105 protein-coding genes and 11 tRNA genes (1 of these 116 cut by a window edge) are annotated in these 112,113 nt (G+C 68.7%); 60 read left to right on the forward strand and 56 right to left on the reverse strand.

Translation table 11 applies throughout. The annotated features are described in order from the left end of the window. The 5 genes from G4D83_RS06175 to G4D83_RS06195 all read left to right on the forward strand — a co-directional run. Positions 1-438, forward strand: the 3' end of a protein-coding gene (locus tag G4D83_RS06175; protein WP_163863703.1) for a hypothetical protein. It extends 552 nt beyond the left edge of the window; the window shows 438 of its 990 coding nt (coding positions 553-990); its start codon lies off the left edge, out of view; its stop codon occupies positions 436-438. Next, positions 435-1,016 (forward strand): phosphatase domain-containing putative toxin, encoded by a 582-nt coding sequence (locus G4D83_RS06180; protein WP_163863704.1) that lies wholly within the window; start codon positions 435-437, stop codon positions 1,014-1,016. The genes G4D83_RS06175 and G4D83_RS06180 overlap by 4 nt, the downstream gene beginning before the upstream one ends. 182 nt (positions 1,017-1,198) lie before the next feature. After that, positions 1,199-2,380 carry a cytochrome P450 gene (locus G4D83_RS06185; protein WP_240356186.1) on the forward strand — a complete coding sequence of 394 codons (1,182 nt, stop codon included), beginning with the start codon at positions 1,199-1,201 and terminating at the stop codon, positions 2,378-2,380. 54 nt (positions 2,381-2,434) lie between these two features. Then, positions 2,435-3,085 (forward strand): hypothetical protein, encoded by a 651-nt coding sequence (locus tag G4D83_RS06190; protein ID WP_163863705.1) that lies wholly within the window; start codon positions 2,435-2,437, stop codon positions 3,083-3,085. A gap of 52 nt (positions 3,086-3,137) precedes the next feature. Next, the gene (locus G4D83_RS06195) at positions 3,138-3,566 is read left to right on the forward strand and encodes a hypothetical protein (protein ID WP_163863706.1); all 429 of its coding nucleotides are present in this window, start codon (positions 3,138-3,140) and stop codon (positions 3,564-3,566) included. Positions 3,567-3,581: 15 nt separating this feature from the next. Here G4D83_RS06195 and G4D83_RS06200 read toward each other — a convergent pair whose 3' ends face one another. Together G4D83_RS06200 and G4D83_RS06205 are read right to left on the reverse strand one after the other, a co-directional pair. Continuing rightward, positions 3,582-3,836 carry a hypothetical protein gene (locus tag G4D83_RS06200; protein ID WP_163863707.1) on the reverse strand — a complete coding sequence of 85 codons (255 nt, stop codon included), beginning with the start codon at positions 3,834-3,836 and terminating at the stop codon, positions 3,582-3,584. Positions 3,837-3,931: 95 nt separating this feature from the next. Further along, a complete protein-coding gene (locus G4D83_RS06205; RefSeq protein WP_163863708.1) occupies positions 3,932-6,409 on the reverse strand; it encodes an efflux RND transporter permease subunit in 2,478 nt (825 codons plus the stop codon). Positions 6,410-6,875: 466 nt separating this feature from the next. Here G4D83_RS06205 and G4D83_RS06210 point away from each other — a divergent pair, with 466 nt between their 5' ends. The 3 genes from G4D83_RS06210 to G4D83_RS06220 all read left to right on the forward strand — a co-directional run bounded on the left by G4D83_RS06210 (position 6,876) and on the right by G4D83_RS06220 (position 10,686). Then, positions 6,876-9,350, forward strand: coding sequence for an efflux RND transporter permease subunit (locus tag G4D83_RS06210; protein ID WP_163863709.1), 2,475 nt, complete (start codon positions 6,876-6,878; stop codon positions 9,348-9,350). Positions 9,351-9,427: 77 nt separating this feature from the next. Next, positions 9,428-9,850: an Erp protein gene (locus G4D83_RS06215; RefSeq protein WP_163863710.1), complete on the forward strand. Its 423-nt coding sequence runs from the start codon at positions 9,428-9,430 to the stop codon at positions 9,848-9,850. 122 nt (positions 9,851-9,972) lie between these two features. Then, positions 9,973-10,686: an MOSC domain-containing protein gene (locus G4D83_RS06220; RefSeq protein ID WP_163863711.1), complete on the forward strand. Its 714-nt coding sequence runs from the start codon at positions 9,973-9,975 to the stop codon at positions 10,684-10,686. A gap of 1 nt (position 10,687) precedes the next feature. On the opposite strand, the gene kdd is transcribed toward G4D83_RS06220, so the two are convergent. After that, positions 10,688-11,725, reverse strand: coding sequence for an L-erythro-3,5-diaminohexanoate dehydrogenase (gene kdd, locus G4D83_RS06225; RefSeq protein ID WP_205522580.1), 1,038 nt, complete (start codon positions 11,723-11,725; stop codon positions 10,688-10,690). Between the two features lie 394 nt (positions 11,726-12,119). Between kdd and G4D83_RS06230 the strand changes: the two genes are divergently transcribed. Continuing rightward, the gene (locus tag G4D83_RS06230) at positions 12,120-12,644 is read left to right on the forward strand and encodes a hypothetical protein (RefSeq protein ID WP_176435955.1); all 525 of its coding nucleotides are present in this window, start codon (positions 12,120-12,122) and stop codon (positions 12,642-12,644) included. Between the two features lie 218 nt (positions 12,645-12,862). Here the strand turns inward: G4D83_RS06230 and G4D83_RS06235 are convergent, their stop codons facing one another. Next, a complete protein-coding gene (locus tag G4D83_RS06235) occupies positions 12,863-13,078 on the reverse strand; it encodes a hypothetical protein (RefSeq protein WP_240356187.1) in 216 nt (71 codons plus the stop codon). Positions 13,079-13,211: 133 nt separating this feature from the next. Between G4D83_RS06235 and G4D83_RS06240 the strand changes: the two genes are divergently transcribed. The 7 genes from G4D83_RS06240 (at position 13,212) to G4D83_RS06270 (ending at position 20,763) form a co-directional block, all read left to right on the forward strand. Next, positions 13,212-13,664, forward strand: a complete 453-nt coding sequence (locus G4D83_RS06240) for a hypothetical protein (protein WP_163863713.1) — start codon at positions 13,212-13,214, stop codon at positions 13,662-13,664. Positions 13,665-13,913: 249 nt separating this feature from the next. Next, positions 13,914-15,188: a hypothetical protein gene (locus G4D83_RS06245; RefSeq protein WP_163863714.1), complete on the forward strand. Its 1,275-nt coding sequence runs from the start codon at positions 13,914-13,916 to the stop codon at positions 15,186-15,188. A gap of 70 nt (positions 15,189-15,258) precedes the next feature. Continuing rightward, the gene (gene glgX, locus G4D83_RS06250; RefSeq protein WP_163863715.1) at positions 15,259-17,388 is read left to right on the forward strand and encodes a glycogen debranching protein GlgX; all 2,130 of its coding nucleotides are present in this window, start codon (positions 15,259-15,261) and stop codon (positions 17,386-17,388) included. 229 nt (positions 17,389-17,617) lie between these two features. Further along, complete coding sequence (locus G4D83_RS06255; protein WP_163863716.1) at positions 17,618-18,268, forward strand: class I SAM-dependent methyltransferase; 651 nt, start codon at positions 17,618-17,620, stop codon at positions 18,266-18,268. 103 nt (positions 18,269-18,371) lie between these two features. After that, positions 18,372-18,755 carry a nuclear transport factor 2 family protein gene (locus tag G4D83_RS06260; protein WP_163863717.1) on the forward strand — a complete coding sequence of 128 codons (384 nt, stop codon included), beginning with the start codon at positions 18,372-18,374 and terminating at the stop codon, positions 18,753-18,755. A 38-nt stretch (positions 18,756-18,793) separates the two neighbouring features. Next, positions 18,794-19,561, forward strand: coding sequence for a subclass B1 metallo-beta-lactamase (bla, locus tag G4D83_RS06265; protein WP_163863718.1), 768 nt, complete (start codon positions 18,794-18,796; stop codon positions 19,559-19,561). A gap of 230 nt (positions 19,562-19,791) precedes the next feature. Continuing rightward, positions 19,792-20,763 carry a hypothetical protein gene (locus G4D83_RS06270; RefSeq protein ID WP_163863719.1) on the forward strand — a complete coding sequence of 324 codons (972 nt, stop codon included), beginning with the start codon at positions 19,792-19,794 and terminating at the stop codon, positions 20,761-20,763. A 46-nt stretch (positions 20,764-20,809) separates the two neighbouring features. On the opposite strand, the gene G4D83_RS06275 is transcribed toward G4D83_RS06270, so the two are convergent. Further along, positions 20,810-21,652, reverse strand: a complete 843-nt coding sequence (locus G4D83_RS06275; RefSeq protein WP_163863720.1) for a hypothetical protein — start codon at positions 21,650-21,652, stop codon at positions 20,810-20,812. Between the two features lie 3 nt (positions 21,653-21,655). Next, positions 21,656-21,961 carry a hypothetical protein gene (locus G4D83_RS06280; protein ID WP_163863721.1) on the reverse strand — a complete coding sequence of 102 codons (306 nt, stop codon included), beginning with the start codon at positions 21,959-21,961 and terminating at the stop codon, positions 21,656-21,658. Between the two features lie 556 nt (positions 21,962-22,517). On the opposite strand from G4D83_RS06280, the gene G4D83_RS06285 reads away from it, so the two are divergent. The 5 genes from G4D83_RS06285 (at position 22,518) to G4D83_RS06305 (ending at position 28,042) form a co-directional block, all read left to right on the forward strand. Continuing rightward, positions 22,518-22,589 (forward strand) — tRNA-Thr (locus G4D83_RS06285). Between the two features lie 331 nt (positions 22,590-22,920). Further along, positions 22,921-24,045, forward strand: coding sequence for a slipin family protein (locus tag G4D83_RS06290; RefSeq protein WP_163863722.1), 1,125 nt, complete (start codon positions 22,921-22,923; stop codon positions 24,043-24,045). Positions 24,046-24,223: 178 nt separating this feature from the next. Further along, positions 24,224-26,041, forward strand: a complete 1,818-nt coding sequence (locus G4D83_RS06295) for an acyl-CoA dehydrogenase (RefSeq protein ID WP_163863723.1) — start codon at positions 24,224-24,226, stop codon at positions 26,039-26,041. A gap of 111 nt (positions 26,042-26,152) precedes the next feature. Next, the gene (locus tag G4D83_RS06300) at positions 26,153-26,731 is read left to right on the forward strand and encodes a hypothetical protein (protein WP_163863724.1); all 579 of its coding nucleotides are present in this window, start codon (positions 26,153-26,155) and stop codon (positions 26,729-26,731) included. A 105-nt stretch (positions 26,732-26,836) separates the two neighbouring features. Then, entirely contained in the window at positions 26,837-28,042 is a 1,206-nt protein-coding gene (locus G4D83_RS06305) for a Dickkopf N-terminal cysteine-rich domain-containing protein (protein ID WP_163863725.1), read from the forward strand. Between the two features lie 20 nt (positions 28,043-28,062). Here the strand turns inward: G4D83_RS06305 and G4D83_RS06310 are convergent, their stop codons facing one another. Then, a complete protein-coding gene (locus tag G4D83_RS06310; RefSeq protein ID WP_163863726.1) occupies positions 28,063-29,169 on the reverse strand; it encodes a putative NPN-dependent ornithine cyclodeaminase in 1,107 nt (368 codons plus the stop codon). Positions 29,170-29,432: 263 nt separating this feature from the next. On the opposite strand from G4D83_RS06310, the gene G4D83_RS06315 reads away from it, so the two are divergent. Continuing rightward, positions 29,433-30,119 (forward strand): LysM peptidoglycan-binding domain-containing protein, encoded by a 687-nt coding sequence (locus G4D83_RS06315; RefSeq protein WP_163863727.1) that lies wholly within the window; start codon positions 29,433-29,435, stop codon positions 30,117-30,119. Positions 30,120-30,197: 78 nt separating this feature from the next. Here the strand turns inward: G4D83_RS06315 and G4D83_RS06320 are convergent, their stop codons facing one another. Further along, entirely contained in the window at positions 30,198-31,073 is an 876-nt protein-coding gene (locus G4D83_RS06320) for a LysR family transcriptional regulator (protein WP_163863728.1), read from the reverse strand. 107 nt (positions 31,074-31,180) lie between these two features. Here G4D83_RS06320 and G4D83_RS06325 point away from each other — a divergent pair, with 107 nt between their 5' ends. Continuing rightward, the gene (locus tag G4D83_RS06325; RefSeq protein ID WP_163863729.1) at positions 31,181-31,480 is read left to right on the forward strand and encodes a YiaA/YiaB family inner membrane protein; all 300 of its coding nucleotides are present in this window, start codon (positions 31,181-31,183) and stop codon (positions 31,478-31,480) included. A 23-nt stretch (positions 31,481-31,503) separates the two neighbouring features. On the opposite strand, the gene G4D83_RS06330 is transcribed toward G4D83_RS06325, so the two are convergent. The 4 genes from G4D83_RS06330 to G4D83_RS06345 all read right to left on the reverse strand — a co-directional run bounded on the left by G4D83_RS06330 (position 31,504) and on the right by G4D83_RS06345 (position 36,028). Next, positions 31,504-32,283: an eCIS core domain-containing protein gene (locus G4D83_RS06330; protein WP_163863730.1), complete on the reverse strand. Its 780-nt coding sequence runs from the start codon at positions 32,281-32,283 to the stop codon at positions 31,504-31,506. A gap of 10 nt (positions 32,284-32,293) precedes the next feature. After that, positions 32,294-32,740 (reverse strand): hypothetical protein, encoded by a 447-nt coding sequence (locus G4D83_RS06335; protein WP_240356188.1) that lies wholly within the window; start codon positions 32,738-32,740, stop codon positions 32,294-32,296. Between the two features lie 222 nt (positions 32,741-32,962). Further along, entirely contained in the window at positions 32,963-34,588 is a 1,626-nt protein-coding gene (locus tag G4D83_RS06340; RefSeq protein ID WP_163863731.1) for a DUF4419 domain-containing protein, read from the reverse strand. A 216-nt stretch (positions 34,589-34,804) separates the two neighbouring features. Further along, entirely contained in the window at positions 34,805-36,028 is a 1,224-nt protein-coding gene (locus G4D83_RS06345) for a metallophosphoesterase (RefSeq protein ID WP_163863732.1), read from the reverse strand. A 121-nt stretch (positions 36,029-36,149) separates the two neighbouring features. On the opposite strand from G4D83_RS06345, the gene G4D83_RS06350 reads away from it, so the two are divergent. From G4D83_RS06350 to G4D83_RS06360, 3 genes are all read left to right on the forward strand, one after another. Continuing rightward, entirely contained in the window at positions 36,150-36,593 is a 444-nt protein-coding gene (locus G4D83_RS06350) for a cytochrome c oxidase assembly factor Coa1 family protein (RefSeq protein ID WP_163863733.1), read from the forward strand. A 36-nt stretch (positions 36,594-36,629) separates the two neighbouring features. Then, the gene (locus tag G4D83_RS06355; protein WP_163863734.1) at positions 36,630-37,157 is read left to right on the forward strand and encodes a hypothetical protein; all 528 of its coding nucleotides are present in this window, start codon (positions 36,630-36,632) and stop codon (positions 37,155-37,157) included. A gap of 135 nt (positions 37,158-37,292) precedes the next feature. Then, on the forward strand, positions 37,293-38,090 hold the full coding sequence (locus G4D83_RS06360) for a TIGR00266 family protein (protein WP_163863735.1): 798 nt from the start codon (positions 37,293-37,295) through the stop codon (positions 38,088-38,090). A 59-nt stretch (positions 38,091-38,149) separates the two neighbouring features. On the opposite strand, the gene agmC is transcribed toward G4D83_RS06360, so the two are convergent. The 4 genes from agmC to G4D83_RS06380 all read right to left on the reverse strand — a co-directional run bounded on the left by agmC (position 38,150) and on the right by G4D83_RS06380 (position 42,425). Next, positions 38,150-40,558 carry an adventurous gliding motility protein AgmC gene (agmC, locus tag G4D83_RS46765; RefSeq protein WP_163863736.1) on the reverse strand — a complete coding sequence of 803 codons (2,409 nt, stop codon included), beginning with the start codon at positions 40,556-40,558 and terminating at the stop codon, positions 38,150-38,152. Positions 40,559-40,620: 62 nt separating this feature from the next. Next, on the reverse strand, positions 40,621-41,115 hold the full coding sequence (locus G4D83_RS06370) for a hypothetical protein (RefSeq protein ID WP_163863737.1): 495 nt from the start codon (positions 41,113-41,115) through the stop codon (positions 40,621-40,623). Between the two features lie 12 nt (positions 41,116-41,127). Continuing rightward, the gene (locus G4D83_RS06375; RefSeq protein ID WP_163863738.1) at positions 41,128-41,631 is read right to left on the reverse strand and encodes a cupin domain-containing protein; all 504 of its coding nucleotides are present in this window, start codon (positions 41,629-41,631) and stop codon (positions 41,128-41,130) included. A 14-nt stretch (positions 41,632-41,645) separates the two neighbouring features. Continuing rightward, positions 41,646-42,425: a class I SAM-dependent methyltransferase gene (locus G4D83_RS06380; protein ID WP_163863739.1), complete on the reverse strand. Its 780-nt coding sequence runs from the start codon at positions 42,423-42,425 to the stop codon at positions 41,646-41,648. Between the two features lie 107 nt (positions 42,426-42,532). On the opposite strand from G4D83_RS06380, the gene G4D83_RS06385 reads away from it, so the two are divergent. Next, positions 42,533-43,819 carry a citrate synthase gene (locus G4D83_RS06385; RefSeq protein ID WP_163863740.1) on the forward strand — a complete coding sequence of 429 codons (1,287 nt, stop codon included), beginning with the start codon at positions 42,533-42,535 and terminating at the stop codon, positions 43,817-43,819. A gap of 546 nt (positions 43,820-44,365) precedes the next feature. Beyond that, positions 44,366-44,662, forward strand: a complete 297-nt coding sequence (locus G4D83_RS06390; protein ID WP_163863741.1) for a hypothetical protein — start codon at positions 44,366-44,368, stop codon at positions 44,660-44,662. A gap of 112 nt (positions 44,663-44,774) precedes the next feature. On the opposite strand, the gene ychF is transcribed toward G4D83_RS06390, so the two are convergent. The 6 genes from ychF to G4D83_RS06420 form a co-directional block, all read right to left on the reverse strand. Next, a complete protein-coding gene (gene ychF / locus G4D83_RS06395; RefSeq protein WP_163863742.1) occupies positions 44,775-45,884 on the reverse strand; it encodes a redox-regulated ATPase YchF in 1,110 nt (369 codons plus the stop codon). A 45-nt stretch (positions 45,885-45,929) separates the two neighbouring features. After that, on the reverse strand, positions 45,930-46,481 hold the full coding sequence (gene atpF / locus G4D83_RS06400) for a F0F1 ATP synthase subunit B (RefSeq protein ID WP_163863743.1): 552 nt from the start codon (positions 46,479-46,481) through the stop codon (positions 45,930-45,932). Positions 46,482-46,605: 124 nt separating this feature from the next. Then, a complete protein-coding gene (locus G4D83_RS06405) occupies positions 46,606-46,839 on the reverse strand; it encodes an ATP synthase F0 subunit C (RefSeq protein WP_163863744.1) in 234 nt (77 codons plus the stop codon). Positions 46,840-46,978: 139 nt separating this feature from the next. After that, a complete protein-coding gene (atpB, locus tag G4D83_RS06410) occupies positions 46,979-48,025 on the reverse strand; it encodes a F0F1 ATP synthase subunit A (RefSeq protein ID WP_163863745.1) in 1,047 nt (348 codons plus the stop codon). Next, positions 48,025-48,429: a hypothetical protein gene (locus tag G4D83_RS06415; protein ID WP_163863746.1), complete on the reverse strand. Its 405-nt coding sequence runs from the start codon at positions 48,427-48,429 to the stop codon at positions 48,025-48,027. Before G4D83_RS06415 ends, atpB begins: the two co-directional genes overlap by 1 nt. After that, positions 48,426-48,692: an AtpZ/AtpI family protein gene (locus tag G4D83_RS06420; RefSeq protein ID WP_163863747.1), complete on the reverse strand. Its 267-nt coding sequence runs from the start codon at positions 48,690-48,692 to the stop codon at positions 48,426-48,428. Before G4D83_RS06420 ends, G4D83_RS06415 begins: the two co-directional genes overlap by 4 nt. 329 nt (positions 48,693-49,021) lie before the next feature. Here G4D83_RS06420 and G4D83_RS06425 point away from each other — a divergent pair, with 329 nt between their 5' ends. The 3 genes from G4D83_RS06425 (at position 49,022) to G4D83_RS06435 (ending at position 53,307) form a co-directional block, all read left to right on the forward strand. Continuing rightward, positions 49,022-49,540, forward strand: coding sequence for a YbhB/YbcL family Raf kinase inhibitor-like protein (locus G4D83_RS06425; protein WP_163863748.1), 519 nt, complete (start codon positions 49,022-49,024; stop codon positions 49,538-49,540). A 247-nt stretch (positions 49,541-49,787) separates the two neighbouring features. Continuing rightward, on the forward strand, positions 49,788-52,427 hold the full coding sequence (locus G4D83_RS06430) for an ATP-binding protein (RefSeq protein WP_338041908.1): 2,640 nt from the start codon (positions 49,788-49,790) through the stop codon (positions 52,425-52,427). Positions 52,428-52,458: 31 nt separating this feature from the next. After that, positions 52,459-53,307 (forward strand): hypothetical protein, encoded by an 849-nt coding sequence (locus G4D83_RS06435; RefSeq protein WP_176433735.1) that lies wholly within the window; start codon positions 52,459-52,461, stop codon positions 53,305-53,307. 1 nt (position 53,308) lies between these two features. Here G4D83_RS06435 and G4D83_RS06440 read toward each other — a convergent pair whose 3' ends face one another. After that, a complete protein-coding gene (locus G4D83_RS06440; RefSeq protein WP_163863749.1) occupies positions 53,309-55,405 on the reverse strand; it encodes a serine/threonine protein kinase in 2,097 nt (698 codons plus the stop codon). Continuing rightward, complete coding sequence (gene hemL / locus G4D83_RS06445) at positions 55,389-56,684, reverse strand: glutamate-1-semialdehyde 2,1-aminomutase (RefSeq protein ID WP_163863750.1); 1,296 nt, start codon at positions 56,682-56,684, stop codon at positions 55,389-55,391. The genes G4D83_RS06440 and hemL overlap by 17 nt, the downstream gene beginning before the upstream one ends. A 239-nt stretch (positions 56,685-56,923) precedes the next feature. Between hemL and rraA the strand changes: the two genes are divergently transcribed. From rraA to G4D83_RS06485, 8 genes are all read left to right on the forward strand, one after another. Continuing rightward, a complete protein-coding gene (rraA, locus tag G4D83_RS06450; protein WP_163863751.1) occupies positions 56,924-57,409 on the forward strand; it encodes a ribonuclease E activity regulator RraA in 486 nt (161 codons plus the stop codon). Positions 57,410-57,695: 286 nt separating this feature from the next. After that, on the forward strand, positions 57,696-58,994 hold the full coding sequence (locus G4D83_RS06455) for an ABC transporter substrate-binding protein (protein ID WP_163863752.1): 1,299 nt from the start codon (positions 57,696-57,698) through the stop codon (positions 58,992-58,994). Then, on the forward strand, positions 58,981-59,787 hold the full coding sequence (locus G4D83_RS06460; RefSeq protein WP_163863753.1) for an ABC transporter ATP-binding protein: 807 nt from the start codon (positions 58,981-58,983) through the stop codon (positions 59,785-59,787). The genes G4D83_RS06455 and G4D83_RS06460 overlap by 14 nt, the downstream gene beginning before the upstream one ends. Positions 59,788-59,797: 10 nt before the next feature. Next, the gene (locus G4D83_RS06465; RefSeq protein ID WP_163863754.1) at positions 59,798-60,568 is read left to right on the forward strand and encodes an ABC transporter ATP-binding protein; all 771 of its coding nucleotides are present in this window, start codon (positions 59,798-59,800) and stop codon (positions 60,566-60,568) included. After that, positions 60,565-62,385 carry an AMP-dependent synthetase/ligase gene (locus G4D83_RS06470; RefSeq protein ID WP_163863755.1) on the forward strand — a complete coding sequence of 607 codons (1,821 nt, stop codon included), beginning with the start codon at positions 60,565-60,567 and terminating at the stop codon, positions 62,383-62,385. The genes G4D83_RS06465 and G4D83_RS06470 overlap by 4 nt, the downstream gene beginning before the upstream one ends. Continuing rightward, positions 62,382-63,275, forward strand: a complete 894-nt coding sequence (locus G4D83_RS06475) for a branched-chain amino acid ABC transporter permease (RefSeq protein WP_163863756.1) — start codon at positions 62,382-62,384, stop codon at positions 63,273-63,275. The genes G4D83_RS06470 and G4D83_RS06475 overlap by 4 nt, the downstream gene beginning before the upstream one ends. 20 nt (positions 63,276-63,295) lie before the next feature. Next, on the forward strand, positions 63,296-64,384 hold the full coding sequence (locus G4D83_RS06480) for a branched-chain amino acid ABC transporter permease (protein WP_163863757.1): 1,089 nt from the start codon (positions 63,296-63,298) through the stop codon (positions 64,382-64,384). 42 nt (positions 64,385-64,426) lie between these two features. Next, entirely contained in the window at positions 64,427-65,344 is a 918-nt protein-coding gene (locus G4D83_RS06485; protein ID WP_163863758.1) for a transporter, read from the forward strand. A gap of 64 nt (positions 65,345-65,408) precedes the next feature. On the opposite strand, the gene G4D83_RS06490 is transcribed toward G4D83_RS06485, so the two are convergent. Continuing rightward, positions 65,409-66,173, reverse strand: a complete 765-nt coding sequence (locus G4D83_RS06490; protein WP_163863759.1) for an SDR family oxidoreductase — start codon at positions 66,171-66,173, stop codon at positions 65,409-65,411. Between the two features lie 134 nt (positions 66,174-66,307). Here G4D83_RS06490 and G4D83_RS06495 point away from each other — a divergent pair, with 134 nt between their 5' ends. Beyond that, the gene (locus tag G4D83_RS06495) at positions 66,308-67,216 is read left to right on the forward strand and encodes a LysR family transcriptional regulator (protein WP_163863760.1); all 909 of its coding nucleotides are present in this window, start codon (positions 66,308-66,310) and stop codon (positions 67,214-67,216) included. Positions 67,217-67,275: 59 nt separating this feature from the next. Here G4D83_RS06495 and G4D83_RS06500 read toward each other — a convergent pair whose 3' ends face one another. From G4D83_RS06500 to G4D83_RS06520, 5 genes are read right to left on the reverse strand one after another with little or no spacing between them, the layout of a single operon-like run. After that, complete coding sequence (locus G4D83_RS06500; protein ID WP_163863761.1) at positions 67,276-68,370, reverse strand: Zn-dependent alcohol dehydrogenase; 1,095 nt, start codon at positions 68,368-68,370, stop codon at positions 67,276-67,278. Positions 68,371-68,422: 52 nt separating this feature from the next. Next, positions 68,423-69,841: an aldehyde dehydrogenase family protein gene (locus tag G4D83_RS06505; protein ID WP_163863762.1), complete on the reverse strand. Its 1,419-nt coding sequence runs from the start codon at positions 69,839-69,841 to the stop codon at positions 68,423-68,425. Between the two features lie 36 nt (positions 69,842-69,877). Then, positions 69,878-71,074, reverse strand: a complete 1,197-nt coding sequence (locus G4D83_RS06510; protein ID WP_163863763.1) for a 3-oxoadipyl-CoA thiolase — start codon at positions 71,072-71,074, stop codon at positions 69,878-69,880. A 5-nt stretch (positions 71,075-71,079) separates the two neighbouring features. Then, positions 71,080-72,603, reverse strand: coding sequence for a 3-hydroxyacyl-CoA dehydrogenase (locus G4D83_RS06515; RefSeq protein WP_163863764.1), 1,524 nt, complete (start codon positions 72,601-72,603; stop codon positions 71,080-71,082). 1 nt (position 72,604) lies between these two features. Continuing rightward, the gene (locus G4D83_RS06520) at positions 72,605-73,375 is read right to left on the reverse strand and encodes an enoyl-CoA hydratase (RefSeq protein ID WP_163863765.1); all 771 of its coding nucleotides are present in this window, start codon (positions 73,373-73,375) and stop codon (positions 72,605-72,607) included. A gap of 106 nt (positions 73,376-73,481) precedes the next feature. On the opposite strand from G4D83_RS06520, the gene G4D83_RS06525 reads away from it, so the two are divergent. The 3 genes from G4D83_RS06525 to G4D83_RS06535 are packed head-to-tail and all read left to right on the forward strand — an operon-like array spanning position 73,482 to position 76,507. Beyond that, a complete protein-coding gene (locus G4D83_RS06525) occupies positions 73,482-74,333 on the forward strand; it encodes an IclR family transcriptional regulator (protein WP_163863766.1) in 852 nt (283 codons plus the stop codon). Between the two features lie 17 nt (positions 74,334-74,350). Next, positions 74,351-75,502 carry an acyl-CoA dehydrogenase family protein gene (locus tag G4D83_RS06530; RefSeq protein WP_163863767.1) on the forward strand — a complete coding sequence of 384 codons (1,152 nt, stop codon included), beginning with the start codon at positions 74,351-74,353 and terminating at the stop codon, positions 75,500-75,502. A gap of 45 nt (positions 75,503-75,547) precedes the next feature. Then, positions 75,548-76,507, forward strand: a complete 960-nt coding sequence (locus G4D83_RS06535) for an alpha/beta fold hydrolase (protein WP_163863768.1) — start codon at positions 75,548-75,550, stop codon at positions 76,505-76,507. A gap of 8 nt (positions 76,508-76,515) precedes the next feature. On the opposite strand, the gene G4D83_RS06540 is transcribed toward G4D83_RS06535, so the two are convergent. The 6 genes from G4D83_RS06540 to G4D83_RS06565 all read right to left on the reverse strand — a co-directional run bounded on the left by G4D83_RS06540 (position 76,516) and on the right by G4D83_RS06565 (position 78,337). After that, the gene (locus G4D83_RS06540) at positions 76,516-77,475 is read right to left on the reverse strand and encodes a hypothetical protein (protein WP_163863769.1); all 960 of its coding nucleotides are present in this window, start codon (positions 77,473-77,475) and stop codon (positions 76,516-76,518) included. A 202-nt stretch (positions 77,476-77,677) separates the two neighbouring features. Then, positions 77,678-77,750, reverse strand: a tRNA-Val gene (locus G4D83_RS06545). Between the two features lie 10 nt (positions 77,751-77,760). Continuing rightward, positions 77,761-77,834, reverse strand: a tRNA-Arg gene (locus G4D83_RS06550). A gap of 15 nt (positions 77,835-77,849) precedes the next feature. Next, positions 77,850-77,922: transfer RNA gene (locus G4D83_RS06555), tRNA-Glu, on the reverse strand. 31 nt (positions 77,923-77,953) lie between these two features. Continuing rightward, positions 77,954-78,026 (reverse strand) — tRNA-Glu (locus tag G4D83_RS06560). Between the two features lie 107 nt (positions 78,027-78,133). Further along, positions 78,134-78,337 (reverse strand): hypothetical protein, encoded by a 204-nt coding sequence (locus G4D83_RS06565; protein WP_163863770.1) that lies wholly within the window; start codon positions 78,335-78,337, stop codon positions 78,134-78,136. Between the two features lie 211 nt (positions 78,338-78,548). Here G4D83_RS06565 and G4D83_RS06570 point away from each other — a divergent pair, with 211 nt between their 5' ends. Both G4D83_RS06570 and G4D83_RS06575 read left to right on the forward strand, forming a co-directional pair. Then, the gene (locus G4D83_RS06570) at positions 78,549-79,340 is read left to right on the forward strand and encodes a helix-turn-helix transcriptional regulator (RefSeq protein ID WP_163863771.1); all 792 of its coding nucleotides are present in this window, start codon (positions 78,549-78,551) and stop codon (positions 79,338-79,340) included. Positions 79,341-79,430: 90 nt separating this feature from the next. Continuing rightward, a complete protein-coding gene (locus G4D83_RS06575) occupies positions 79,431-79,820 on the forward strand; it encodes a VOC family protein (protein ID WP_163863772.1) in 390 nt (129 codons plus the stop codon). 6 nt (positions 79,821-79,826) lie between these two features. On the opposite strand, the gene G4D83_RS06580 is transcribed toward G4D83_RS06575, so the two are convergent. From G4D83_RS06580 to G4D83_RS45480, 7 genes are all read right to left on the reverse strand, one after another. Continuing rightward, positions 79,827-79,897: transfer RNA gene (locus G4D83_RS06580), tRNA-Ala, on the reverse strand. A gap of 104 nt (positions 79,898-80,001) precedes the next feature. Beyond that, positions 80,002-80,076 (reverse strand) — tRNA-Pro (locus G4D83_RS06585). A 28-nt stretch (positions 80,077-80,104) separates the two neighbouring features. Continuing rightward, a tRNA-Pro gene (locus G4D83_RS06590) sits at positions 80,105-80,180 on the reverse strand. Between the two features lie 9 nt (positions 80,181-80,189). Beyond that, positions 80,190-80,264 (reverse strand) — tRNA-Leu (locus G4D83_RS06595). Between the two features lie 37 nt (positions 80,265-80,301). After that, positions 80,302-80,373: transfer RNA gene (locus G4D83_RS06600), tRNA-Ala, on the reverse strand. Between the two features lie 14 nt (positions 80,374-80,387). Next, positions 80,388-80,459 (reverse strand) — tRNA-Gly (locus G4D83_RS06605). 105 nt (positions 80,460-80,564) lie between these two features. Continuing rightward, positions 80,565-80,717 carry a hypothetical protein gene (locus G4D83_RS45480; RefSeq protein ID WP_176433783.1) on the reverse strand — a complete coding sequence of 51 codons (153 nt, stop codon included), beginning with the start codon at positions 80,715-80,717 and terminating at the stop codon, positions 80,565-80,567. 191 nt (positions 80,718-80,908) lie between these two features. On the opposite strand from G4D83_RS45480, the gene G4D83_RS06610 reads away from it, so the two are divergent. The 3 genes from G4D83_RS06610 (at position 80,909) to G4D83_RS06620 (ending at position 84,757) form a co-directional block, all read left to right on the forward strand. Further along, on the forward strand, positions 80,909-82,279 hold the full coding sequence (locus G4D83_RS06610; RefSeq protein WP_163863773.1) for a hypothetical protein: 1,371 nt from the start codon (positions 80,909-80,911) through the stop codon (positions 82,277-82,279). A 189-nt stretch (positions 82,280-82,468) separates the two neighbouring features. Next, a complete protein-coding gene (gene mgtE / locus G4D83_RS06615) occupies positions 82,469-83,794 on the forward strand; it encodes a magnesium transporter (protein ID WP_163863774.1) in 1,326 nt (441 codons plus the stop codon). Between the two features lie 39 nt (positions 83,795-83,833). Further along, a complete protein-coding gene (locus tag G4D83_RS06620; protein WP_163863775.1) occupies positions 83,834-84,757 on the forward strand; it encodes a DUF6929 family protein in 924 nt (307 codons plus the stop codon). A 22-nt stretch (positions 84,758-84,779) separates the two neighbouring features. On the opposite strand, the gene G4D83_RS06625 is transcribed toward G4D83_RS06620, so the two are convergent. Both G4D83_RS06625 and G4D83_RS06630 read right to left on the reverse strand, forming a co-directional pair. Then, a complete protein-coding gene (locus G4D83_RS06625) occupies positions 84,780-85,688 on the reverse strand; it encodes a tetratricopeptide repeat protein (RefSeq protein WP_163863776.1) in 909 nt (302 codons plus the stop codon). Continuing rightward, positions 85,688-85,939 (reverse strand): hypothetical protein, encoded by a 252-nt coding sequence (locus tag G4D83_RS06630; protein WP_240356189.1) that lies wholly within the window; start codon positions 85,937-85,939, stop codon positions 85,688-85,690. The genes G4D83_RS06625 and G4D83_RS06630 overlap by 1 nt, the downstream gene beginning before the upstream one ends. A 201-nt stretch (positions 85,940-86,140) precedes the next feature. Between G4D83_RS06630 and G4D83_RS06635 the strand changes: the two genes are divergently transcribed. Continuing rightward, complete coding sequence (locus tag G4D83_RS06635; protein ID WP_163863778.1) at positions 86,141-86,581, forward strand: NADAR family protein; 441 nt, start codon at positions 86,141-86,143, stop codon at positions 86,579-86,581. Between the two features lie 49 nt (positions 86,582-86,630). On the opposite strand, the gene G4D83_RS06640 is transcribed toward G4D83_RS06635, so the two are convergent. Further along, a complete protein-coding gene (locus G4D83_RS06640) occupies positions 86,631-87,968 on the reverse strand; it encodes a rhomboid family intramembrane serine protease (protein WP_420826619.1) in 1,338 nt (445 codons plus the stop codon). Between the two features lie 144 nt (positions 87,969-88,112). Here G4D83_RS06640 and G4D83_RS06645 point away from each other — a divergent pair, with 144 nt between their 5' ends. From G4D83_RS06645 to G4D83_RS06655, 3 genes are read left to right on the forward strand one after another with little or no spacing between them, the layout of a single operon-like run. After that, entirely contained in the window at positions 88,113-89,033 is a 921-nt protein-coding gene (locus tag G4D83_RS06645; protein ID WP_163863780.1) for an alpha/beta fold hydrolase, read from the forward strand. 39 nt (positions 89,034-89,072) lie between these two features. After that, positions 89,073-90,143, forward strand: a complete 1,071-nt coding sequence (locus G4D83_RS06650) for a sensor histidine kinase (RefSeq protein WP_163863781.1) — start codon at positions 89,073-89,075, stop codon at positions 90,141-90,143. Continuing rightward, complete coding sequence (locus G4D83_RS06655) at positions 90,140-90,856, forward strand: LytR/AlgR family response regulator transcription factor (RefSeq protein WP_163863782.1); 717 nt, start codon at positions 90,140-90,142, stop codon at positions 90,854-90,856. The genes G4D83_RS06650 and G4D83_RS06655 overlap by 4 nt, the downstream gene beginning before the upstream one ends. A gap of 8 nt (positions 90,857-90,864) precedes the next feature. On the opposite strand, the gene G4D83_RS06660 is transcribed toward G4D83_RS06655, so the two are convergent. The 7 genes from G4D83_RS06660 to lspA (G4D83_RS06690) form a co-directional block, all read right to left on the reverse strand. Then, positions 90,865-91,248, reverse strand: a complete 384-nt coding sequence (locus G4D83_RS06660) for a hypothetical protein (RefSeq protein WP_255203969.1) — start codon at positions 91,246-91,248, stop codon at positions 90,865-90,867. Positions 91,249-91,424: 176 nt separating this feature from the next. Further along, on the reverse strand, positions 91,425-92,282 hold the full coding sequence (locus tag G4D83_RS06665) for a hypothetical protein (RefSeq protein ID WP_163863784.1): 858 nt from the start codon (positions 92,280-92,282) through the stop codon (positions 91,425-91,427). Positions 92,283-92,351: 69 nt separating this feature from the next. Further along, positions 92,352-92,855 carry a KdsC family phosphatase gene (locus G4D83_RS06670; RefSeq protein WP_163863785.1) on the reverse strand — a complete coding sequence of 168 codons (504 nt, stop codon included), beginning with the start codon at positions 92,853-92,855 and terminating at the stop codon, positions 92,352-92,354. A 10-nt stretch (positions 92,856-92,865) separates the two neighbouring features. Next, positions 92,866-94,083: an MXAN_5187 C-terminal domain-containing protein gene (locus tag G4D83_RS06675; protein WP_163863786.1), complete on the reverse strand. Its 1,218-nt coding sequence runs from the start codon at positions 94,081-94,083 to the stop codon at positions 92,866-92,868. Between the two features lie 41 nt (positions 94,084-94,124). Continuing rightward, the gene (locus tag G4D83_RS06680; protein WP_163863787.1) at positions 94,125-95,432 is read right to left on the reverse strand and encodes a prolipoprotein diacylglyceryl transferase; all 1,308 of its coding nucleotides are present in this window, start codon (positions 95,430-95,432) and stop codon (positions 94,125-94,127) included. Positions 95,433-95,548: 116 nt separating this feature from the next. Continuing rightward, positions 95,549-96,160 carry a signal peptidase II gene (lspA, locus tag G4D83_RS06685; protein WP_163863788.1) on the reverse strand — a complete coding sequence of 204 codons (612 nt, stop codon included), beginning with the start codon at positions 96,158-96,160 and terminating at the stop codon, positions 95,549-95,551. 33 nt (positions 96,161-96,193) lie between these two features. Continuing rightward, positions 96,194-96,817: a signal peptidase II gene (lspA, locus tag G4D83_RS06690; protein ID WP_163863789.1), complete on the reverse strand. Its 624-nt coding sequence runs from the start codon at positions 96,815-96,817 to the stop codon at positions 96,194-96,196. A gap of 142 nt (positions 96,818-96,959) precedes the next feature. Between lspA (G4D83_RS06690) and G4D83_RS06695 the strand changes: the two genes are divergently transcribed. Then, positions 96,960-97,316, forward strand: a complete 357-nt coding sequence (locus tag G4D83_RS06695; protein WP_163863790.1) for a hypothetical protein — start codon at positions 96,960-96,962, stop codon at positions 97,314-97,316. A gap of 49 nt (positions 97,317-97,365) precedes the next feature. Here G4D83_RS06695 and G4D83_RS06700 read toward each other — a convergent pair whose 3' ends face one another. Then, the gene (locus G4D83_RS06700) at positions 97,366-98,973 is read right to left on the reverse strand and encodes an endonuclease/exonuclease/phosphatase family protein (RefSeq protein WP_205522581.1); all 1,608 of its coding nucleotides are present in this window, start codon (positions 98,971-98,973) and stop codon (positions 97,366-97,368) included. A 211-nt stretch (positions 98,974-99,184) separates the two neighbouring features. Here G4D83_RS06700 and G4D83_RS06705 point away from each other — a divergent pair, with 211 nt between their 5' ends. The 7 genes from G4D83_RS06705 (at position 99,185) to G4D83_RS06735 (ending at position 108,011) form a co-directional block, all read left to right on the forward strand. Then, positions 99,185-99,901, forward strand: a complete 717-nt coding sequence (locus G4D83_RS06705) for a Mut7-C RNAse domain-containing protein (protein WP_163863791.1) — start codon at positions 99,185-99,187, stop codon at positions 99,899-99,901. 230 nt (positions 99,902-100,131) lie between these two features. Further along, complete coding sequence (locus G4D83_RS06710; protein WP_163863792.1) at positions 100,132-100,860, forward strand: hypothetical protein; 729 nt, start codon at positions 100,132-100,134, stop codon at positions 100,858-100,860. Positions 100,861-100,887: 27 nt separating this feature from the next. Then, positions 100,888-101,367, forward strand: coding sequence for a c-type cytochrome (locus G4D83_RS06715; protein ID WP_163863793.1), 480 nt, complete (start codon positions 100,888-100,890; stop codon positions 101,365-101,367). Further along, entirely contained in the window at positions 101,367-105,614 is a 4,248-nt protein-coding gene (locus G4D83_RS06720) for a DUF4114 domain-containing protein (protein ID WP_163863794.1), read from the forward strand. The genes G4D83_RS06715 and G4D83_RS06720 overlap by 1 nt, the downstream gene beginning before the upstream one ends. Continuing rightward, positions 105,611-106,135, forward strand: coding sequence for a type IV pilus modification PilV family protein (locus G4D83_RS06725; protein ID WP_163863795.1), 525 nt, complete (start codon positions 105,611-105,613; stop codon positions 106,133-106,135). The genes G4D83_RS06720 and G4D83_RS06725 overlap by 4 nt, the downstream gene beginning before the upstream one ends. Continuing rightward, positions 106,132-107,349, forward strand: a complete 1,218-nt coding sequence (locus G4D83_RS06730) for a prepilin-type N-terminal cleavage/methylation domain-containing protein (RefSeq protein ID WP_163863796.1) — start codon at positions 106,132-106,134, stop codon at positions 107,347-107,349. Before G4D83_RS06725 ends, G4D83_RS06730 begins: the two co-directional genes overlap by 4 nt. Before the next feature lie 2 nt (positions 107,350-107,351). Next, a complete protein-coding gene (locus tag G4D83_RS06735) occupies positions 107,352-108,011 on the forward strand; it encodes a pilus assembly FimT family protein (protein WP_163863797.1) in 660 nt (219 codons plus the stop codon). A 238-nt stretch (positions 108,012-108,249) separates the two neighbouring features. Here the strand turns inward: G4D83_RS06735 and ileS are convergent, their stop codons facing one another. Together ileS and G4D83_RS06745 are read right to left on the reverse strand one after the other, a co-directional pair. Then, the gene (gene ileS / locus G4D83_RS06740) at positions 108,250-111,150 is read right to left on the reverse strand and encodes an isoleucine--tRNA ligase (RefSeq protein ID WP_163863798.1); all 2,901 of its coding nucleotides are present in this window, start codon (positions 111,148-111,150) and stop codon (positions 108,250-108,252) included. Positions 111,151-111,185: 35 nt separating this feature from the next. Next, entirely contained in the window at positions 111,186-112,067 is an 882-nt protein-coding gene (locus G4D83_RS06745; protein ID WP_163863799.1) for a hypothetical protein, read from the reverse strand. Positions 112,068-112,113: the final 46 nt, after the last annotated feature.

The following is a 112,113-nucleotide window of genomic DNA, read 5'->3' on the forward strand; positions in this document are numbered from 1 at the left end:
GACCACACGCGCTCCACCATTCCTCCGGCGAAGCTGGCCAGGCGCTGGGTGCGCTTCCGGGCGTTGCGCGAAGGCGGGGAGCGGCTGGTGTTGCTGGCGCGCGAGGGGCAGGACGGTGAGTTCGGTCCGGTGTACTCGTGGACGGAGGGTGGCACGCCGAGCCAGTTGGAGTCCTTCACGCTCAGCCGCGAGGGCTCGAAGGAGCGGAGCGCCTGGACGGTGGATGTCTTTGGCGGGGATGGGGCGAAGGTGATGGTGCTGCGCTCCACGTCGCTGTTGCAGCGCAGCGCGCCCGTGGAGGACCTGGGCATGCTGGGTGGGCTCATCAAGCCCGTGGTGGGCTCTCCCGTGACGTACCTGCACCGGGCGGTGCTGGAGCGCGCGGGGAAGGCGCCGGTGGCGGGGTTGATGGAAGTGTCGCTCGAGGGCGATTTGTGAGCGTGTCGTTGTTGCGGGACGTGCACCATGTGCCAGGAGTCCGGGGCTGGGTGCGCAAGCAGGTGCTGCGCTCGGTGGCGCGCTGCGTGGAGTGGACCACGAAGCTTCCGGGGCGCGGGCTCAACGTGTCCCAGGTGAGCGACTGGTTGCACGTGGGTGGCTCGGTACCGCCGTCGCGCTACGCGGAGCTGAAGGCGCGAGGCATCACCGCGGTGATTGATTTGCGCGCCGAGTCCGTTGACGACGCGAAGGCGCTGGAAGCGCTGGGCATCGAGCTGCTGAACCTGCCGGTGACGGACCGCTATCCGCCGTCGGTGGAGCAGTTGCTGCAAGGTGTCGAGTGGGCGATGCCCCGGCTGGAGCGGGGCGGGCACCTGTACGCGCACTGCGAGCACGGCGTGGGCCGAGGCCCGCTGATGGGGCTGGCGGTGATGGTGGCGCGCGGCTGGGATGCTCCGGCGGCGTACCGCGCGCTGCGAAAGGCCCGGTGGCAGTGCACGCTCAATGACCGGCAGTTGGGTGGACTCGCGGACTTCGTCACCGCGTGGGCGGCACGGCGTTCGGGGCGCGCGGCGTAGCGTCAGCGGCTGAACGGCCCTTTCGACACGGTTGCGCTCCGGAACCCGGGGTTCCTACCCTGATGCGTGGAGCGTCGACGTCGCGCGAAGCTGGAACCGCGTGACACCCGCGTGAGTGCCTGAATGCCCACGAGGACATCGTTCGGCTCCAGGTCGCTCGCGCGGGTTGGAGACGCCTGGTCATGATGGAGCTCTTCACCGACGACGTGCGCCGCAACCCCTTTCCTCTCTACGCGAAGCTGCGCGCGGCCTCGCCGCTGCTGCACGAGCCCCAGGCGGACCTGTGGATTCTCTTCGACTACGACAGCGTGAAGCGGGCGCTGCATGACCACGACGCGTTCAGCTCCGTCGTCACCACGGAGACGGGGACGACACCGGACTGGCTGTTGTTCTCGGACCCGCCCCGGCACACGAAGCTGCGCAACATCATCATGCGCGCCTTCACGCCGCGCTCCATCGCCAACCTGGAGCCACACGTACGGGAACTGTCGCGGGAGCTGCTCGATGTGACGGTGGAGCGTGGGGAGATGGACCTGGTGACGGACTACTCCAGCCTGCTGCCGGCGATGGTCATCGCGAAGATGATTGGGATTCCTCCCGAGGACCGCGCGCGGTTCCTGCGATGGGGGGAGGTCATCATGAAGCTCAGCTACACCATCGCGGACGGGGATGAGTCGAAGCGGGCCCTGGAAGAGAACTCGGCGGCGCGGGACGAGATGCGCACGTATCTGGCGGACATCCTCGATGAGCGTCGGAGGACGCCGCGGGATGACCTGCTGACGAGGCTCGTCGAGGCGGAGGTGGATGGGGAGCGGCTGGACGGGAAGGAGATTCTGGGGTTCTTCCAGTTGCTGCTGGCGGCGGGGACGGAGACGACGACCAACCTCATCAACAACGCGCTGCTGTGCTTCATGGAGTACCCGGACCAGCTCGCGCGACTGAAGGCGGAGCCGGCGTTGTTGTCCTCGGCCATCGAGGAGGTGCTGCGCTTCCGCTCTCCGGCGCAGTCGATGTTCCGTTCGACGAAGCACGAGGTGGAGCTGCACGGGCGGGTGATTCCGGCGGGGAGGTTCGTGCTGCCGATGATTGGCTCGGCGAATCGGGACCCGAAGCACTTCCGCGAGCCGGAGCGCTTCGACATCGGCAGGGACCCCAATCCGCACATCGCCTTCGGGCACGGCATCCACTTCTGCTTGGGGGCAGCGCTCTCTCGCATGGAGGCACGGGTGGCGCTCACCGACCTGCTGGAGCGGCTGCGGAACTTCCGGCTCGCGAGCGACGAGCCCTGGCAGCCGCGACAGGCGCTCCATGTCCACGGCCCCACGCATTTGCCCCTGCGCTTCGAGCCGGGTGCGCGGAGCTGAGGCCTCACCGCGCTCTCCCTTCCTGGTGAAGATGCTAGGTTTCCGCTCTTCTCCATGTCCTCGACCCACGCTCGTGCCCTGCTGTTGGCCCTGATGCTCGGAGCCGGGGCCTGTGGGTCGAACCCCAACGTTCGCGTGCACCGCTTGGAGAACGGGCGCCTCCAGGTTGATGGCCCGCTTGCGGGTCCATTCAAGACGACGGAAGCCCTGGCGGAAGCAGGGTGCGAGCTCATGACCGCACAGGGCGGCGCATCAGGAGGCCCCATGGGCTCCGAGTACTGCGCCCTCAACTATTACGCACCCGATGAGGACGCATTCTACTTGAGCTACCTATCGGATTTCAAAGACAGGCAGGACACACGGGAGATGAAGACCTGCTCGATGCCACAAGTCCTCCATGACCCCGCGCGAGTGAACGCCCTCATCACCGGCGGCGACCATACCCATCCTCACAATGCGCGCTTCTCACCTGGAGATCTGAGCGGCAGGTGGAATCCTGCTCGCGTCGTCACTGAGAAGACGGAACGGGTCTTCCAACGTGAACTCTTCGTGTTCAACCGGCGTGGAGATGGAGCGTGCTCCGTGTACAGCGTCAACTATGCGACCCGAGTGGTCTCAGCGCTGCGCGGGGGCCAGTGGGTTCAAATCGGTCACGTCTACGACGACAACGGGAACATCCGTATGTTCGAAGGCATGGGCTGGTAACCACGATGACGCCACACCGCCCCCTGTCCGTGAAATCATGCGGGAGCCTTCCATGAAGACCACCCCGCTCATCGCACTCCTCTGTGGCGCATCGCTCCTGAGCGGCTGCTCCCTCCTCGGCTACCACAAGCCCCAGAAGGCCGAGCGCGCGCCTCCCGAGGAAGCCTCGAAAGTGACGTTTCCAGACTCGATGGAACAGGGGATCCACTTGGATGGCCCAGCGATGGCGGCACTCGAGGTCGCCATGAATGCGTTCCTTCCGCCCGACCGCAAACCGGATGCGCGCGATGAACCCCTCGCGCGATGCCTCGCGCGCCGGGACACCTATGACGCCTCGGTCCTGAAGGAGAACGACGACCTCTACTTCGTCAGCTTCCTTCCCAGGCTCTCCCGCTGCGGCATCGAACTGGAAACGCCCTTGATGGATGCCGGGGCCGTCTACGCCATCGACGCTCGCGGCCGCATCCTCGCGGAGCTGTAGCCAGCCCTTCTCACCCTACCAGCGCTGCTGCGGCTCCATCGCCGTGGGCCGGCGCTTGTCCGTGGGCGTCAGTGCATCCGCGGGCGAACAGCGACAGACCTCACAGCCACGCTCGCGGTCCATGGAACACTCCGTGCCAGTGATGCACGAGAGGTTCCGCGACTCCTCGCACCGCGTGTCGCCCTTCTTCTCTTCCTTCTTCCCACCATGGCCACAGCCCGCCAGGGCCACCGCCACCGTCACCACCGCGAGCCACCCGCTTCGCTTCATTGCCCTGCCCTCCATCTGGCACCACCCCGGCGCCACCGTGCCGCGCAGTCTGCCACCCGCCCGGCACGACGACACGCGCCGGGCGTGGAGAAGTCTCACGCCTCCGGCGCGGGCTGCTCGGGCTGCTCCGCCGTGGCCCCGTGCTTGCGCCGCCACCGCTCCACCAGCAGCAGCAGCGACGGGAAGCCCAGCAGCACGATGACCATGTTCAACCCGAACCCCAGGTTCGCCAGGTCACCAATCGAGTTCAACCCCGGGTGCTTCGCCAGCACCAGCGCCACGAAGCCGATGGCGCTCGTCAGCAGACCGCCCGTAATCGCCCGACCCGTCTCCGCATACACGGAGATGAAGTCCGCGCCCGGCTCACCCAGCCGCTGCACCAGATGCACCCCCGCGTCCACCGTGGTGCCCACCAACACCGGCAACACCATGATGTTCAGGTAGTTGAACTGCAAATCCAACAGCGCCATCAACCCCACCAACCCCGCCACCGACAGGAGCGTGGGCACCATGCAGATGAGCGCCGTGCGCAGCCGCCCCAACGTCAGCCACATCGCCGCCAGCACGCTGAGCACCGCCGCCGCGAGAATCCGCGGACCCTCGCGCGACACCATGTCCAGGATGTCCGCCAGGATGAGCGCCTCGCCCGCCGCCGACACCGAACTGCCGTCCGGCATGTGCAGCCCGCGCACCTCCTTGGAGAAGCGCCGCGTGCCCTCACCATCCGACAGACTCACCCCGCCGCCCGCGTACACCAGCACCACGCCACCCGTGCTCCCATCCAGGCTCTCGAACTGGTGACGCACGCTCGCCGGCAGCTCCGCCAGCGTGAAGGGCTTCGCCTGCGACATGTTCAACGCGCGAGCCAGCGACACCCGCGTGTCCTCCGGCAGCCGCGCCGAGTCCAGCTTGTTCAGCCGCGTGTAGATGGCCTCCAGCACCACCTGCTTCTCCGGCTGCTGCCGGGGCACCAGGTCCTCCAGCGCCCCCACGAAGTCGATGGTGGAGTCCTTGCCCCGCGCCGCCTTGCGCGCCTCCAACTGCCGGACAACTTCACGCTCCATGTCCTGCGAGTCCGTCAGCACGACGACCGGCGTCTGCGAGTAGCCCAGGATGTCGTTCACCTTCTGGTCCAGCACCGCCGACGCCTGCTTGTAGTCCTCCAGCGTGCGCGAGTCGTAGTTGAACGAGATGCGGTACGACTGCGAGATGAGCGCCACCACGCCCAGGCCAATCACCACCGCCACGCCCCGGTAGGAGCGCGGCAGCCACCGGCCCAACAACGCCATGGGCCCCGTGCCACCCTGGTGCACGCGCGGCGACCAACGGAACCGCGAGGCCACCCCGAGCAGCGCCGGCAGGATGAGCACGTACGCGAAGATGCTCACCAGCATGCCCACCGCCGCGATGATGCCGAACTCGCGGAACGCCCTGAACTCCGACAGCGCGAGGCTCAAGAACGTCAGCGCCGCCACCAGCGCCGCGATGAGCGCGGAGAAGCCCGTGTGCCGGAAGGACTCGTGCACCGCCGCCTCGGACGTCATCCCCTCCGAGCGCAGCGTCCCGTAGCGCCCCAACAGGTGGATGCCGTGCTCCACGCCCAGGCCGCCGAGCACCGCCGCCAGGAAGCCCGTCAGCAGATTCACCTGCCCGTACGCCATCCCCACGAAGCCGTACGTCCACCCCAGGCCCGCGAGCACCGGCACCATGGTGAAGGCCACCGACAGCGCGCTGCGGAAGTGGAACGCCAGGTACGCCAGCAGGAGCACCATCGCCAGCGAGGACGCGGTCGCCAAATCACTGACGATGACGCGCTGCTGGTCGATCTTCTTCTTGAACGTCCCCGTCACCGCCGTCTTGAAGCCCGGCCCGTACTTGGACAGGTCCTGCTTCGCCAGGAAGTCCTCCACCTGGGTGACGACCTTCTTCGAGTAGTTCAGGTCCGCGGCGCTGCCCCGGGGCTTCGCCATCAGCACCACCATGCGCTCCGTCGGGTCCAGGTAGTACAAATCTCCCTGGCCGGAGAGCCGCTGGTTGGCGCGGCCGGTGTACTTCTGCTCGATGTCGGCGAAGTCCACCGACGGCGGCGGCGCATCATCCAACCGGACGAACAGCGGGTTGGCCTGCTCCTTCTCCCAGGCGATGCGCGCGTCGATGCGGCTTTGGATGGTCTTCAGGTCATCCAGGTCCACGTAGTACAGCGCATGCTTGTCGAAGAACTCGCTCGGCCGCTGGTAGTTGACGTAGCGCAGCTCCGACAGCTCCGCGAGCTTCGGCGCCATGTCGTCCGCGAAGCGCTTGAGCACCTCCGGCTCCGCGCCCATGCCCACCACCACCACGTTGCCTTGACCGCCGAAGCGCTTGCGCAGCTTCTCGATGTCCTGGACGCTGGGGAACGCCTTGGGCAGCAGGCCCACGAAGTCCGCGTTGAGCGTCAGGGTCCTCGCGAACCAGGCTCCCAGCAGCGTGAGCACCACCGCCACCACCAGTGCCTGGTACGGACGCCGGTGGCTCCGCGCGGCGAGTTGGCCCATCGCCCCCTCGAACCGCTCCGACCAACGCTTCTCACCCATGTTGCGACACCTGCTGTGTTGTTTGCGGGCCGAACGACGGCCGGCCCACCTTGGGCATGCGCCAACCAGGGAGTCAACGCGTTTATGCCGTAAGGCGGAATGTAAGGCACCGAATCACTTGACCTTCACTAACAATTCCCAAGGGCCTTCGCCCGTCTGTCTGCCCGGCTGATTCCGGGGGTGAAGCCCTGCTCACGGCGAGCCCGCGCGCCAGGGCCGAAAGCGGCGGGTCCGCCGTCCTCCTGAGGGGCAGACGACCAGGCGGCGGGCACTGCATCCCCCGCGCCGAGTCCCCACGTTCCCGACCACATGGGGCCGCTGACGCGGACACCCGAGGGAGGGGAAGCCGTGCCGCCTTCCACGCCACCGGAGAGGCCGGGGCCTGGAGAAGACGGACCGCCTACCGCGACGGATGGAATCGGAGCCGACCACATCGAAACCCGGTGAGCGCCGATGGACGCGGCGCGTGGAGCGGAGCCTCGGGGCCCTGGCAACACGCAGCCACCGGCGGCCCATTCTCGCCCTCGGCATCGCCCTGCTCCTGGCGGCGGTCGGGGGCTTCTTCGCCCGCAACCTCAAGCTCAACGCCAACCTGGTGGACCTGCTGCCGCACTCGTTCGAGAGCGTGCAGGACCTCCATGAGCTGGAGACGCGCTTCGGCGCGCTCGGCTGGGTGGCGGTGGTGGGCGAGGGAGGCGACGCCGAGTCGCTGCGCCGCTTCGCCGATGACCTGGCGCCCAAGCTCCAGGCGCTGCCGGGCATCCGCTTCGTGGAGAAGGAACGCACGGGCGCCTTCTTCAGGGACAGGGCGATGTACTTCCTGTCGGAAGAGGACCTGCGAGAGGTGCACCGTCGGCTCGCCGCGCGGCTCGCGTGGGAGCAGAAGCAGGCCAATCCGCTCTATGTGCAGTTGGTGGATGAAGCCGCGCCGTCCATCGACTTCTCCGATTTGGAGGCGAAGTACGGCGGCGCCGCGGGGCAGAAGATGTCCTCCGCGACGGACGACTACTACCTGGACGCGAAGGCCCGGCGCGTCGTCGTGCTCGTCAAGCCGGAGATGACGTCGGCGGACCTGGCCTACTCGCGGAAGGTCGTGGACGAGGTGCGCGGGCTGCTCGACGCGCAGGACCTGTCGAAGTACGGCGCCGACTTCCGGGTGGAAATCACCGGCACCTTCCAGAAGAAGCTGGACCAGCAGCAGCAGATCATCCGCGACATCACCGTGTCGTCGGCCGTGGCCATGGCGCTGATGCTCCTGTACCTGCTCTTCCACTTCCGCAGCGCGCTCGCGGTGGGGCTGGTGCTGACGCCGGTGGGCATCGGCCTGGCGTGGACGTACGGCCTCGTCGCCCTGGTGTATGGGCAGGTGAATCTGCTGACGGGCTTCCTGGGAGCCATCCTCGGCGGCCTCGGCGTGGAGCACGGCATCCACCTGTTGGGCCGCTACCTGCACCTGCGCACGGAGGGCGAGTCCTCCGAGCAGGCCACACGCGAGGCCTTCACCCACACCGGCGGCGCGGCGCTCGTCTCCGCGCTGGTGGCGGCGCTCACCTTCTTCGTGCTGGGCACGTCCCAACTGCGCGCGTTCCGCGAGTTCGGCGTCATCGCCGGCATCGGCATGCTGGTGCTCATCGCCGCGTACGTGCTGGTGCTGCCGGCGCTCCTCGGACTGACGGCGCGTTGGGGCTGGCGTCCCAAGCGGGCGACCGTCGCGCCGCGCGCGTCTCCCTTCGGGGCGGTGCTGGTGCGCCACCGCGTCCTCATCACCGCCCTCTCCGCGGTGCTGCTGGTGGGGCTGCTGACGCAGGCGCCTCGGGTGCGCTTCGACTACAACTTCGGGACGCTCGAGGACCAGGACCTGCCCTCGTTCGTGCTCGACCAGCAAGTGAACAAAATCATCGGCTACTCGCAGACGCCGATTGTCGTCCTCACCAAGGGTCCCCAGGAAGAGCACGCGATGGCGTCCGCCCTGGCCCAACGTCAGCGTGAGCGGGGCCCGGACTCCACCATCGACTTCGTGGCCTCGCTGTCGTCGCTCGTGCCTCAAGACCAGCCGCGCAAGCAGGCCGTGCTCCAGGACATCCAACGCGTGCTCGAGCGCGTCCCGGAGGAGGGCCTGACGCAACAGCAGCGCGCGCAACTGGCGGAGCTGCGCCGGCAGAGCGAGGCCCGACCCTTCACGCTCCAGGACCTTCCGCCCAGCGTGCGCCAGCAGTTCATGGGCCGCGAGGGCACGCCCGGCAGCTTCGTGCTGGTGTATCCGGCGGTGAATCAGTCGGACGGGCAGGCGGTGCGGGCCCTGGCGCGCGAGGTGCGCGGCGTGGCCACCCCCGATGGCGAGCGCGTGTCCGCGGCGGGTGAGGCCATGGTGATGGCGGACCTGCTGGACATGGTGACGCACGAGGCGCCGCTCATCCTCGGCGGCACGACGCTGGCGGTGCTGCTGGCCATGTGGATGACGCTGGGCGGGCTGCGCATGGCGGTGCTGTGCCTCTTGCCCACGGTGGTGTCGCTGCTCGCGCTGATTGGCCTGATGCCGATATTGGGGATGGAGTTCAACTACCTGAACATCCTCATCATCCCGGTGCTCATCGGGACGACGGTGGACGCGGGCGTGCATCTGCTGACACGGCTGGCGTCACCGGGCAGCGACTTCGTGGAGGTCTATTCGGAGACAGGTCGGGCCATCTCCGGGGGCCTGCTGACGAGCGCCATGGGCTTCGGCGCGCTCTTCCTGGCCAGGCATCCAGGCCTGAACTCGGTGGGGGCACTGGCCAGTCTGGGCTTCGCCACCAATCTACTCGTCATGCTGGTGGCCTTTCCCGCGCTGCTGCTGGTGCTGAACGCGCGACGACAGCGTCGGCACCGGGCGCGCATGGATTCGGAGATGAAGGAACGGGCGGCGGCGGGGACTCCAGGTCCCGAGCACGCCACCCCTTGAAGCTGACGTAACGCACAACCCACGGAAGGAGGCAGGCAATGGCGAAGCACTTGAGGCGGTGGATGTGGGCGGGTGCCATGGCAGGTACCCTGGCATTGGGCACGGCGTGCAGCTCCACGGAGGCACCCATCGTGGTGGCCCAGGCGGACACGAGCACCACGGGACAGCAGCCCGCGACGGGCGGCTCGGGGAGCACGACGAGTCCGAGCACGACTCCGGACACGATGACGCAGGACCCGGCGCAGACGGCGCCGGCCAACCCGGGCACGGTGCCGGCCACGCCGGAGCAGAACCCCGGCAGCGCCACGGTGCCGAGCGACAGCACCACCACGACGCCGGACACCACCACGACGGCCCCGGGGACCACGTCCACGCCCACGTTCGACGGTGACGCGGGCATGGGCGGCTCGGGCGTGGTGCCGGGCACCACGGACGACAACACGTCCGGCACGGTCCAGCCGCCTCCGGGCGGCGCGGTGATGGACGGCGGAACCTACTGACGCCACGCAGGTCATCAGGTTGACGGGGCGGGAGCGGCCTTCCATGGCGGCTCCCGCCTCGCGTCGTTCGAGGGGCGCCCGCACTGGACAGCGCCCGCCGCGCCTGCTTTGTCGCGCGGGTGATGGACACCGAGCCTCGCCGCATCCTCTCGCTTCACGTGGGCCTTCCCCGCGAGCTCGGCACGACCGGTGCCGTGGACCCGCTGGAGCGGCCGTGGACCAGCGCCATCCACAAGGAGCCCGTGGAGGGCCGGGTGTGGCTGTCTCGCACGGGCCTGGCCGGAGATGGGCAGGCGGACCTTCGCGTGCATGGGGGCGTGGAGAAGGCCGTGCTCGCGTACCCCGCCTCGCACCACGCCTTCTGGCGCGCACAGCTCGCGCGTGAGGACGTGGGGCCGGGCGCCTTCGGTGAGAACTGGGTCGTCTCCGGCGGCGCGGAGGACAGCGTCTGCATCGGCGACGTGCTGCGGGTGGGTGGCGCGCGCGTGCAGGTGTCCCAGCCGCGTCAGCCGTGCTGGAAGCCCGCGCGACGATGGAGGCACAAGGAGCTGGCATTGCTCCTCCAGCGCACGGGGCGCACGGGCTGGTACTACCGCGTGCTGGAAGAGGGCGAAGTCCAGACGGGCGACGCGCTGGAGCGGGTGGAGCGCCCCTTTCCCGCGTTCACCGTCGCGTTCGCCAACCGGGCCATGCACGAACACCGGCGGGAGGACGCCGCGGCGCTGGCGGAGTGCCCGTTGCTCGCACCCGGGTGGCGCGAGTCCCTGCGACGCCGCGCCCAGGGTACGCGCGGGGATGACCAGCCCCGGCTGGTGGGCCCGAACCACGAAGGCTGACTCAGCCGTACCGGCGCTCGAAGAGCTGGCGCAGCCCCGCGTCCTTGCGCAGCAGCCCGAGCGTGAGCTCGGCGTGCCCCGGCACATAGCCGTTGCCCATCAGCAGGGTGACGTCCCGGCTCACGCCGTCGGCACCGAGGGATGCCGAGGTGAAGCTCGTGGCCATGGAGAAGAAGATGGCCGTGCCGCCGTCACGAGCGCAGAGGATGGTCGCCATCTCCGTGTCCTGGACGGACACGCAGTTGACCACCAGGTCGCAGAGGCTGCCTCGCGTGGCCCGAAGGACGTGCTCCTGCACCTCCACCGCCCGGGTGGCATCCAGCTTCAAGGCCACGTCGCAGAGGTGGTGTTCCTGGAGCTCCGCGAGCGCGCCCCCGTGGAGGTCGATGGCGAGGAGCCTCCCGGTGTCCCCCAGGCCGCGCCGCGCCTGGGCGAGACACAACGCACCTCCCTTGCCCGCCCCCAGGACGGCGACTGTCATTCCGGGCCTGACGTGGCGCTCGACCAGCGCTGGAGCGCCACAGACGTCGAGCGCGGCCAGGGCGACGGCGTCCGACAAGTCCTCGGGGAGTGTCGCGTAGCTGCCCGAGGCGAAGAGGATGGCGTGGCCTCGCACGTCCACGCGGTGGGTGTCGCGGTGGACGGCGCGAATCTCCTCGATGACCAGCGGGGTGAGCGTGAGGCTGACGAGCGAGGCAATCCTGTCACCCACGCGCAGCTTTCCGTGCGCGGGATGCCGGGGCCCCAGCTCCTTCACCCCGCCGATGAAGATGCCGCCCGAGCCCGTCTTGGGGTTGTGCATCTTTCCGCGCTCCCGGACGATGCTCACCACCTGTTCCGAGATGCGCGCGTCATCGCCTCCGGCTTCCCGGGCAATCTGCTCGAATGAGGCGGCGTCGATGTTGAGGCTCTCGACCTCGACGACGAGCTCCGACTCGCGACACGGCAGCGACGGGTCGAGGCGACCGGCGCGCTGGGGAAAGAAGCCCGTCGCACCCACGACGCGTGACAAACCATAGGCATCCGCCATCGTCTCCATCCCATTCCTCCTCGCTGGCCGTGGGCTCGACAAGACAGACGTCCCGCCGAGACGAGGACGATATGCGTCCACCCCAGGCTCAATGCCACACATATCCGCAATGAATTTCATCTCATCACCCGCACTGTTTCAGGTGTGCGGGCCTCGGGTTCATGCGGGCTCGCGCTGGCGATGAGCCCGACCGATCCGGCTTCGACGGCGGGGACCCCGGCCCCGAGGCGGGGCTGAAGCACGGTCGCGCACTGACAAGGGGCCGCACGTCCACCCTCCCGCCGCTGGCCGGGGAGCAGGCGACCAGAGGAGCGCCCCCTGCAGGTCGCGATTTGGCTGCTCAGGTTCTCGTCCAGCAGCAGCCAGCCACACCAACCCAAAACTTTTCAGTGGGAGAACCACCATGAAGAAGTTCCTGAAGACGAAGCTCGTCCTGGGTTCGCTCGCCGCCGGCGCTCTCGTGTTTGGCACCGCGTGCAAGTCCGACTCGAGCGCGAAGCGCGACGAAACCACGGCGCCGACGACGACGGACACGGGCACCCCGACGGGCACCGACACGACGACGCCTCCCGCGGGCACGTCGCCGGACCCGGGCACGGGCGGCACGGGCATGGATGACCCGACGATGAGCCCGCCGCCCGCCACGGACCCCTCCGTGGACCCGGGCACGGGCGGCACGGGCGTGGATGACCCGTCCATGAGCCCGCCCTCGGGCCAGGACCCGACGCTGAGCCCGCCGACGGGCCAGGACCCGACGCTGGACCCGGGCACGGGTGGCTCGGGCACGCTGGACCCCGCGGATGACACCGCCGTCGACCCCGGCACGCGGGGGGATGGCGACCTGTCGCCTGACTCCACCGACCGCGAGGACCCGTACGCGCCCGACACCACCGCGCCCCGCGAGCCGGAGTCCGGCCGCAAGCAGTAGCTCCGCGCTGAACGCGAGAGCACGAGATGCCCGCGCCCCGACCGGCGCGGGCATCGTCGTTTCCGGCCCGTGACACGTGCGCGGAAGCCACCCGGACCAGGTCCCCACCTCAAGGGGCCCCGCCACTCCAGGCACGCGGCGCCCCTATGGCCCTCCCGGACAGCAAAAGGCCCGCGCCCTTGTCGGACGCGGGCCTCGCGCGCTTCACGGCGTGACGCTCAGGACACGCTCGTCCCGGGGTAGCGGCCGGGGTCTGACTGCGGCTCGATGATGAGTGGGTCCGCATCCGCCCCTGGGGTCCCTCCGGGCCCCGTGCCCGGTTCCAGCGTCGGGGGAGCGCGACGCGGTGAGGACTCGTCCTCGAATCCCGCCTCGCGCTTGGGGATGGTGGGAAGGGCATCGGGCGGAATGTGCAACACGTCCTTCTTGCTCATGACGGCCTCCTTTCCCCGCAACGTGGGGGTCCTCCAGGCTCCGGGCATCGAGCCCCTGCTTGAATGGCCGCTCAGGTGTTGGCAGCGTCCCCGCCGGAAACCTTCTCAACCTCAACCCCGGAGCACTCCCGCCATGCGCCGTCTCCTCACGGTCCTCGCCGTCCTCCACCTCACCGCCTGCGCCACCACCCACACCAACGACCCGAGCAACCCCTCCGGGCCCGTCCCCCGCCCTGTGCCGCCCGACGCCACCGAGTCACGCCGGCTGGGCGCCGAGGCCGACAAACTGCTGGAGGATGGCCGCTACGAGGACGCGCTCTTCCTCTACCGCAAGGCGTGGAACGACGGCTTCCGCCACCCGGATGGCCTCTTCTACGCGGGCGTCATCGCCGCGCGCGCGGGCAGCCAGGACGAGTCCATCATCTGGCTGGGACGCGCCGCCGACGCGGGCTTCGCCGCCACCGCGGCGCTGAACGCCGAGCCGTCCCTGGACCCCGTGCGCCAGCACGCCGACTGGGCCCGCATCGCGGAGAAGGTCGCCGCCAACGCGCGCAAGGACGCGCCCGCCGCCACCACCCAGAACTGAACCTCTCTTCAACTTCCGTGGCCCCCAAGCCTCCGGGCCACGGAAGCGCCCTTCACTGAAAGTCATTGCGGCAACGGCAGACAGGCGAACGGGCGGAAGGCCGCTCGCTCGTGCCTCCGCGCGACGTGGAGCACGGGCCGGCAGGGACCCGGGGTCGGTGGCACCTTCAAGGCGAAACGCGCTTTCCTGACAAGGCCCGGAGAGGTGTCTGGTCTCCCCGCACCCTGAATCCAACCCGAGAGAGGCGTGATGAGTGTGAAGTTGCTGCTGGCCGGCCGGCGTGGAGGGGATGTGCCCTTCACGTCGTCACCCGACAATTCGCGCGCCTGGCTACGACAGGTGGAGCAATGGTTCCAGGACAACGCCAGGGAATGGCTGGAGGGCAGTCACCTGAGCGCGGGTCCCCACGGGGCGCCGCTCTTGCGCCTGCGATTGCATCCGGCGGCGGGGGAGGTCTCCATCCTCGCGGCCAGCGGCGCTCGCGTCGTCATCTCCGCGGAGACGACGGCGGTGGGCCCGGGCTACCACGTCTTCCTCTGTGACTTGCTCAAGGCGATGGGGCAGGCGCTGCACCTGCACTGGGCGGAGCCCGACGAGGCGATGGGGGTGGGAGACCCCACGGGCTACTTCCACACGGACGACGCGGGCCCGGTGGAGGTGCACATGCTCGCGTGGCTCCAGGAGTCCGTGGGGCAGGTGTTGCGCCTGCGCAGCCGGGGTCAGTCGGGCTTCGCGATGTCGATGCGCTTCGGCCACACCTTCGAGTACCCCGGCGCGCTCCTGACGCCGCTGGGTCCCCGGGACGAGCGCTGGATGCGGCGCGTGTACGAGGACCCTCGCGTGGGCATGGATGTGTTTCCGTGGTGGAAGCAGGGCGTGGGCGCGCAGGCGCGGCTGGGCCGGGCCCTGTGCCGCTTGTGGACGGAAGTCGTGTGGCGCCCGCCGCTGCTGCAGGAGGAGCGAAGGCTCATGCGCGAGGTGGCGCGCGCGCTGGAGCTGGCGTGGCGGGAGGACCCGGAGCTGGCATATCCCTGGCGCGAGTGGCGCGAGGTGCTCGGCTATCTGGGCGTGGGTGGGACGCTCGCGGAGCTGGTCCACCGGCACGCGGCGTTCCACGCGGCGAAGGGGCCGCCCATCGGCTACCGGCGAGGCGCGGTGCAGGTGGCGCTGCCGGCGGGGTGGGAGATTCGAATCCCGGGCTCGCTGGCGGAGGCGCACCTGGAGGACGGCACCTGGGTGGCCAGGGACCATCGGCGCAGCGTGCGCTTCGTCCCGCTGGAAGACGCGACGGAGGACGGCCTCGTCCCCACCTCGGCGGAGCGTCGGGCCATGGAGCTGGAGCACCGGGGCGAGCGGGTGAGCGGCCGCGCCTCGCTGCACATGGAGCCGGGCGAGTGCCGGCTGACGGCGGTGTGCAGCTCGGGCAGGCACCGGGCGCTGTGCGTGGTGAGCTTCGATGATCCAGAGGAGGAGGACTGGGCGCTGGGGACCTGGCGCTCACTGGACCACGCTGTCGCTGCCTGACGGTTGCCGGTACGCGGGGGCCATCCCACATTCAGCGGGCAATTTCCTTGAAGAGGAATCGAGAGCCCGTATGAGCAGGGAAGTATGGCCGGGCAAGCCCTGGCCGCGTGGTGCCACCTTCGACGGCACGGGAGTGAACTTCGCCGTCTTCTCCCAGGTGGCCACGCGCATCGAGGTCTGTCTCTTCGACCCCGCGAATCCAACGAAGGAAATCGAACGTTTCCCGCTGCCGGAGGCCACGGACTTCGTCCACCACGGCTACGTGCCCGGCCTGGAGCCTGGGACGCTGTACGGCCTGCGGGTCCACGGCCCGTACGAGCCGGCGAAGGGGCACCGCTGCAATCCGCACAAGCTGCTGGTGGACCCGTACGCCAAGGCCCTGCACGGCGACGTGGACTGGAAGCAGCCGGTGTTCGGCTATCCGCTCGGCAACCCTCAGCAGGACCTGGCGCGCGACGAGCGGGACAGCGCGGCGGGGGTGCCCAAGAGCGTGGTGGTGAGCGACTACTTCGACTGGGGGAATGACCGCCGGCCGGAGATTCCCTGGCGCAAGACGGTCATCTACGAGGCCCACGTGCGCGGCCTCACCATGAAGCACCCCGACGTGCCCGAGCACCTGCGCGGCACCTACGCGGGGCTCGCCTCGCCGCCCATCATCGAGCACTTGCAGAAGCTGGGCGTCACGTCGGTGGAGCTGTTGCCCGTGCACGCGTTCGCGGACGACTCGTTCCTCAACGACAAGAAGCTGTCCAACTTCTGGGGCTACAACACGCTCGGCTTCTTCGCGCCCGAGCAGTACTACGCCAGCCGCAAGACGCCGGGCGCGGCGGTGGCCGAGTTCAAGTCCATGGTGCGCGCGCTGCACGCCGCGGGGCTCGAGGTCATCCTCGACGTCGTCTACAACCACACGTGCGAGGGCAACCACCTGGGGCCCACGCTGTCGCTGAAGGGCATCGACAACGCGAGCTACTACTGGTTGATGCCGGACGCGCGCTACTACCTGGACTTCACCGGGTGCGGCAGCAGCGTCAACGCGTCGAACCCGAACGCGGCGCGGCTCATCATCGACAGCCTGCGCTACTGGGTGAACGAGATGCATGTGGACGGGTTCCGCTTCGACCTGGCCACGGTGCTCGGACGCACGGGGGAAGGCGGGTTCGACCCGAGGGCGGCGCTGTTCCAGATTCTCCATCAGGACCCGGTGTTGAGCCGGGTGAAGCTCATCGCGGAGCCGTGGGACGTGGGGCTCGGCGGCTACCAGGTGGGCGGCTTCCCCGCGCCGTGGCGCGAGTGGAATGGCAAGTACCGGGACGCGCTGCGCCGCTACTGGAAGGGCGACGAGAACCAGGCCAGCGAGGTGGGCTACCGGCTGACGGGGAACTCGGACCTGTACGCGGAGGCGCGGCGCAAGCCGCAGGCGAGCATCAACTTCGTGACGGCGCACGACGGCTTCACGCTGCACGACCTGGTGACGTACAGCCACAAGCACAACGAGGCGAACGGCGAGCACAACCGCGACGGCGCGGACGACAACCAGTCGTGGAACTGCGGCGTGGAGGGCGAGACGGAGGACGCGGGTGTCATCGCGCTGCGCGAGCGGCAGAAGCGCAACCTCCTGGCCTCGCTGTTCCTGTCCACGGGTGTCCCGATGATTGTCGCGGGCGACGAGATGGGGCGCACGCAGCGGGGGAACAACAACGCCTACTGCCAGGACAACGAACTGTCGTGGGTGGACTGGGAGCTGGACGCCCGGCGCGAGAAGCTCCTGGAGTTCACCCGGAAGCTCATCCACTTCCGGCACCGGCAGCCGGTGTTGCAGCGGCGGCGCTACTTCAAGGGCACGCACCTCTGGGACTCCGAGCACAAGGACCTGGCGTGGTTCCGTCCGGATGGGTCGGAGATGAGCGCGGAGGACTGGAAGAAGCCCTTCGTGCGCTCGCTGGCGTTCCTGTTGGGAGGCGATGCCATCCCCACGCCGGACGAGCGGGGCCAGCGCATCATCGGCGACGCGGTGCTGGTGTTGCTCAACGCGCACCATGAGCCGGTGTCCTTCACCGTGCCCGCCGCCGCGACGGGCCACCGATGGGAGCTGGCGCTCTACACGGCGGACGACAACCGGGGCGGGGAGAAAGTCACGCCCCAGGGGAAGTTCGAGCTGGTGGGCCGCGCGATGGCGGTGTTCCGTCAGGTCGAGAACTGAGTCGCGCTTGAAGGACCAGGGCCTCGTCGTACTGGCGAGGCCCTGTTGCATCCCGGACACACCCTGGAGACAGGCCGACGGTGCGAAGTTCTGCCCAGGCTGTGGCGCGCCGAGACCAGGATGACGCGGCGGTGGAGGGGTCCGCGTTCATCGCGTGACGCTCTCCACACGGAGTGTCCGCGTGTGTTCCACGCCATCCGGGCCCTGCTCGTGCATAGGCTGCGGCGCCATGTCGCGGGATGCGCAGGAAGAGGACGTGAAGCAGGTGTACGGAGAGATTGCCTCGGCATACGAGGCGCTCTTCCCCGTGCTTCATCGGTATGAGGGCCGCGTGGAGCGCTTCCTCACGGAAGCGGTGACGCCAGGGTGTCGGGTGCTCGACGTGGGGTGCGGTCCGGGGCTCCACACGCGGGGCCTGGATGCGTCCATCGATGTGGTGGGAGTCGACCTGTCCCCGGAGATGTTGGAGCTGGCGCGACAGGCGCGGCCCGAGGGCGCGTGGCACGTGCACAGCTACCACCGCCCCTTTCCCGAGGAGTGGGGGCGCTTCCAGGTGGTGCTGGCCATCGGCTGCCTCGACTTCTGCGAGGACCTGCCGCGAGTGCTGAGCCACCTCGCCGCGACGCTGGCCCCCGGTGGGCGGATGTTGTTCACGGTGCTGGAGCAGCGGCCCGGTTTCGAGGGACACGAGGCCTCCACGCGCCAGGTGCAGACGGCGGGCCCGGCGGTGACGCTGCATCTGTATTCCTTCGAGGACACGGCTCGCGCCGTCGTGGAGGCGGGGATGCAGCCGCGCGACTACGTGCATGCCCCGGGCTGGGTACAGCTCACCGAGGAGCGGACGATGTGGTTCGGCTGGTGGGACGTGGAGCGGGGGTAGCGTCGTCGCTTCGAAAGGGGCACACCCCGCGTAGGTGGCTGAGGCAGACTCGCGACGCTACAGACTCCACCATGCCTGGCATGGAGACAAGGGAGCACCACGGATGATGACGGAAGAAGACCTCCTCGCCGCAGAGGAGTCGCTGCGGCAGGCGATGCTCCGGGGTGACGTCGCCGCGCTCGACGCGCTCATTTCCGACGACCTCGTCTTCGTCAACCACACCGGACAGGTGTTCAACAAGGAGATGGACCTGGCGGCGCACCGCTCTGGCGTCCTGCGCTTCACGCGACTGGAGGTATCGGAGCCCATCATCCGATACCTCTCCGCGGGCGCGGTGGTCATCGTCAGCGCGTCGGTCGCGGGAACCCACGGCGGCACTCCGTTCGAAGCCAGGCTTCGCTACAGCCGCGTCTGGCAATGGGTGGATGAGCGCCCCCAGATTGTCACGGGCCAGTGCACGGCCATTCCTGGCGACGGGGCTTCGTGAGCCGCACCTTCTACCGCACTGCTTCAGGAGCCTCCTTCATGGCCTCGCACACCCTCCGAGCCCTCGTTCTCGCCCCCATGCTGATGCTCGCTCCGGCGTGCACCTCGACACCCGAGCGGCCTCCCTCCACGGCGGCCGCCTCGGACACGGGCCCGAGTGAGTACACGCTGGCGCCTGATGTCACCGTGCGCCGCATCGCCCCGGGGGTCTGGGTCCACACGACGCTGTCGGGCCCTGACTTCGACAGCTATCCGGCGAACGGGCTGGTCGTCGAGGACGGCGCGGAGTCGCTGCTCGTCGACACGGGCTGGAATCCCTCACAGGCGGAGCACCTGGTGGCGTGGGCGAAAGACACGCTGGGCAAGCCTGTGCGCGCTGCCGTGGCGACGCATTTCCACGGCGACCGGACGGCGGGCATCCCTGTCTTCGTGGCTCGGAACATCCCGGTGTACGGGTTGGAAGACACCGTGAAGCTCTCGACGGAGCGTGGACGGCCCGCGCCCACGGAGACCTTCTCGGGGGAACGGACGCTGGGGCCCGTGGAGCTGTTCTTCCCCGGTGCGGGCCATGCGCCGGACAACATCGTCGTGTGGCATCGGGGCAGCGGCGTGCTGTTCGGTGGCTGCTTCGTGAAGGATGGTGAGGCGAAGGACCTGGGCAACGTGGAGGACGCGGACCTCGCGGCCTGGCCCGCGAGCCTGGAGCGCACGAAGGAGCGCTTCCCCGAGGCTCGCATCGTCATCCCGGGACATGGGGCTCCGGGTGGACCTGAGCTGCTGGTGCACACGGGGGCTTTGATTCGCTGAGACTGGGTTGCGGTGGAGCGCATGCCTGGCCGCCCACTCCCCTCGGAGGGTGCGAGCGTTGAGCGGCGCACACGGGGTGGGTCGGTACACGCCCGCCTGACTGCCGATGTCCGTTGAGCTGAGAACAGGCGCCATGCGCGGAGGGGCTCGGCCGCATGGGCGGGGCCTTCCATCGTTCCTACCGTGCTTGCGAGTACGGGCCGGCGGGCGGGATGGAAGGCGGGGGCGTCATGAAGCATGTAGCTGCGGTGGTGCTCGCGGTGGCGGTCAGTGGGTGCGCGTCAGTGAAGGTGGAGCAGCGGGACGGTTGCTGGGTGAAGCAGGTCCGCACCTTTCCCTCCAGCTTCAAGGAAGAAGTGGGTCCCTGCGCCCGACCGAAGCCGGAGTGGTCAGAGGACCGTCTCACGCGGCTGGTGCAGGAGTGCGTGATGCACGCGGACTACCGCTGGCAGAGCAGCGCGATGGTGGCCTGGAATCGCGGTGAGCCCCTGCCGACGCGTGAGCCGGACGAGAAGGTGCTCGAGGCGTGCATGGTCACCACGGAGAAGATGCTCTCGACGGAGAAGAAGGAGTTGGAGCAGCGCCTGAGTGAGGTCTCCAAGGAGCGCGACAGCCTGCGAGCGAATCAGGAGCAGGAGCGCGAGTCGTACCGGACGAAGCTGGATGCGCAGCGTGACGAGGCCCAGTCGGCGCTGGTGAAGGAGCGCGAGCGGCTCCAGAGCAGCATGGACGCGCAGCGCGAGCACGCTCAGGCCAGTCTGGACAAGGCGCGGGACCAGATGCACGAGAGCAACGGGCGGCTGGCGAACGCACTCGGCGAAGCGGCGAAGCGGCCGACTCCGTCCGCGATGGCGACGGCCACGTCGACTTCCGCGAGCGAAGGCAAGGCTGACACGCGCAGCGACTCCAACTCGCGAGGCGACTCGCGGGCCCGGGGAGATGCCGCGAAGCGGAGCAATCCTCGAGTGGCGAAGCCCATCGTGGCGACGCCGACGAGCACCATGTGCGCGCTGCCCTCCAAGAGCGCCGCGAAGCAGACCACGACCAACGGAACGGACACGAAGAGCGAGCCTCCGAGCTGCCAGCCGATGCAGCCCGCCGAGCCCACGGAGCCCGAGCCGTCCGTCGAGCCCCAGGCGCAATCACAGACGGCCTCCGTGCCCCTGCCACTGCTGTCCGTGCCTCCGGGCGCGGCGGAGTAGCCACCATCGACGTTCGGGGCGAGGGTGCACCGCGAGGTCCCTCGCCTCAAACGACGTGAGCCATCTCCAGAGCGTGGCCCTTCGCGTTCATCGCTGTCAGCACGTCTCGCAGTCGTGGGGAGATGAGCCATCGAGGCTCAGGGCGAAGCTCGCCCCGCCTGTCCCCGAAGAGCTTGTCTGTAATGAAGAGGTCGGAGCCATCATGACTGGCTCGCTCCACATACAATTCGGAGAGCTGATTGAGTCCAGCGACATGGCCCTTCGGGCACCGGTGCTCGCCACGCTCGTCGAGGTCGAAGGGGTTGTTTCCCGCCAACATCTTCGCAGCCAGCCGCAGCGGCTTCGAGGTCACGACGGGTTGATACCAATCCGAGGCTCGCAGCTCCTTGCCTCCCCCATGCATCACCGGACGGAACTCCGCGCCTCGAAGTCCCGCCTTCTGGAATGTCTCCACGAATCTCGAGGAGACCACCACCTCTCCCGCGAGCGTCTGCGCGATGTCCTTGCTCTTGGCGATGCGTCGCGTGTCGAGGATGAGCGCGGTCGTCTGCCGCGCACCGGCACCGCAATACTCGCAGGCCACGGACTCGTCATAGCCGGTGCCGCACATGGCCCCCGTCGGCTCGAACGACGTGCGAATGATGAGGTTCAGCAGCTCCGCCGACTTGAGCTCCGTGGCTGAGTAGCGGCGCTCGATGTTCCAGTAGGTGAAGAAGAGGCTGCCCTGCTCGCGGAGCTTCCGCTCGATGGCGCCAATCTCCTGTACGCGAGGGTCCTCGCGCGGCAGCACCACCTTCCTCAACGTCTCGTTCACCAGCGTCCCGAGCCCTGGCTCCAGGAACCGCTGGGCCCGCTCTTCCGCAATCCTGAACTCGATGGTCTCGCGCATCTTCTAGGGAGAGATTCCGATGAGTTGAGGAACCGGATACCTGGAGTAGACGCGCACCAGGATGTCCGTCAGGGCCTGTGGGTCCGGCCTCCGCCCCTGACCATACTGCCACTCCTCCCGGAACGCCCGGGTGATGGCCTTGTGGTACGCGGTGGGCAGTCGGTACGTCTGACCGTCCTTCGCTCCCCCCAGATACATGGGGATGAGGTGGTGGTTCTCGTATCCCGCGCTGTTCGGATACGTGGCCTGCGCCTCCTTGAGTCGCTGGAGATAGAGCTGCCGTGCCTGGAGCACAAGTGAGGCATCCACGGTTCTTCGCGCCCGGACCTGGACCTGAAGAGGCGTGGGACGAGGGTTCAGCAGCGGTGGACGTCGGAATGTCCCCCCGCCAGGCGCACGCCGCACCGGTCGGGTGGCAATGGCTCCTTCGAGAGGATCCACCGCGACACCTCGAACCTGCTGCTCCCAATCCACGGGAAGGAAAGCACCTGCCCTCCCTTCCGTCGGCTCCGCTGGTGAGGGCTCGACGTAGGAGGCATCCGCATCCGGCACCTCCGGAGGAACCCTCCCTCGCGCTACCTCCGGACCACTCGCACACCCCAGCAACAAGGCAAGAAGCACCCAGCCCAGCACGGCCTTCGACATGATTGTCAGCCTCCGCGTCACGGTGGCGTCCCTCGCCCCCGACGCATCTCTAGAGGTGTCACGGGTCTGTCCCTGGGCTCCCGAGTCTGGACGTGGGCGCTCTGCGCTCCCGTACCGGACAGGGTGTTCCCGGGTCCATCGTCCTCAGTGTCTCCCTCACATCGGTTGCGTCAGGCCGGCCGCCTTGAAAGCCATTTGAGCAGCCCCTTCCAGGGACTCCTCAGAACTAGCTCAATGGGAGAGCACAAGACTTGTAATCTTGAGGTTGAAGGTTCGACTCCTTCGTTCTGAACCGATTATTGAAATCGGCTCCGCCAGGATGCTCCACCCCTAGCCGGTGAGCGCGCTGGCCCACCCCGTCCACCCTCCCCCACCGCGAAGCCTCGCCGTCCGCCAGGGCGACAGTCCCCTTCCGAGCCGTCAGCGGAGGTCCTGTCGTCGTCCGCGCCCGGCCCGGCCCGCGAGCGCGGGATGTGGTGACGAGGCAGGGCACGCAGTCAGCGCGCTCCATCCGCGAAGGGTGGGGCCTCCACTTTTCAGCAGTCCCCCGGGACGCGCGCTTCATCGCGCCACCTCGCCTCCCGGGTTTCATCAAGTCCCCCACGGGGGAAAGGAGGTGCGCGATGAGCTTCTTCAAGCGTGTCGATGTCGTGCAGCACGAGCGGGCGTTCGTCCTCGTCGACGAGGTGCCCACGCGCTACCTCGTGCCGGGCCGCTACCGGCTCACCTACCCCTTCCGCAACGTGCGCATCGTCCGCGTCGCCACCGGCATGCCGCTGACCAACCTGGACACGGAGATGCTCGCGCTCGTGCCCCCGTCGGACCTCCAGGTCATCGAGCTGGGCCCCACCGAGCGCGCCATGCTCTACCACCGCGGCCGCCCCACCCTGTGGCTCGGCCGTGGTCAGCACCAGGTGTGGACGGTGGAGCGCCTCCCCAGCCGCGACTCCGTGCCTGCTTCCTCCGCCGTGCGCATCGAGCGCCTGGACACGTCCGGCGTGGCCACCGCGCCCCTGCAGGACGACGTGCGCGCCAAGGTCCCCGCCAGCGACTACGTGGAGGCCACGGCCACCGAGGGCAGCGTCGTGCTGCGCTACGTGGACGGCACCCTGGACGCGGTGCTGCCCGCCGGCCGCCACGCCGCGTGGACCGTCGCCCGCAAGGTCCAGCTCGCCGTCATCGACCTGCGCGAGCGCCTGCTCCACGTCACCGGCCAGGAAGTGATGACCAAGGACCGCGTCACGCTGCGCCTCAACCTCTCCACCGCCTTCCGCGTCGCGGATGCCCGCCGGCTCGCCGTCGTCGCCCGCGCGCCGGATGACATCCTCTACCTCGCCATGCAGCTCGCGGCCCGCGAGTCCGTGGCCACGCGCACGCTGGACGAGTTGCTCGCCTCGCGTGAGGCCGTGGCCGAGGACCTCTTCGCGCAGGTGAAGGAGCGCGCGGAGTCGGTGGGCCTGGAGCTGCTGCGCTTCGGCATCAAGGACGTCGTGCTGCCGGGTGAGATGAAGGAGCTGCTCAACCGCGTCATCCAGGCCCAGAAGGAGGCCGAGGCGAACGTCATCACCCGCCGCGAGGAGACGGCCGCCACGCGCTCCATGGCCCAGACGGCCAAGGTGCTCGCGGAGAACCCGCTGCTCGTGCGCCTCAAGGAGCTGGAGGCCTACAAGGACCTCGCGGCCAAGGTCGGCCAGGTCCACCTGGTGCTCGGCGAGGGCGCGGTGCCCTCGCTCCAGCTCAAGGGCTGAAGCTCCGTCACACCTGACACACCGCTGAGCGAAGGGCCTCTGGGGCCGGTTCCCCGGGGGCCCTTCGTGCGTTCACGGCACCGCGCGTCATTCACCGTCCGTGGTGCGGGGCGCCGTGGCTGACTCGAAAATCAATCTCGGCTACCCTCCGGGCTTTCGTTCCCGTGAGGAGTCCGAGATGTCGTCGTCCGCGAACCACTACGTCCCCAACCTGCGCGATATCGAGTTCAATCTCTTCGAGTTCCTCGACATCGGCCGTACCTCCCTGGGGCGCGCGCCCTTTGGCGACCTGGACGAGACGTCCGCGCGGCAGATGCTGCAGACGTTCGCCGTACTGTGCGCGAACGAGCTGGCGCCTTCCTTCGACGAGGCCGAGCACACGCCGCCCAGGCTGGAGAACGGCGAGGTGACGCTGCCTCCTGGACTGAAGAAGTCCATGAACGCGTTCTTCGACGCGGGGATGCACCTGCTGGAGCAGCCGCCGCACCTGGGCGGCATGGGCGCGCCGCCGTCGCTGGGCTGGGCCGCGTTCGAACTGATGGTGGGCGCCAACTCCTCGCTGGCCTTCTACACGCTGGGCAACCTGCTCGCGCGCATCATCGACCGGCTGGGGACGGACTCGCAGAAGAGCCGCTTCCTGCCGCACATGCTGGAGAAGCGCTGGGGCGGCACCATGGTGCTCACCGAGCCCGACGCCGGCAGCGACGTGGGCGCCGCGCGCACCAAGGCGCGTCCCGTGGGCGGCGACGTGTGGGAAATCGAGGGCGTGAAGCGCTTCATCACCAACGGTGACTCGGACATGTCCGAGAACATCATCCACATGGTGCTGGCGCGCCCGGAAGGCGCGCCTCCGGGCACCAAGGGCCTGTCGCTCTTCGTCGTCCCCAAGTTCTGGGTGAACGAGGACGGCAGCATGGGTGAGCGCAACGGCGTCGTGTGCACCAAGCTGGAGAAGAAGATGGGGCTGAAGGGCTCCGTCACGTGCGAGCTGACGTTCGGCGACGGCAAGCCCTCGCGCGGCCTGCTCCTGGGCGAGGTCCACGACGGCATCCGGCAGATGTTCTACATCATCGAGCAGGCGCGCATGGCGGTGGGCGTGAAGTCCATGGCCACGCTGTCCGCGGGCTACCAGCGCGCGCTGGCGTTCTCGAAGGACCGGCTCCAGGGCGCGGACCTGCTCCAGGCGCGCAACAAGCTGGCGCCGCGCGTGCCCATCTTCCAGCACCCCGACGTGCGCCGCATGCTGATGGCGCAGAAGGCCCACGCGGAGGGCATGCGCGCGCTGTGTCTCTACACCGCGGCCGTGCAGGACGGCGTGGAGCTGAAGGGCGGCCACCGCGCCACCGAGGCGGGCGAACTGGACACGCTCAACGACATGCTGCTGCCGCTGGTGAAGGGCTACTGCTCGGAGAAGGCGTTCGAGCTGCTCGCGCTGGCGCTCCAGGTACACGGTGGCTCCGGCTACCTGCAGGACTACCCGGTGGAGCAGTACCTGAGAGATCAGAAGATCGACACGCTCTACGAGGGCACCACGCACATCCAGGCGCTCGATTTGCTCATGCGCAAGGTGGCGAAGGATGGCGGAGCGACGCTGCAGGGCCTGCTGTCTCAGGTGCGCGAGACGGCGGAGGGCGAGCTGGGCGGAGGCGAGCTGCAGACGGAGCGCGCCGCGCTGGGCAAGGCGCTGGGTGATTTGGAGACGATGCTCGGCACGCTGATGGGCAAGCTGGGCGAGTCCGTCTACCACGTGGGCCTGCAGGGCAACCGCGTGCTGGCGAGCGTGGCGGAGCTGGTCATCGGCTGGCTGCTGGTGCGTCACGCGGGAGTGGCGGTGGAGCGGATGAAGAGCAACCCCGGCGACAAGGCCTTCTACGTGGGCAAGCTCGCCAGCGCGCGCTGGTACTGCGCGGAGGTGCTCCCGGGCCTCGCGCACGCCGCCCGCATGGTGGAGGCCGGCACGCTGGACCTGATGGACGTCCCCGAGGAGTCGTACTGAGACGTGCTGTTCCCCGGCCGCACCCGTGGCCGGGGGAGGACACCTCAGGGGCCATCCCCTCTTCCTGACAGGGGAGACAAGGGTGGCCCGGCGTTCGCAATGAGGGTGGGAGTGATGCTCTCCGCCCTCACCGTCGCCGCCGCCGTCGCCCTGGGTTCTCCCGCTCTCGAGACGGGAGGACCGCTGGAGCTGGCGCGCTTCGCCGGCCACGTCGTCGCCTGCACGGAGGACGGCCTGGAGGTGCTCACCTCCTCCGGCAAGCCCGTGCGCGTCATCTCCACCGAGGAAGGGCTGCCGAGCCCCTTCTGCCTCGCGCTGGAGGTCGCCGGGGAGCGGCTCTTCGCGGCGACCGACCTGGGCATCGTCTCGCTGGATGCCTCCTTCCGGGTAGAGCCGGTGCTCGACGTGCGCTGGCATGCGCTGCCCGACGCGGAGGACGCGAGCGAGGCCGAGTACGTCGAGCGGCTGGACGCCCTGGCGCGGACGCTGCCCTCGGATGCGACCTACACGGTGCTGACCTCACGCCATGCGGGCACGGCGGACGGGCGCGTGCTGGAGTTGGGCACCCACCGGGTGTGGAACGTCGACGGTCCGGTGCTGGCCGTCGAGGAGGACCACCGGGGCGTGCGGGTGGCGACGGAGGACGGGGTGTTCCTCATCGACACCGAGGGACGACTGGCGACGCGGTAGCCCTCGCGCTCCCACGCGAAAGCGAGACATCATCAGCCGATGGCTCAGGTCGGGTCCGTATGCCCATGGAGGGCAGGTCGGGCCAGCGCCCTCTGGGAGCCACGGATGGGCAGACGCGCGATGCATGGACGGCAGGCGGCACTGGTGGTGATGCTGGCGGGGCTCTGGGCGTGTGGCGGCGAGGACGCGGTGAAGCGGGAGGGCTTCGGCGGAGAGGTCGTCCAAGCAATCTGCGCGCGGGCCCAGCGCTGTGGCGAGTACGCCCGCGCGAGCGCGTGTGAAGAGGACATGCGCCGCCGGGGACTCGACGCCTATATCGGGCTGGGGACGCGCTACGACGAGTCGCTGCGCACCGGCCAGCTCCGCTTCGACGAGGGGGCCGCCCGGCGCTGTCTGGACTCCATCAGGGAAGGACGCTGTGAGCAGCCCACGCTGTCCGATGCCGCGTGGCAATTCGGAATCGAATACGACGAGGCCTGCCGGGTGCTCGTGGCCCCCGAGTCACCCCAGGACTGTCGGAACCACCTCGACTGCGGCGAGCAGGGGTACTGCGGCCAAACAGCGGAGACCACCTGCGAGGGCGCCTGCGAAACCCGAGGTGCCGAGGGCACCCGAGTCAATCAGCCCTGGCAATGCGCACCCGGGCTCGTGTTCGTGGGCGTGTCGGGCACGTGCGAGCGCCCCCGCGAGGAAGAGGTCTCCTGTGTCGCCCGGCGGGGAGGGACCACCTATTCCCTGCCGTGCGCCCAGGGGCTCTGGTGCGACGCGAATGGTTATCAAACGTGCAAGCGCGTGGGCGCGGAGGGAGACGTCTGCGAGAACCAGGGCTATTACCCGTGCGGTCCCTCCCTGGTGTGCAGCGACAACAAGTGCGTCCGCTACGCGAAGGAGGGCTCGGCTTGCACCGCGGCGACCTATGACGCGAGCATCGGGCGCCTCGTCGACGTGTGCCAGCGGGAGCTCTTCTGCGACGCGATTCCCGACGAGCTGGGGTTGTGTCGTCCGCGCCGCTCGGAGCGTCAGGAGTGTCGCCTCGACAGCGAGTGCGCGGAGGGACTGTGGTGCAAGGATGCGCGCCCCGAGGTGGGCCTTTGGGGCGTCTGCGTGAAGCACGCGGCGCCCGGTGAGGCGTGCGACATCCCAGGCCGGTACTGCTCCAGGGGCTACGGCTGCGCCGAGACGAACGCCGGCATGCGCTGTCTGCCCTTCGTCCGCGAGGGGGAGGCGTGCGGCCCGCTGTCTGGCATCTGCGACACCAACAGCATCTGCGAGGCCCACTGCGTCTCCCACGAGGCCGCGTTCTGCCAGTGAGCGGGTGACGGGCTCGCGGCTCAGGCGCCCTTCGAGGCCTGGGCCCGGGCGGACAGCTCGCGCTCCACATACAGCCGCAGGATGTGCATGAAGTCCTGGGCGTTGGTCACCACGCCGAAGGCCTGGTGCGTGCCCCGGTCCTTCAGCTTGCTGACCACGAACTCGGACGAGTCCACGCAGATGGTGGCCAGCTCCCGCAGCGAGCCGTCCTTCTGCGTGACGAACGCGGGCAGCATGTTGCCGGTGGCGATGGCGTGCAGCGCGGTGGCGACCATCACCGCCATGGTGGCCTTCACCGCGTGACGGCGCATGGCGTCCTGTCCGGCCACGTTGTCCGTCACCACGTCCGGCAGCGGCCCGTCATCGCGGATGGAGCCCGTGAGGACGAAGGGCACGCCGCGTTTGACACACGCGTGCATGATGCCGTTGGTAATCACGCCGGCCTCCACCGCCTTCGCGATGGAGCCCGCGGCGCGCACCTTGTTGATGGCGCGCATGTGCAAGCCGTGGCCTCCGGACGTGGCCTCGCCGGTGCCGCTCATGCCCAGGGTGGTGCCGAAGATGGACGCCTCGATGTCGTGCACCGCCACCGCGTTGCCCGCCAGCAGCGCGCCCACGAAGCCGTTGTCGATGAACCACGTCATGTCCGCGCGCGCCCGCGAGTGCACCAGCGCGGGCCCCGTCACCCACACCGGATAGCCGCCGCGCTCGCGCTCCTCCACCAACAGCCGCGCCATCTGCGCGTAGTCGATGGGCTTCTCGCGAGACACCTCGCTCGTCATGAACTTGAACTCGCCCTCGCCCCCGCCGCCCAGGTACGCCGTGTTCACATAGACGCCCTCGGAGCCGTCCTCCGCGTGCCCCACCACCACGCGCTCTCCGGCGCGGACGCGGCGGCCCTCGCGAATCCACAGCGCGCCCTGCTCGTCCAGCACCAGCGCGCCGTCCATGCGCGGCTCGCGCGGCATCCGCCACTCACCGCCGATGCGCACGTAGGTGGGCAGGTTCGTCGTGGTGAAGAAGCCCTCCGGCAGCACACCGTCCGAGGGCGCCGGCTGGAAGCGCGCGTCCGGACACCGGGAGAACCGCTCGACCGCGAAGTCAGGATGGGGAATGGAGGTGCTCACGCCGGCACCATGCGTGTCCCACCTGCCCGGTTCAAGGACCTTGGCGCCACCACGAGCGGTCCGTCCGGTAGGTGGCAACCCGAAGATTCTCACTCCTGGAGAGAGCAAGCCCGACTCCTGGTACGGCGGCGCTCCGCGCAAGTGCGCGAGACTCGGTGACTTCAGCGAAAGCTCCGGCGAAATACCCCCTCCAAGCAACTCGGGGTCTCAACCTTCGAGAATAGGTGCAAGTCGTACATGAACCTCCTCGGAGCCGTTCTTCCATGAGCTACCGCATCCAGTCCGGCGACACCCTGTCCGCGCTCGCCAAGCGCTACGGCACCAGCGTCGACGCCCTGCAGAAGGTGAATCCGCAAATCAAGAACGTGGACCTCATCTACGCCGGGGACACGCTCAAGCTCCCTGGCGCCACGGACGGCTTCGACTCTCCCTCGGGCCGCACGGGTCCGAACCTCACGGGCGGCGTGAATGGCCCCTCCGGCCCGACGAACTCGGGTGACGGCGTGAAGGGCCCCAATGGAAGCCCGTACGACATCGCCGTCTCTCACCTGAACAAGAACGCGGGCTCCTTGAAGTTGGAGGGCAGCGGCGTGGGCGCGGACATGGAGGACTGGGTCCCCAACAACGTCAACTGCGCCAACTTCGTCTCCGCGTGCCTGGAGCAGGCCGGCCAGATTTCCAACGGCCAGCACGACAACAGCGTGATGGGCCTTCAGAGCAAGCTGGACGCGGACCCGAACTTCAAGCGCGTGTCGCTGCAGGACGCGAAGCCCGGAGACGTGGTGTCCATGAAGGTGGGCAGCGGCCAGCACGTGGTGATGTTCGCGGGCTGGAAGGATGGCAAGGCCCAGTTCATCGGCTCCAACAACGTGAACTCGGATGGCTCGCAGCGCATCAGCTTCAGCAGCATGAACTACCCCATCATGTCGGTTCACCAATACCAGGGCTGAGCCGGCGCTCCGCCGAAGTGCCCCCGGGGCTTCGCCTCCGCCACTCGCGCGGAAGCGAGGCCCCGTTTCACGTCCGGATCACGGCTTCGGCGCGAGCGCCAGCGCGGCCTGGATGAGCGGACTCTTCGCCGCCGACCTACGCCATGCGGCGTGGACGCTCCCCGAGGGCACACCGGGAAGAGGGCGAGACACGACACCAGCCTCGCGAGGCCCGCCCGGCAGCAGTGAGGCGAGCAACGAGTAGCCCAACCCCGCCGCGACGAAGCCGAGGATGGTCTCCGACGAGTCCGCCGCGTGCAGTCGCTTCGGCTTCACGCCCGCTCGCGCCAGCTCTCCGAGCTGAAGCTCTCTCAGGTGTCGGTCCGTGCTGTACGCGATGAAGGCATCCTCGCGGAGCGCGTCCAGCCGCACGCGGCGACTCTTCGCCTGGGGGTGGTGTGAGGGCAGCACCAGGAAGGGATGCGTCCTGCCCACTTCACGCGCCTCCACTTCGTCGGGGACTTCGGGCAGGTGGTCCACCACCAGGTCGGTGTCACCAGAGCTCAGGATGTCCACGGCGGGGACCTTGGACTCGAAGAGGACGACCTCGATATCGGGGCGCTTCGCCTGGAGTCGCCGCAGCCATGCGGGCAGCAGGTGGCGCAGGACATGTCCGGAGGCGTGGATGCGCAGCGTGCCGCCCACCTCGCCCTTGCGCAGCGATTGCACCACGGAGTCCAGTCCCTCCAGGAACGGCGCGACGTGCGAGTACAGCGCGCGGCCCTCGGGTGTGAGGACGACGCGGTCCTTGCCCACGCGCTCGAAGAGGGGGACGCCGACCTCGGCCTCCAGGCGTTTGACCTGCTGATGGATGCCGGGCTGGGTGATGGGATACGGGAATGAGCTGACCGCTCGCGCGTAGCCTTCCGCGCGGGCCACGCGGTAGAAGCCCTCCAGACGTTGGAGTTGAATCATGCACTCCAGGTTATCAATGACGCTTTGATTAGTTCCATGTGCTTTTCGACGGGAAGCGGCATGTTTTCTCCACGTCAGCGAGCCCAGCTCGTTCCCGAGGAGAAAACATGTCCCGCTCCACCCCGAAGGTCGTCGTCGCGCACAGCTCCGCCTGGGTCATCCAGACCTGGCTGTCCTTCGCCCTGTCCGTGGGCGTCACGGCGGTCGGCATCTGGAACCTGCCGCTGGACTCCTGGGTGAAGTCCTTCCTGGGCATGGGCCTGCTGTTCAGCGTGGGCTCCACCTTCAGCCTGTCGAAGACGGTGCGAGACCAGCACGAGATGGACCAGCTCGGCACGCGTCTGGACGAGGCTCGCGTGGCGAAGATGCTCTCCGAGCACGACCCGATTGCCCCGCCGCGGATGTAACGCGCCTCGCGAAAGCGAAGGCTTCAGGGCGCGCCGCGTCCCGTGCGCACGCTGACGAGCGCTTCCTCCAGCAACGGCAGCGCCTTCTCCGTCCACCCCTTCAGCCGCGCGCGAGGGGACAGCGCACGGTGGTCAGGATGAATCAGTCCCACGAGCGTGGCCTCTTCGATGAACTGCGCCTGTTGCTCCGGATTGAGCTCCTCCCAGCGCAAGTCCCGCTCCACGCCCTTGCGCCAGTCATAACCGTCTCGCGAGAGCTGCGCGACGATGGCGGAGCTCATGTACGCGGTACCTCCATGCTGGTGCTGCCACACATGCACCAGCTCGTGCACCAGCAACCCCAGGTCCGTGGGGCCACTCGGCGGCGGGACGAAGACGGTGTCGCCATGCGCGAACGCACGCCCCGACACGCCCAGGACTCCCAGGGGCCCTTCCTTCAACCGCACCGCCGCGTAGTCCACGCTCGCGCCAAAGATGGGGCGCAGCAACGTCACCTCGTACCCCGACAACCGGCGCCCCACGGGCTCCATCCACAACAACACCTGCACCGCGCTCACCACGCGGCCCGCCAGCATCAGGAACACGTCCACGGGAAGCTGCGCCACGCGCCACAGCCCACGTCGCAGCAGGAAGCGTCCTTCACGCGGACGTCCCCGGACATACAGGGCCACTCCACCGACGAGGCCCGTGAGCACCACGCGCAGGCCTCGCGCGACACCCACCGTGGCACTCACCACGCCCGTGAGCAGACCCCGGCCCGCGTCCACCAGCCGCGTGGCCAGCGAGGAGACCACCACCCTCATGGGATGAACCTCAGAGTCCCGCGGCGGCTCGAAGCGGAGCGCTCAGCCCCAACGCGGACTCCACCATCGAACGCATCGACCCCGGGCGCCACGGACGCGCCAGCGCGAAGTGCGTCAGGCAGGCGCCGCTGAACGCCTCCGCCAGCTCCGGGCAGAAACGCGAGGACACCAGGATGCGCGGGCCCGCGAAGTCCATCTCCACCAGCTTCGCGAGGAACGCGTGCGCCGCGTCGCGCTCCGCCGAGTCCAGCACCAACACCACCGCCGCCGGCACCACGCCCATCTCCAACCGCCGCGTCGCCGACGCGATGCCCGTCGCGTGGATCAACCCCACCACCGGCGCCAGCTCCCGCCCCATGGCCAGCCGCAGCAACGGGGACTCGGACACCACCATCACCGCGGGGGCATCCTCGGACGCCATGGCGCGGCGCGTCTCGTACACCTCGACGGCATCCACATCCCTCATACGAGGCGCGGGGACGGACTGGAGCAGACGCGGCTGAATGGTGGTGGCGGGGGGCACGCATCGAACAATAACCAGGAATAGCGGAAATATCAAACTACACTTCAACTATCCGAGTAGTCCGCTCTGGGTGGACTCGATGACCCACCCATGGCCACACGGTATAGACCCGAGGGCCATGGATTCCTGTTCAGTGAGTCATGAGCAACCCAGACATCACTTCCTGCGCTGCGGCATGGGCGCGCGTGGGGGCGGGTTCTCCCAGGGCTCCAGTTCCTCGAGGAGTGGCCTCAGCGCGGGCAGGTCCGTGGATCCGCCGTGCTCCAGCGCGTGGACGAGCAGCTCGGTGAGCGAAGGGCCCACGACGGGGATGTCCGTCGCGCACTGGCGGGAGCGAAGCGGCGGCGTCACCCGCTCGAGCTCCAGCATCACCTCGTCCTCGGGCCGCTTTCCGGGAGGCAACGACAGGGGCTCCAGCGCGTCCGAGCGCAGGCGCACGTAGCAGTGCGGACGACGGCCGCTGCAGTAGCGCAGCGCGAGCACCGTCCCGTCCGGCAGGTCGACGAGGCACCGCACCGGCACGACGTGCTCTCCGTCCGCGACAACCGGAATGTGGACCTCGGTGTGCTCGGCCGTGGAGCGCAGGCGCCAGGGCTTCGTGTCCGGGAAGAGCGTGGCGCATTTGACGTGGTCATAGAGCGCGTTCAGCTCGGCGACGCCCTGGTACGTGGAGGACCCGGTGGCGCGAGTCACGGAGTGCTCGGCGACGATGCGCTCGATGACCTGGGACATGGAGGCGTGGGACCTGCGCACCAGCACTCCCGCGCGAGGCACCAGCGCGCCCTCCGAATCCACCGCCACCGCGAGCACACCCGCCTCCAGGGACCACGTCTCGCGCCAGTCTGACGTCACAGCCGAGAGCTGGAGCGGAACGCAGGACAGTCCGGAGGGCGCCTCATGCAGCGCGAGGCCGGGTCCCATGAACCAATCATCGTCATCCCGGTCGACCAGCTTCATCATGTCCGCGTGGGACTGCTCCAGCATGGGGTTGCGTTTGTCGAAGCGCCCGATGTTCTGCACATACGGGAACAGCCGCGTCACCCAGCCTGACGCGCGGTCCCAGCCATACGCCCGACGCGGTTTGTACAGCTCCGACCAGAGCTCGCGGTCCGGTTGGCCTTCCGAGGCGCGCACGAACTCATCGGCAATCGGGATGAGCGACGAGGTCCACCAGCCCAGGTCGAACTCGGCGAGGACGTCGATGCGGCGGCGGATGGCCCGCCAGTCCTCCGGCGTGCCGAGCAGGGTGATGCGAGGGATTCCACACAGCACGGAGAGGGCGAAGTCGAAGTACGGGGACATCGCGTCCATCAACACCACGTCCCCCGCCATACGCTCCACGTCGGTGCTGGTGGAGAAGTCACACGACAGGAGCCGGGGGAGTCCCGGCCCCAGCTCCTCGCGGAGCAGCTCACGGAACGCCGTGAGGGTGGAGCGGAACTCCTCCTCTGTCCGGGGGGCCGCGGGGACATCCACCGTCAGCGTCTTGCGGCCCACGTGTCGGACGAGCCGGCCTCGCAGTGCATCGGAGTGGAGGCGGATGTGGTGGGCGAACCCCTGGGCCAGGGTGAGCCACACCACGTCTGGGGACAACACCAGGGGGCGATGCTCGGCGAAGGCGATGTGGACGGCGGCGAGCAGCGGGTGCACCCCCTCGGGGTCCACCACCCGGGTCTCCGCGGCCGGGGCCAACCACAGCGCCTCACCGACCAGGGTCCCCAGGGGTACGGTCTCCAGGGGAGTCACGGCCTCTTCGACGGAGTCCACTGCGAAGGTCGTCATCGGTACGTCCCCTCGTCACGGTGTGTGGAAAGAAGCCGCCACCCGACGCCGGCTTTCACGCCCACCTGACAGGACGCTCGGCACGCCACGGCTTGAGATACAGCAGCGGCCCCTCTTCGCAAGGAGCCGAGGCCATCCGGCCGCGAACTCAGCCCTGGAGGGAACGAACGAGCTCGGGGAGCATGACACGGCGCCGCCGACTCCCAGTGACACAAGTCACCGTGCTGCCGGAACCAGCGTCAGCTCCGCGATTTCGGGAGAAGGCCCCAGCCGCAGCGGTGGCCCCCAGTAGCCGGTGCCCCGGTGCGTGTACACGCGCACGCCAGAGACGGTGGCCAACCCCCGCACCACGGGCTGCTGCAGCTTGATGAAGAACATGAACGGGAACACCTGCCCACCATGCGTGTGTCCGGAGAGCTGCAGGTCCACGCGCACGCCCGACTGGGCCACCTGCAGCGCCGACCTGGGCTGATGCGCCAGCAACACCACCGGCACGCCCTCGGGCGCCCCCGCGAGCGCCGCGTCGGGGCGACTCGCGTGTGAAGGCACGATGTGCCCCGCGTTGAAATCCGTCACCCCCGCGACGACGAGCCGTGCCCCATCTCTCTCCACCACGCGGTGCGTGTTGCGCAGCACCGTGAGCCCCAGCCGAGCGACCTCCGCCTCCCACGCGGGACCGCCGTGGTAGTACTCGTGGTTGCCCGTCACGTAGAACACGCCGAGTGACGCGCGCAGCTCCGCCAGCGGGCGTACCTCCTCGCGCAGCTCCTCCACCCCACCGTCGACCAGGTCTCCCGTCACGGCGATGATGTCTGGCTTCAGCGCGTTCACCTGCTCCACCACGCGCCGCAGCCACCGCCCATCCAACGTGGGCCCCACGTGGACGTCTGAAATCTGCACCACCCGCAGACCGCCCAGTCCCGGCTGAAGCCCCTTCACCGGCACCGTCACCCGCTCCACCGTCGCCTTGCCGCGCGCCGTGACGAACGCGAACACCACCGCCGGCACCGTCACCGCGCCCACGATGCCGGCCTTCCAGCGCGCCAGCGCCAGCGCATCCGTCACCACGCCCGTCCACCCCAGCACCGCGCCGACGACGTCCGCCATCACCACGGCGCTGAGCAGGATTCCGAAGCTCCCCAGCCACACGTACGACGTCCACATCAACGCGCGCCGGGCCGGCGTCGGCTCGCCACGGCTGCCCATGAGTCCGGCCGGTATCGACACGAACAGCAGCACCATCAGCGCCACGCCCAGCACGCCCCAGGGTGAAGGCCACGCGGGGCTCACGAACAGCCTCACCGCGAGGTACGCGTGCAGCGCGCCTATCACCGTGAGGATGCCGCCCAGGGACATCAGCCAGCGCAACACCTGCCTGGGAGCCGCGCGCGGCGCCCGCCGTGACTCTTGCTCCACGCCTTCCGACGACAGCTCCGCCACGGCCAGGACCTCCGAACAGGGTGACTCTCACCCGGTGGGGACGCGGAGCATAATGGCCGCCTCCGTCGCCTGCCCGGCAACCCGCGCGGCTGCTCGTTAGTGTGGGGACCCGGAGACCCACATGCGCCCGCACCGCCTCGACAGTCCCTGGCAGAGCTGGATGGTGGCGACCGCGCTCGTGCTCGGTGGGCTCGGGTGCTTCGCCGGCGGGGTCGCCTGGGTCTCCCGCTCGCTCTTCCACGACATGGAGCAGGAGCTGCGCCGCAACGACGTCCACCGGCTCGCGCTGCACACGGCGGAAGCCAGCCCGCTCGCCACCGAGCGACTGGGCACCCCGCTGACGAGCAGCTTCCTCACCCTGCGCGCCCACGGCGCCACGACGGACGAGGGACGGGTGGACTTCGACCTGACCGTCCAGGGCCCGCTTGGCCGGGGCGTCCTCGAAACCCAGGTGGCCTACACGAAGGGCCTCTGGACGCTGCGCAGACTGGTGCTGCGCCCCGAGGGCGGTGATTCCGTGGAGCTTCCCGCCGGAGGCAGCACGCCCGCCCTGCCTGCGGACTGAGCACACGGGGTGTCCTCGCTGCCTACCTTGAGGGGCATGAAGACCACGCGCCTCCTTGCCCTTGGACTGCTCGCCTGTGGCCCTGCCCTGGCCGCGCCAGCAGCGGACTCCCTCAACTTCCGGACGAAGGACCGCTCCGTCACCGTCCGCGTCGCCGACGACCAGCTCTCCAGCGCGGACGTCCAGCTCTCCTTCAAGGAGGACGACACCGTGCGCGGTCAGGCCTTCGGTCGCCCCGTCAACCTCACCGTGAAGGACGACACCATCCGCGGCAGCTATGGCCAGCGCCCCGTGAATCTCAATGTCACGGACAAGGAGGACACCCTCGACGCCACCGGAACCTTCGGCGGCCAGGTCACCAGCTTCCAGGTGAGCCCCCAGCAAATCACCGGCACCGTGGGCGCGTGCAGCTACGAGCTGCTCATCACCCGCCATGACCGCTACGAGGGCTACCGCACCTGCGGCGGCAAGCTGGACAAGAGCGTCTCGCTGACCATCCCCTCGTCGCTCGCGGACGATGACGAGGAGCTCGTCACCGCGCTGTCCATCCTGCTGGCGCAATAGCCGCGCTGTGACTCCGTCTGTCTCAAGCATCGCTCGGAGGCCGGGACGTGTTCCGGTGTGCTCGCGGGTTGAGCGATGCAGCGGGGCGGCTATGGTGCGCCGTCCCTTTCCGACTGACGACGACGGAGCGATTCCATGGCGCAGATGCACGAGGTCGACTTCCACATCTACGGCGATGACCTGCAGTTCGTGGAGGTGGAGCTGGACCCTCAGGAAGCGGCGGTGGCCGAGGCCGGCACCCTCATGTACATGGAGGACGGCATCGAGATGGAGACCATCTTCGGTGACGGCTCGGAGAAGAAGAGCGGCTTTCTGGGCTCGCTGCTCGGCGCGGGCAAGCGGCTGCTGACGGGCGAGTCCCTCTTCACCACCGTCTTCCTCAACCGGGGCGGCGGCAAGCGCAAGGTGGCCTTCGCGGCGCCCTACCCCGGCAAAATCATTCCGGTGAATCTGCGTGAGCTGGGCGGTGAGTTGATTGCGCAGAAGGACAGCTTCCTCGCGGCGGCCAAGGGCGTGTCGCTGGGCATCGCCTTCCAGAAAAAGCTGGGCACCGGCCTGTTCGGCGGAGAGGGCTTCATCATGCAGCGCCTCCAGGGTGACGGCCTCGCCTTCATCCACGCGGGCGGCACGCTGCGCGAGCGCACGCTGGGCCCCGGTGAGCTGCTGCGCGTGGACACCGGCTGCATCGTCGCGTTCCAGCCCACCGTGGACTACGACATCCAGATGGTGAGCGGCATCAAGACGGCCTTCTTCGGCGGCGAGGGGCTCTTCTTCGCCACGCTGCGCGGGCCCGGCAAGGTGTGGCTCCAGTCGCTGCCGTTCAGCCGCCTCGCGGGCCGCATCCTCGCCGCCGCGCGTCCAGGTGGCTCGCGCGAAGAGGGAAGCGTGCTGGGCGGCGTCGGCCTGGGCTCGCTGCTCGGCGGCGACGACTAGGCTTTCGCGACCACGGCGGGCCTCGCTTCCCACGGCGGGAAGCGGGCCCTTCGCCGTGACTAACGCTTGCGCCTGCGCAGCAGCGCGGCCAGGCCCGCGAGCAGGGTCCATGCGCCCGCCGCGCCCACGGGAGACGCGCCGCAGCCGCCGCAGCCCACGTCCAGCGCGGTGGGGCCACGCACCTCGAAGGCGGTGTCCGGAGACCGGGGCCCCGGCGTGCCCGCCTCGCCGTTGAGCGAGTACGCCGACACCGCATGCGCCCCCGAGGAGAGCGCGCTGTCGGCGGGCACGACGTAACGGAACGTGCCCGTCGAATCCGCGACCACCGTGGCCACGCGGGTGCCATCGACCTCGAGTGACACGGAGGCACTGGCCTGAGCGACGCCCGCGAACAACGGCGTCGGGTCCACCAGCTCGCCTTCCGCGGGCACCACCAGCACGGGCATCTCGCGAGTGACCACCGTGCCGCCATCTCCCGAGCCGGCGTCCGAACCCGCGTCCGAGCCGGCGTCCGAGCCCGCATCCGGGCCGGCGTCCGAGTCACCGGCGTCCGGCACCGTCGGCGTGCCCGCGTCGTCATCCGCCAGCGCGACTTCGAAGACGGTGTTGGGAGAGTCGGGTCCGAAGTCGCCTTCGCCGTGCCCGTGCGCGTTGACGCGGTGGGGGCCCGGGTCGAGCGGTGCGTTCGCGGGAATCTGGTAGCGGAAGCGACCGAAGGCATCCACGGGGACGATGACCTCGTCGCGATTATCCACGTAGATGCCCACCGTCAGCGCATTGAGCGCCACGCCCGCGATGTACGGCGTGGGCCCCAACACCTCGCCCGCCTCGGGCACGACGATGATGGGCTGGGGAATCGCGGCGGCGGCGGCGACCGTGAAGTTCACGGACCCGGGCCTGCTGTAGGCACCCAGTCCCTCGGAGACAGCGGTGACGGTGTGCGTGCCCGAGGACAGCGCGGGGAGCGGCTCGTCGACCTCCGCGGAGAAGCTGCCGTCGGTGCTCGACGACACCTGGGCAATCTCGACACCGTCGACGGTGATGATGATGCGCAGGCCCGGGTCCGCCACGCCCTCGATGACCGGGCGCGATGACACATCCACCGCATTCGCGAGCGGAAGGGTGATGGTCGGCGTGGCGGGCGTGGCGTACCCATAGGTGAACACCCTCGCGGTACCGCCTCCACCGACGCCCGCGCCATGCGTGGGCCCGTGAGTGCCGGCGCTGGCGGACGTCGTCCCCGCGGCGCCTCCCGAGGACACCATGGTGCACGACACCGGCGTGCCGTTCAGCAACACATGGCCGCCCGCGCCTCCACCGCCGGGCCCGAGCTGGAAGGACTCGGCGAGCACGTTGCCACCATTCCCACCTCGCACCTCGACCTGGCCGCAGTTCAGCGCGGCGGCGGTCCTCACGATGACGGAGCCACCCGCGCCTCCCCCTCCGGCGCCGTCCTCGCCACTGGCCGCCACCGAGGGCATGCCATTGGCGGTGACGCGGCCGGTCCCCGAGACGTTGGACGCACGGAAGAACACGATGCCACCGCCCGCGCCTCCGCTGCTTCCCACGCCGTTGTCACCTTCACCCGCGCCGCCACCTCCGCCGAAGAGGAGGGCATCGACAATCGAGTACTCCATCAACGCGCCGCCCAGGCCGCCCACATCGCGCGAGCCGTCCAGGAAGGAGGAGCGTCCGCCGGTTCCACCGAAGGCCCGGTGCCCACCGCCGCCGCCGCCCGCGTTGTTGCAGTTGCCGCCGCCCCCCGCGTTGACCAGGTTGCCGCGCCCGGAGGCCGGGCCGAAGCGCCCCACCACCACGCCCTCGCCCTTGTGGGAGCCACCCAGGGTGGTGGAGAGGTCACCGCCCTCGCAGGCCGTGCGGGAGGTGTTGTTGGTGAAGGCCCCGCCCCGGAAACCCGCGCCGTCGGCCTGGATGACGCCGTTGTTGATCAACGCGCCCGAGGCGAGGAAGGCCAGGATGCCTCCGCTGTTCCCATCCCATGCAACCGGCACGAGCGAGCCGGCGGCCGTCACGGTGACGTTGCCGTACTCGGGCACCGTCACGACCTGCGCGCCCGGCGAGGTATAGGCGTACATGAGCGGCGCGGTGAGCCGGAGCACCGTGGGGCTGCCGACCACCACCGTGGATACGCGCGCCAGCTCCCAGCGCCCCACATTCCCGGGGTCCACCGGGCCCGTGCTGCCCGAGGGGGTGCTGGCCGGGAAGCCCATCGTCTGGTGCACCATCACCAGTCCGCCCGTCGGAGGCGCCGTGGAGGTCTCCACCGAGAGCGAGGTGTCACCGCGCCGCGCTCCGGTCGGCAGCCGCATCGCGGTGTTGATGATGGTGCGCGCGGTGTTGACGGTGAGGGCGCCGTTGCGACTGGTGCCGAGGCCGAAGGAATCCGGCTCGGCCAGGACGGAGGAGGACCACAGCAGCAGGAGCGGGAGGCAAGGCGCTAAACGCATGTGCCCCTATGCTGCCCCAGAACCTGGGACTCCCGCGAGCGCGTGTGGGGTCCTATCTGGCGTCAGTCGACCGGACGCGTCAGGGCCCGAGCGTTGCGGGGGGCGAAGAAGGGCTGACGCACGAGGCGTGGAAGGGTGCGCTTGTCGACGCACCAGAGCTGGAGCGCGTCCTCCCATTCGCCCAGTTCGGCGATGGCGCGCACGTCGGCGGCGTCGCGGTAGAGGTCATTGAGGTTGTGGACGAGGGCGGAGAGGTCCTCCACCTCCCAGCGCTCGGTGACGTCGCCGGCCTGGACGTGCAGTTCGAGAACGGGGCGCTCGCGGACGTCCACGACCTTGAGGTTCCGAGCCGCGCCACCCATGGCCAGGGTGAGGGGCCCCATGAGCTCATCGGGGCGGACGCCGTAGGCGACGGAGAGGCCACCGACGAGTTGCCCCGCGTCACACAGGCGCAGCAGGGAGACGTGGGGCGGCTCGCCACGGGGGAGCAGCTCCGTGGCGGCGTCGCGGTCCTTGAGGAGCCGCTCTCGGGTGAGCATGTCGAGCAGGGAGGACATGAGGCGACAAGCCTATCGCTCCTCGCCGCTCCAGTAGTCCACCTCGGCGGAGAGAGGCAGGACGGTGTACAGCGTCCGAGCGGCCTTGTCGCCACCTGGCGCGGAGCCGGCGGTGACGCAGACCTTCTTCGAGTCCGGGTACACCATGACGTCCGGCTCCACCATGGTGGAGAAGGCGAGGTAGCGGAGCGTCTCGGCGCCGTCGTTGACGAGCTGGTGCGCGCCCGTGGGGCCCACGGGGAGGGCCACGTAGTCGCCGGTTTTCACAGGCAGCGTGGTGTCAGCGAGGCGCAGTCGGCCGGTGCCGGAGAGGATGAAGTACGCCTCTTCGTTGGCCAGGTGGAAGTGGAGCGGGAAGGCGTGCTTGCCGGGAGCCAGTTCCATGATGCTGCAGCCGAGCTTCTGTCCCTTCGCGGCGGCACCGAGCTGCTTGCGCCGGTACGAGACACGAGGGCCCTGAGTGACTTCGGTCCACGGGAGCGAGGGCTCGTGGACGAGGTGGAGATGTGAGGCCATGGAGGGCTCCGGGTTCAGGGACGCGTGGCGATGAGGGCGAAGACGCGGTGGGGGATGTCGAGCGCGTCGTGAGGGAAGCGCTCGGCGAGGAGTCGGGCGTGGGCGGCGTCGAAGCGCTCCACGTCAGAGGGAGGCAGGGTGGCGCCGACCATGGCGCTGGCGCGGGAGCGGCCTCGCCAGGACTCGTGGGTGTAGGTCAGGAGCACGTCGAAGGAGAAGGTCTCCAGGGGCGTGAAGCCCGCGTCACTGACGTCGCGGAGCCACTGCGGGTAGAGGCCGACGCCGCAACCGAAGCGAGCGTGGTCTGGTGGGTTGGGATTGAAGGCCTCCATGAGGGCCTCGGTGGCGGCGACGACGTTGCCGGGTAGGGATATCCAGTCCAGGTGCGCGATGACGAGCTTGCCGCCAGGGACGAGCAGCCGAGCGGCCTCGCGAGCCGCGGCGGGACGGTCGAACCAGTGCCAGCACTGTCCTGCTGTCACGAGGTCGAAGGCGCTGGAAGGCAGACCCGTGGCTTCGGCGGGAGCTTCGCGAGAGTCGATGGACAGACCTGCCTCAGAGGCGAGCCGGCGGCCGGCCGCGAGCATGGACGCGGACACATCGAGCGCTATGACTGAGCAGCCGTGTCGCGCGAGTCCTCGTGCGACGGTGCCAGTGCCAGAGCCGACGTCCACTGCGCGGAGTCCGGGGCGGAGGATGTTCTCTCGGACCAGGCGGGTGAAGAAGGCGTCCGGGAAGCCCTGGCGGTGTTTCGAGTAGTCCTGGGAAGTGCGACCAAAGTCGACGACAGGCATGGCGGTGCTCCTCTCGCGTCGTCCCGAGTGCCGAGTGGGCCCAAGGGCTCACATCGACAACGGAATCGAGTCGAGTCGACAATGCGTGTTCAGGAGGTTGCGGAGATATGAGTAGACGCAAGGGTGGACGCTCTCAATCTCGATTCGACCATCGACCCGAGGAGGAGCTCGTCACGGCGGTGGAGGCGGCGGCGCTCCTGGGGGTGAAGCGGGCGACGCTGTACACGTACGTGAGCCGGGGGCTCGTGCGTTGCGTGCCTGAACCGGGGACGAAGGAGAACCGCTATGTGCGCTCGGACCTGGAGCGACTGAAGACGAGGCACGATGCACGTGCGGGGCACGCGGCGGTGGCCTCGGGAGCGCTGCGTTGGGGCGAGCCGGTCATCGACTCGTCGGTGTCACAGGTGGGCGCGGAGGGGCTCGCGTACCGGGGACATTCGGCGGTGGCGCTGGCTATGGAGGGACGGAGTCTCGAAGCGGTGGCGGAGCTGCTGTGGACGGGGAGGCTTCCGGAGCAGGACCCACGGTGGGAGAGCGTGGAGCCACCGTTTCCGCCGTCGGAGCTGGCGAAGATGCTGCCGAGAGACACGCCACCAGTGGCTGCGTTGTCCGCGCTCGTGCCACTGCTGGCGGCCAGGGACGCGGTGCGCTTCTCCGCGCCGCCCGAGCAGGAGAAGGCGCGAGCGAGACGGGTGCTGCGTCAGTTGGCGGCATGGGTGAGCGTGGCGCATGCACCGGGACGGGTGGCGAGGGCGCTGCGAGCGGAGACAGTGGCGGAGTCACTGGCGCTGGCGTGGGACTCCAAGGTGAAGCGAGCGCCGGAGTTGCTCAATCGCGCGCTGGTGTTGTGCGCGGACCATGAGTTGAACGTGTCGACCTTCACAGCGCGGGTGACGGCGTCATCGGGAGCGGACCTGTACGCGTGTCTGTGCGCGGCGCTGGGAGCACTGTCGGGACCAAGGCACGGAGGAGCCTGTGACAGGGTGGAGGCGTTGCTGACGGAGGTGGGCAAGCCAGAACGAGCGGCGGCCGTGGTGTACGAGCGACTGCGCCGTGGAGAGTCCGTGCCCGGCTTCGGCCACCAGCTCTATCCCGAGGGAGACCCGAGGTCCCCGCCCATCCTGGAGGCAGCAAGGGAGGTACGGCCAGAGGCGCCGAGGGTCAAAGTGGCAAGAGCGGTCCAGGAGGCGATGACAGCAGCGGGGCATCCAGCGCCGTCGGTGGACCTGGGACTGGTGATGCTGGCGGAAGCGCTAGGCCTGCCCCCGGGAGCAGCGGCGACAATCTTCGCGGTGGGACGCGCGGCGGGCTGGGTCGCACACATCCTGGAGCAGAGGGAACAGGGCCACCTGCTCCGCCCCAGGGCACGCTATGTGCAATCGCCTCGGGGATGACCTCCCTCCCTACTCGTGATGATGAGCGAGCCCAGATGTTTGAAGCGGAGAGCTCGAGATGAGACCTCTGCACATCGTGGTGGCGCTCATCACCTTCGCGGCCTGCGTGGTCTACTCAAGGCCCTACTGGATATTCGTTTCCCGAACCGACACAGGCGTCCCCCGTGGCTTCTATCTCTGCGGCCCGCATGAGGGGCCTGCCCCAAGCACTCGGTATTGCATCGTCGGTATGGACGGAATCATCCTGCGCGATGACCGCTCTCCAAGTGGTCGGATTGAACGCATCTGGTACTTGAATGCGGATGGCAAGACCGAATACGCCAGAGAGGTCATCAGTCCATGAGACATGTGCATGGGGTCTCGCGGTAAAGCCAGACAACGAAGTCCGACGACCTGTCCGTCCGCGTCCAGGAGTCGTGTCAGCCTGACAAAAGCCCTGACCGCCAAGCAGCAACACGGCCTGTATCCCGAACAATGATGTCGCCTTCCCGCCACCCTGAGCATTCCCAGGTTGGCCGCAAGGGCCGCACCGTGGACACTGCCCCCGTGGACCCACGCCGCGCCTATCCTCGATTCGCCATCGCCTCCCTCTTGGGCAACGTCGCCTTCCTCGCGTCCTGGGGTGTCGTGCTCGCACGCCCCTCCGGCTGGCTCGTGGTCGGCCCCATCCTCCTGGCCCTCTTCGTCCTCCTCCGCGTGGGCGGCATGTGGCTCTACGCCCGCCAGCAGCCTGAAGGCAGCGACCGCATCCGCCGCGCCGCCCTCTTCACCACCCTGCTCGCCCTCGTCGGCGTCGGCCTCTGGGTCGCCACCGCCCTGCGCGGCCCCCGCATCAGCTTCTAGCCGCGCCCCCCAGAAACGCCTCGCGGGCGCTCCCAGAAGGCCCCAAGGCCCTCCAGAACGCGCCCGCGCGGTCCATCACAGCTCCGCGGCCCCATAGGGCCGCGTCAGCCCGTCACACGTTGAAGCGGAAGTGCATGCAGTCGCCGTCCTTCACGACGTACTCCTTGCCCTCCATCCGCAGCATGCCCTTCTCCTTCACCGCGGACTCACTGCCCAGCTTCACCAGGTCCTCCCAGCGCATCACCTCGGCCTTGATGAAGCCGCGCTCGAAGTCCGAGTGGATGACGCCCGCCGCCTGCGGCGCCGTGTAGCCCTTGTGAATCGTCCAGGCGCGGCACTCCTGCTCACCCACCGTGAAGTACGTCCACAGGCCCAACAGCGTGTAGCCCGCCCGCACCACCTTGTGCAGACCCGGCTCCGTCAGCCCCGCGCTCTCCAGGAAGCCCGGACGCTCAGCCTCGGGGAGCTGCTGGATTTCCGACTCCAGCGCCGCCGCGAGCACCACCACGTCGAAGCCCTCCTTCGCGGCCATCTCCTTCACCGCCGCGACGTGCTTGTTGGCGTCTTCCTTGCCAATCTCGCCCTCGCCGATGTTCGCCACATACAGCACCGGCTTGTCCGTCAGCAGGAACAGGTCGTGGATGACGGCCTTCTCGTCCTCGGTCAGCTTCTGCGCCCGCACGGTGATGGCGGAATCCAGCCCGGCCTTCACGCGGTCCAGCAGCGCGACTTCGGCCTTGGCCTCGTCACCGGCCTTGCCGCCCATCTTCGTGTTCTTCAAGGAGCGCTCGCGGCGCTTCTCCACCGTCTCCAGGTCCTTGAGGCACAGCTCCGTGTCGACCACGTCCCGGTCCCTCACCGGATTCACCCCGCCCTCGACGTGGGTGACGTTGTCGTCCTCGAAGCAGCGCAGCACGTGCAGCACCGCGTCCACCTGGCGGATGTTGCCCAGGAACTGGTTGCCCAGGCCTTCGCCCTTGGAGGCGCCGCGCACCAGGCCGGCGATGTCCACGAACTCCAGCGACGTGGGGATCTTCTTCAGCGGCTTGATGAGCTCGGAGAGCTTGTCCAGCCGCTCGTCCGGCACGGGCACCACGCCCACGTTGGGCTCGATGGTGCAGAAGGGGTAGTTGGCCGCCTGCGCGCCCGCGGCCGACAGCGCGTTGAACAGGGTGGACTTGCCCACGTTGGGCAGCCCGACGATTCCGATGGATAGCGCCATGGTGATTCCCTGGAACACGCGCGCCGGGGGGCGCGCTTCCCCGAACTAGGCCGACCGGCGGACACCGGCATTGCCGGAGCCGCTCAACGGAAGGCCCTTCACGAACTGCTCGGCCAGCGCGCGGTGCTTGCTGTCATCCATGCGCTCGCTCATGAGCTTGCCGGCCACTTCCATGGCCAGGTCCACCGCCATGGCGCGGACCTCGGCGATGGCCTTCGTCTTCTGCTCGTCGATTTCACGACGCGCGCTCAGCTTCAGCTCCTCCGCCTCCTTGCGGCTCTTCGCCATCAGCTCCTCGCGGAACTTCTCCATCTCCTGCTGGTTGCGGCGCGTCTCCTCGGCGGCCTGACGGCGGGCCTCGGAGATGGCCGTCTTCTGGTCGGCCAGCAGCTTCTCCGCCTCGGCGCGCTCACGCTTGGCGCTCTCGATGGCGGCCGAAATCTGCTTCTCACGCTCCTCGACCAGCTGGAGGATGGGTCCCCACGCCTTCGCCTTCAGGACGAAGAACACGATGATGAAGGTGACGAGGGTCCAGAAGATGAGGCCCGGCTGGACGCTCACGAGGCTGCTGGCGGCGAGGACGTTGGGCAGGAACATGGTGGCGTGTCCGGCGTGAGGGATGAGACGGCGAGGGCTTCAAATTGAAACGGCCCGGGAAGAGGCACCGGCGCCCGCGATGTGACCCGCGAGCACCGGCGCTTCCCAGGCACCTGCGTTGAAACTAGGCGGTCTTGGTCGCCAGCAGGATGCAGACAACCAGCGCGAACAGCGTGGCGCCTTCGATGAGGGCCGCGGCGATGATCATCGTGGTGCGGATGTCGCCACCGGCGGCGGGCTGACGGCCCGTGGCGTCCATGGCGGCGGCGGCGAGCTTACCGATGCCGAGGGCGGCGCCGATGATGGACAGGCCGGCGCCAAGGCCGGCGGCGAGGAAGGCAAGAGCGAGGTTGGTCATGGCGGTGCTTCTCTTTTCTAGCGAAGGACCCACTTGTGGGGGGGTCGTGATTCCCTTCAGGACTACCTCTGACGGCCTTTCGAACCGCCAGGTCTTCTACGCGGGGCGCCCCCTACTGCCAGCGCCCCGCTAACGTGTCTCAGGCGTGCGCCTTGCCGTGGTCGTGGCTGGGACCCAGCTCCGAGTGGCCGTGGCCGTGGTCATCCGCGTGGCCGTGGTCGTCGTGGTGATGGCCCGTGGCCACCGCCATGCCGATGAACAGCGCCGACAGCAGCGTGAAGACGTACGCCTGCACGAAGGCCACGAACAGCTCCAGCAGGTAGATGGCGAACGCGAAGGGCACGCTCACCGCCGCCACCGCCGGATGGCCGAGGATGAAGATGAGGCCGATGAGGAAGAAGAGGACGATGTGGCCCGCCAGCATGTTGGCGAACAGACGCATCGTGAGGGCGAAGGGCTTGGAGATGAGGCCCAGGATTTCGACCGGGACCATGATGATCCACAGCGTCCAGTGCACGCCGCCCGTCAGGTGCTTCAGGTAGCCGCCCAGGCCCGCCGAGCGGATGCCCGCCGCCTGCGTCACGAAGAAGGTGCACAGCGCCAGGCCGGCCGTGACGGCCAGGTTGCCGGTGGCCGTGGCCATCCAGGGCACCAGGCCCAGCAGGTTCATGAAGAGGATGAAGAAGAACGCGGTCAGCAGATACGGCACGTAGCGCGGGCCGTCCTCCTTGCCGATGTTCTTGATGGCCATCTCGTCACGGATGAAGAGCACCAGCATCTCGATGAGGTTGGCGCCCGTGCCGCGAGGCACCATCTTCGTCTTGTCGCGGTTGCTCCAGATGAGGATGGTGCCGATGAGCAGCAGCGCCGCCAGCCACATCATCACCGTGTGCTTGGTGATGGAGAGGTCCAGGCAGCCCGCCATCAGCCCGGGCCAACCCGTGGGCGCCTGCAGCCCGTGGTCCGTCATCACCGGCGCGCAGCTGCCGATGCGGATGGGCGGAATCGCGCCGAGGTGGATGGGGTGGCTCAGGGGGACTTCGAGCTCGAAGTCGTTGGTGTCCGCGACGTGGTGCAGGATGTAGTCCGGCACACTCGGCTCGTTCCCCTCACCGTGGCCTCCGGACTCCGAAGCCCACGCCGTGGCCACGAACAGACAGGCGAACAGGACCATTGCCTTGCGCATCACTCGTCTCCGCCCGCCGCGCCCTTGGACGCGGCCATCACGTAGCTGACTTCAATCCATTGCAGCGCGAAGTAGACGCCAAAGAAGCCGGCGATGAACGGCACCGGCTGCAGACCTCGCGAAATCATCCCCAACAACCCCACCAGCACCGCCACCGCCCGCAGGCCGAAGACCACCGCCACCACCTTCATGGCCGCCTTCAGGTCTTGCTTCACCGCCCGCCGTTTCAACAACAGCGCCACCACGCCCGTCGCCACCGCCAGACCCACACCCCACAGCGCCGACACCCGGTCTTCCACCACCGTCGGCAACAGCCCGGCCACCGCCACGCCCACCACCGCCACTCCGGCCGCCAGCCCCGCGTGGGAGCCGAAGGGGTCCTTCTCCTCGCCCTGCCCCGTCACTTCCGCTTCCCCAGTCGGGCCATCTCCCGGAGGAATCCGTAGAAGCCCACGCAGATACCCAGCAGGCTCAACCCCAGGAGCAGCCACGGCGCCGTTCCCAGCTTCTTGTCCAGCCAGTAGCCGCCCAGCACGCCCACCACCGCCCCACCCACCAGCTTCCACACCGCCGAGACGTAGGGCTCGGCCGCCCTCATGTGGCGAGCCATCGACCCCAGCTCGCTGCCGTCCGAAGCGACCTTTTTTGGGGGTTCTTGCTCCACCATTCGGACGCCTCCCCAAACCCTGGGAAACCCTCGGATTTCCCATGCCACCCAGATCCAACCCCTTCACACGCGGGCGCCGCTTAACACCGAATGAGCGAGACGTGCAACCGCTACAGTGTCCCGGCACGGGCCGCCGCCAGCGGGGGTTGGGGCACCGGGTAGCGCAGCTATCACCTCCAGAGCGGCAGCCGCCCTTCTCCCGAGTGACACCGAGGGCCCGCCCGCCCCGTCCCCGGGGTGCCCGGCGCTCCAGCGGCCGGGATGTCGCTCATCCGCAGCGGGGTGCGCGCGTCGCCAGCTTGCTCCTATCCCGATTCTCGGAGGACCCCATGCCCAAGCCCCTCGTGCTGACGTCCCCCCGTTTCAATGACGGGGACCTCATCCCCATCGCCTTCACCGGCGAGGGCGAGGACATCGCCCCACCCCTGCACTGGGAGAACCCGCCCGCTGGGACGAAGAGCCTGGCGCTCATCGTCGAGGACCCGGACGCCCCGGACCCCCAGCGCCCGAAGCGCATCTTCTGCCACCAGGTCCTCTACAACATCCCCCCGGGCGCCCAGGGGCTGCCGGAGGGAGCCCGGGTGGACGGGTTGCCCCCGGGGACGCGGGTGGGGCTCAACGACTTCGGCCACCAGTCGTACGGGGGCCCCATGCCTCCCATCGGCCGGCACCGGTACTTCTTCCGGCTGTACGCGCTCGACGTGGTGCTGCCGAACCTGGGCCGGCCCACCCGGACGGATTTGCTGAAGGCCATGGACGGCCACATCCTGGGCCAGGCGGACCTCATCGGCCTGTACGAGAAAATCCACCACCGGGCCTCCGAGGAGAAACCCAACGCGTCGGCCTGAGACGGCATGCTCGCCAGCCCTGCTGACGAGCGCATGGCCTGACATGTGGGCGGAGCCCGGGGTTTCGGGCCCGCCCGCATCATTTCCTGTCATCGCCCGCATCCAGTGAAGCACCTCAACCCTGACACGGGCGTGTCGCGATGTAAGGGAAACCCGCGAGTCGTTGGCGGCGTCTGTGGTCTGGTCATCGAAGTGTCGGGGCATCCACTTCTCCACCCTTGCATGCGGTGAAAGAGTCACGGATGCCGTGACACCATCCATCCGAGGCGGAGCCCCCTATGGCTCCTTCGACGAAATGTCCGTAGGCGTTTGCGTCATCCGCGAGCGCCGCTTCGTGTATGTGAATGAGGCGCTGGGCCTCCTGGTGGGGCACCCGCGCGAGTCCATCGTCGGTCGACCGGCGACGCTCCTCCTGACGGAGTCGAGCGTGACGGAGGTGATGGAGCAGCAGTCGCGCCGACTGCGCGGGGAGTCGGTATCCAGCACCTACGAGGCGGCGCTCCTCACCACGACGGGAGAACGACAGGTGGAGATGACCATCATTCCCAGCGGGCCTGACTGGGTCGCGCTGGTGCGCGACGTCACGTCCCGGGGTTTGAGGCGCAGCGTGCTCCAGCGGCTGGCGGAGCTGGGCGCGGGGCTGCCCGCCCTTCGCACCGAGGGCGAGGTGCTGCGGCGGGTGTTCTCCGGGCTCGAGGAGCTGGGGCTGGCCTTCGCGTGGCTGTCTCCGGAGGGCGAGGGCGTGCGGCTGGGACAGACCTTCGTCCCCGTGGCGCTGGTGCCCGCGGACGCTCGGATGATGAGCGGACGGTGGGTGCGGGACGTGGTGGGCCGCTGGCCGTCGCCGCTGTTCCGCGCGTGGAAGGAGGGCTCGGCCTACTCGAATGACTTGTCGATGGAGGTGGCTCAGTTCCTCGATGGTGCCCTGGCGGATGAGGCTCGGAGCACGCTGACCCGGGCCGGGGCGGCGCACACCATCGCCGTGCGCATCGACGTGGAGAGTCGTCCCCGCGCGATGCTGGCGCTGGCGGGGGAGTGGCTGCGCGAGGAGGAGCTGGCGCCGGTGCGGCTGTTCGGCGCACAGGTGTCCGCGGCGCTCGACGCGGCGCTCACCATCTCCCGACTGTCCGCGCAGAACACGGCGCTGGCGGCGCTCAACCGGCTGGCCTCGGAGGCGGCGTCCGCGCCCCATCCGCGCGCCTTCTTCGGGCCGGGCACGGAGGAAATCGTCGGACTGGTGGCCTGCGACGCGGTGACCATCCTGCTGCCTCAAGAGAGCCAGATGGAGCTGGCGTACGCGCGCGGCATGGACCTGGAAGACGCGGACGCGGACCGGTTCGCGCGGTTGTGGCTGGCGGGCGGGCTGTGCAACCAGGCCCAGCAAGAGGGCGCGCCGCTGGTGGTGGCGGTGGACGACTGCTCGGACGGGCTGCGCGAGGACTTGCGACAGCGCGGCTTCCAGACGCTGGTCATCATCCCCCTGCGCGTGCGCTCCCGAGGCGTGGGCACGCTCAGCATCCTCTTCCGCGAGTCCCGGAACCTGACTCCCCTGGAGCTGGAGACCTTGCAGGCGATGGGCACCCACTTCGCGGCGGCCATCGAGACACATCGGCTGTTGCAGGAGCTGCGCGGACGCGCCGAGGACATGGCGCTCTTGCACGAGGTGGCCCGGGCCCTGGCCACCACGCTGGAGCTGGACAAGCTGCTGGCCACGGGTGTCACCAGCCTGGCTCGCATCATCGACATACCGGATGCGTATGTCCTGATGCCGAACTCCACGGGTGAGTGGCTGGAGGTGCGCGCGGTGAGTGGCAGCCACCCGGAGCTGCTCGGGCGCTGCCTGCCCGCGGGCGCGCCGGATGCGTCCGCCACCGGGCTGGCGTACCTGACGCGCGACCTGGTGATGGTGGAGGACGCCATCACCGACGTCCGGGTGGACCAGGAGCTGAGAGAGAGTTCCTCCGCGCAGGCGTTCCTCGTGCTGCCTCTGGTGGTGAGGGACAGGCCCGTCGGCGTCATGGTGGCCTCCGAGACTCGCCGTCCCCGACGCTTCTCCCCCGCTGAAGTCGAGCGGGCGAGCGCCATCGCCAACCAGCTCGCGCTGGCGCTGGAGGGCGCGCGGTTGGTGGAGGACTTGAAGGACAGCTACGTGGAGCTGGCGCGGACGCAGGAGCAGCTCGTGCGGCGCGAGCGCCTGGCGGCCCTGGGTGAGCTGTCCGCCGTGGTGGCCCACGAGGTGCGAAACCCCCTGGGCGCCATCTTCAACTCGGTGGCCTCCATCCGCAGAATCATCGGCCCGGGCAGTCCCGCCGAACCGCTGGTGGATATCGTCGCGGAGGAGGCGGACCGCCTCAACCGCATCGTCGCGGACCTGCTCACCTTCGCGCGGCCTCCCGCGCCCCATCCTCATCCAGTGCCCCTGGCGCCGCTGGTGGAGGATGCGGTGCGCGGGGCGCTCGCGGAGTCACCCGGCGCGGTCCGCGTGGAGCTGGATTTGGAGGAGGACGTCCCGCCCGTGACGGTGGACGAGCGGATGATGCGGCAGGCGTTCCTCAACCTGGCCATCAACGCGATGCAGGCCATGCCGCAGGGAGGACGGCTGCGGGCCGCAGTGCGCCGCGCCGCGGGTGCGCCCGAGGTCATGGTGGAGTTCAGCGACACCGGCCCCGGCATCACCGCCGAGGTGCGCGCCCGCATCTTCGAGCCCTTCTTCACCACCAAGGCCAAGGGCACCGGCCTGGGACTCGCCGTGGTGAAACGCATCATCGAATCCCATCAGGGACACCTCACGCTCGACTCGCAGCCGGGCACCGGCACGTGCTTCCGCCTCTATCTGCCGTTGAATTCGCCCGCCTCCACGCGCCCCCCACTGCTCGCCGTTCCGTGAGCCGTCCCCATCCTCGACAGGAGAACCCCTGGTGCCACGCCACGCCTGCGTCCTCGCCGTGCTGCTCTGTCTTGGAAGTCTTCCTGCTCACGCGTGGTGGGAGCGCAAGCCGCGCACGTCCTTGCGGCTGACGGGAGAGTTGGGGTTCCTCGACGTGTTGTCCCACAGCCTGCGGCAGGGCCGGGACGGCACCCTCTTCCGGTACACGGAGGACGGCGGACAGGACAACCTCTACACCTTCTACCGGGTGTCGGCGGAGCTGACGCTGGGAGGACGCCACACGGTGGGCTTCCTCTTCCAGCCGCTGCAGCTCGACACCCAGGTGGTCCTGCGGCGCGACGTGCGCATCGACGCGCTCACCTTCCCGTCCGGTACGCCGCTGGACGTGCGTTACGGCTTCCCGTTCTACCGGGCCAGCTACCTGTATGACCTGCTCGGCGCCGAGAAGCACGAGCTGTCCGTGGGTGTTTCATTGCAACTTCGCGACGCGAACTTCGTCTTCACTTCGGCGGATGGAACCCTGCGTCGGGCCACTCGCGACGTGGGGCCCGTGCCGCTGCTCAAGGTGCGCGGGAAGTGGGGACTGGGTGAGCGCTGGTGGTTGGGATTCGAGGCGGATGGGAGCTATGCGCCCACGGCCATCATCAACGGGGATGACAACTCCGACACCACGGGCGCGCTGCTGGATGCGTCCCTGCGCGGTGGGCTTCGAATCACCCAACAGGTGGAGGCCTTCCTCAACCTGCGCTACCTGGGCGGCGGGGCGCGCGGGGTGTCGGACGACAATGATGACGAGTTCGGAGACGGCTTCACCAGCAATTGGATCAGCACCGCCACGGTGAGCCTGGGCTTCAGCTACCAGCTCATCGTCGACGGCTGAGTCAGCGCCACATCGTGAACCAGGCCACGAGGAGCCCCAGCAGGGACGCTCCCGTGAACAGCGCGACGGCGAGCCAGACGCGAGGGCCCTGGAGCCATCTCCCAGAGGAGACCTCGGGCTCCACGATGGAGGCCTCGCCTTCACCGGTGATGGCTCGCACCAGCTCTCGCCGACGGGCCTCCAGAGCCTCCGTCGCCACCGTCTGCGAGATGTCGATACCGAAGCCCACCTGCGTCTCACGGGGTGCGCGCCGCGGCGTGCGACTCGCCATGGCGGGCGTCACCGTGTCCTCGGCGCCTGGCTGGAACAGGGGCTCGCGGTTGCCGCTGGCTCGCATGGAGGCCGCCTGCTCGATGGCCACGAGGACCTTCGCCGCATCCAGCGCCTCGGTCGCTTCGACGGGAGGTGCTGCCTTCTGGGCGCGCGTCGCGGTGCCACCACGGGTGCCAGACTCCGTGAGATAGGCTCCGTATTGTGCTGTCTTCGAAGCGATGTCCTCTGCTCCGAGGGGCATCGTCGCCGACGGGTCGTCGACACCGGCACGCGGGAGGTCCACCGTTGGAGGCACGCCCACCGCGGTGGGTTCGTCCTCGTCGGAGCTTCCCCAACTGCCCGCGCGAGTCGGCTCATCGTCACCAGGGCCCTGACCGCCCGCTACATGCGTTGGCTCGTCCTCACCAGGGCCGCGCCTGGCAGCGACATGCGTCGGTTCATCCTCGCCAGGGCCTCGACCACCAGCGACATGCGTCGGCTCATCCTCGCCAGGGCCTCGACCACCAGCGACATGCGTCGGCTCATCCTCACCAGGGCCTCGCGCGCCAGCCACATGCGTCGGCTCATCGTCCCCCGGGCCGCTTCCACGACCCGCACGCGTCGGCACATCCTCATCCAGGCCGCGTCCACGACCCGCACGCGTCGGCACATCCTCATCCAGGCCGCGTCCACCACCCGCGCGCGTCGGCTCATCGTCCGTCGCTGGGCGCGGGCCGACCTGGGCGCGCTCGGACGGGATGAAGTCATCCGGCGTGTAGATGGCATTGTGCTCGAACGCGAGCGCCGTCGGCGGCGTGAGCGTGGCGACGAGCTCCGGCTCGGTGTGCGTGCGCTTCGCCTCCTCGCGCAACAACTCCTCGAGCAGCGTCTCCTCCGCCTTCTTCTCGCGAGGGAAGACGATGGCGAGCAACCGCGCCAGCTCCGCGTCCCCCACGCCCGGCGCGAGCTTCGCCTTCAATCGCGCCAGCTCCGCGCCCATCGCCGCCGCGTCAGGAAAGCGATTCGCCGGCTCCGCCGTCAGCGCCCGCATCAGGAACGCATCCACGCTCGACGGCAGCCCCTGCCGATGCTTCCCCGCGTTCTCCCACGTCGGATACGCCGCGCGCCGCCACCGCTCCACCGGGTCTCCCCGCTGCGACAGCGGCTTCCATGCACACAGCTCCCACAGCAACACGCCCACCGCGTACACGTCCGCGCGCCTGTCCACGAAGCGCTTGCGCGCCTGCTCCGGCGACATGTACGTCAGATTCCCAATCACCACCCGGGGCGCCGTCTGCTGCTCCTTCAGCGTGGACTGCGCCGCGCCGAAGTCGATGATCTTCACCTCGCCGTCGTAACTGATACACACATTCGCCGGTGACAAATCCCGGTGCACCAGATGCAACGCGTGCCCTTCTTCATCCGTGGCATCGTGCGCATAGGCCAATCCCTCACACAGCCGCTCGCCCAGATGAAGAATGATGCCCAAGGGCATCATCCGCCCCAGTTGTCGCAGGCGATACGAGAGCCGGCTCAGCGTCTTGCCGCGCACGTACTCCATGGAGAGATAGAGCTGCCCCTCCACCTCGCCCATCGCATACACGCGGGCGATGTTCGGATGCGTCAGCCGCACCACCACCCGGGCCTCGTCCCGGAAGCGCCCGACGAACTGCGGGCTCTCCATGAGCTGGGGGAGGACCTTCTTCACCACACACGCGCGACGCGGAGCCTCCTCACGCGCGAGGAAGACCTCCCCCATCCCCCCGGCGCCAATGCGGCGCACCAGGGTATAGGGACCGAAGCGGACGGGCCCCTCCAGGGGCGCCGGCTCAACCGGTCTGGCCAAGCGAGGCGAAGGCCTTTCTCGCCGCCCCAAGCACGTGCGCCACCTCCGCCTCGCCCATCGCCAGCGAGACGAAGGCCGCTTCGTACTGGCTCGGCGGCAGGTACACGCCCGCGTCCAACATGGCGTGGAAGAAACGTCCGAAGCGCCCCGTGTCCGACGTCTTCGCGCTCGTGTAGTCGAACACCGGCTCGGCCGTGAAGAACACCGTCAGCATGCTGCCCACGCGGTTGACGGTGACGGGCACACCCGCGGCCTTCGCCTCCGCGATGAAGCCCTCCTCCAGCATGCGGCTCACCTGCTCCAGCCGCGAGTACGTGCCCGGCGCCGCCAGCGCCTTGAGACACGCCAGCCCCGCCGCCACCGCCACCGGGTTCCCCGACAGCGTGCCGGACTGGTACACCGGCCCGGCGGGCGCCACCTTCCGCATGATGTCCGCGCGACCGCCATAGGCACCCAGCGGCATGCCGCCGCCAATCACCTTGGCCATCGTCGTCAGGTCCGGCTTCAGCCCGTACAGCTCCTGCGCTCCACCGCGCGCCAGCCGGAAGCCCGTCATCACCTCGTCCAGCACCAGCAGCACGCCGTGCTTCTGGCAGAGCGCCTGGAGTCCTTCCAAGTAGCCGGGCCTGGGCACCAGCACACCCATGTTGCCCACCACCGGCTCGATGATGGCGCAGGCGATGTCCTTCCCCTTCTCCGCGAAGATGCGCTCCACCGCCGCCAGGTCGTTGAAGGGCGCGGTGAGAGTGAGCTTCGCCAGCGCGGCCGGCACGCCCGGCGAGTCCGGCAGGCCCAGCGTCTCCACCCCGCTGCCCGCCTTCACCAGGAACGGGTCCCCCGCGCCGTGGAAGCAGCCCTCGAACTTGAGGATGTGCTCGCGACCGGTGAAGCCACGGGCCACGCGGATGGCGGCCACCGTGGCCTCGGTGCCGCTGGAGACGAGCCGCACCATCTCCACCGCCGGCATCGTCCCGCAGATGAGCTCCGCGAACTCCACCTCGCCCGCATGGGGCGCGCCATAGGACGAGCCGCGCCGGGCCGCGTCGATGATGGCCTCCACGATGGGCGGGTAGGCATGGCCAAGGATGAGCGGCCCCCAGCTCCCCACCAGGTCGACGTAGCGGTTGCCATCCACGTCGGTGAGCCAGGCGCCGGAGCCCTCACGGAAGAAGACAGGGTCCCCGCCGACGCCGCGGAAGGCGCGCACCGGAGAGTTCACTCCACCCGGGATGCGCGCCTGCGCGCGGGCGAACAGGGCCTGACTGTGAGCGTGATTCATGTCGCGTTCCATAGCACGCGCGGCCACGTCTCCCGCCGCTCCTCTCGCCTGCCCCCATGCTCGCCGCTTCTCCGTCCTGTCGAGTGCCGGTTATGGACACGTCGCGTTGAGACGTCGGCAACGTATCCCTGGAAAATCACAGCAGGACCCACATCTGGATGGGGCCGGGGCATCAAGGACCTGGACGGCGCGGTGATACAGCGATGTGACGGTGGACCCGAGGACCGGAGGAGACACTCATGGACTTCAAGACGGCGGACCTGTGTGACACCCACTCGGGCACGGCCCACTTCCAGGTCGCCGAGCCCGGCTTCATCGACTACGGCGGGCGGACCACGTTCTCCGGCCTCATCAGCACCGTGCGCGCGCCGGAGGACAACTCGCTCGTCCGCAAGGCCCTGGAGGAGCCCGGCTCGGGGCGCGTCCTCGTGGTGGATGGGGGTGGCAGCCGCCGCTGCGCGCTCGTGGGCGACCAGCTCGCGCTGCTCGCACAGCAGAACGGCTGGGCGGGCATCATCGTGAATGGCTGCATCCGCGACTCGGAGGAGGTGGGTCGCACGGCCATCGGCGTGAAGGCCCTGGGCACGCACCCGCTCAAGAGTTCCAAGCGCAACGAAGGCCAGCGCGACGCGGAGGTGCGCTTCGCGGGTGTCATCTTCAAGCCGGGTCACCGCCTCTACGCGGACGCGGATGGCATCGTCACCTCGGAGTCCGCGCTGGATTGAAGTCCGCGGGCGGCGCCATCACCGCCGAAAAATTCCGTTCCAGAGAGGCTTGCGGGCATCCCCTGCTACGGGGTCCCCGCATCCCTGAAAGTGCTTCGCGGGCGCCGCGTGTCCCTGGCGCAATGTGTCATCACCCGAAACATTTTCGCCGTGCGAAACACAATCAAGACAACCCATCAGGGCGTTCCGCCCTGCGAAATACAGCCATCGAATTACCGGTGACTGTCTTTCCTCTTCCAGGAGAGTGTGGCTACTGTGCCGTCACGATTCTGACGGGGAGAGTGCGATGCAACGACTCGTGGTCGGACTCCTGGCGACAGCTTTCTGTTTGATGGCTTGCAAGAAGGAAGAGGCTTCGACACCACCGTCGGAGGGCGCGCAGGCGCTTCCCGTGGCGGCACCAGACATCAAGACAGACAAGGGCGTCGACCTGGAGAAGAAGGTCGTCTACATCGGCGCGCTCAACGACGAGAGCGGCCCTGGCGCCGCCATCGGCAAGCCCTTCGCCGCGGGGAAGCGGCTGCTCGCGCAGCAGGTGAACGCGGGTGACTCGGGGCTGTTGCCGCCCGGCTGGCGCGTCGAGCTCATCGAGCGAGACCACGCCTACAACCCGCAGAACGCCGTACAGGCATACAGCGACATCCACGACCGCGTGCTGTTCCTGGGCACCAGCTTCGGCACGCCCAACACGCTGCCCTTGCGCGACAAGATGACGGCGGACAACCTGGTCGCCTTCCCCGCGTCGCAGTCCTCGGAGATGGCGCGGCACCAGTACACGCCGCCCATTGGCGCCTCCTACAAGATGGAGGCGATGCGGGCCATGGACTGGGCCGTGGAGCACGCGGGCGGCGCGGACAAGGTGAAGGCAGCCATCGTCGCGCAGGGTGACGACTACGGGAAGGACGGGCTGGACGGCTGGAGCGAGGCCGCGAAGCACCACGGCGTCACCATCGTCTCGCAGCAGAGCGTCGCGCCGGGACAGAAGGACTTCGCCGCCATCATCACCGCGCTCAAGCAGTCCGGCGCCAACTACGTGTTGCTCACGGTGCTGCCGAGCGCCTCGGGGCCCATCCTGGGCACGGCCGCGCAGCTCAAGTATCAGCCCACCTGGGTGGGCCAGACGCCCGCGTGGGTGGACCGCTTCTTCGACGCGAAGGTCATCCCCGCCGCCGTCTTCGCCCACTTCTACTGGGCCACGGGGCTCACCTTCTGGGGCGACGACGTGCCCGGCATGAAGGACTTCCTCGCGCTGGTGGAGAAGTACCCCAACACGCCGAAGGACTTCTACACGCTGTCCTCCTACGTCCAGGGCCGCGTGCAGATCGAGGCGCTCAAGGCCGCCATCGAAGCCAAGGATGTCACGCGGGCCGGCTACCTCAAGGCGCTCAAGGGCATCACCCGCACCACGGCGGGCGGCATGACGGCGGAGCCGGTGGACCTGTCCCGGTTCCCCTACGAGACGGCCGTCTCGGCGCGGGTGCTCAAGCCCGTGCTGGACCAGGGGAGCTGGAGTGTCGTCGCTGGCCTGGCGCCGCCGAAGGCGCTGGGGGCCTCCGCCGCGAAGGCCGCCGATGACAGCAAGTAGTCCCGCCCTGCTGCGCGTGCAGAACCTCCAGGTCGTCTACCACTCGGCGGTGCGAGCCCTCCGGGGCATCACCCTGGAGGTCCCCCACCAGGGCGTGGTGGCCCTCCTCGGCCCCAACGGCGCGGGGAAGTCCACCGCGCTGCGCGCCATCAGCGGCCTGCTGGACTTGCACGACGGCGCCATCACCCAGGGCAAGGTGGAGCTGTCCGGACAGAGCCTGCTGGCCCTGCCCGCCGACGGGCGCGTGCACGCGGGCGTGGTGCAGGTGCTCGAAGGGCGGCGCATCCTCGGCGAGCTGTCGGTGGAGGAGAACCTGCTCGCGGGCGGCTTCGGCATGGGCGCCCAGGCCCGCAAGGAATTGGTCGAGTCCGCCTTCACGCGCTTCCCCGTGCTGCGCGAAAGGCGGCGACAGAAGGCCGGCTACCTCTCCGGTGGAGAGCAGCAGTTGCTGGCCATCTGCCGGGGGCTGATGCGACGGCCCAAGGTGCTGCTCCTGGACGAGCCCTTCCTGGGGTTGTCGCCCAAGGCAGTGGGCGAAGTGTCGGAGCTGATTCAGCGCATCAGCGCCGAGGGAGTCGCGGTGCTGCTGGTGGAGCAGAACGCGCGCGTCGCGCTGACGCTGGCCAGCCACGGCTACGTGCTGGAGACGGGCAAGGTGGTGCTGGACGGCCCCGCGGACAAGCTGCGCGAGGACCCCGACGTGCAGGAGTTCTACCTGGGCTTCGGACGCGAGGGGCAGCGCGGCTACCACGAGCTGAAGCGGTATCGGCGCAAGCGGCGCTGGCTTTCGTGAAGGGTGAGGAATGGCACTGCTGGAGCTCGACAACGTGGGCCTCTCCTTCTCCGGGCTGCGGGCCCTGGATGGCGTCTCGTTCGCCATCGAGGCGGGCGCGTTGCACGCCGTGATTGGCCCCAACGGCGCGGGCAAGAGCAGCCTCTTCAACTGCATCAGCGGCATCCATCGTCACATGGAGGGCCGCGTGAAGCTGGAAGGCCAGCCGCTCGCGGGCCTGGAGCCGCCTGAGATTGCCCGGCGCGGTGTGGCGCGGATGTTCCAGAACCTGGCCCTCTTCGAGCACCTCACGGTGCTGGAGAACCTGCTGCTCGGTCGTCACCCGAAATACAGGACGGGGCTGTTGAGGAACCTGTTCTGGACGCGAGGGGCGCGCGCGGAGGAGGTCCGTCACCGCGAGAAGGCCGAGGAGGTCATCGATTTCCTCAACCTGGAGCACTACCGGTGGATGCCCGTGTCGGTGCTGCCCTACGGCATTCGCAAGCGCGTGGAGCTGGGCCGCGCGCTGTGCATGGAGCCGAAGCTGCTGCTGCTGGATGAGCCCACGGCGGGACTCAACCAGGAGGAGACGGAGGACATGGCGAACCACCTGCTCGACATCCGTCACGAGCTGGGGGTGACGCAGGTGCTCATCGGTCACGAGCTGCGCTTCGTGATGGACCTGGCCACACAGGTGACGGTGCTGGACCGGGGCCGGGTCATCGCGAACGGGCCTCCTTCCTCTCTGCGCGAGGACACGCGCGTGCTGAGCGCCTACGTGGGCGGGACGGTGGCGGCATGAACGCGGCGCTTCCCCTGAGCCTGCCGGGCCAGCTCTTCCTGCGCGCGGAGCAGCATCCTCACGCGGTGGCCATCCGCGAGAAGCGTCTGGGCATCTGGAACGAGCTGTCCTTCCAGGGCTACCTGGAGCGCGTCGGCCAGGCGGCGCGGATGCTGTGGGAGCTGGGCGTGCGCGCCGGGGACTCAGTGGCCATCCTCAGCGACAACCGGCCGGAGTGGCTGTTCGCGGACCTGGGCACCCAGGCGCTCGGCGCGCGCACCGTCGGCATCTACCAGACGAATCCGCCCGGAGACGTGGCGTACATCCTCAACGACGCCCGGTGTCGCGTCGTGCTCTGCGAGGACCAGGAGCAGTACGACAAGGTCGCCACCGTCGCCGCCGAGACGCCCTCCGTCGAGCACGTGCTCGTCATCGAGCCTCGTGGATTGCGCGGTGTGGAGGACTCCCGGTTGCGCACGTGGGAGCGCTTCCTGGAGGAAGGACGCGCCTTGCTGGAACGCGAGCCGGGCTGGCTCCGCGAGCAGCTCGCGCGGCGCACGCCCGACGAGGCGGCCATGGTCATCTACACATCGGGGACCACGGGGGCGCCGAAGGGCGCGCTCGTCTCCAGCCGCAACATGCTGGAGGGCTCGGCGACCTTCACCGCGCAGTTGGGGCTGGGCCAGGACGACAGCGTCGTCTCGTACCTGCCGCTGTGTCACGTCGCGGAGAAGCTGTTCAGTCTGCTGTTGCCGCTCGTCGTCGGAGGGAAGGTCCACTTTGGCGAGGCGCTGGAGACGGTGCAGAGCGACGTGGCCGAGGTCTCCCCCACCGTGTTCCTGGGCGTGCCGCGCATCTGGGAGAAGATGCACGCGGCCGTGACGGTGAAGATGCGCGACGCCTCGTGGCTCAAGCGCACCCTCTTCGACACCTTCACCCGGTTGGGCTCGAAGATTCGCGAGCGCGAGCGCACCGGTCAGCGCCGCTGGTCGGACTCGCTCGTGTGGCGTATCGGAGACCTGCTCGTCTACCGGCCGCTCCAGGAGCGCCTGGGCCTGCGGCGCTGTCGCTTCCCCATCTCCGGCGCGGCGCCCATCTCTCCGGAGCTGCTCGCCTGGTACGACAGCATCGGCGTCCGCATCTACGAGGGCTATGGCCAGACGGAGAGCGCGGGCACCAGCCACCTCAACATCCCGGGCGCAACGCGGTTGGGCACCGTCGGGCGCACCGTGCCGGGCGTGGAGTGTCGGCTCGCGGAGGACGGCGAGGTGCTCGTGCGCGGGGCCAACGTGTTCCTCGGCTACCTCAACAAGCCGGAGGCCACCGCCGAGGTCCGTGATTCGGAGGGCTGGCTGCGCACCGGGGATTTGGGCGAGGTCGACGCGGACGGCTACCTGCGCATCACCGGCCGCAAGCGCGAAATCCTCATCACCTCCGGCGGAAAGAACCTGTCGCCCGAGCGCATCCAGAACGCGCTGAAGAACAGTCCGTACATCAAGGAGGCGGTGGCCATTGGCGACCGTCGAGCCTTCGTCACCGCGCTGGTGCAGGTGGACCCGGAGACGGTGGCGGACTGGGCGCTGCGCCGCAAGATTGCCTTCACCTCATACACGGACCTCACGCTGCGGCCCGAGGTGCGCAAGCTCATCGACGAGGAAGTCGCACGCGCCAATGAAAGCCTCGCGCGAGTGGAGCAGGTGCGCGCCGTCCGGCTGCTCGCCCGCGAGATGACGCAGGACGCGGGCGAGGTGACAGCCTCCCTCAAGGTACGCCGCAAGGCGGTGCTCGAGCTGCATTCAGCGCTGGTGGAAGAGATGTACGCGAGGAGACGCGAATGACGCAGTTGCTCCAGCTCAGCATCTCGGGACTGGCGCTCGGGGCGAGCTACGCGCTCATCGCCCTGGGCTTCTCGGTCGTCTACCGAGCCTCCCGCCTCTTCAACTTCGCGCACGGCGAGCTGCTCAGCCTGGGCGCGTTCCTGATGACGGCGCTCGTCGAGGTGATGCCGTGGTGGCTGGCGCTCGCCGCCTCCGCGTGCCTCACCGGAGGACTGGCCGCGCTGCTGGAGCGCACCGTCCTGCGGCGCATGGTGGGACGGCCCGTCTTCACCACCATCATCCTGACGCTGTTCCTGGGCCTGCTCCTGCGCGCGGGCATCGTCATCGCCTTCGGCACCGACACGCGCGGCATGCCGACGCCGTGGGACACCATGGCCGAGGTGCAGGTGGGCGACTCCACCGTGCTCCTGTCCTCGCTCATCTCACTCGGAGCGACGAGCCTCGTGCTCTTCGGGATGCATGCGCTGGTGCAGCGCACCCCGATGGGCGTGGCGATGCGAGCGGCCAGTGAGAATCAGGAAGTGGCCCTGGTGCTGGGCATCCCCGTGGGCCGGGTGCTCGCCTTCACGTGGTTCCTGGCGGGAGCGACGGCCGCGGTGGCCGGCATCTTCCTGGGGATGTTCCCGCGCTCGGTGGACTCCAACCTGGGCTACGTGGCGCTGCGCGCCTTCCCCGCCATCATCGTCGGAGGACTGGAGTCGGTGGTGGGCGCGGTGGTCGCAGCGTTCATGCTGGGGCTGCTGGAGGTGTGGTCCCAGGCGTATGTGAATCCGCACCTGGGCGCGTTCGGCCACAACTTCCACGCCGTCTTCCCCTACGCCGCGATGATTCTCTTCCTGGTCCTGCGTCCGCGCGGACTCTGGGGCGAGCACGAGGTGCGCCGCGTCTAGGCGCGCCGCGAGACCACATCATGCCAACCCGCCCCTTGGTGATTCGGTACGAGGACGACCTGAAGCTCTTTCCCGGCCTGTGGCAGAGGGCCGGCGTGGCGCTGACGTTGAGCATCGCCCTGGCGTACCCGTGGCTCGTGAGCACCCGGTGGCTCACGGTGGGCAACCTGGGCCTGGTGGCCATCGTCGGCGCCGCGTCGCTGATGGTGCTCACCGGCTTCGCGGGACAGGTGAGCCTGGGGCACGCGGCCTTCCTCGCGCTGGGCGCGTACACGGTGGCGGTGCTCGGCGCGAAGCACGGCTGGCCATTCTGGCTGGCGCTGCCGCTGGCGGGGGGCGTGTCCGCGCTGGTGGGCGTGGTCATCGGCGCCTTCGCGCTGCGGCTCAAGGGTTTGTATCTGGCCATCGTCACGTTGGGCCTCGTCTTCCTCACGCAGCACGTGCTGCTCGCGTACCCGGAGGTGACGAACGGGCTGAGCGGCACGGCGGTGCCCATGTACTGGTGGTTCCGCGACGACGCGGGCGTGGCGGCATCACTGAGCGAGACGTGGCTGGTGGGCGGGGTGGGCTTCACCTTCGAGCGGAAGCTGTACTTCGTCTTCGCGCTGCTGGCCGCGGGCACGGTGTGGCTGACGAAGAACCTCCAGCGCTCCGACAGTGGCAGGGCGATGATGGCGGTGAGGGACCAGGACCTCGCCGCGGAGGTGCTCGGGGTTGGCACGACGCAGGCGAAGCTCCAGGCGTTCGGCGTGTCCTCCTTCCTGGCGGGCATCGCCGGGGCGATGTTCGCGTTCCAGCAGCAATACATCACCGTCGAGCCGCCCTTCGACCTGAACCTCTCCATCCAATACATCGCGATGATTGTGTTGGGTGGGGTGGGCACGGTGTTCGGCGCCGTGAGTGGCGCGCTCGCTTTCACCTTCCTGAGTCCCCTGGCGGAGACGGTGGGTGGCGCGATTCCCCTGGTGAACCAGCTCACGTCCGCGCAGCAGTCGACGGTGTTGCTGTCGCTGGTGGTGGTGCTCGTGCTGGTGCTGGAGCCGCTGGGGCTGTTTGGCGTGTGGCTGCGGGTCCGCCGGTACTTCCAGTCGTGGCCGTTCCGTTACTGAGTCAATCCAAGTCGTCGACGTTCAATGAGGGAGGGAATCACCATGAAGCGCGTGCTGCTCACTGTCCTGTTCGTATCGTTGCTGTCGGCCACCGGTGCCCAGGCCCAGCAGGCGGACCTGCGTGACTACGAGGCCGGTTTCTTCGTGCCGCACCGGGGCATCATCTCCAACATGTACCTGCGTCACGTATCTGCCTCCGGCGAGCGTGACTTCTCACAACTCCAGGCGGCCTTCCGAGCCACCTACGTGCTCAAGTTCGGCGACCTCGTCGTGGTCCCGTTCGACGTGAGCCTCCCGGTGGTGGACGTGACGGTGTTCCAGGGCAACCCCGCGACGCCGTCCGCCCCGAAGACGGCGCTGCGCGCGTCGGGCGTGGGTGACGTCACGTACATTCCCACGATTGGATATGGGCTCGTGCAGAACGCCGAGGACAACACCCATACGTGGTTCGCCTTCACGCCCTACGTCACCGTGCCGGTGGGCCAGTACGACAGCAACAAGCTGGTGAACATCGGCGCGAACCGCTGGGTGGTGCGCCCGCAGTTGGTCGCGGGTCAGCGCTTCAAGAAGATCTTCACGGTGGAGGCGATGGCGAGCATGGCCTTCCAGGGCGACAACGACGAGTTCCTGGTGCCGAGCGCGGAGGGTGGCTCGAAGCTGGTGATGAGCCAGGCGCCGTCCTTCGGCGGCATCTTCCACTTCGGCATGGACCTGTCCTCCACGTTCTTCACCGGCGCGGGCTACATCGTCGAGGCGTCCGGCAAGCGCACGCTGGATACGCCCGCGGGTGAGTTGGAAATCGCGAAGCGCACCACGGTGCAGTCGCTGCGGCTGACGATGGGCATCCGGCTGGAGAAGGCGTCCACGCTGATGCTCCAGTTCCAGCCCGACGTGGCTGTCTCGGAGGGTGTGACGAAGAGCCAGTTCATCGGCGCGCGCTTCACGCACGTGTTCTTCTAGGCACTGAGTCCACGGGAGACGGCCTTGGGATTCGGGCCGTCTCCTCGTCGGTTGACGAGCATGCTCAGGTGCGGGTGATGGAGGCGCCGCCGTCCACCAGCGTCGCGGTGCCCGTCACGAAGGACGCGTCATCGGAGGCGAGGAACAGCGCCGCCTTCGCCAGCTCCTCGGGCGTGGCCACCCGCTTCAGGGCGTGCAGCCCGGTGATGAACGTCTTCGACTCCGGCGACGCGTTCACCGTCTGATACATCGCCGTGTCGACACCGCCCGGAAGCAGCGCGTTCACCCGGACGCCCTTCGAGCCGTACTCGGCGGCGAGCGCCTGGGTCAGCCCCACCAGTCCGGACTTGCTCGCGGAGTACGCCGCGGTGCCCGGGAAGGCGAAGCTGTAGCCGACGAACGTCGACGTGAAGATGATGGAGCCCGCGCCCTGCTTCACCATGGGCCCGAGCTGGTGCTTCGCGCCGAGGAAGGCCGCCGTCAGATTCACCGCCAGCGCGTCGCTGAAGCCCTTCTCGGAGATCTCGGTGCTCGGGCCGCTCTCGCCCATGACGCCCGCGTTGTTGAAGGCGATGTCCAACCGGTCGTAGCGCTGCACCGCGAGCGCCACCAGCGCGCGGGCGTACTCCTCGGAGCGGACATCCCCCGCCAGCGCGACGGCCTTTCCACCGGCCGCGACGATTTCGGCGACCAGTGTGTCCAGCTCCTCCTTGCGGCGCGCGCCCACCACCACCTTCGCGCCCTCCGCCGCGAACAGCTTCGCCGCCGCCCGTCCGATGCCCGCGCTCGCTCCGGTGATGATGGCGACCTTCCCGTTCAACCGTTCCATGACTGGCTCTCCCGCGATTCGGCCGGCGAGGTGCCGGCGTCGATGAAAGAGAGATACGCCTCAGCTTTCCTGGGCGTAAGGGTTGGAAGCTGGTCTACTCATTCAGCTTTTATGAATAATGGGAGGTCGTACCCGTGGACCGTCTCCGTGCTTTTGAAGTCTTCGCCTCCGTCGTCCAGCGGGGAAGCTTCACCCAGGCAGCGGACGCGCTCGACACGTCGGCGGCCAACGTCACGCGCTATGTGCACGAGCTGGAGCGACACCTCGGCACACGCCTGCTCAACCGCACGTCACGTCGAGTGTCGCTGACGGAGAGCGGCAAGGCACTGTACGAGCGAGCACGCACCATCCTGGAGGAGGTGGCGGAGGCCGAGGCCCTGGCATCCGCGAGCACCGTCCAGGCACGGGGCCGCCTGCGCCTCAATGCGCCGCTGAGCTTCGGCATCCTGCATCTGGCGCCGTTGTGGCCGCGCTTCCTCGCGCGTCATCCGGAGGTCGAGCTGGACGTGTCGCTCTCCGACCGTGTCGTGGACCTGGTCGAGGAGGGCTATGACCTGGCCATCCGAATCTCGCGCGGTGGAGCGGGGAGCAACATCGGTCGGCGAATCTCCACTTCGCACAACCTGGTCTGCGCGTCGCCCGAGTACCTGGCCCAACACGGTGTGCCCAGGCAGTTGGACGACCTCTCCAAGCATGTCTGCGTCGCATACAGCAACTCGTCGATGGCCGAGGAGTGGCCGCTCACGGACTCCGAGGGCAGGACTCAGGTCGTGCACATGCGCAGTGTGATGCAGAGCAACAACGGCGACACCGTCCGAGCAGCCGCGCTCGCGGGCCGTGGACTGATATGGCAGCCCGGCTTCCTGATTGGCGAGGACCTGCGAGCGGGGCGACTGGTGCGAGTCCTGCCGGAGTATTCGCTGCCGGACATCGACATCCTCGCCATCTATCCCAGCCGGAGACACCTCTCCGCCAAGGTCCGGCTGATGATCGACTTCCTCGTCGAGCAGTTCCGAGGCACGCCACCCTGGGAGCGGACGTAAGCAGTACTCCCAGGGCCGGACTGGCGAGTCGTGGACGACGCGAAGTAGAGGTCCGCGCGTCAGAAGAGGACGACGCCCCGGGCATTCACTCCGCTGTTCATGTCGGTGAAGGCCCGGTCGAGTTGGTCCAGCGTGTACGTCGTCGTCACCAGCTCATCCAGCTTGAGCTTCTTCTGCGTGTAGAGCTCCAGCAGCCGGGGCATGTCGCGGTGGATGTCCGCGGTCCCGAACCAGGAGCCGAGCAGCCGCTTCTCGAACAGGGGCAGCACAAAGACGTTCAGGCTGATCTGCTCCTTCACGCTACCCACGCCGACGACGACACACGTGCCAGCCTTGCGCGTGCACTGGTAGGCCTGCTCGATGGTCTCCTTGCGGCCCACCGCTTCGTACGCGTAGTCCGCGCCACGTCCCTTCGTCAGCTCGCGAATGGCGGCCACCGGGTCCGTCTCGCGCGCGTCGATGACATCCGTCGCGCCGAAGACCTTGGCGAACTCCAGCTTCCTCGGGTGGACGTCCACCGCGATGATGCGCTCCGCCCCGGCAATCACCGCGCCCTGGATGATGTTCAGCCCCACGCCGCCCGTGCCGAACACCACCACCGAGCCACCGGGCGGCATCTGCGCCGTGTTGAGCACCGCGCCCACGCCCGTCGTCACCGCGCAGCCAATCAGCGCGGCCTTGTCCAGCGGCGCGTCCTCCGGGAGCTTCACCGCCGCTCGCGCTGGCACCACCGCGTACTCCGCCAGCGCGCCGAGCGCGGAGAAGACATTCAGCTCCCGCGAGTCCTTGTGCAACCGCGAGCTGCCGTCCGGCATCCGGTTGCTCGCGTTGATGCGCTCGCCCAGCTCACACAGGTTCGGACGTTGGATTCGACAGAAGTAACACTCGCCACATTGGGCGACCCACGAGAGGACGACCTTGTCGCCCTTCTTCACGTGCGTGACGTCCTCGCCTACTTCCTCGACGATGCCCGCGCCCTCGTGTCCCAGCACACAGGGGAGCTTCATCTTCACGGTGCCGTTCACCACGGACAGGTCCGTGTGACAGACACCACAGGCGACCATGCGGACGAGCAGCTCGCGCGCCTTGGGCGGCTCGAAGCTCACGTCGGTGATGGTCAGCACGTCCTTCTCGAAACACACGGCGGCCTTCATGGGGGCTCCTGATTCGGAGGGGAACAGCGAGAGGGGGGACGACAGACGAACGTCAGAGCTGCATCGCCTTGAGCTCCTGGAACTCCTCCAGTCCGTACCGGCCCAGCTCACGGCCATGTCCGGACTGTCGGTAGCCACCGAACGGCGCCAGCGGGTTGAAGCGGCCTCCGTTGATGTCCACCTGACCGGTGCGCATCCGCCGAGCCACCCGCTTCGCCCGCTCCACATCCTCCGACCAGACGCCACCGGCGAGGCCGTAGATGGTGCTGTTCGCGATGCGGACCGCGTCGTCCTCGTCGTCGTACGGCATGATGGCGAGCACGGGGCCGAAGATTTCCTCCTGCGCGATGCACATCTCCGGCGTGACGTTCGCGAAGACGGTGGGCTTCACGTAGTAGCCCTTCGAGAGCCCCTCGGGCTGCTCGGGTCCACCGGCGACGAGCTTCGCGCCCTCGCGAATGCCCTGTTGGATGTACTCACGGACACGAGTGCGCTGCGCGTCGGAGATGACCGGACCGAGCTTCGCCTCGCCCTTGAACGGGTCGCCCACGGTGAAGCCCGCGGCGACTTCGGCGGCGATCTTCACGGCCTCTTCATGTTGCGCGCGCGGCACGAGCAGGCGCGTGTGCGCCGTGCACGTCTGCCCGCTGTTGAGGAAGCAGTTGCCGACGCTCCGCTTCACGGCGGTCTTGAGGTTCGCGTCGTCGAGGATGATGGACGCGGACTTCCCGCCCAGCTCCAGGGACACGCGCTTGACGGTGGCTGACGCCAGCTCCGACACCCGGCGTCCCGCCCGCGTCGAGCCCGTGAAGGACACCATGTCCACCTCGGGGTGACGCACGAGCGCCTCGCCGACGATGGGGCCCGTCCCCGAGACGAGGTTGAAGACCCCGGGTGGCACACCGGCCTCGTGGAGAATCTCCGCGAGCATGAAGGCGTTGAGCGGGGCCACTTCGCTCGGCTTGAGAACGATGGTGCAGCCCGCCGCCAGCGCGGGGGCCACCTTCGCGATGGTCTGATGGAGCGGATAGTTCCACGGGGTGATGCAGGCGACGACGCCCACCGGCTCGCGCACCACCAGCGAGTTGCCCACCTGCTCCTCGAAGGACAGGTCCTGGAGGAGCTGCACATAGGTGCCCGTCACGGCGATGGGCGTGCCCACCTGGATGGGCTTCGACAACGCGATGGGCATGCCCAGCTCGCCCGTAATCGTCCGGGCCAGCTCATCCTGTCGGGCAGTCAGCCCCGCCTGGAGCCGACGCAGCAGGGCCGCGCGCGCCTCGACGGGATGGGTAGACCAGGTGTCGAAGGCGGCACGCGCGGCGCGCACCGCGCGGTCCACGTCCTCCACGGTGCCTTCGGGGATTCGCCCCATGACCTCCTCGGTGGAGGCGCTGAGCACATCGATGTGTCCCGTCCCTCGGGACGCCACCCACTCACCGTGGATGTAGAGCTTGTCGTAGACCTGCATGCGGTTCTCCCAACGTCAGAGGAAAGAGCGGAGCCGTCAGACGCGCTCCAGGACGGCGGCGATGCCCTGCCCCACCCCGATGCACATGCTGACGAGCGCGTAGCGACCACCAGAGACCTGGAGCTGGCGCGCGGCCGTCAGCGCCAGGCGCGCACCCGACGCTCCCAGCGGATGACCGACAGCGATGGCGCCGCCGTTCGGATTCACCCGACTGTCGTCCTCGCTCAGCTCCAGCAGCTTGAGGCAGCCGAGCACCTGCACGGCGAAGGCCTCGTTGATTTCGATGACGTCCAGGTCGGCCAGCGTCAGTCGTGCCCGCTCCAGCGCCTTGCGCGCGGCCGGGACGGGGCCCAGGCCCATGGTGCGAGGCGGAACCCCGGCAATCGCGGCCGAGACGATGCGCGCGAGCGGCTTGCACCCCGCATCCTCACCCACGTTGAGGGAGCCGATGAGCAGGGCCGCCGCGCCGTCATTGATGCCGGAGGCGTTGCCCGCGGTGACGACCCCATCCGCCGCGAGCGGCCTCAGTGTGGATAACTTGTCGAGCGTCGTGTCCGCGCGCGGGTGTTCATCCGTCGCCACGGTGGTGACGGTGCCCCGTCGCCCAGGAAGCTCCACGGGGACCAGCTCGCCGGAGAAGAAGCCACGGGCCTGGGCGGTGGCGTACTTCTGCTGGGACGCCAGGGCGAAGCGGTCCGTCGGCTCGCGACCTATACCCAAATCCCTCGCGATGTTGTCCGCCGTCTCCGGCATCGTGTCCCCGCCGAAGCGCGCCACGAGGCGTGCGTTGGGGAACCGCGCGCCCAGCGTCGTGTCGAAGACCTGAGCCTCGCGGCTGTAGGGCGACTCCGCCTTGCCCATCGCGAAGGGCGCGCGGCTCATGCTCTCCACGCCTCCCGCGACGAACAGCTCCCCCTGCCCCGTCATCACGGAGCGCGCCGCGTCCAGCACCGCCGCGAGACCGCTGCCGCACAGCCGGTTCACCGTGACGCCGCCGGTTTCGATGGGCAGTCCCGAGAGCAGCGCCGCATGTCGCGCCACATTGCGACTGTCCTCACCCGCTTGATTGGCGCAGCCGATGACGACGTCCTCGACGGCACCGGGCTCGAAGGGGCCGCGCGTGAGCAATGTCCGGATGACTCCGGAGAGGAGGTCATCGGGACGTACGGGAGCCAGGGCTCCGGCGTGGCGGCCGAACGGCGTGCGCAGCCCGTCGTAGATATAAGCACTCATGAGGGTCAGTTCTCCGGAGTGAGGAGGGAGACGCCGAGTCGGGCTCGGCGGGACAACCACGGACTTGCGCGATAGCGAGGGTCACCCGAGGCGGAGTGGATGGCCTCCAACACCTTCAGCAGCCTGCGGGGCCCGAGCGCGTCGCCCCAGGACAGCGGGCCTAAGGGATAGCCAAGCCCCAGCGTCACCGCGGCATCGATGTCCTCGGGACTGGCGATGCGCTGCTGCGCGATGTCGCAGGCGATGTTGACGACCGTGGCGAGCACCCGCTGTGAGACGAAGCCCGTGCTGTCGTGGATGCGCGACACCGGAGTGCCATCCGCCGCGAGCAGCGACAGCGCCGAGTCCAGGAACGGCCGCCGTGTCACCGGCGTCGTCATCACCGTGCGGCGGCGCTCCGGACCGAACAAGAGGTCCACGGCCACGGTGCGCTCGGGGTCGACCTCCAGTGCCAGCGCCGTGGTCGTCGCATCCCTCCCCAGTGGGGCCACCAGACACAGTGACTCCGGAGAGGGCTGCTCACCGTCATCCGGGAACCAACCCGCCGCACGCACCAGGGACAACAAGGCATCCCGCCAGGCGGGCTCATCGGCGGCGACCCACACCGGCCGACGCTCGCCCGAGGGAATCGCGGGCTCCGGCTCGACGCGGGGCTTGCCGCCTTCGTGGGAGTAGAAGCCCCGCCCGCTCTTGCGTCCGAGCAGTCCCGCCGTGAGTCGCTGCCTCAGGACGTACGACGGACGGAAGCGCGGCTCCTGGTAGAACTGCTCGTAGACGGACTCCATCACCGGGTGGGAGACGTCGAGCCCCGTCAAATCCAGCAGCTCGAAGGGCCCCATCCGGAACCCCGCCGCCTCGCGCAGCACCCGGTCGATGTCCGCGAAAGAAGCGACACCTTCCTGGAGGATGCGCAGCGCCTCCGTGCCGAAGCCGCGTCCCGCGTGATTGACGATGAAGCCCGGCGTGTCCGCCGCGCGCACTGGCCGGTGCCCCAGACGATGGGCCAGCGCCACGAGAGCCTCGCCTACCCACGGCTCCGTGCGCGCGCCCTCGATGACCTCCACCACCTTCATCAACGGCACGGGGTTGAAGAAGTGGAAGCCTCCGACCCGACCCGGGCGCTCGCAGACGGAGGCGATGGCCGTCACCGACAACGACGAGGTGTTCGTGGCCAGGAGGCAGCCGGGGCCGACGATTCCCTCCAGGCGCGTGAACAGCTCCTGCTTCACCCGGAGGTCCTCGACGATGGCCTCCACGACCACGTCACAGCCCGCGAGCGACGCCTCGCAGGGAACGGGCTCCAATCGGGACGTCGCCGCTCGAGCCGCATCCGGCGACAAACGGCCCTTCGTCACCAGCGAGTCGAACATCGACGCGACGCTCGTGCGGGCTTCTTCCGCGGCCTGGGGACGCGCGTCGAACAGGCGCACCGTGATTCCGGCCTGCGCGGCGAGCTGGGCGATGCCGCGCCCCATGACACCCGTGCCGACCAGACCCAGCGTGAGCGAGGGGGCTTGGACATCGACCATGTCAGCGTCCCTCGAAGGCGGGCTTGCGCTTGTCCAGGAAGGCCCGCATGCCTTCCTTCTGGTCCCGGGTCGCGAAGAGGAGCTGGAACGCCTTGCGCTCCAGCAAGAGCGCCTCCGACAGCGACGCATCCTGGCCCGCGAGGACGACCTCCTTGATTTGCCGCACGGCCAAGGGCGGCATGCGCGCCACCTTGCGCGCGAGCGCCAGCGCCCGCTCCAACACCTCGCCGTCCGGAACCACTTCCGTGACGAGCCCCATCGCCTCCGCTTCCCGGGCCGTCATCGGCTCACCGGTGAGCAGCAGCTTCATCGCCTTGAACTTCCCCACCGCCCGCGTCAGGCGTTGCGTGCCGCCCGCTCCCGGCATGATGCCGACGCGAATCTCCGGCTGGCCAAAGCTGGCACCCTCGCCCGCGACAATCATGTCCGCGTGCATGGCCAGCTCACACCCACCCCCGAGCGCAAAGCCATTCACCGCGGCGATGACCGGGCTGGGGCACTCCACCAAGGACTGCCAGAGCCGATGTGTGTCTCGGAGCAAGAGCTCCACCGGCGTCGCCTCCGCCAGCGCCCGCAGGTCCGCGCCCGCCGCGAAGAACTCCGGACCGCCCGTCAGGACGATACAGCGGACGGCCGTGTCCGCTCCCAGCTCCAGGAAGCAGGCAGCCAGCTCCTGGCGCAGCTCCAATCCCAATGCATTGCGAACCTCGGGGCGGTGGAGTCGCACCAATGCGACCCCTTCCTCGGGCTTCTCAACGAGCACTTGAGCCATGGGCCGGTCTCCATCAATTTCGCTGTGCGGAATTGAATTTCGCAAACCTTGACCCATTTGTACTGTCTGTTTATCGTGAAGGCAATCCCGCACTTTCAGGACCGCCATGCGACGCTTCTCAGCCCTCTCATCTCCTCCCAATGACGTTGGTGCCCCCTACGTGGAGTCGCTGGAGCAGGTGGGCGAAGAAGAAGTGAAGGACCGTCAGTTCGTGACGGCGCTCGCGCGGGGGCTGGAAATCCTGCGCGCCTTCACGCCTCAGCGCCCCATGCTCGGCAACCAGGAGCTCGCGGCGAGCACGGGGCTGCCCAAGCCCACCATCTCCCGGCTCACGCACACGCTGACGCGGCTGGGCTACCTCACGTATTCCCAGCGACTGGGCAAGTACCAGCTCGGCACCCGTGTGCTGGCATTGGGCTTCGCGGCGCTGTCCAACATGGGGGTGCGCGACGTGGCGCGGCCCCTGATGCAGGACCTGGCGGACTACGCCAACGTCCCCGTGTCCCTGGGCAGCCGAGACCGTTTGAATGTCGTGTACGTGGAGCACTGTCGCTCCACGGCGGCGGTGACGCTGCGGCTCGACATCGGCTCACGGCTTCCGCTGGCCACCACGGCCATGGGGCGCGCGCTGCTCGTCGCGCTACCAGAGGGCGAGCGCCGCTACTTCATGGACCACATGGCGAAGCGGGAGCCGGAGAAGTGGCCGCGCCTCCAGGCCAGCATCGAGAAGGCGCTCGAGGAGTACCGCACCCACGGCTTCACGCTCTCCGTCGGCGACTGGGACAAGGACGTCAACGCCGTGGGCGTGCCCTTCATCGCGCCGGATGGCAGCGGCTTGCTGGCCTTCAACTGTGGCGGCCCGTCCTTCCTCCTCCCGCGCCAACGACTGCTCCTGGATATCGGGCCCCGCCTGGTGAACCTCGTCCGCAGCGTCGAAGCGGCCCTCCAGAATCGCTGACAAGGAATCCCCTGCCCATGATGCGCGAGGACGACACCCTGGACCCGCTGCTCACCATGCTCGAGCGCTTCGTGAAGGAGCGCTTGATTCCCAACGAGCATCGCGTCGCGGACGAGGACGCCATTCCCGCCGACATCATCATGGAGATGCGTGGGCTGGGCCTGTTCGGCCTGTCCACCCCCGTGGAGTACGGCGGCATCGGGCTGAACATGAGCCAGGAGGTGCGGGTGGCCTTCGTGCTCGGTCAGACGTCGCCCGCGTTCCGCTCGCTCATCGGCACCAACAACGGCATCGGTTCGCAGGGAATCGTCCTGGACGGCACGGAGGAGCAGAAGAACAAGTACCTGCCCCGGCTGGCCTCGGGCGAGATTGTCGGCGCCTTCGCGCTGACGGAGCCGAACGCCGGCTCGGATGCCTCGTCTCTGAGGACCACGGCCCGGCGCGACGGTGACGTCTACGTGCTCAATGGCACCAAGCGCTTCATCACCAACGCGCCGGAGGCCGGGCTGTTCACGGTGATGGCGCGCACCAACCCCGACGAGAAGGGCGCGAGTGGCATCTCCGCGTTCCTCGTCGAAGCGGGCACGCCGGGGCTGCACATCGGCCCCGCCGACCGGAAGATGGGCCAGAAGGGCACCCACACCGCCGACGTGCTGTTCGAGGACTGTCGCGTCCCGGCGACGCAGCTGCTCGGCGGCGTGGAGGGACAGGGCTTCAAGACGGCGATGAAGGTGCTGGACAGGGGCCGGCTCCACATCGCGGCCGTCTGTGTCGGCGTCTCCGAGCGCCTCATCCGCGAGAGCCTCCGCTACGCGATGGAGCGCGAGCAGTTCGGCAAGCCCATCGCGGAGTTCCAGCTCATCCAGGCGATGCTGGCCGACAGCCGCATGGAGGCCTACGCGGCCCGGTGCATGGTGCTGGACGCGGCCCTGCGCAGGGACCAGGGGCAGAACATCAGCACCGAGGCCTCCTGCTGCAAACTGTTCGCGAGCGAGATGGTGGGACGCGTCGCGGACCGCGCGGTGCAGATTTTCGGTGGGGCGGGCTACATCGCGGATTACGGCATCGAACGCTTCTATCGCGATGTGCGCCTCTTCAGGCTCTACGAAGGCACCAGTCAAATCCAGCAACTGGTCATCGCGCGCAATATGATGCGCGAGGCGAGCTGAGCCGTCCCCGCGAGGCGCCGGCACCGTCCCGCCTTGGGAGCATGCATGTACGTGGTCTTCGGAGTCCTTGCTGGTATCACCGTCTTCGTGCTCGCCCTGCGGCAGTGGTTGCTGCGCAGGGAGGGCGCGCCCAGCCCGAGCGAGCCCTTCGACGGGCACGTCTACCGGGTCGGCAAGGCGGTCATCGCCGAGCGACGCTGCGAGCAGCCCCGCGCCACGGTCATCGGCATGCACGGCTTCGTGGCGGACATGCGCTACTTCACCCGCCACTACGGCGAAGCCGACATCCAGCTCATCCTGGTGACGAGCTGCGACTACCACCTGCCCATCACCGCGCCTCGTGAGCAACCCGCCCCCTGGGCGAAAGTCCCGACGGCGCCGGAGGGCACCATCGCCCACGACGCCGCGGTGCTGGTGCAGGCGCTGGAGCACCTGCCGAAGACGGACCAGGTGCGGGTCCATGGGCACTCGCGCGGTGGCGCGGTCGTCCTGGAGGCCGCGAAGCAGCGGCCTGACTTGTTCGAGCGCGTGGAGGTGGTGCTGGAGGCGCCCGTGCTCCCGCAGGCGCGGCCCTACACGAGCCTGTCGCGCGCACAGCTCTGGCTGCTGCCCTTCCTCATCCCCCTGTGGCGGCGTGCACCCATCGCCCGCCACAACCGGGGCGCCTGGGGGCCGCTGGAGGACTCGCGCAAGCGGGAGCTCATCATGGCCTTCCCCTTCAACCCGAAGCGGGTGTCGACCATGGTGGCCAACCTGCTGGATATCGGCGCATGGAGCCGGGAGCGTGACGCGTCGGTGTTCCGGAACGTGCGGCGAGGCACCGTGCTCGTCCCGGGCAAGGACCGGGTGCTGGAGTCCTCCTCCATGCTGGAGAGCGCTCAGCGCGGCATGCCCGAGCTCAACGTGGTGAAGCTGGACGGGTGCAGCCACTTCGTCGTGTGGGACCGGCCGGACGCGATGCCCGCGCTGGCTCGCGTCACGGAGCGTGCCGCCGCGAACGGGTGAGCGCCCTCCTACTTGCGATGCCACCAGCGCTTGCGCGCCGCGCGGACGTCGGACCAGTCCACCAGGCTGTCGTGCACGTTCTCCTGCCCCCGCTGGGCGTCGGGCATGTCGCCGGACTCCACCCGGGCGATGAGCTCCGGCAGTCGCGCGTAGAACGTGGGTGAGCGGTACTGGGGATGCAACGTCCACAGTCCGGGCCCGGTCCCCAGGAAGTCCAGCCGCCACAGTCCCTTGCTCGCCATGGTCCGGGTGACGAGGTTCTCCGGCTCCCGGTAGGGCGGATTGCCGGCGCGCAGCGCTCGCAGGACGTGGATGGGCGGTGCCAGCCTCGCGCGCAGCGGGCCCAGGCGCCGCGTCATGGCGTCGCGGTCCACCAGGAAGACGCGGCTGCTGAAGCGGCGGAAGCGGAAGGCCCGCGGTGCGCCATCCGGCTCATACCAGCGGGCATCCACGCCGATGGTGCCATCCGTCCTGGGAGGACCCGAGAGCGGACTGCAGCTCACCAGCTCCTCACGCGCGGCGAGCTGCTCCGCGGCCTCGGTCACCCACGTCCGCGAGCCACCGCCGATGAGCATGTCCGCGTCCAGGTGCAGGACATGCCGGTGCGCTGCCTGGGCCACACCGAAGAAATAGGAGTGATAGGGGCCGCCGCGCGAATCCTTCATCGGCAGGCGAGTACCGCCGAAGAACCGTTCGGAGAGGGCCTGGGTGGTGGCGGGCGAGTAGTCCACCTCCACCACGCGCACTCGAGGGTCGGCGGCGCGCAGCTCCGCGAGCAGCGCCTCCATCTTCGGCTTCCGCTCCAGCCACGCCTCGGCGAAGCGACTGCCCTGACTGCGGTGCAGGTCCAGCACCAGCAGGATTTCCTGCACGGAGGGACCGAGCTGACGGAGCTGGTGCGGCAGGATGAGCCGCGCGTGCGGATGGTCCGTGGGCGCCAGGTTGATTTGCAGCGTGACGGGGCTCATGGCTCACCCGCTCCGGCGCACGGCCCAGGAACAACACGGACGTGCCCTGCCCGACACGGCCCTGGGTGGGCCGCGAGGCAAAGGCAGACATCTACGAGGTTCGAAGGGGACTCATCCATGGCGGGCAGGCCCTTCCTTGCCACAACCGGATGAATGACTCAACGCGGAGGCGGATTTCCCCGCGCCCTGCTTGCATCGAGAGTGCACGCCCCGGGAGTCGAACCCGGCGAAGTCGGTACGTCAGACCGATGCCGTCACCCGCTGGCTCGGCGTGCATGCTGCGGATGGTCCTGGCAGGAATCGAACCTGCGACCTCTCGGTTCGCAACCGAGTGCTCTCATCCCCTGAGCTACAAGACCTGAAGAATCGTGTGATGCCCCGTACGGGAGTCGAACCCGTCTTTCCGCAGTGAAAGTGCGGCGTCCTCCGCCAATAGACGAACGAGGCGACTGGCTGCTGCGCGACTGAAGTGAAGGAGTACCTCGTACGGGAGTCGAACCCGTCTTTCCGCAGTGAGAGTGCGGTGTCCTTCGCCGATAGACGAACGAGGCAACTGGGTACTGCGAGTGAGGGGACCCGGAAAAAGGAAGAGGCCGGGTCCCCTCTGGGAGCCCGGCCTCGGAGAGCCATGCCGCGTCGGTCGACGTGGCGTGGAAGCTCAGAGTCCGGGTGGAGCACCTCGGAAGGAAGCAATCCCCTCCAGGAACTCATCCTCTTCGGAAGCGGTGTCCTGCTCGGTGTTCGCGAACAGCACGGCGATGCCGCGGACAGTGTCGTTCTTGCGCTTGAGATTCATCGGGCTCATCGGATTCACCGTCGGCATGGTCACCGCTCCTTTCGCCGTGGACAGACGCGTCTTCATTTGTCTCCTGACAAGCCGTGTTTCAGCCGTGTTTCACCCGCCCTAACGTCCCCAGGCGGGAGTGCATATCGGCCGCTCCTCCGGGGCACGCGTTGTCACATGGAATATCGTCGACGGCGTCAGCCCCTCGCGCACGGAGGAGGGAGCCGAGCTGAGTGCTACGCGCGCCCCTCCCCGCGGGGTTATCTTCCCCACATGAGGAGGGAGTGGGATGCACGAGGGTGAGGCGGTGGGCGGCTATACGGAGGTGTCTCCCTCGGGCGTCCTGTCGGACCGGGTAGACGCCTTCTGGCGCTTCGTCGCCCCCACTGCCCGGCAAGGAAGCACACCTCCTCGCGTCCACCGGGTGCTCCCCGACGGCTGCACGGACCTCATCGTCCACTTCCGTGACGCCAGCGCCATCGGCCGTGGCGCCGAACCCCGCCTGATGGTGGTCGGCCCCATGGAGCGCTTCGCCCTCGTCGACCTGGAGCCGGGCTCGGTGAACCTCGGCATCCGACTCCGGCCGGGCTGGGCGCTCGCGTTGCTCGGGGTGAGCCCTCGCGAGCTGCGCAACCTGAATGTCCCCGTGGAGGAGTGCGCACCCGCGTTCCGCGCCCTCCATCAGCGACTGGCGTCCTGCCGCTCCGTGGAGCACGCCATGTCCCTGCTGCGAGAGGAAGTGGCGACGCGCAACGCCACCCCTCGCTACCTGCCGAGGGCACGCACCACCTATGCGCTCCAGTGCCTCCAGTCCTCCGCCGGGCAGGTGCGGATGTCCTCGCTCGCCCGCACCCTGGGCATCAGTGAGCGCACCCTGCACCGGGATATCCTGGACGAAGCGGGGGTGGCCCCCAAGCTGCTCGCCCGGGTGCTCCGCTTCCAGCGGGCCGTGGCCCGCCTGCGCACGGGGCAGCAGGACCTGAGCACCCTGGCGCTCGACTGCGGCTACTCGGACCAGGCGCACTTCACCCGCGAGGTTCGCGAGCTGGCGGGAGTGTCCCCCACCGGGCTGCTGGAATAAGTCCTGTCCGAATTCTTCAAGACGCTCCGGCGAGGCCGTGAGAGACCCACGTCATCCGGCAGCCCCTCACCTTCGCCTCGGAGCGTTCCCATGCAGCTCGGCTATGTCATCCTCTACGTCCCGGATGTGCCCGCCACCATCGCCTTCTATGAGATGGCGTTCGGCTTGAAGCGGCGCTTCATCCACGAGAGCAACATGTACGGTGAGCTGGAGACGGGCACCACGGCCCTGGCCTTCGCGTCGGAGGAGATGGCGGCCCAGAATGGCCTCACCGTGCGCTTCCATCGGCCGAAGGAGACCGCCACCGCGGTGGAGGTGGCGCTCGTCACTCCGGACGTCGCGGCCGCCTTCCAGCGCTCGGTGCAGTCAGGCGCGAGCCCCGTCCATCCACCCAAGCAGAAGCCCTGGGGACAGACGGTGGCCTACGTGAAGGACCTCAACGGCGTGCTGGTGGAGATCTGCTCCCCCATCTCCGCCTGAGGTGAATGGAATCGCCGGGAATCGAACCCGGACCGCTCGGACGCCAGCCGAGTGCTCTCCCGTTAAGCCACGATCCCTGAAGGGGTGCTGCCAGCGCTCCGACAGGGAATCGAACCCTGTTCACACGGTAGACGGCCGTGCTGCGATCCAATCGCATCCCGGAGCAAAAACGAACGACACATCTGGATGACAGGATTTGAACCTGCGGCCTCACGGATCCGAACCGTGCGCTCTGGCCAGACTGAGCTACATCCAGGAAACCCACTTCCACTGCGTGCGACGAGTCGGGACGACTGGATTCGAACCAGCGACCTCACGCACCCCAAGCGTGCGCTCTATTCCAAGCTGAGCTACGTCCCGAAACCACCATGCCGCGAGCGGGATTCGAACCCGCAACCTCTGCATTCTGAGAGCAGCGCCTCTACCAGGTTGGGCTACCGCGGCGTTTGAGACAGACACAACGACAACGACTGCAATTGAGTGGAGCCGCCGGGATTCGAACCCGGGACCGCTCGGATGCGAACCGAGTGCTCTCCCGCTGAGCTACGACCCCATGAATGTCTTGAAAGCAGCCTGCGGGATTTGAACCCGCGTCGTCCTGAGTGGCGCTCAGGTGCCTCGCCTCTCGGCCAAGGCTGCGTGTGCTGGTGCTGGTGCGTGCCCGGAAAATGAGAAGGGCCGGGTTCCCTCTGAGGGAGCCCGGCCCTGCCTGCCGTGCCACGTTCGAGAACGGGCGCGGAAGAGTCAGGTTCCGGGCGGACGACCGCCGTCGGTATCACCCAGCGGGGCTGGGGCAAGAGCGGTGGCAAGGGCGACGGGCGCGAGCGCGTCGATGCCGCTGACAGTGTCGTTCAGAATCTCGGGGTTCATCGGGCTCGTCAGGTTCGTCGTCGTCATGGTCACCGCTCCTTTCACCGAGAAATGACGCGCGGATATTTCATCCCTGACATGCGAGTGTTTTCAGCGACACCCTCGCCGCCCCGTGGCTGCTGACCGGGGCCCAGGTTCAGGATATGAGTCAGGACGAAGCCCGCGCCGCTTCCCCCCTGGCCGGAGGGGTCGCCGACGTCGGGGTGAGACCCCCTCGGATGAAGACCCCCCTCCCCCTCGCCCTGGCCGCCCTGCTCGCTCTCATCGGCTGCGCGGTGGACGACGCGCCGTCCATCTGCAACTTCCCAGCGACAGAGGAAGTGCCGGGCATCGACCCGCTGCTCGTCCCGGTAGGAGCGCCCGCGGCGATGCGCGTGGACATCGCCACCCGGACCTTGCAGTGCGAGAGCGGCAAGACGGCCCAGGCCCCCGACACCGCCACCGCGGAGGTCTTCGACCCGGAGAACCGCGTCACGCCCTCCCAGGTCTCCCTCCAGGCGGCGGGCACCGTGGCCACGCTGAGCTTCACGCCCACCGTCGTGGGTCGGCACCACGTCATCCTCGCCTTCACTCCCGTGGGCGGCATCCGGCAGCTCGGCGTCTACGCGGCGAGCCGCTGGGCGGGCGCCTCCTCCCCTGTCACCCTGCCCCTGCCCCGATGTGGCCAGCTCGAGCGCACCACCCATGGTCTGTGGCTGTGTGACGGAGTCGCCCTGCGCGGCCCCTCGGACCGGCCCTTGCGGCTGGGCACCGGCTCCACGGCTCCCGACGTGGCCGTGTCGGGCAACGTCGTCTGGGTGGTGGGAGATGGGCGGGTGCGCCGGTACGTGGATACGGGCTCCGAATTGGAGCTGACGGGCTCGCTGCTGCTGAGCACGATGCCGGGCGTGAAGGCCATCCAGTCCCGGCTGGCCTCGGAGAACGAACTGGTGGTGCTGGACACCGAGTCCCTGCACCGCTTCGTCTTCACCGACAAGGCGGTGCTCGAGGCCCCCGCTCCCACGGCCTGGGCACCCGGGCGATCTCGCATCCCGTTTGGCCTGGACAGCACGGTGGGGCTGCTGGTGCGCGCGGCGGAGGACCGGGTGCTGGTGGTGAGCCTGTCCGGGTCGACCGACAGCACGGCCTGCGCCTTCAAGCTCGGCGCGGACGGAGCCTTCCTGTCGGAGGGCGTGCTCTGCGCCCCCGTGCGCGGCAGGCCCGTGGGACTGGAGGCCGGCAGCCTGTGGACCCAGGTCGGCGCCAACGTCCCCACGGGGAACTCCGGACGCATGCTGCATCGCTGGGGCATCTCCGAGGGACACCTCGACGAGCAGAACGCGCTCATCCTGGATGCCTCCATCGCCGTGGCCGACGCGTCCTTCCGCGGGGGCTTCACCATCCCCGCCCTGTACTCCGTCCCCCGGAACGACACGCCGCTGACACGGCCGAGAGTCCTCCCGGGCAGGTCCGCGCTGGGGCTGGAGCTGATGCCCACCGACATGCCGCTCGCCGAGGGCGCCCGCTCCACCTCGCCCCGCTTCCACTGGGGCGGCGACTCACGCCCGACTGTCGGATTCACCACCGTCTACGAGCAGGCCGCGCCCTGACCCGCCTGGCCGAGCCCCGGAAGTGACTCCCTGGAGCTCCCACGAACCGTCCTCCGCCCTGAACCGGTGACAGGTTCGGAAAAAGCGCGAGGAGATGGTTGCCTGCCTCTCGCAGTGCCCTCCGTGCGGGTGTAGAGAGGCCGGCGCGTCGCGACTGGCCGCGCGCTCCCACCGTCGGAGGCGAGCCCCATGATGGACAGCCCTCTCAGCGCCTCGCTCTCCATGGAGGAGCTCCATGAAGCGTGGCCGGTGCTCTCCATCGACGAGCGCCTGGAGGGCTTCCGCCTCTTGCCGTCCGCGGTGGCGGACGACTTCTTCCTCGCCCTGTCCGCGCGCGAGCAGGCGGAACTCATCCTCCACCTCCCGACATCGGAGCGGCGCACGTGGGTGCGGCTGCTGCCCCCCGACGACCTGGCGGACCTGGTGCAGGCGGTGGAGCCGGAAGCGGCCGACGCCATCCTCGCGCAGCTCGACGATGCCAGCCGGCGCGAGGTCAACGTGCTGTTGGCCTACGCGGAGGACGACGCCGGCGGTCTGATGAACCCGCGCTTCGCGCGCGTGCGGCCGGACATGACCATCGACGAGGCCATCGGCTACCTGCGCAAGCAAGCGCGGGAGAAGGTGGAGACCGTCTACTACGCCTACGCGCTGGACACGGAGCAGCGCCTGCAGGGCGTGCTCTCGCTGCGCCAGCTCTTCCAGGCCGCCAGCGACAAGAAGGTCGCGGACGTCATGCACCATGACGTCATCACCGTGTCGGAGAACACGGACCAGGAAGTGGTGAGCCAGCTCTTCGCCGAGCACGGCTTCATGGCCCTGCCCGTGCTCGACGAGCAGAACCGGATGAAGGGCATCGTCACGGTGGACGACATCGTCGACGTCGTCCAGGAAGAGGCCACCGAGGACATCCAGAAGGTCGGCGGCATGGAGGCCCTGGAGGCCCCCTACTTCGACGTCGGCTTCTTCGGCATGTTGAAGAAGCGCATCGGCTGGCTGCTCGTCCTCTTCCTCGGACAGATGCTCACCGCCACGGCCATGAGCAGCTTCGAGGGCGCGATTCAGCGCGCCGTGGTGCTCAGCCTCTTCGTGCCGCTCATCATCTCCTCCGGCGGCAACTCCGGCAGCCAGGCCTCCACGCTCATCATCCGCGCGCTGGCGCTGGGTGAGATGCGGCTGAAGGACTGGTGGCGCGTGGCGCGGCGAGAGGTGCTCTCCGGCCTGGTGCTGGGCTTCGTGCTGGGCGCGGTGGGCCTGGGTCGCATCGTGGTGTGGCAGGAGGTGTCCGGCGCCTATGGCGAGCACGCCTTCCTGCTGGGCTGCGCGGTGGCGCTCTCCGTGCTGGGCGTGGTGACGTTCGGCACGCTCGCGGGCTCCATGCTGCCCCTGGTGCTGCGCCGCTTCGGGTTCGACCCCGCGAGCGCCTCCGCGCCCTTCGTGGCCACGCTGGTGGACGTCAGCGGCGTGGTCATCTACTTCACCGTCGCCAGCCTCCTGCTGCGCGGCACGCTGCTCTAGCTAGAGGCGCGAGCCCCAGCCCGCGCGGGAGGCCCGGTCATGATTCGCACCACCCTTCGGCGCACCCTCACCCTGGAGGCCCCGGAGTCACCGGGCCGCGCCGCGCACGTCTCCGCAGCCAGTGGACTGGTGCGCGTGGGCGAGTGGCTGCACGTCGTCGCGGACGACTCGCTGCACCTGGCGACGTTCTCCGTGCGCGGCGATGCTCCGGGGCGCCTGTCGCGACTCTTCGCCGGTGAGCTGCCGGAGGAGCCCCAGGCGCGCAAGGCGGCCAAGCCGGACCTGGAGGTGCTCTGTGTGCTGGGTCCGCTCGCGGGCGCGCCTCATGGGGCATTGCTGGCGTTGCCATCGGGTTCCTCGCCCGTTCGAGTGGTCGGAGTGGTGCTGCCCTTGAACGCGGAGGGCGCGCTCGCGGGTGCGCCGCGCACGGTGGACTGCTCGGCGCTGTATCAGCAGATTGGGCGGGAGCTGGGCTCGCTCAACATCGAGGGCGCGGCGGTGGTGGGCGGACGGCTGCGGCTGTTGCAGCGAGGCAATGGCGACGCGGGCGTGGACGCGCTGGTGGACCTGGACCGCGAGCGCGCGCTGCGTGGAATCGAAGTGGGCGCGCTGGGGCCGGAGGTGCTGCGCACGATTGCTCGATGGGAGCTGGGGCGCTCGGGCGGAGTGAGGCTGTCCTTCACGGATGCGTCACCGCTGCCGGACGGGCGGCTCGTGTTCACCGCGACGGCCGAGGACACTCGAAATGCGTACGCGGATGGGCCGGTGGCGGGCTCCGCGGTGGGACTGCTGGCACCGGATGGGACGCCGCTGTTCCTGGACTCGGTGGACGCGAAGGTGAAGCTGGAGGGCGTGGACGCGCGAGTGGAGGGCGGACGCGTGCACCTGCTGTTGGTGGCGGACGCGGATGACCCCGCGGTGGCGGCGCCCTTGCTGGAAGCGGTGCTGGACGTACCGGCGTAGGCGCCCTGGACGGGCCCCTTCGTCAGTCGTGCTCGTGCGCGGCTTCTTCGGGCCTGCCGCCCACGGCCTCGAGCGAGGAGCGCGCGGGACGGGCCCGGTCGAAGGCCACCTCGCGCTCGCCCACGCCCTCCGCCGTGGTGTTGGCGATGCGCTTGCGTGCCCGGGCGATGTAGTCCTGCACGAGCACCGGGTCCGGGTGCGTCTTCAACGTCTCCACCCAGGTCTCGATGGCCTTCTCGTGCTCACCGGCGTCCGAGCGCAGCTTGCCCATCTCGAAGAGGGCGTGCGGCGACAGCTCCGAGTCCGGGAAGCGGGTGCGCAGGTCCGCGAAGGCGCGCGAGGCCTCCTGACGACGGCCCTCCATCATCGCGATGGCCTGGGCCTGGAGGAACAGCGTGTCGTCCACGAAGACGCTGGTGGCGAAGCGCTCGACGAGGCGACGCGTCTCCAGCTCGCACTGCTGATAGTCGCCCAGCTCGAAGTAGAGCTTGGCCACCTGGTAGTGCAGCTCGGCGCCCTGGGGCGGGTTGCGCTGGAGCGCGGCGGTGAGCTGGTCGATGGCGCCGCGCAGGTCGCGGTAGTGCACGCGCAGCAGCTCCGCGAGGATGATGCGCGCCTCCAGCGCCTCGGGAGACTCCGGGCACTGCTGGATGAGCTCGCGGTAGACTCCCACGGCCTCCTTCACCTTGCGCTGCTCCAGCCAGTAGACGTCCGCGGCGCCCTTCAGCGAGCGGGCGCGCAGCACGAGCGCCTCCGGCGTGCTGTCGTGGCGCAACATGTCGAACGCCTTGCGGTATTCGACGAGGGCCTCATCGGGACGCTTCTCGTAGATGGCGTCGCGGGCTCGCTGGAGGTGGTCCACCGGCTTGTCGCGACGACACCCGGCGCTGGCCAGGGCCAGGGCCACGAGCGCGAACCGGAGCGCCCGCACTAGCACTTCTCCGGGGTGACGGTGACGCAGCGCGAATCCTCGCAGCTCACGCACTCGGCGATGGGCGACACGTCGGTGGTGCATACGTCGACGCGGGAGGTGCGTGGGCAATCCTCCGACGTGACACACCGGTAGACGCTCCCGTCTTCACGGGTGATGTCCTGGGCCGTGGAGCCGCAGACTTCCAGGTCGTTGCATCCCAGCAACCCCGCCCCGATGGCGGCGAGGACTGCGCGCGCGGTGCGTCTCACGGCGCCGGTTCTACCTTTATTCGCCCACGCCGTCACGGAACGGTGCGCCTGCCCGCCTGCCCAGTGGAAACCCTTGCGACCTGGCTCCACAGGGGGTGAAGCCCGAAAAACAAGCGTGTCATGAACTACCCGGCGCCTGCGTGGTAGGATTTGGCTCGGGGCTGGCGTGGTGCAGCGAGGTCCTTCAGTGTTCCGGGCCCGATGAAGGTCATCCACTTCTACAGCGTCACCGACGAATACGGCTGGTGCTCGAACTTCGCGCCCTACCCCATCAAACTGGGCGGCAAGACGTGGCCCACCAGCGAGCACTACTTCCAGGCCCGGAAGTTCGAGGACCCCACGGACGAGGAAGCCGTCCGACAGGCTCGCACTCCGATGCTCGCGGCCCGTCTTGGCAGGGACCGCAAACGCAAGCTTCGACGGGACTGGGAGTCCACCAAGGTCTCCGTGATGCGCGAGGCCGTGCGCGCCAAGTTCACCCAACACGAGGACCTCACCCGACTCCTGCTGGAGACCGGCGACGCGAAGCTCGTCGAGCACACCGACCAGGATGACTACTGGGGCGACGGTGGAGACGGCAGCGGCAAGAACATGCTGGGCCGCATCCTCATGGAGATTCGACAGGAACTGCTCGCACGTTAGGGCAGGTCCCACTTCCGAGCCCCGCTGACTCCATGAGTGCGCGGCTCCATCACCAGCCCTCGCGAGAGCCCACCGCGAAGAAGACGCTGACGACCACTGCCCCCAGCGCCAACACGGACAACGCGCCCGCCCACCGCGTCCCTGGAGGCGTCGCGTGCTCACGCTTCCACACTCGCGCGAGCCACAGCCCCACCACGCCCCCAGCGAGGGCTCCACCGACGTGCGCCGCGAAATCAACCGCGTTTCCCGTGCGCGACATGGCGATGGGAATCAACGACGGCACCAACAACTGCATCGCCATCATCTGAACCTCCACCCGGCCCTGCCCCGTCGGCAGGCGTCGGCTCACCGCCAGCACCGCCGCCAGAAGCCCCATCAGCGCTCCCGACGCTCCCACCGACACCACTGAGTCCCCATGGAGCGCCATCGACAACGCTCCGCCCCCGAGCGCACTCACGACGAGCAGGAGGCCCAGCCACGTCCGGCCCACCATGCTCTCCAACACCGTCGCGCCAAACCAGAGACAGAAGCCGTTGAGCAGCAGGTGGATGAGGTCTCCGTGCAGCAGCGGCGCGAGGAACAGCCGCCACCACTGGCCGTGCTCCAACACCAACCTCGAGGACAGACCTCCCAACGCCACCAACGTCTCGATGCCCGGCGCGAGCAGCCCCGTGCCCGGCGCGCCCACGGCGAAGAGTTGCTCAGCCGCGAAGGCCAGCGCCAGCGACACCAGCAACGCCACCGTCAACACCGGCGCGCGCTCGGGTGCCTCGGCGACCTCGTCCTCTGACTCTTCCACCCGACGCGGTTGCTGGACCAGCCCTCGCACATGGCCCCGAGACACCATCGCGCGTCGCCACGTGTTCGCCCACACCTCGCCAGATGCCGTGTCCACGTGCATCGCGTGCAGGTGGACCTTGTTGAACAGGCCGAGCCGCAGACGCTCCAGTCGCTCCCGGTCCTCCAGTGTCACGGGCCCGCGTCCCACTTCGATGAACTGCAAGCCCACGGGCAACTTCGTTCCACTCACCGTCCCCGAGTAGTGCAGACACGCCTTGCCCACGCGCTCCAGCACCGGAGTCTCCAGAGTGAAACGCCGCGAGGGCTCACGCTCCCGGTCCACGATGCACACGATGACGCACGAGTACCCATCCGAGTACGTGAGCACCGCGTCCGATACGTCGACCAGCTCCGCTGCCTCGGGATGCGTGCCGGGCTCGAAGCCCTTGTCGGCCATCAACCTCCGCGCCAGGTACTCCGCGAACGAGGGCGCGGAGGGCATCTCTCCCATCGGCGCTTCAGCGACAGGGGCCTGCTCGGAGGATGGCGGCGACACGGCGGCTCCTTTCCCTGCCCAGGCCGACGAGCCTGCACGACATGCCCGCATTCACGCCAGTCGCCCCACCCCTCCGCCACTCATCCCGCTCCCGAACCGCTCATGGAGTATCCGGGGCTCCCGGCCGCGCCACACGTACCTTCCTTCCCGTCAGACGCCGCCCTCCTGGCGGTGTCCTTCTCGCGGAGGTCCTCCATGTCCCGTGCCCTGCTCCTGGTGGCGTTCGTCGCCGTGCCCCTGCTCTTCGGTTGCGCCACCACCTCCAGCGCCAGCAGCACCACCACTCATCCCGCGCCCTTCGCGGTGAAGCGCTCCGGCAAGGGCCAGCCCGTGTTGTTCATCCCCGGTCTCGCCTCCTCGGGCGAGGTCTGGGACGAGACCGTCGCCAAGCTCCAGAGCCAATACGACTGCCACGTCTTCACCCTCGCGGGCTTCGCGGGCCAGCCCTCGGTCCCCTCGCCCTTCATGCCCACCATGCGTCGCGCGCTCGCCGAGTACATCCGCTCGCAAGGCCTGAAGAAGCCCATCGTCGTCGGACACAGCCTGGGCGGTGTGCTGGCGCTCGGCCTCGCCGCCGACGCACCCGACCTGGTGGGCGGCGTCTTCATCGTGGACAGCGTGCCCTTCCTGCCCGCCCTGCTGTATCCGGGCGCCACCGCCGAGAGCTCGAAGCCTTTCGCCGACCAGTTCCGCGTCCAGGCCCGCATGCAGACGGTGGAGCAGCGCAACGCGTCCTCGCGCCAGGTACTCCAAATCTATATCTCCGATGAAGCACGCCGCGAGGTCGCCGCGCGCTGGGGCGCCGACTCGGACCCGGAGACGGTGACGCAGGCGGTGTACGAGATGAGCATCACCGACCTGCGCCCGGAGCTCTCTCGCATCACCGCGCCCACCCAGGTGCTCGGCTCCTGGATTGCCCTTCAGGGCCGCGTCCCTCGCGAGGCGGTGGAGGCCAACTATCGCGGCCAGTACCAGAACCTCCCCACCGTGCGTCTCGCCATGCACGACACGGCTCGGCACTTCATCATGTGGGACGACCCCCAGGGCTTCCTCGCCACGCTGGAGTCCTTCCTGAAGACCACCGCTGCCTCGGCGAGCATGGAGTCCCAGCGCTGAGCGTGGTGAAGTCAGGCCCTCACGAAGGCAGGAACACGCATGTCATCCCGACGCGCCAAGGTGTACGTGGCCTGCCAGGTGGGCGGCTGGGGTCTCTACGGCCTCGTGAACATCCTGCTGGGCCTCCTCACGGTGGTGGCCCTGTCGCGAGGCGCTGAACAACTGCTGCCTCGCTCGCTGTGGACTCTCGCGATGAGCCTCTCGGGCGGAGTCATCACGCACTTCGCTCGAGCCCCGCTGAACCTTCGCGCGTGGGTCCAACTCCCGCTGCTTCGCCTGGCCCCGCGCGTCCTCCTCACGAGCGTGGGGCTGGGCGCCCTCCAGCAGGCCGTGGGCCTCTTCCTGGCCTACCCCGTGCTCGGCATCTACAAGCGCGAGGACTTCTCCTTCGCCTTCGCCATCACCGGCGTCTCGTTCTGGTCCGTGGTGATGCTGATGTGGCTGCTCACCTGGTTCGCCGTCCACTTCGTCGAGCGGACCCGCACCGTGGAGCGCGAGCGCTGGCAGCAAGAGGCCGCGGCCCAGACCGCGGAGCTGCGCTTCCTCAAGGCCCAGCTCCAGCCACACTTCCTCTTCAACTGTCTCAACAGCGTCCGCGCCCTCATCGTCGAGGACCCCGTCCGCGCGCAGCAGGCCGTGACGCGCCTGTCCTCCCTGCTCCGCCATGCCCTCGCCGCGCGCGGTCCCGAGACGGTGCCCCTGTCCCAGGAGCTCCAGGTGGTGCGTGACTACCTGAGCCTGGAGGCCATCCGCCTCGATGAGCGCCTTCGCGTGCGCGAGGACGTGGCCCCGGCTGCGCTCGACGTCCCCGTGCCCGCCATGCTCGTCCAGACGCTGGTGGAGAACGCCATCAAGCACGGCATCGCCCAGACTCCCGAAGGTGGCGAGGTCAGCCTGCTCGCCCACGTGCACGAAGGCGCGCTGCTGTTGGAAGTCGCCAACACCGCCGCGCCGTTCGGCACTCCCGCCGCGCCCCACTCCAACGGCGTGGGCCTCCACAACGCGAGCGAGCGGCTGCGCCTGCTGTGCGGCGCCCACGCCTCGCTCCAGCTCGACCAGACCCACGCGGCGCTCACCACGGCGCGCGTCCGGATACCGCTGCCCTCATGAGAGTCCTCATCGTCGACGACGAACGACTGGCCCGCGCCGAGCTGCGCCGACTGCTCGCGGCCTTCCCGGACGTGGAGGTGGTGGGTGAAGCCACGCATGTGGACGATGCCTGCCGACAGGTGGAGGCCCTGGAGCCGGACCTGCTCCTGCTCGACATCCAGATGCCAGGTGGCACGGGCTTCGACGTGTTGGCCCGACTCGACGAGCCTCCGGATGTCATCTTCACCACCGCGTACGACGCCCACGCGGTGCGCGCGTTCTCCGTCAACGCGCTCGACTACCTGCTCAAACCCATCGAACCGGAGCGGCTCGCCGAGGCCCTGGAGCGCGTGCGCCAGCGCGGCGGCCCGGCGTCTCACGCGCCTTCACGCACCCCGGACGCATCCCTGGAGCGGGTCTTCGTGCGAGACGGTGAACGCTGCTGGCTGGTGCAGCTCGCGCAGGTGCCGCTCATCACCTCCGAGGGCAACTACGCCCGGCTGCACCTGGAGGGACATCAGCCGCTGCTCTTGCGCTCGCTGAGCTACCTGGAAGAGAAGCTGGACCCGGCGCGCTTCTTCCGCGCCAGCCGTCAGCACCTCATCAACCTCGACTTCGTCGAGTCCCTGGAGCCCGGTACCGGAGGCACGCTGGTCGCGCGCCTGCGCGGAGGCACCGAGGTGGAGATGTCACGCCGTCAGTCCCAGCGCTTCCGCGAGCGCATGAGCCTGTGAGGCACGCGTCAGTTCGCGCCCTGCTTGTGCTTGGACGACTTGCCGGAGGTGAGCACCGTGTCCACCGCGGCCACGCTGCTGCGGCGCCGCATCTGAGTCACTCGCTCCTCCATCTTCTCGTAGTGCTTCATGCGCGCCAGCATGTGCGGTTCCGACGTCTGACAATGCAGCTGCGTCACCTCCTGGTGACGACGCCCCATCTCCTGCCACGTCTGGAGCATGGCCTGGTTGCCGAGGAGCCGCTCCTCGACGTCGTCCAGCACCGCGTCCAGCTGCTCGGCCTCCGCCTCCAACACCGCGAGCCGCTCCTGGGACTCCTCGGAGGGCGTGGAGCACCCCGTGGTCACCGAGAGGCCCACCACCACCACCGACAGCCCGAGCCACCTCTGCATCCCCACATCGCCTCCCACGTGTCTCGCGCCGTCCGCCGGCCTCATGCGCGAAGCCCAAACTAGGGAGGCACCCCTGACGCGACAACCCGTGCGGGCAAGCGACCCGGCAGACTTTTCAGGAAGTAACGATTCCCAACACCGAGGCTCGGGTTGGCGGAGGCACCGACGCCCCGGTTTCACTCCTGGGGAACCGTCGCATGTACGCGCAGCACCGTGAGCATCGCCCACCAGCCGAGAACAGGCCCCGCGCCCGCGCCGATGACGGGAACAGGAAAGTTCCCGAAGAACGTCGAGCCCACCAATGCGGCGAAATACAGGACGAAGGCGACGCCCAGTCGCGCGGTCCGCGAATCCCGACTCCACGCCGCGAGGAGTCCGGGGAGCAACAACCCCGCCACGGCGGCTACCGCCAAGAACACCCCGAGCGCTCCTCGCGACACGATGAGCATGAGGATGCGCTCCACATGGTCGAGCGGCTCCAACGGGTCGCTCCGTGTCCAGGTGACGACCGCGAGCCCCAGCAACACCACGGCGATGGGGATGCCCACGCGCCTGTTCGCGAAGTCGCCGCCCACCAGCAACGGCAGCGCCGCGAGCGCGAGCGCCGTGGCCTGTGAGGCATCCGGCTGCAGCAGGTGAAGCCCCTGCACCAACACCATGAGCCCACACGCGAGCCACCGAGGCCAGGCACCACGCGCCGCGATGCCGAGAAACAGCCACGGCAGGAAGGCCGCGGAGGCGTTGACTCGAACGGGCCCCAGCGACCACCAGCGATGAACGCCCTCCAGCCCCGGCGCGGCCAACGTCGCGGCGATTGCGAGACACGCGAGCACGGGGAGCCCTCGCTCCGCGCGGCGGTGCGACTCCCACGGCCCTCGGGTCAGCAGCAGGAAGCCCGCGCCTCCGACGAGGATGGCCGCGAGGTTCGGAAGGAACGCGGCGGGGCGGACACCGTGCGCGCTCGCCGCGAACAGGCCGACGCAGGACGCGAAGAGGGGAGCGACGAACCACCAGGGCCGGGCGACCTTGTTCACCCGCGCGGACCTATCACATGCAACCCCGCGCTTGCGCCCATGCGAGCACCGAGGCGAATGAAGCGGCGCCTACGTCCGGTGGCGGAGGATGAACTCACACACTTCGCGCGCGGCGCCGAAGCCCGCGGGCTTCTGGGCGACGTAGTGCACCTGCGAGCGCACCTCGTCGGGGGCCTCTGGAGGCGCGGAGGAGAAGCCCACGGCCTTGAGCAGCGGCAGGTCCACCACCTCGTCACCCATGTAGCCGCAGTGCTCGGCGGAGACATTCAGCAGCGCCAGCAGCTTCTCGAAGTGCGCCACCTTGTCCTGACTGCCGAAGTGCACGTGTTTGATTCCCAGCGACTGCATCCGCATCTGCGCGGACAGGCTGTCGCCTCCGGAGATGGCGGCCACCTCGATGCCCACCTCCTGCAGCCGCTTGATGCCCATGCCGTCCCGCACGCTGTACATCTGCGTCCAGCCGGAGTTGGGCACCCAGAAGATGCGGCCGTCGGTGAGCGTCCCGTCGATGTCGAAAATCATCACCGACAGTTGCGCCACCCGCGCCTTGAGCGATTCCAGGTTCTGGTTCATCGCGAGCGGCCTACTTCGGCACGGCCTTGAGCGAGGCCTTGCCGTCCTTGATGACGACCTTGAATTCCACCGCCTTGGCGTTGTGCTGTTTGAGCAACTCCGGCACCTGCTTGCGCAGCGTCGCGGCCACCGACTCGTAGGAGATTTTCGAGGTGTCCTCCTGGCACCGCCGCTTCGCGGTGACATACGCGTCGTACACCGCGCGCAGCTTGTCGTCCGACATGCCGCCGCCTCCCGCCGACGGGGGAGGCTTGGACACCGAAGACGGCGGAGGCACCGTGGCCGGCCTGGGCACCGTCGTCGCACCCGGCACGCCTGTCCTCGCGGGAGGGACGGTGCTCACCGTGCCCGCCGGCTTCGCGGCCATGCCCGGAGGCACTGTCGCGGGGGCCTTCGCTGGCGCGCTCCCCAGCGGCGACGTCACCGTGGGCAGTCCACCGCGCATGGGCGCTCCCGTCACCGGCGCCACCGTGGGCTGTCCTCGCGGCGGCGTTCCAGTCACCGGCGCCACCGTGGGCTGTCCTCGCGGAGGTGTTCCCGTCACTGGCGCCACGGAAGGCATCCCACCGGCGGTCAGCGGCGCCACCCCGGGCACGCTCCCTCGCGACGGAGGCGGCGTGGAGACTGGAGCCACTGCGGGCGTCACGGAGGGCACCGAGGGCGTTCCCCGGAAGGGCGTTCCGACGGACGCGGCGGCGGAAGGCACCTGCGGCTCGTTGGCGGGGCGAGGGCGGAGAATCTCCTCCACCTCCTCGAAGTCCATGTCGGAGATGTCCTCCGGCAGCTCCACCACGCCCTTCTTCGCGTCACTGCTGGAAGACGGGCCGCGCACCTCCGCGCGACGGCGGGCCTTGAACAAGTCCCGCTTGTACGTGCCCGCCTCGATTTCCTGCAGCGTGCGCGCCCAGAGCCTGTCGTACGTGAGGTACTTGCCGTGGATGCTCCCGACGCGGAACTTGGCGGCGGTGCTGCGGATGAAGCCCGTCTTGAGCCGCATCACCCGCTTCTTGAAGTCGTCATGGGCCCGCGTGGGCGGGTGACGCTCGTTGCCCAGGAAGTACTGCTCGTAGAGGTTGCGGAGGATGGCCAGCTCCGCCTCCAGCGCCTCGCACTCCTGGAGCACGGCCTCGCTGGAGCTGCTGTCCGACGGGGCCTGGGACTTTCCAGCGGAGGACTTCGAAGCGGACGACTTCGAAGCGGACGACTGTCGGGCGTCGGAGGGAGGCATGACTCCTCAGAGTGTCCCCAACCCGCGCCCGGGGATCAACCTCACGCCGCGGACGGGGTGGGACCCAGACCGCCCGCCGCCTCACCCGCCCCTCGCCGACCCTTCTGGTAGAGCAGCACTGCGCCAAAAGCGAACATGCACAGCGAGATGAACTGGCTGGTGGAGACGTTGTACCAGGCCTCCAGCGGCACCGCGGCCGCCAGCCCCTGGGACCCCATTGACTCCAGGAGCCCGTGCAGGGTGCCTCGCTCCACGTCCCCACGGAACAATTCCACCGTGCTGCGCAGCACCGCGTAGGCCATCAGCCACAGCGCGAAAATCTGCCCGTGGAACCGGCGGTAGCGGCGCGCGTACAGGAGCCCCACGAAGAGGACGAGCTGACCCACGGACTCGAAGAGCTGGGTGGGGTAGACGCCCAGGGTGTGCCCGTGCTGGAGCACCCAGTCGGAGATGCGCACCGCGTCCGGCGCCGCCTGGTGCAGAATCTGCCCTGTCGCCTCCACGACGAAGCGCGAGTCCTCCAACTGCGAGGAGTACGCGAGGCTGGACGAGCTGCCCACCCGTCCGAGCAGGTCCTGCGCGATTCCGGGCCCCGGGAAGTGCACGGCGGCCGCCGCGTGCGAGGGCGCCACGTCCCCCCAGCAGCACCCCGCACTGAAGCAGCCCAGCCGGCCCAGGCACTGGCCCAGCGACACGGTGGGGATGCACACGTCCGCCAGCCGCAGGAAGTCCATGCCCGTGGAGCGCGCGTAGAGCCACGCCGCCACCCCCGCGCCGATGAGGCCTCCGTAGAAGACGAGCCCACCGCCCAGCGAGAACACCTGCGTCCAGTCCTTGGCGTAGTCCTTCCAGTTGACCAGGATGAAGAGCAGCCGGCTGCCACCGATGCCTCCGATGAGCACCCAGAAGGCCATGTCCAGCACCTGCTCGCGCTTCTTCATGCCCTCCAGGTTCACCCAGGTGCCATCCACGAGCTTCACCTGGCGCCACTCGTCCTGGGCCAGCCGCCCCGCCACCGCCAGCGCGAGGGAGAAGCCGGACGCCAGGAGCACGCCGTAGGTGTGCAGGGGAATTCCCTCGCCCTTGCCACCGGGGAACGCGTCCGCGGGCAGCGCGTACTTCAGGCCGAACCACGCGAGCCCCGCACCGGCGACACCGAAGCCCAGCGCGCGCAGCAGCCGGTCCGTGGAGTTCGCCTCGGCGAGGGTGCCCGTCTTCGGGTCCAGCACGCTCGGCGCGCCCCGCCACCCGTTGAAGGCGATGTAGCCCACCGTGCCCGCGGCGACCGCGTACAGCAGCAGTTGCGTCCAGAGGCTGGTGAAGGTGAAGCGGAAGAGGACGGGGAGCATGGGGACCTGCCGGAAGGCGAAGGGTGCGGCGCGGCGCGAAGGCTACTCCCGTCGCGCGGCCAGACAAGGCGAGGGGCCCGCCGGTCCGCCCGGCTGCCCTCCCGGGAGGCGTTGCTTCAGGCGGCCTTGGACGGGGCCGGTGCGGGCTTCTCCTTGCGGACGAAGGCGTCCACGAGCAGCAGCCCCACGCCCACGCAGATGGCCGCGTCGGCGATGTTGAACGAAGGCCACGCGGCCTTGTCGAACCAGTGGGCCTCCAGGAAGTCGATGACGAAGCCCCGGGCCAACCGGTCGATGTAGTTGCCCAGCGCGCCGCCCAGCACGAGCGGCAGGCCCCACAGCGCCCACTTCTCCTCCGGGTCCGAGCCAGACAGCTTGCGGAAGTAGAAGACGATGAGGACCACCGCGCCCAGGCTCACCACGTGGAAGAGCGGCGCGCGCTGCTGGGGCGGGAGGCTGCGGAACAGGCCCCAGGCCGCGCCCGGGTTCTCCGCGTAGCGCAGGCGGAAGAAGGAGTCGGAGACCTCGATGCTGCGGCGCGAGCGGTAGTGCAGCCCGTCGAAGCCCTGCGGGGGCGGCTCGCCGAACATGGCGCCCAGGCGCCCGCCCAGCGTCTCCTGCCCTTGCATCTGGGAGGTCAACTCACGGACGACGAGGTACTTCGTCCACTGGTCCAGGACGATGACGCCCAGGGCGACGGCGATGAGGATGACGTATTTGCGAGGCACGGCCCGGGGCTTACACCACCAGCCCCCCAGCCGTCACGGATTGGGGCTCTGCGTCAGGGGCGCCGGAACGGTCTCCGGGCGACGCACCTTCAGCGAGTCCAGCAGCATGAAGGCCACGCCCACGCAGATGGCCGCGTCCGCCACGTTGAAGGTGGGCCAGCGCATGCCTGGCTGGTTGCGCCAATGCCAGTCGATGAAGTCGATGACGTAGCCGCGAATCAGCCGGTCCACGAAGTTGCCCAGCGCGCCGCCGGTGATGAGCGCCAGCGCCACTCGCACCAGCTTCTGGTCCAGCGAGGTGCGGCGGTACATCAGGAAGATGAAGGCCAGCGCCGCCACGCTCACCACGTGGAAGAACGAGCGCCGCACGCCGTCCGGCAGGTTGGCGAACAGCCCCCACGCCGCGCCCGGGTTCTCCACGTAGCGGAAGTGCCAGTAGTCCTCGATGAAGCGATAGGGCCGAGTCACCCGCCGCTCACCCTGCGGCGGAGGGTTGTTGTCCAGGTTGTGCTGGGTGAAGTAGCCCGTCACCCGGGCCACTCCTTCCCGCCCATCCAAGGCATCCGTCAGCCGGGACACAGCCAGATATTTGGTCACCTGGTCGGCGACGAGCACCGTGGTGGCCACGAGGAGGAGGAGGCGGAGGGAGGCTTTCATGATGCGTCCCAATCCTCTAACCCGCCCCCCCGAGCCCTGACAACCCGGTGTGCCTGACTGGCCCCAGGTGGCCTGCCCGCTCTGTCTCCCTCCCAGCGCTTCTTTGGGGCATGGTGGAGACATGTCGCCTGTTGAGCCCGACGTGAATCCTTCAGTCTCCGACACGCCCCCACCCGCCCCGACCCAGACGGCGAAGCCCGCGAAGCCGACGCTGATGGCGCGCTTCAAGACGCTGATGCTGGAGTACGGCCCGCTGGCGCTGGTGACGAACTACGTCATCTTCGGACTGGTGCTGGTGGGCTTCTACTTCGCCATCAAGCTGGGCTTCCAGCCGGACAGCGCCGGCGAGAAGGCGGGCTCATGGGCGGCGGCCTATGCGGCCTCGCAGGTGGTGAAGCCCCTGCGACTGGCGGCGGTGTTCGTGCTCACGCCGCTCATCGCGCGCATCCCACCGGTGGCGCGCTTCATCGAGCGCAACAAGCACAAGTGGAGCTTCTGAGCGCACGCGGCGACCCGCGTGTGGGCCGCCGCGCGCGAGCGTCACCGACTCAGAAGTTGGGGACGCGGAAGTCCTTGATGATGCCCATGTGCTGCATGCCGGAGGCGGCACTGTCTCCGGACTGCACCGGCGCGATGTCCGCCAGCGGCGTGTAGACGCGACTGTCGAGCACCAGTCCACCCGAGAAGCTGTTGGAGCCGATGACGGTGGACTGGCGGTACTGGTTCAGGTCCGCGTCCGCCAGCACGTGGTCATACGGCTTGTTCCGGTTGAAGTTGGTGTTGACGTTGCCGTTCTTGTCGGCCGGATACGGCGAGGTGGTGACGACCACGTTCGCGAACGTGGAGAAGGCGGACTCGGAGCGGCTGTCGGTGTTGAGGTCGCCGCCGATGACCAGGTAGTCGCTCGCTGGCACCTGAGACCGGATGTAGTTGACGATGAGGCCCGCCTCGGTGTTGCGAGCCCCCGAGCCCGACGTCAGCAGGTGCACGCTCACCGCCCAGAGGTCCTTGGGACCGGGGATGTCGATGCGCGCCCACGCGAAGTCGCGGTTGGAGACCTGCGTGTCGTTCCACTGACCCGACTGGATGATGGGCCAGCGGCTGATGATGCCATTGGGGATCTGCGCGCCGGTCTCCCGGAAGTAATAGAAGCCGGGGCCCACCGCGTTCACCAGCGTGCTGATGTCCGCCACCGAGTCGGTCCGGTAGTTGAACTCCTGGATGAGCACCACGTCGGGGTCCACGCCCTGCATCAAGCGGATGCCGTGGCCCGGGTCGTAGTCCTGCCCGTTCCCGCTGGAGATGTTCGCCGCCATGATGCGGATGTTCGTGTAGCCCGTGCTCGTGCCGGCGTCGGTGCTCGTGCCGGCGTCGGTGCTCGTGCCGGCGTCGGTGCTCGTGCCGGCGTCGGTGCCCGCGTCCGTTCCCGGACCCGGACCGGCGTCAATCGGGCTGCCCGCGTCGATGCCCGCGTCCGTTCCTGGACCAGGACCCGCGTCAATCGGCGTACCCGCGTCGGTGACAGGGCCGGGGCCCGCATCAATCTCGGGACCGGGGCCGGCGTCGATCGGCGTACCCGCGTCGGTGACAGGGCCGGGGCCGGCGTCAATCTCAGTGCCCGCGTCGGTGACAGGACCCGGACCCGCATCAATCTCAGGGCCAGTGCCCGCGTCGGTGACGGGGCCAGGGCCCGCGTCAGTCTCGGGGCCGGCATCGGTCCCGGTCACCGGGCCCGCGTCAGCCTCGACGTCGCCACCATCCAGCGTTGATCCGCCGTCGTCGGTCTCCTCGCCCCCATCCCCCGCATCGGCGCCGGCATCCGGAGTCGCCTCGCAGACCTCGCTCGGCAGACAGAAGGTCGCCTCGCCGCCGTCGCGCTCCTCGCCCGTGGGGCAGCACTGCGCCTCCGCCTGACCACACGCGGCCTGCGGTCCACACGGGCGCACGCAGATGGAGCGGTCATAGAACGGGACGAAGCGGCACTCCTCGTCCGCGCCACAGACACCCGGGTCCTGCCGTGGATCACACTGCACCCACAGCACCCCGCCATCCTCCAGCGGCAGCGGCGTCTTGGGCGGATCCGAATCACCACAGGCCAGCGCGAGAATCGTGAGCGAAGCCACCGCACACGCGAGGTAGGAAAGGGTCTTCTTCATGCGCTCGGGCCTGCTTCCGTGATGACGACTCAAGGGTGTCGACCGTCGGCACCGGCAAGCGGACGGGGGCGGGAGTATAGAAGACGACCCGGGCCTCAGTCCCGCTACTTACCGCCAAATCGAACATTTACAGCAGTGAAACCTGGGCGACATCTTCCCAACCCTCTCGGTCGCGACCTCGGCACCTTCGCGGCGGAACCCAGAGCCTCCAGTGGTGACTGTCCGACTCCATGGCCGACTGAAGGACTTCCTCTCTCCAGAGAAGCGCGAGCTGGAGGCGTTGCAGGTGACGCCCCTGGGCTCGCCGTCGGTCAAGGACCTCATCGAGTCGCTCGGACCGCCCCACCCCGAAATGGACCGGGTGCACGTCAACGACGAGCCCGTGGGCCTCTCGCACCGGGTGACGCCTGGCTCGCGGGTGGAGGCCTGGCCGGCGCTCCAGCACGTGGAGGGCATGCCTCGCTTCGTGCTCGACGTGGGGCTGGGACGGCTGTCGGGCTTCCTGCGGATGCTCGGCTTCGACACGCTCTGGCGCAACGACTTCGCGGATGAAGAGCTGGCGCGAATCTCCAGCACCGAGCAGCGCGTCGTGCTGACGCGCGATATCGGCGTGCTCAAGCGCGGTGAGGTCGTCCTGGGCTACTTCCCTCGTGAGACGGACCCCGCGGAGCAGTTGGTGGAGGTGGTGCGGCGCTATGGGCTCACGGCCCGGATGAAGCCGTTCTCCCGGTGCATCGCCTGCAACGCCTCCCTGAGTCCCGCGGAACCTCATGAGGTGGCGGGCCGCGTCCCCGAAGGTGTGGCGGAGCGGTACTCGCGGTTCCAACAATGTCCCGACTGCCGCCGGGTCTTCTGGCCGGGCTCGCACCAGGAGCGAATGCAGGCCCTGGTGAACCGGCTGCGTGCATTGGAGCAGGAGCCCGGGTGACGCGGGCCGTCGCGCCTGCCCGGTTGCTCCCGCCGTGAACCCCTCGACTACGCAAAAGTACGTAGCCTTGCATCTTTTGCGAGGTCGCAATGGACCCATCCCCTCTCCGGTCTAGCCCGCACAGGAACGATTTCAGGGGGTTGCCGACCTGCCCTTTTGGGCACGTGAGTTGCTGAGTTGGCGACACTTCCGTCGCTTTCCCCCGAGCGGCGCGCACAGGAGTTCCTCAGATGGCGCACCGAAACCTCCCCCGGAACCGAGCCGCCCGGGGCTTCACGCTCCTCGTCGCGCTCGGCGTCGTCGTGGTCGTGACGATGGCGGTGATGCTGAGCTACCGGGTGGTGGGCCGCGAAGCGGACACCCAGTCCGACGCGCGCCGGCAGAAGGAAGCGTTCTTCGCGGCGGAGGCGGGGCTGGCGGAAGGGCGCGAGGCGATGCGCATCCGCACGCCGGCCATCGACGAGCGCTACAACGTCGTGCTCGCCGCCCTGGTCGCGGGGGGCGCCACCGTCACGGAGCCGGGCCTGGCGGGCGCGAATCCTCCCTGGATGGAGCTGCTCCCCGCCACTCCGGGCGACCCCTGGAACTACCTGCGCCTGGCCCCGGCCTCCATGCCGGCCGCCGAGAAGGCCAGTGCGCTGGGTGACCCCTACGTCGACTACCCCGAGCAGAACAACGTCCGCTACCGCGTCTTCGTGCGCGACGACCTCGACGACAACCAGCCCACGGTCGACGTCAACGGTCGCATCTGGGTGGCGGCCGTGGGCGAGGTGCTCAGCCGGGATGGACGCCCCACGCGGGCCATCGTCCAGGCGCTCATCGTCAACCAGACCGGCGCCATCGCCGTGGGCCCCGGCTGCACCCAGAGCGGCTGCGGCGCCGACAACACCTACAACAATACGCAGGACACAGGCGCGCCCGCGAATGTGCCCATCCGGACCCTCCCCAACACGCCCTGATTCCCTCGCTGTCCCGCGAGTCTCCCCATGAAACGCCTTTCACTTGTCGCGCTCCTGTTGCTGCCCGGCTTCGCCGCGGCGAACGCCGAAGGACAGAGCGCATTCCAGAAGGCCTGCGCGAGCTGTCACACCCTCACCCCTCAGCCCACGAAGAGTGCTCTGACGGCCCAGAAGAACGGCGGCCCGCGCATCAAGGTGCCGGTGCGCTCCCCGGAGGAGCGCCGCGTGGAGCTGGGCCCCAAGGTGAAGGAGACCTCCAGCGAGGGGCTGCGCACCTGGATTGCCGCGCCCAGCGAGAGCAGGAAGGACACCCGCTGCGACACGCGCGGGATGCAGCCCACCGAGATGGACGCGCTGGTGTCCTATCTGAAGACCAGCTCGCGACCGCCTCCGCTGTCTCGCGAAGAGCAGCTCCGTCAGCAGCTCGAGAAAGACCTCACCGCCCGCCGCGCGAAGCAGCGCCGCGAGGCGCTTGAATCCGCCCGTCCTTCCCAGGGGAAGAAGTGATGAGAACCCTTCACCGCGCCCTCGCAGTGCTCTGCCTGCTGACGGCCCCGCTCGCGGCCGCGCAGAACGTCGCCAACCTCTGCGAAGACAACCTGTCCAAGGACAAGCAGGACGGGTTCAGCAACGCCGAATACGACAGCCAGGCGGAGTCGGAGAACCCGAGCATCGAGATGACGAGCAGCGGGCGCCACTCGCCCGACACGTCGAACCTCCGGCTCCTGCCTCCGGAGATGCTGAACTCCGAGGTCATCAAGTTCCCCTACGACCAGCGCGTCACCATCAGCTACGTGTTCGAGTCCGCAGGCGCCTCGCACGCGCTCGGGTACATGTACCTGGAGGACGCGTTCAAGGCGGGCTACACGACCGCGCAGGGCGAGCTGCTGGACGCCAACAACAACGGCATCTTCGACCTGCACGAAGACCTCTTCAACCTGGCTCCCACCACCGGCACCAAGGCCCGCCCCTACGTGGGCAAGGCCGGAGACCGTCGGTGCACGCCGGTGTCCTTCACCTCCGGCGGCGAGACGTACACCGAGCCGGCCATCGCCATGCGCAACTGCGGCTCCACCTGGGTGCGCGTCACCGGGACCAACGGACTCGCAGACGCCCGCCCGGGTGGTGGCTCCACCCATATCGACACGGATATCGTGGGCCAGATGCGAGGAAACACCAACGCCAGCGCCACCCAGTTCTCCGACAAGGGCTTGTTCCCGCACATCCCCAACCTGCTGGAGCCTCGGGACGACGAGAACGGCAACAAGGGCATCGGGCAGATGGTCTTCCTGCTCGCGGATGACGACGACCAAAAGGCGACCTGGGGAGACATGTCGACCATCAAGGATGTCGACGAATACGACGACGGAATTCCCGACTACAACGTCACCGCCTATGACAACCGGGGCATCCTGCGCGCGGGCGCTGACAACGTCATTGACATCAATGACCGCACCGTCGACCTGGGACTCATCAAGGGCCAGAAGGAAATCGTCTTCTTCCTCATCGTCTACTACGACTCCAACCATGGTCCGAACGAGGGCACCGTCTATCCCTGCCTGAAGCAGGACAACGCCGGCAAGTGCCTGCTGCACCTGCGCACGCCCATCAACGTCTTCTTCTCCAAGTCGGCCTGGAACATGGACCAGAACTCCCTGGCCAACTCGGTGGTGGCCGAGCGAAACATCGGCTGCGACTACGCGGAGAACTGCGCCGCCGAGAACCCCGCGGCCACCGCGGCCGGCCAGTGCATGCTGGCGGACAACAGCCGCAAGCTGTGCGGCTGGCTGACCGACGACACGCTGCTGCGTCTGAGGACTCAGGCCACCTACGGCAACCTGGTGATGCCCAAGGAGGCGGTGAGTATTCCTCGTCCCACCGGCACCAACCGAAACCCCATGCCACACGTCATCGTGGGTGCGCCGTCCACGGACGAGTTCCGCTGGATTCTGGGCTTCGAGGACCTTCCAGGCGGCGGCGACCGCGACTTCAACGACGTGGTGTTCGTCATCAACAAGCAGAACGGCGGCACCTTCCGCTCCGGCAGCCTCACGGGCGAAATCGACCTGAGCGACGCGGAGGACTTCGTCATCACCAAGGTGCGCTTCTCGCGCTACGACGACTTCGCGCCCTACTCCGGCACGTGCGGCAACCCTCCGTGCTGGACGGAAGTGACGCCGGGAGCATGCTCGCTGCCGGGCAGGCCCGCGCCCACCATCCAGTACTCGGTGGCGGTGGACTGCCACACCGTCGTGTTCGAGAACGGCTCGTACGTCCGCAAGAAGAACGAGAACCGCACCTGGATTCCCGTGCGCTTCGACGCGGGCGACGCCAACACGAAGGAGCTGGACCTGCTGGAGCTGGGCTTCACCGGCTCGCAGCTGTGCTGGAAGGTGGACATCACCAGCCCGGATGACCGGTGCGTCCCCGTCGTCGACAACGTCAACGTGGGCTACCAGGCCGTGCGTGCCGGCAGCTACTCGCGCTCGTCGCCGTCCACGGTGGGCAACGCCATCATCTGGGGCGTGAACGAGACGCCGGGCAGCGACTGGGGCAAGAACTGGCCGGGCAAAGGAATGCCCGAGGCCACCGAGCGCACCTACGACAACCGCAAGGACTACTCGGTGCGCGGCCGGCTGTACTTCCGCTCGCTCTATGACCCCGAGGACACCACCGTCACCAATGTCGTCGAGCGCTGGGATGCCGGCAAGGTGATGGCCATGAGCTTCCGTGGAGGTGGGGACCCGCTCAACCGCAAGATCTACACGACGAAGGCGGACGGCACCCGGGCCAACCTCGAAGACGACATGGTGGGCCCCGCGTCGAGGTTCAGCGTCCTCTTCCCCGACACGCTCTGTGACGAGCAGGTCGCGGGCAAGCCCCTCTACGACATGAACGGCGACGGCAAGTGCGGCACGCCCACCATCACCGCCCCTCCGTCCAAGGTGAACACCACGGCCAACAACGACCGGAACGTCTTCCGCGAGTGGCTCTACGGATGGGAGGACCACCAGTTGCCGGGGGCCACCAACGTGAAGCGCCCGTGGGCCATGGGTGGCATCAACCTGTCCACGGTGGCCGTGGCCGTGCCGCCGTACCTGGACTCGTGGGCGATGGGCGCGCTGCCCGCCGAGCGCGACCTGTACCGCCGCAACTTCATGACCCCGCTGGCCGCGCGTCCTTCCATCGCCTACGTGGGGACGATGAACGGCTTCATGCACGGCTTCGAGTCCGGCGAGTTCCGCGTCGAGGGCAAGGACGAGTGCACGGACGACATCCAGCTGCGCGGCTACTTCAAGCACGCGGGCGCGGCCTGTATCGACCCTGTCGCCCCGCGCCAGTACGGCTCGGGTGACGAGAAGTTCGCGTACATGCCGCGCATCCTGCTGGACCGCTACCGCTACCTGTACGCCAAGTACGCGGGCGCGGGCGACAAGCCCAAGCCACAGATGGATGCCTCGCCCACCATCACCAACGTGGACTTCGGTGGCCTGGCCGCCAAGTGGACGCCCGCCACCGGCACCACGGTGACGGCGCGTCCGCTGAAGGGCGCCCGGACGGTGCTCGTCTCCGCGTCCGGCAGGTCGAGCCCCGCCGTCTTCGCGCTCGACATCACCAATCCCGGCACGGCCACGTACCCGACGCCGCTGTGGGAGTTCGACCTGAGGAACACCGCCCTCTTCGACGCGTTCTCGGACGCGGCCGATGACGACGCGGACGTGCTGTTGCCGGACAACTCCGGCTCGCGTCATGCGCCCTCCGTGGTCCGCATCAAGTGGGGCGACGAGACGGACGGTCGATGGACGGCCGTCGTGGGCACGGACTACAAGCCCGCGGCCGACCGCTCCGGCACGCTGTACCTGCTGGACATGAGCACGGGCACGCCGCTGAAGAAGGGCGCCACCCCCGCGGGTCGCTACGCGGGCGTCATCACCCTGGATGAGGGCTCCGGAGTCGCGGGCGCCACCGCGATGGTGGACCTCAACCGCGACGGCAACTACGACGTCATGTACGTGCCCACCACGGCCGGCAGCGTGTACCGCATCAACCTGGACTCGGTGGAGACGAACCGGGACATGGGCCGTCAGGTCAAGACGTGCCGGGTGGCCAGCGCGCCGATGGCGGCCTCCACGCACCGCGATGCGGCGAGCAACCCCGCCGGTACCACCCACTTCCAGCAGATCCACTCCAACATCGCCGTGAAGGTGGTGCGTGACGGCTCCAAGCCCCTGGTCCGCTTCTACTTCGGCACCAGCGACAATCCGGACGAGATTGGCGACGGTCCCGCCAACAAGGAGAACTACCGCTACCACCTGATGGCGTTCGAAGACCCGAACCCCGACGGCTCCGAGCCGTGTGATTTGCTGGAGCCGCTCTGGGTGTCCCCGCTGGACCCTGGCCAGACGGTGTGGGGTGGCGTGTCGCTCAGCGATGACCAGGTCTTCACGACCACCGCCGTGGGCGCGGCCGCCGACGTCTGCAATCTGAGCGAGGACTCGAGCGGCAGGCTCTACACGACGTCGCAGATGCCGGACGCCGGCACCGGCAAGCCGAGTCAGACGAGCGTGGAGATTGGCGGCCATGGCGTCAGCGCGCCGGTGGTGCATGACCAGCACGCCTTCATCCTGTCCGCGACGGGCCAGATGATGATGGTGGGTGACGACAAATGGAACAACGGCGCGGCCAACGGGGGAGAGACCCGCTCGCGCGTGCTCGTGTACGACCCCATTCCGGATGGAAGGCTGCCTCGATGATTTCCCCGCGGTTCAAGGCCTCCAGGGGCGTCACGCTCCTGGAGGTGCTCGCCACCATGGCCGTGATGCTCGTGGGCATCGCGGCGGTGATGACGCTGGTGACGCAAATCAGCGCGTCCAACCGGCGCACCCTCACCGCCACGCAGGCGCAGCTCATCGCCGAGCGGACGCTGGAGAACATCTCCGGCATGGGCTGCTCGGCCACGCCTCCGTGCGCCAACCTCATCCCCCTGGATGGTCAGCGCACCTCCCTGTGGCAGACGGCCGGAGGGGAGCTGAAGACCGCCGCGCCCGCCGGTGACGTGGCTCGCCAGTACGAGGTGGCGGTGGACGTCGACAGTCCGGTGCTCGTGGGCTCCATCGAGGATGGCGCCGCCGGGTTCCCTCCCGTGAACAGGGACCTGGGTGGCGCGGCGGGCACGTCCGGCAACATCGCCAATGTCCGCGTGTCGGTGAGCTGGGTGGAGCCGGGACGCACGGGACGCCAGGTCGTGGTCCTCCAGACGAGGATGGCGCCATGAGCAGGACGCTTCGTTCCCAGGGCGGCTTCACGCTGCTGGAGGTGATGATCTCCAGCGCCATTGGCGTCGTGGTGCTCGGCATCGGCCTGGTGGTGGGCATGCAGATGCAGCGGCGTGCCCTCTTCGAGGAACAGACGATGGTGGCGCAGGTGACGGGGCGGGCGGTGAAGGACCTGCTCACCCTGGACGTGCAGCGCGCCGGCATCGGCATGGGCAACTCCCCCATCCAGTTCTCGGAGGGCGACCAGCGCTTCGCCATCATGAGCTGGACCAGGCGGGACATGCAGGTGGGGGCGGCGCCTTTCGCGGCGGACCTGAGCTTCTCGCTCCCGCCCGCGGGCACGCCGTACGTCGACATGGCCTCGGATGTGCTGCAGCTCTACTGGGGGGACCCGCGCAGCATGCTGACGCTCACCGCGTGCGGAGGAGGTACCAACCCCGTCCGCAATGGCGGCCAGTTGTGCACGCCCGGGAATGCCCCGACGACGCTGCTGCCCTCGGGCGGTCCGTCGTCGACTCCCATCATCGTCGGCAACCCGACCCGGGGTGCCCTGGCCTGTCACTTCCGGCTGACCTCGATTCAGAACAACCCGCCTCCCGCCGAGGCTCGGGTGACGGCGACGCCTGGCCATGGCACCGCCGATACGACCACCGGCGACTGCGCGGATGCCGGGGCCACCATGTGGACCGAGCAGGGGTGGACCATGATGCGCACCGTGGGCGCGGCCTACCGGGTGAACTGGGCGGGCGGGAGCCCCGCGCTGGAGTACCTGGCCCCGGGCGCGACCAACTGGGCGGTGGTGAGTCGGGACGTGGAGCGGATGCAGGTCCGCTACGCCGTCATCGACCTGACCCAACCGAACAATGGCTACCGCTGGTTCCCCACCAGCCTGACCTCCGGCACGCCCATCGACCAGTGCACCACCAGCGGCGCCACGACCTGCACGGTGGACGTGATGACGCCAGTGGAGGCCGCGGTCGCCAACGACACGGACCTGCGCGCGCGGCTGCGCCAGCGGGTGCGCGAGGTGGAAATCACGCTGATCATCCGGACGCCGCGCTCGGACCGGTCCGTGGTGGACCCGGCGACCATCAACGTGCTGGACAAGGATGGCTTCCCTCAGGACGGCTTCAAGCGGCGGACCTATACCCTCCGCGTGGCGCCCCGGAACTTCGTGTCGGCCGGGCTGCAGCCCGCTCCGGCGGGGACGTGAGCATGATGCGCGAACGTGGAATGACGCTGTTGGAGTTGATGATCGCGCTGGCCGTGGTGGGGCTGATGCTGTCCATGGCGCTGATGGGCATCCAGACGCCCATCGACGGGCAGCGTGAGTCGGCCGCGACGCGGGAGCTGTGGTCCTCCGCGCTGCGGGCACGTCAGCGTGCCATCGCCACCAACCAGCCGGTGCGAATCGTCGTGGAGCCCAACATCGTGCAGCCGGACGGCTCGCGGCGGACGGTGGCCCGGTGGGAGCGGCTGACGTGTGGCAATGAATGGGACAACAACACCTGTCCCCAGCCCGCCTGCCTCAACGCCACCTGCCGCGCCAACGCGGCCTGTTGCTCGGAGACGGGGCCCGACGTCGTCATCCCCGACACGATGAATGCGTCCTCGGTGCACGGGCTCTGCTACCTGCCCGGCATGGGCCGCGCGGTGCGGCCCGGAAACCTGGGCTGTATGCAGGGCCAGCTCGACAACACGGCGGCGCTCGCCGCCGCGGCCCCGGGCAACCTGCGGCTCACATTCAACGCCGAATCCGGCCGCCCCCGCAGCCTGCTGATGGTGGAGCCCCTCACCGGGCTGGCGTCGCTGCTGGACTGCGACTCCAAGCGCGCCGAGGACCGGCCCGTGCCCGAGTGCACGACGCCTCCCTGAGCTGGCCTCCCGGCGGGTGAAGCCCACCGATTCACCCTCTGGAACACCTGGAAGTGCCCACGGGCCTGAATCTCCTCACGGAGTTCGGGCCCGTTTCTTTCGCCCCCACGAAGCACCTGGGCGATGCGGCGGCCGAGCCCATGTCGAGCCTTGGCCGCCGGAGCCTCGGAGCGCCGGAGACACGAAGGGCTCGCACCTCGTTGGAGATGCGAGCCCGTGGGACTTCCGGACAGGGGGACTACGCGGCCAGCGCCTCGCGGCACTTGAGGCACACGTCGCCGCCCTGCCCCACTGCTTCCGAGTACGTCCAGCAGCGCGGGCACTTGTGGCCCAGCGCCGGCTTCACCTCGGCCAGCACCTTCGCGCCGTCGCCGAACACGCGCGTCACGTCCAGCGACGTCGCGTCGATTCCCTCCGCGTCCACCAGCTCCACCTGGCTGGTGATGAAGAGGCCCGGCAGCTCGTCCAGGTGCGCCTTCAGGAACTCCCGCACCGGAGCCGACGCCATCAACAGCACCCGCGCCTCCAGTGACGCGCCAATCCGCTTCTCGCGGCGCGCCGCCTCCAGCACGCCCTGCACCGCCTCGCGCAGCGCGAACAGCTTCGCGTAGCGCTCCGCCAGCGCCGGCTCCAGCTTCGCGCGCGCCGCCGGGAAGCCCGCCAGGAACACGCTCTCCGTCGCCTTGCCCGGCAGGAAGCCCCACGCCTCCTCGGCGGTGAAGCTCATCACCGGCGACAGGAGCCGCAGCAGCACGGAGGCCACCTCGTGCAGCACCGTCTGCGCGCCCCGCCGCGCCTTCCCATCCGTGCGCCACGTGTAGAGGCGGTCCTTCAGGATGTCGAAGTACACCGCCGACAAGTCACCCGCGCAGAAGTCCACCACCGTCGCGTAGACGAGGTGGAACTCGTAGTCCTCGTACGCCTGCTTCACGCGCGTGACGACTTCCGACAGCCGGCCCAGCGCCCACTGGTCCAACGGCAGCAGCTCTTCGTACGGCACCGAGTGCGGCGCCGGGTCGAAGTCATACAGATTGCTCAGCGCGTAGCGCACCGTGTTGCGAATCTTCCGGTAGCCCTCCGACAGGCCCTTGAGAATCTGGTCCGACAGGCGCACGTCGTTGCGGTAGTCGCTCGCCGCCACCCACAGGCGCAGCACCTCCGCGCCGTACTGCTGGATGATTTTCTCGGGCGCCACCACGTTGCCCAGGCTCTTCGACATCTTCTCGCCCTTGCCGTCCACCACGAAGCCGTGCGTGAGGCACGCCTTGTAGGGCGACATGTCGCGAGTCCCCACCGCCACCAGCATGGACGAGTGGAACCAGCCCCGGTGCTGGTCGCTGCCCTCCAGGAAGAGGTCCGCCGGAATCCGCTGCCTGCGCTCCAGCACCGCGGAGAACATGCACGCCGAGTCGAACCACACGTCGAGGATGTCCGTCTCGCGGCGGAACTCCCCATGCCCGCAGCGCGAGCACTTGAAGCCCTCGGGAAGGAAGTCCTTCACCGGCGTGCGGTACCACACGCCCACGCCTTCCTTCTCGACCTGGGCCGCCACCTTCTCCATCAGCTCCGGCGACACGAGCGACTCGTCACAGCCCTCGCAGTACGCGATGCAGATGGGCACGCCCCACGTGCGCTGACGGCTGATGGTCCAGTCCGGCCGCGTCTCCAACATGCCCCGGATGCGGCTGTGCCCCCACGAGGGCACCCACTTCACCTTGTCCACCTCCGCCAGCACCTCCTGACGGAACGTCTTCTCCCCGTGGAACGGCACGTCCATGGGGATGAACCACTGGTACGTCGCGCTCAGGATGATGGGGTTGTGGCAACGCCAGCAGTGCGGATAGCTGTGCGCCACCGTGTCCTTCGCGTCGTTCAACAACGCGCCCTTCTCCACGAGGACGGCGATGACGAGCGGGTTCGCCTCGAACACGCGCTTGCCCGTGAGCGCCTCGCCCACCGTGTCGTCGTAGCGGCCGTCCGGACGCACCGGGTTGTAGATGTCCAGCCCGTAGCGCAGGCCGACCTCGTAGTCCTCCTGGCCATGCCCCGGCGCCGTGTGCACCAGGCCCGTACCGGCATCCAGCGTCACGTGCTCGCCCAGGACGATGCGGCCCCGGCGCTCGTAGAACGGGTGCTGATACGTCAGGTGCTCCAGCTCCGTCCCCTGCGCGTACGCCAGGATTCGCGACGGGTCCACCAGCGCCGCCGCGGACACCTCGCCGCCCGGCAGCTCCACGTGCTTCACCGCCAGCTCGTCCGCCTTCACCTCCGCCAGCACCTTGGGCAACAGGTCCTTGGCCACGCAGATGACGCGCGAGCCCAGTTGGTAGAAGACGTACTCCAGCTCCGGGTTGACGGCGATGGCCAGGTTGGCCGGCAGCGTCCACGGCGTCGTCGTCCAGATGGCGAAGGCGACGTCCTTGCCCTTCAGCGCCGGCACCCGCTCGGCGATTTCAGCTCCGGCCGCGAAGGCCACGTACACGGACGGGGACTCGTGCTCCTCGTATTCGACTTCCGCCTCCGCCAGCGCTGTCTGGTCATACAGACACCAGTACACGGGCTTCTTGCGGCGGTAGAGCATGCCCCGGCGCGCGAAGACGGCCAGCTCGCGGATTTCCTGCGCCTCATAGGCGAAGTCGAGCGTCTTGTAGGGCGCGTCCCACGAGCCGAACACGCCCAGCCGCTGGAACTCCGCCTTCTGGATGTCGATGAACTCCAGCGCGTACGCGCGGCACTGCTCCAGGAAGGCGTCGCGCGACAGGGTGCGCTTGTCCACCTTCTTGTCCTTCAGCCGCTTCTCCACGGCCTGTTCAATCGGCAGGCCGTGCGTGTCCCAGCCGGGGATGAAGTCGCAATGGCGGCCCACCAGGTTGCGGTACTTCACCACGATGTCCTTGAGGACCTTGTTGAGCGCGTGGCCGGCGTGGAGGTGGCCGTTGGCGTAGGGCGGGCCGTCCGGCAGCACGAAGGGCTCACCGGCGGCGTTCTTCTCCAGAATCTTTCCCCAGATGCCCCGCTCCGCCCACCAGCCGAGCATCCTCGGCTCGAGCTGCGCCAGGTTCCCCTTCATCGGGAACTCCGTGCGCGGCAGGTTGACCGAGTCCTTGAAGTCCTTGTCCTGGGTGGGCGTGTCGCTCATGTCGACAGCGCCCGTAACACGCTCGGTGCAGCGCTTCAATCACCCGCGGGCTTCGCGGCATCCTCTGGACCGAGCGTGCGGCGCAGCACCGCGACCGACGTCGTCCCCGTCTTGGGAGTCTGCAGCACCAGCTCCACCTCCTCCGTCTGGGAACGGAAGCGGCGGGGCTCCGCCTGCTTGAAGCCCAGCTTGCCCAGCTCCACGCGATAGAAGGCCTCCACCTCCGCCTCCTTCGCCTTCACCGTGTAGTTGACCGAACGCATCACCTCCAGCTCGCTGGTCAGCACCCCTTCTGCGCCCGCCATCAACGGCGCCACGGAGGACACGGTCTGGGGCGGCCGCGACATGTTGGCCTCGCCCAGATAGAGCGTCGTCGTGCCATCCGGATTCGGCTGGACGATGACGGTGTAGGTGATGAGTCGCTCGGGGTCCACGGCGGTGAGCGTCGCCTCGCGCAACGTCTGCGGCTGGTGCTCGGGGGGGGGAAGGTAGAGCCCCCACTCAATCCACCGGTCCACCATGTGCTGGATGAGGAACTCCGCCTTGTCCGCGCTGCGCACGGCCTTGAGCCGCACCGGAATGCCATCCGCGAGCATCACTCCCGGCATTTCGACGATGTCCAACGTCCGGGGCACGTCCCAGACGAAGGGCTGACGGTAGATGGGCGGCACCTTCATGTCCGGCGGCAGCGACGAGAGCGACGGCTGCGGGAGCGCGGCGGCCTCCTCGTCCTCCTCGCTCGGCAGATAGGCGGACAGCGGCGTGGCCGACAGTGGCGCGGACGGCGCGGGCGGCGGCGTGGCGGCCTTCGGCTTGGGGCTTGCGGCTTTCGACTTCGACGGAGCACCGGCCTTCGGCGCCGGCGGGGCCGACTCGGCTCCCGCTCCCAGCATCAGCAACACCAACAGCGCCTTCATGACCGACCTCGTCTTCCACGTCGCCGCGGGACTTCACCCACCCTAC

Origin of the sequence: Myxococcus eversor (assembly GCF_010894455.1) — a bacterium.
Taxonomy (GTDB): domain Bacteria; phylum Myxococcota; class Myxococcia; order Myxococcales; family Myxococcaceae; genus Myxococcus; species Myxococcus eversor.

Bases quoted from the DNA above. Each gene is read 5' to 3' on its own strand.
- G4D83_RS06185 (WP_240356186.1), top strand. From the start codon at position 1,199: ATGATGGAGCTCTTCACCGACGACGTGCGCCGCAACCCCTTTCCTCTC.
- G4D83_RS06190 (WP_163863705.1), top strand. From the start codon at position 2,435: ATGTCCTCGACCCACGCTCGTGCCCTGCTGTTGGCCCTGATGCTCGGA.
- G4D83_RS06195 (WP_163863706.1), top strand. From the start codon at position 3,138: ATGAAGACCACCCCGCTCATCGCACTCCTCTGTGGCGCATCGCTCCTG.
- G4D83_RS06200 (WP_163863707.1), bottom strand. From the start codon at position 3,836: ATGAAGCGAAGCGGGTGGCTCGCGGTGGTGACGGTGGCGGTGGCCCTG.
- G4D83_RS06205 (WP_163863708.1), bottom strand. From the start codon at position 6,409: ATGGGTGAGAAGCGTTGGTCGGAGCGGTTCGAGGGGGCGATGGGCCAA.
- G4D83_RS06215 (WP_163863710.1), top strand. From the start codon at position 9,428: ATGGCAGGTACCCTGGCATTGGGCACGGCGTGCAGCTCCACGGAGGCA.
- G4D83_RS06220 (WP_163863711.1), top strand. From the start codon at position 9,973: ATGGACACCGAGCCTCGCCGCATCCTCTCGCTTCACGTGGGCCTTCCC.
- kdd (WP_205522580.1), bottom strand. From the start codon at position 11,725: ATGGAGACGATGGCGGATGCCTATGGTTTGTCACGCGTCGTGGGTGCG.
- G4D83_RS06230 (WP_176435955.1), top strand. From the start codon at position 12,120: ATGAAGAAGTTCCTGAAGACGAAGCTCGTCCTGGGTTCGCTCGCCGCC.
- G4D83_RS06235 (WP_240356187.1), bottom strand. From the start codon at position 13,078: ATGAGCAAGAAGGACGTGTTGCACATTCCGCCCGATGCCCTTCCCACC.
- G4D83_RS06240 (WP_163863713.1), top strand. From the start codon at position 13,212: ATGCGCCGTCTCCTCACGGTCCTCGCCGTCCTCCACCTCACCGCCTGC.
- G4D83_RS06245 (WP_163863714.1), top strand. From the start codon at position 13,914: ATGAGTGTGAAGTTGCTGCTGGCCGGCCGGCGTGGAGGGGATGTGCCC.
- glgX (WP_163863715.1), top strand. From the start codon at position 15,259: ATGAGCAGGGAAGTATGGCCGGGCAAGCCCTGGCCGCGTGGTGCCACC.
- G4D83_RS06255 (WP_163863716.1), top strand. From the start codon at position 17,618: ATGTCGCGGGATGCGCAGGAAGAGGACGTGAAGCAGGTGTACGGAGAG.
- G4D83_RS06260 (WP_163863717.1), top strand. From the start codon at position 18,372: ATGATGACGGAAGAAGACCTCCTCGCCGCAGAGGAGTCGCTGCGGCAG.
- bla (WP_163863718.1), top strand. From the start codon at position 18,794: ATGGCCTCGCACACCCTCCGAGCCCTCGTTCTCGCCCCCATGCTGATG.
- G4D83_RS06270 (WP_163863719.1), top strand. From the start codon at position 19,792: ATGAAGCATGTAGCTGCGGTGGTGCTCGCGGTGGCGGTCAGTGGGTGC.
- G4D83_RS06275 (WP_163863720.1), bottom strand. From the start codon at position 21,652: ATGCGCGAGACCATCGAGTTCAGGATTGCGGAAGAGCGGGCCCAGCGG.
- G4D83_RS06290 (WP_163863722.1), top strand. From the start codon at position 22,921: ATGAGCTTCTTCAAGCGTGTCGATGTCGTGCAGCACGAGCGGGCGTTC.
- G4D83_RS06295 (WP_163863723.1), top strand. From the start codon at position 24,224: ATGTCGTCGTCCGCGAACCACTACGTCCCCAACCTGCGCGATATCGAG.
- G4D83_RS06305 (WP_163863725.1), top strand. From the start codon at position 26,837: ATGGGCAGACGCGCGATGCATGGACGGCAGGCGGCACTGGTGGTGATG.
- G4D83_RS06315 (WP_163863727.1), top strand. From the start codon at position 29,433: ATGAGCTACCGCATCCAGTCCGGCGACACCCTGTCCGCGCTCGCCAAG.
- G4D83_RS06320 (WP_163863728.1), bottom strand. From the start codon at position 31,073: ATGATTCAACTCCAACGTCTGGAGGGCTTCTACCGCGTGGCCCGCGCG.
- G4D83_RS06325 (WP_163863729.1), top strand. From the start codon at position 31,181: ATGTCCCGCTCCACCCCGAAGGTCGTCGTCGCGCACAGCTCCGCCTGG.
- G4D83_RS06330 (WP_163863730.1), bottom strand. From the start codon at position 32,283: ATGAGGGTGGTGGTCTCCTCGCTGGCCACGCGGCTGGTGGACGCGGGC.
- G4D83_RS06340 (WP_163863731.1), bottom strand. From the start codon at position 34,588: ATGACGACCTTCGCAGTGGACTCCGTCGAAGAGGCCGTGACTCCCCTG.
- G4D83_RS06350 (WP_163863733.1), top strand. From the start codon at position 36,150: ATGCGCCCGCACCGCCTCGACAGTCCCTGGCAGAGCTGGATGGTGGCG.
- G4D83_RS06355 (WP_163863734.1), top strand. From the start codon at position 36,630: ATGAAGACCACGCGCCTCCTTGCCCTTGGACTGCTCGCCTGTGGCCCT.
- G4D83_RS06360 (WP_163863735.1), top strand. From the start codon at position 37,293: ATGGCGCAGATGCACGAGGTCGACTTCCACATCTACGGCGATGACCTG.
- agmC (WP_163863736.1), bottom strand. From the start codon at position 40,558: ATGCGTTTAGCGCCTTGCCTCCCGCTCCTGCTGCTGTGGTCCTCCTCC.
- G4D83_RS06370 (WP_163863737.1), bottom strand. From the start codon at position 41,115: ATGTCCTCCCTGCTCGACATGCTCACCCGAGAGCGGCTCCTCAAGGAC.
- G4D83_RS06375 (WP_163863738.1), bottom strand. From the start codon at position 41,631: ATGGCCTCACATCTCCACCTCGTCCACGAGCCCTCGCTCCCGTGGACC.
- G4D83_RS06380 (WP_163863739.1), bottom strand. From the start codon at position 42,425: ATGCCTGTCGTCGACTTTGGTCGCACTTCCCAGGACTACTCGAAACAC.
- G4D83_RS06385 (WP_163863740.1), top strand. From the start codon at position 42,533: ATGAGTAGACGCAAGGGTGGACGCTCTCAATCTCGATTCGACCATCGA.
- ychF (WP_163863742.1), bottom strand. From the start codon at position 45,884: ATGGCGCTATCCATCGGAATCGTCGGGCTGCCCAACGTGGGCAAGTCC.
- atpF (WP_163863743.1), bottom strand. From the start codon at position 46,481: ATGTTCCTGCCCAACGTCCTCGCCGCCAGCAGCCTCGTGAGCGTCCAG.
- G4D83_RS06405 (WP_163863744.1), bottom strand. From the start codon at position 46,839: ATGACCAACCTCGCTCTTGCCTTCCTCGCCGCCGGCCTTGGCGCCGGC.
- atpB (WP_163863745.1), bottom strand. From the start codon at position 48,025: ATGCGCAAGGCAATGGTCCTGTTCGCCTGTCTGTTCGTGGCCACGGCG.
- G4D83_RS06420 (WP_163863747.1), bottom strand. From the start codon at position 48,692: ATGGTGGAGCAAGAACCCCCAAAAAAGGTCGCTTCGGACGGCAGCGAG.
- G4D83_RS06425 (WP_163863748.1), top strand. From the start codon at position 49,022: ATGCCCAAGCCCCTCGTGCTGACGTCCCCCCGTTTCAATGACGGGGAC.
- hemL (WP_163863750.1), bottom strand. From the start codon at position 56,684: ATGAATCACGCTCACAGTCAGGCCCTGTTCGCCCGCGCGCAGGCGCGC.
- rraA (WP_163863751.1), top strand. From the start codon at position 56,924: ATGGACTTCAAGACGGCGGACCTGTGTGACACCCACTCGGGCACGGCC.
- G4D83_RS06455 (WP_163863752.1), top strand. From the start codon at position 57,696: ATGCAACGACTCGTGGTCGGACTCCTGGCGACAGCTTTCTGTTTGATG.
- G4D83_RS06460 (WP_163863753.1), top strand. From the start codon at position 58,981: ATGACAGCAAGTAGTCCCGCCCTGCTGCGCGTGCAGAACCTCCAGGTC.
- G4D83_RS06465 (WP_163863754.1), top strand. From the start codon at position 59,798: ATGGCACTGCTGGAGCTCGACAACGTGGGCCTCTCCTTCTCCGGGCTG.
- G4D83_RS06470 (WP_163863755.1), top strand. From the start codon at position 60,565: ATGAACGCGGCGCTTCCCCTGAGCCTGCCGGGCCAGCTCTTCCTGCGC.
- G4D83_RS06475 (WP_163863756.1), top strand. From the start codon at position 62,382: ATGACGCAGTTGCTCCAGCTCAGCATCTCGGGACTGGCGCTCGGGGCG.
- G4D83_RS06480 (WP_163863757.1), top strand. From the start codon at position 63,296: ATGCCAACCCGCCCCTTGGTGATTCGGTACGAGGACGACCTGAAGCTC.
- G4D83_RS06485 (WP_163863758.1), top strand. From the start codon at position 64,427: ATGAAGCGCGTGCTGCTCACTGTCCTGTTCGTATCGTTGCTGTCGGCC.
- G4D83_RS06490 (WP_163863759.1), bottom strand. From the start codon at position 66,173: ATGGAACGGTTGAACGGGAAGGTCGCCATCATCACCGGAGCGAGCGCG.
- G4D83_RS06500 (WP_163863761.1), bottom strand. From the start codon at position 68,370: ATGAAGGCCGCCGTGTGTTTCGAGAAGGACGTGCTGACCATCACCGAC.
- G4D83_RS06505 (WP_163863762.1), bottom strand. From the start codon at position 69,841: ATGCAGGTCTACGACAAGCTCTACATCCACGGTGAGTGGGTGGCGTCC.
- G4D83_RS06510 (WP_163863763.1), bottom strand. From the start codon at position 71,074: ATGAGTGCTTATATCTACGACGGGCTGCGCACGCCGTTCGGCCGCCAC.
- G4D83_RS06515 (WP_163863764.1), bottom strand. From the start codon at position 72,603: ATGGTCGATGTCCAAGCCCCCTCGCTCACGCTGGGTCTGGTCGGCACG.
- G4D83_RS06520 (WP_163863765.1), bottom strand. From the start codon at position 73,375: ATGGCTCAAGTGCTCGTTGAGAAGCCCGAGGAAGGGGTCGCATTGGTG.
- G4D83_RS06525 (WP_163863766.1), top strand. From the start codon at position 73,482: ATGCGACGCTTCTCAGCCCTCTCATCTCCTCCCAATGACGTTGGTGCC.
- G4D83_RS06530 (WP_163863767.1), top strand. From the start codon at position 74,351: ATGATGCGCGAGGACGACACCCTGGACCCGCTGCTCACCATGCTCGAG.
- G4D83_RS06535 (WP_163863768.1), top strand. From the start codon at position 75,548: ATGTACGTGGTCTTCGGAGTCCTTGCTGGTATCACCGTCTTCGTGCTC.
- G4D83_RS06540 (WP_163863769.1), bottom strand. From the start codon at position 77,475: ATGAGCCCCGTCACGCTGCAAATCAACCTGGCGCCCACGGACCATCCG.
- G4D83_RS06565 (WP_163863770.1), bottom strand. From the start codon at position 78,337: ATGAAGACGCGTCTGTCCACGGCGAAAGGAGCGGTGACCATGCCGACG.
- G4D83_RS06570 (WP_163863771.1), top strand. From the start codon at position 78,549: ATGCACGAGGGTGAGGCGGTGGGCGGCTATACGGAGGTGTCTCCCTCG.
- G4D83_RS06575 (WP_163863772.1), top strand. From the start codon at position 79,431: ATGCAGCTCGGCTATGTCATCCTCTACGTCCCGGATGTGCCCGCCACC.
- G4D83_RS45480 (WP_176433783.1), bottom strand. From the start codon at position 80,717: ATGACGACGACGAACCTGACGAGCCCGATGAACCCCGAGATTCTGAAC.
- G4D83_RS06610 (WP_163863773.1), top strand. From the start codon at position 80,909: ATGAAGACCCCCCTCCCCCTCGCCCTGGCCGCCCTGCTCGCTCTCATC.
- mgtE (WP_163863774.1), top strand. From the start codon at position 82,469: ATGATGGACAGCCCTCTCAGCGCCTCGCTCTCCATGGAGGAGCTCCAT.
- G4D83_RS06620 (WP_163863775.1), top strand. From the start codon at position 83,834: ATGATTCGCACCACCCTTCGGCGCACCCTCACCCTGGAGGCCCCGGAG.
- G4D83_RS06635 (WP_163863778.1), top strand. From the start codon at position 86,141: ATGAAGGTCATCCACTTCTACAGCGTCACCGACGAATACGGCTGGTGC.
- G4D83_RS06640 (WP_420826619.1), bottom strand. From the start codon at position 87,968: ATGCGGGCATGTCGTGCAGGCTCGTCGGCCTGGGCAGGGAAAGGAGCC.
- G4D83_RS06645 (WP_163863780.1), top strand. From the start codon at position 88,113: ATGTCCCGTGCCCTGCTCCTGGTGGCGTTCGTCGCCGTGCCCCTGCTC.
- G4D83_RS06650 (WP_163863781.1), top strand. From the start codon at position 89,073: ATGTCATCCCGACGCGCCAAGGTGTACGTGGCCTGCCAGGTGGGCGGC.
- G4D83_RS06655 (WP_163863782.1), top strand. From the start codon at position 90,140: ATGAGAGTCCTCATCGTCGACGACGAACGACTGGCCCGCGCCGAGCTG.
- G4D83_RS06660 (WP_255203969.1), bottom strand. From the start codon at position 91,248: ATGCAGAGGTGGCTCGGGCTGTCGGTGGTGGTGGTGGGCCTCTCGGTG.
- G4D83_RS06670 (WP_163863785.1), bottom strand. From the start codon at position 92,855: ATGAACCAGAACCTGGAATCGCTCAAGGCGCGGGTGGCGCAACTGTCG.
- G4D83_RS06675 (WP_163863786.1), bottom strand. From the start codon at position 94,083: ATGCCTCCCTCCGACGCCCGACAGTCGTCCGCTTCGAAGTCGTCCGCT.
- G4D83_RS06680 (WP_163863787.1), bottom strand. From the start codon at position 95,432: ATGCTCCCCGTCCTCTTCCGCTTCACCTTCACCAGCCTCTGGACGCAA.
- lspA (WP_163863789.1), bottom strand. From the start codon at position 96,817: ATGAAAGCCTCCCTCCGCCTCCTCCTCCTCGTGGCCACCACGGTGCTC.
- G4D83_RS06700 (WP_205522581.1), bottom strand. From the start codon at position 98,973: ATGAAGAAGACCCTTTCCTACCTCGCGTGTGCGGTGGCTTCGCTCACG.
- G4D83_RS06710 (WP_163863792.1), top strand. From the start codon at position 100,132: ATGGCGCACCGAAACCTCCCCCGGAACCGAGCCGCCCGGGGCTTCACG.
- G4D83_RS06715 (WP_163863793.1), top strand. From the start codon at position 100,888: ATGAAACGCCTTTCACTTGTCGCGCTCCTGTTGCTGCCCGGCTTCGCC.
- G4D83_RS06720 (WP_163863794.1), top strand. From the start codon at position 101,367: ATGAGAACCCTTCACCGCGCCCTCGCAGTGCTCTGCCTGCTGACGGCC.
- G4D83_RS06725 (WP_163863795.1), top strand. From the start codon at position 105,611: ATGATTTCCCCGCGGTTCAAGGCCTCCAGGGGCGTCACGCTCCTGGAG.
- G4D83_RS06730 (WP_163863796.1), top strand. From the start codon at position 106,132: ATGAGCAGGACGCTTCGTTCCCAGGGCGGCTTCACGCTGCTGGAGGTG.
- G4D83_RS06735 (WP_163863797.1), top strand. From the start codon at position 107,352: ATGATGCGCGAACGTGGAATGACGCTGTTGGAGTTGATGATCGCGCTG.
- ileS (WP_163863798.1), bottom strand. From the start codon at position 111,150: ATGAGCGACACGCCCACCCAGGACAAGGACTTCAAGGACTCGGTCAAC.
- G4D83_RS06745 (WP_163863799.1), bottom strand. From the start codon at position 112,067: ATGAAGGCGCTGTTGGTGTTGCTGATGCTGGGAGCGGGAGCCGAGTCG.